This is a genomic window from Bacillus sp. RC242 (genome assembly GCF_044908245.1).
GTDB classification, from domain to species: domain Bacteria; phylum Bacillota; class Bacilli; order Bacillales; family Bacillaceae_G; genus Bacillus_A; species Bacillus_A mycoides.
Map to the genome: position 1 here is coordinate 1 of NZ_JBIYCZ010000012.1, position 115,343 is coordinate 115,343.

General features: G+C 35.7%; 120 protein-coding genes, 1 other RNA gene, 1 pseudogene, 2 riboswitches and 3 other annotated features (1 of these 127 running past the window's edge). Of the genes and pseudogenes, 86 read left to right on the plus strand and 36 right to left on the minus strand.

The annotated features are described in order from the left end of the window. The first annotated feature begins 137 nt into the window (after positions 1-137). The 8 genes from smpB to alo all read left to right on the plus strand — a co-directional run bounded on the left by smpB (position 138) and on the right by alo (position 8,609). Positions 138-605, plus strand: coding sequence for an SsrA-binding protein (gene smpB / locus ABH957_RS20375; protein ID WP_002089531.1), 468 nt, complete (start codon positions 138-140; stop codon positions 603-605). Positions 606-730: 125 nt separating this feature from the next. Beyond that, positions 731-1,085, plus strand: a transfer-messenger RNA (tmRNA) gene (gene ssrA, locus ABH957_RS20380). Positions 1,086-1,465: 380 nt separating this feature from the next. Next, positions 1,466-2,143 carry a response regulator transcription factor gene (locus ABH957_RS20385; protein WP_404454572.1) on the plus strand — a complete coding sequence of 226 codons (678 nt, stop codon included), beginning with the start codon at positions 1,466-1,468 and terminating at the stop codon, positions 2,141-2,143. Positions 2,144-2,623: 480 nt separating this feature from the next. Beyond that, positions 2,624-3,637: a siderophore ABC transporter substrate-binding protein gene (locus ABH957_RS20390; RefSeq protein ID WP_002144931.1), complete on the plus strand. Its 1,014-nt coding sequence runs from the start codon at positions 2,624-2,626 to the stop codon at positions 3,635-3,637. 19 nt (positions 3,638-3,656) lie between these two features. Then, a complete protein-coding gene (locus ABH957_RS20395) occupies positions 3,657-4,673 on the plus strand; it encodes an ABC transporter permease (protein ID WP_404491655.1) in 1,017 nt (338 codons plus the stop codon). Further along, positions 4,670-5,734: an iron chelate uptake ABC transporter family permease subunit gene (locus ABH957_RS20400; protein ID WP_002144933.1), complete on the plus strand. Its 1,065-nt coding sequence runs from the start codon at positions 4,670-4,672 to the stop codon at positions 5,732-5,734. The genes ABH957_RS20395 and ABH957_RS20400 overlap by 4 nt, the downstream gene beginning before the upstream one ends. Beyond that, positions 5,731-6,483 carry an iron ABC transporter ATP-binding protein gene (locus tag ABH957_RS20405; protein ID WP_404512121.1) on the plus strand — a complete coding sequence of 251 codons (753 nt, stop codon included), beginning with the start codon at positions 5,731-5,733 and terminating at the stop codon, positions 6,481-6,483. Before ABH957_RS20400 ends, ABH957_RS20405 begins: the two co-directional genes overlap by 4 nt. A gap of 587 nt (positions 6,484-7,070) precedes the next feature. Beyond that, positions 7,071-8,609 (plus strand): anthrolysin O/cereolysin O family cholesterol-dependent cytolysin Alo, encoded by a 1,539-nt coding sequence (gene alo / locus ABH957_RS20410; RefSeq protein WP_404512123.1) that lies wholly within the window; start codon positions 7,071-7,073, stop codon positions 8,607-8,609. 51 nt (positions 8,610-8,660) lie between these two features. Here the strand turns inward: alo and ABH957_RS20415 are convergent, their stop codons facing one another. The 3 genes from ABH957_RS20415 to ABH957_RS20425 form a co-directional block, all read right to left on the minus strand. Beyond that, positions 8,661-9,941: a purine/pyrimidine permease gene (locus ABH957_RS20415; protein WP_404454563.1), complete on the minus strand. Its 1,281-nt coding sequence runs from the start codon at positions 9,939-9,941 to the stop codon at positions 8,661-8,663. Positions 9,942-10,068: 127 nt separating this feature from the next. Next, the gene (gene cynS / locus ABH957_RS20420; protein ID WP_001081567.1) at positions 10,069-10,518 is read right to left on the minus strand and encodes a cyanase; all 450 of its coding nucleotides are present in this window, start codon (positions 10,516-10,518) and stop codon (positions 10,069-10,071) included. 31 nt (positions 10,519-10,549) lie between these two features. Next, complete coding sequence (locus ABH957_RS20425) at positions 10,550-11,131, minus strand: beta-class carbonic anhydrase (protein ID WP_404512125.1); 582 nt, start codon at positions 11,129-11,131, stop codon at positions 10,550-10,552. Positions 11,132-11,298: 167 nt separating this feature from the next. On the opposite strand from ABH957_RS20425, the gene ABH957_RS20430 reads away from it, so the two are divergent. Then, a complete protein-coding gene (locus tag ABH957_RS20430) occupies positions 11,299-11,730 on the plus strand; it encodes an Lrp/AsnC family transcriptional regulator (protein WP_002096214.1) in 432 nt (143 codons plus the stop codon). A gap of 261 nt (positions 11,731-11,991) precedes the next feature. Here the strand turns inward: ABH957_RS20430 and ABH957_RS20435 are convergent, their stop codons facing one another. The 3 genes from ABH957_RS20435 to ABH957_RS20445 all read right to left on the minus strand — a co-directional run bounded on the left by ABH957_RS20435 (position 11,992) and on the right by ABH957_RS20445 (position 14,155). Continuing rightward, positions 11,992-12,354: a hypothetical protein gene (locus ABH957_RS20435; RefSeq protein ID WP_404442026.1), complete on the minus strand. Its 363-nt coding sequence runs from the start codon at positions 12,352-12,354 to the stop codon at positions 11,992-11,994. Positions 12,355-12,673: 319 nt separating this feature from the next. After that, entirely contained in the window at positions 12,674-13,621 is a 948-nt protein-coding gene (locus ABH957_RS20440) for a DUF4179 domain-containing protein (protein WP_404491659.1), read from the minus strand. A 3-nt stretch (positions 13,622-13,624) separates the two neighbouring features. Further along, positions 13,625-14,155: an RNA polymerase sigma factor SigX gene (locus ABH957_RS20445; protein WP_404512127.1), complete on the minus strand. Its 531-nt coding sequence runs from the start codon at positions 14,153-14,155 to the stop codon at positions 13,625-13,627. 401 nt (positions 14,156-14,556) lie between these two features. Between ABH957_RS20445 and psiE the strand changes: the two genes are divergently transcribed. The 5 genes from psiE (at position 14,557) to ABH957_RS20470 (ending at position 19,216) form a co-directional block, all read left to right on the plus strand. Continuing rightward, entirely contained in the window at positions 14,557-14,961 is a 405-nt protein-coding gene (gene psiE / locus ABH957_RS20450; protein WP_002129862.1) for a phosphate-starvation-inducible protein PsiE, read from the plus strand. A 139-nt stretch (positions 14,962-15,100) separates the two neighbouring features. Next, entirely contained in the window at positions 15,101-15,616 is a 516-nt protein-coding gene (speG, locus tag ABH957_RS20455; RefSeq protein ID WP_404442019.1) for a spermidine N1-acetyltransferase, read from the plus strand. Positions 15,617-16,053: 437 nt separating this feature from the next. Further along, complete coding sequence (locus ABH957_RS20460) at positions 16,054-17,616, plus strand: ABC-F family ATP-binding cassette domain-containing protein (protein WP_404491660.1); 1,563 nt, start codon at positions 16,054-16,056, stop codon at positions 17,614-17,616. Further along, positions 17,609-18,802 carry an MFS transporter gene (locus tag ABH957_RS20465; RefSeq protein WP_404491696.1) on the plus strand — a complete coding sequence of 398 codons (1,194 nt, stop codon included), beginning with the start codon at positions 17,609-17,611 and terminating at the stop codon, positions 18,800-18,802. Before ABH957_RS20460 ends, ABH957_RS20465 begins: the two co-directional genes overlap by 8 nt. 198 nt (positions 18,803-19,000) lie before the next feature. After that, on the plus strand, positions 19,001-19,216 hold the full coding sequence (locus ABH957_RS20470; RefSeq protein WP_078175877.1) for a DUF3955 domain-containing protein: 216 nt from the start codon (positions 19,001-19,003) through the stop codon (positions 19,214-19,216). Between the two features lie 34 nt (positions 19,217-19,250). On the opposite strand, the gene ABH957_RS20475 is transcribed toward ABH957_RS20470, so the two are convergent. Beyond that, entirely contained in the window at positions 19,251-19,529 is a 279-nt protein-coding gene (locus ABH957_RS20475) for a hypothetical protein (protein ID WP_002144954.1), read from the minus strand. A gap of 165 nt (positions 19,530-19,694) precedes the next feature. Here ABH957_RS20475 and ABH957_RS20480 point away from each other — a divergent pair, with 165 nt between their 5' ends. After that, positions 19,695-19,934, plus strand: a complete 240-nt coding sequence (locus tag ABH957_RS20480) for a DUF3947 family protein (protein WP_404454549.1) — start codon at positions 19,695-19,697, stop codon at positions 19,932-19,934. A 30-nt stretch (positions 19,935-19,964) separates the two neighbouring features. Here ABH957_RS20480 and crcB (ABH957_RS20485) read toward each other — a convergent pair whose 3' ends face one another. Beyond that, positions 19,965-20,321, minus strand: coding sequence for a fluoride efflux transporter CrcB (gene crcB / locus ABH957_RS20485; RefSeq protein WP_404442009.1), 357 nt, complete (start codon positions 20,319-20,321; stop codon positions 19,965-19,967). After that, entirely contained in the window at positions 20,318-20,722 is a 405-nt protein-coding gene (gene crcB, locus ABH957_RS20490) for a fluoride efflux transporter CrcB (RefSeq protein ID WP_404454546.1), read from the minus strand. The genes crcB (ABH957_RS20485) and crcB (ABH957_RS20490) overlap by 4 nt, the downstream gene beginning before the upstream one ends. Before the next feature lie 55 nt (positions 20,723-20,777). Continuing rightward, positions 20,778-20,837: riboswitch (Fluoride riboswitch) on the minus strand. A 314-nt stretch (positions 20,838-21,151) separates the two neighbouring features. On the opposite strand from crcB (ABH957_RS20490), the gene ABH957_RS20495 reads away from it, so the two are divergent. The 4 genes from ABH957_RS20495 to tyrS all read left to right on the plus strand — a co-directional run bounded on the left by ABH957_RS20495 (position 21,152) and on the right by tyrS (position 25,789). Further along, complete coding sequence (locus ABH957_RS20495; protein WP_404454543.1) at positions 21,152-22,210, plus strand: endonuclease/exonuclease/phosphatase family protein; 1,059 nt, start codon at positions 21,152-21,154, stop codon at positions 22,208-22,210. 235 nt (positions 22,211-22,445) lie between these two features. Continuing rightward, positions 22,446-22,841, plus strand: a complete 396-nt coding sequence (locus ABH957_RS20500; RefSeq protein WP_404512129.1) for an SET domain-containing protein — start codon at positions 22,446-22,448, stop codon at positions 22,839-22,841. 386 nt (positions 22,842-23,227) lie between these two features. Next, a complete protein-coding gene (gene murB / locus ABH957_RS20505; RefSeq protein ID WP_404442002.1) occupies positions 23,228-24,145 on the plus strand; it encodes a UDP-N-acetylmuramate dehydrogenase in 918 nt (305 codons plus the stop codon). 107 nt (positions 24,146-24,252) lie between these two features. Further along, positions 24,253-24,469: a binding site (T-box leader), on the plus strand. 57 nt (positions 24,470-24,526) lie between these two features. Further along, positions 24,527-25,789, plus strand: coding sequence for a tyrosine--tRNA ligase (gene tyrS, locus ABH957_RS20510; protein ID WP_404512131.1), 1,263 nt, complete (start codon positions 24,527-24,529; stop codon positions 25,787-25,789). Between the two features lie 263 nt (positions 25,790-26,052). On the opposite strand, the gene ABH957_RS20515 is transcribed toward tyrS, so the two are convergent. From ABH957_RS20515 to ABH957_RS20525, 3 genes are all read right to left on the minus strand, one after another. Next, positions 26,053-27,231 (minus strand): NAD(P)/FAD-dependent oxidoreductase, encoded by a 1,179-nt coding sequence (locus ABH957_RS20515; protein ID WP_002016002.1) that lies wholly within the window; start codon positions 27,229-27,231, stop codon positions 26,053-26,055. Between the two features lie 44 nt (positions 27,232-27,275). After that, positions 27,276-27,716, minus strand: coding sequence for a DUF1641 domain-containing protein (locus ABH957_RS20520; protein WP_002016003.1), 441 nt, complete (start codon positions 27,714-27,716; stop codon positions 27,276-27,278). A gap of 430 nt (positions 27,717-28,146) precedes the next feature. After that, a complete protein-coding gene (locus ABH957_RS20525; RefSeq protein WP_000760478.1) occupies positions 28,147-28,494 on the minus strand; it encodes a winged helix-turn-helix transcriptional regulator in 348 nt (115 codons plus the stop codon). Between the two features lie 394 nt (positions 28,495-28,888). On the opposite strand from ABH957_RS20525, the gene ABH957_RS20530 reads away from it, so the two are divergent. The 4 genes from ABH957_RS20530 to ABH957_RS20545 all read left to right on the plus strand — a co-directional run bounded on the left by ABH957_RS20530 (position 28,889) and on the right by ABH957_RS20545 (position 35,736). Beyond that, a complete protein-coding gene (locus tag ABH957_RS20530; protein ID WP_328068539.1) occupies positions 28,889-30,052 on the plus strand; it encodes an MFS transporter in 1,164 nt (387 codons plus the stop codon). 16 nt (positions 30,053-30,068) lie between these two features. Further along, positions 30,069-30,908 carry an aldo/keto reductase gene (locus tag ABH957_RS20535; protein WP_002068247.1) on the plus strand — a complete coding sequence of 280 codons (840 nt, stop codon included), beginning with the start codon at positions 30,069-30,071 and terminating at the stop codon, positions 30,906-30,908. 122 nt (positions 30,909-31,030) lie between these two features. Next, a complete protein-coding gene (locus ABH957_RS20540; RefSeq protein ID WP_404454534.1) occupies positions 31,031-31,969 on the plus strand; it encodes a thioester domain-containing protein in 939 nt (312 codons plus the stop codon). A 590-nt stretch (positions 31,970-32,559) separates the two neighbouring features. Then, positions 32,560-35,736 (plus strand): putative mucin/carbohydrate-binding domain-containing protein, encoded by a 3,177-nt coding sequence (locus tag ABH957_RS20545; protein ID WP_404491664.1) that lies wholly within the window; start codon positions 32,560-32,562, stop codon positions 35,734-35,736. Between the two features lie 44 nt (positions 35,737-35,780). On the opposite strand, the gene ABH957_RS20550 is transcribed toward ABH957_RS20545, so the two are convergent. Then, on the minus strand, positions 35,781-36,419 hold the full coding sequence (locus ABH957_RS20550; RefSeq protein WP_240380753.1) for an NAD(P)-dependent oxidoreductase: 639 nt from the start codon (positions 36,417-36,419) through the stop codon (positions 35,781-35,783). A 300-nt stretch (positions 36,420-36,719) separates the two neighbouring features. Between ABH957_RS20550 and ABH957_RS20555 the strand changes: the two genes are divergently transcribed. The 5 genes and pseudogenes from ABH957_RS20555 (at position 36,720) to ABH957_RS20575 (ending at position 43,300) form a co-directional block, all read left to right on the plus strand. Then, positions 36,720-38,150, plus strand: a complete 1,431-nt coding sequence (locus ABH957_RS20555; RefSeq protein ID WP_002191129.1) for an alanine/glycine:cation symporter family protein — start codon at positions 36,720-36,722, stop codon at positions 38,148-38,150. A gap of 225 nt (positions 38,151-38,375) precedes the next feature. Then, positions 38,376-39,818, plus strand: coding sequence for an alanine/glycine:cation symporter family protein (locus ABH957_RS20560; protein ID WP_404491667.1), 1,443 nt, complete (start codon positions 38,376-38,378; stop codon positions 39,816-39,818). Positions 39,819-40,117: 299 nt separating this feature from the next. After that, entirely contained in the window at positions 40,118-41,299 is a 1,182-nt protein-coding gene (locus ABH957_RS20565) for a NupC/NupG family nucleoside CNT transporter (protein WP_002139216.1), read from the plus strand. Positions 41,300-41,801: 502 nt separating this feature from the next. After that, positions 41,802-42,983 (plus strand): NupC/NupG family nucleoside CNT transporter, encoded by a 1,182-nt coding sequence (locus ABH957_RS20570; RefSeq protein WP_404454525.1) that lies wholly within the window; start codon positions 41,802-41,804, stop codon positions 42,981-42,983. A gap of 91 nt (positions 42,984-43,074) precedes the next feature. After that, positions 43,075-43,300 (plus strand): annotated as a pseudogene (locus tag ABH957_RS20575) (hypothetical protein). A 25-nt stretch (positions 43,301-43,325) separates the two neighbouring features. On the opposite strand, the gene ABH957_RS20580 reads toward ABH957_RS20575, so the two are convergent. Continuing rightward, a complete protein-coding gene (locus ABH957_RS20580; protein WP_002015996.1) occupies positions 43,326-43,832 on the minus strand; it encodes a ferritin in 507 nt (168 codons plus the stop codon). Positions 43,833-43,885: 53 nt separating this feature from the next. After that, entirely contained in the window at positions 43,886-44,209 is a 324-nt protein-coding gene (locus tag ABH957_RS20585) for a MazG nucleotide pyrophosphohydrolase domain-containing protein (RefSeq protein WP_001990794.1), read from the minus strand. Positions 44,210-44,282: 73 nt separating this feature from the next. On the opposite strand from ABH957_RS20585, the gene ABH957_RS20590 reads away from it, so the two are divergent. Continuing rightward, positions 44,283-44,861 (plus strand): LOG family protein, encoded by a 579-nt coding sequence (locus ABH957_RS20590; protein WP_001225748.1) that lies wholly within the window; start codon positions 44,283-44,285, stop codon positions 44,859-44,861. A gap of 117 nt (positions 44,862-44,978) precedes the next feature. Further along, positions 44,979-45,260, plus strand: a complete 282-nt coding sequence (locus ABH957_RS20595) for a hypothetical protein (RefSeq protein WP_002015993.1) — start codon at positions 44,979-44,981, stop codon at positions 45,258-45,260. An 18-nt stretch (positions 45,261-45,278) separates the two neighbouring features. Here ABH957_RS20595 and ABH957_RS20600 read toward each other — a convergent pair whose 3' ends face one another. From ABH957_RS20600 to ABH957_RS20610, 3 genes are all read right to left on the minus strand, one after another. After that, positions 45,279-45,476: a hypothetical protein gene (locus ABH957_RS20600; RefSeq protein WP_002143682.1), complete on the minus strand. Its 198-nt coding sequence runs from the start codon at positions 45,474-45,476 to the stop codon at positions 45,279-45,281. Between the two features lie 382 nt (positions 45,477-45,858). Continuing rightward, complete coding sequence (locus ABH957_RS20605) at positions 45,859-46,299, minus strand: Dps family protein (protein WP_002144991.1); 441 nt, start codon at positions 46,297-46,299, stop codon at positions 45,859-45,861. A gap of 194 nt (positions 46,300-46,493) precedes the next feature. Then, a complete protein-coding gene (locus tag ABH957_RS20610) occupies positions 46,494-47,927 on the minus strand; it encodes an alanine/glycine:cation symporter family protein (protein WP_404491670.1) in 1,434 nt (477 codons plus the stop codon). 409 nt (positions 47,928-48,336) lie between these two features. On the opposite strand from ABH957_RS20610, the gene ABH957_RS20615 reads away from it, so the two are divergent. The 7 genes from ABH957_RS20615 (at position 48,337) to ABH957_RS20645 (ending at position 54,410) form a co-directional block, all read left to right on the plus strand. Continuing rightward, the gene (locus tag ABH957_RS20615) at positions 48,337-48,834 is read left to right on the plus strand and encodes a cation:proton antiporter regulatory subunit (RefSeq protein WP_001026068.1); all 498 of its coding nucleotides are present in this window, start codon (positions 48,337-48,339) and stop codon (positions 48,832-48,834) included. Continuing rightward, positions 48,835-50,034 carry a cation:proton antiporter gene (locus tag ABH957_RS20620; protein WP_002129832.1) on the plus strand — a complete coding sequence of 400 codons (1,200 nt, stop codon included), beginning with the start codon at positions 48,835-48,837 and terminating at the stop codon, positions 50,032-50,034. An 81-nt stretch (positions 50,035-50,115) separates the two neighbouring features. Next, a complete protein-coding gene (gene uptA / locus ABH957_RS20625; RefSeq protein WP_000900199.1) occupies positions 50,116-50,709 on the plus strand; it encodes an undecaprenyl phosphate transporter UptA in 594 nt (197 codons plus the stop codon). A 136-nt stretch (positions 50,710-50,845) separates the two neighbouring features. Continuing rightward, a complete protein-coding gene (locus ABH957_RS20630) occupies positions 50,846-51,280 on the plus strand; it encodes a DUF3920 family protein (protein WP_002129830.1) in 435 nt (144 codons plus the stop codon). Positions 51,281-51,393: 113 nt separating this feature from the next. Continuing rightward, positions 51,394-51,804 (plus strand): MarR family winged helix-turn-helix transcriptional regulator, encoded by a 411-nt coding sequence (locus ABH957_RS20635; RefSeq protein WP_404512133.1) that lies wholly within the window; start codon positions 51,394-51,396, stop codon positions 51,802-51,804. 50 nt (positions 51,805-51,854) lie between these two features. Next, positions 51,855-52,553, plus strand: a complete 699-nt coding sequence (locus ABH957_RS20640) for a pirin family protein (protein WP_404454516.1) — start codon at positions 51,855-51,857, stop codon at positions 52,551-52,553. A gap of 207 nt (positions 52,554-52,760) precedes the next feature. Next, positions 52,761-54,410 (plus strand): M4 family metallopeptidase, encoded by a 1,650-nt coding sequence (locus tag ABH957_RS20645; RefSeq protein ID WP_012261952.1) that lies wholly within the window; start codon positions 52,761-52,763, stop codon positions 54,408-54,410. 44 nt (positions 54,411-54,454) lie between these two features. Here the strand turns inward: ABH957_RS20645 and ABH957_RS20650 are convergent, their stop codons facing one another. The 4 genes from ABH957_RS20650 to ABH957_RS20665 all read right to left on the minus strand — a co-directional run bounded on the left by ABH957_RS20650 (position 54,455) and on the right by ABH957_RS20665 (position 59,895). Continuing rightward, positions 54,455-54,772, minus strand: coding sequence for a metal-sulfur cluster assembly factor (locus tag ABH957_RS20650; protein WP_000082522.1), 318 nt, complete (start codon positions 54,770-54,772; stop codon positions 54,455-54,457). 120 nt (positions 54,773-54,892) lie between these two features. After that, the gene (locus tag ABH957_RS20655; RefSeq protein ID WP_404454513.1) at positions 54,893-56,584 is read right to left on the minus strand and encodes a methyl-accepting chemotaxis protein; all 1,692 of its coding nucleotides are present in this window, start codon (positions 56,582-56,584) and stop codon (positions 54,893-54,895) included. 232 nt (positions 56,585-56,816) lie between these two features. Next, a complete protein-coding gene (locus tag ABH957_RS20660) occupies positions 56,817-58,511 on the minus strand; it encodes a methyl-accepting chemotaxis protein (protein WP_002129822.1) in 1,695 nt (564 codons plus the stop codon). Positions 58,512-58,926: 415 nt separating this feature from the next. Further along, positions 58,927-59,895 carry a class I SAM-dependent methyltransferase gene (locus ABH957_RS20665; RefSeq protein WP_404512135.1) on the minus strand — a complete coding sequence of 323 codons (969 nt, stop codon included), beginning with the start codon at positions 59,893-59,895 and terminating at the stop codon, positions 58,927-58,929. Then, positions 59,859-60,129, plus strand: a binding site (T-box leader). Its footprint overlaps the gene before it by 37 nt. A gap of 50 nt (positions 60,130-60,179) precedes the next feature. On the opposite strand from ABH957_RS20665, the gene metG reads away from it, so the two are divergent. Next, the gene (gene metG / locus ABH957_RS20670) at positions 60,180-61,814 is read left to right on the plus strand and encodes a methionine--tRNA ligase (RefSeq protein WP_404454506.1); all 1,635 of its coding nucleotides are present in this window, start codon (positions 60,180-60,182) and stop codon (positions 61,812-61,814) included. A 194-nt stretch (positions 61,815-62,008) separates the two neighbouring features. Here the strand turns inward: metG and ABH957_RS20675 are convergent, their stop codons facing one another. The 5 genes from ABH957_RS20675 to ABH957_RS20695 all read right to left on the minus strand — a co-directional run bounded on the left by ABH957_RS20675 (position 62,009) and on the right by ABH957_RS20695 (position 66,438). After that, the gene (locus tag ABH957_RS20675; protein WP_002015976.1) at positions 62,009-62,911 is read right to left on the minus strand and encodes an EamA family transporter; all 903 of its coding nucleotides are present in this window, start codon (positions 62,909-62,911) and stop codon (positions 62,009-62,011) included. 138 nt (positions 62,912-63,049) lie between these two features. Continuing rightward, the gene (locus ABH957_RS20680) at positions 63,050-64,495 is read right to left on the minus strand and encodes a sensor histidine kinase (protein ID WP_404512137.1); all 1,446 of its coding nucleotides are present in this window, start codon (positions 64,493-64,495) and stop codon (positions 63,050-63,052) included. After that, complete coding sequence (locus tag ABH957_RS20685) at positions 64,473-65,138, minus strand: response regulator transcription factor (RefSeq protein ID WP_000148832.1); 666 nt, start codon at positions 65,136-65,138, stop codon at positions 64,473-64,475. Before ABH957_RS20685 ends, ABH957_RS20680 begins: the two co-directional genes overlap by 23 nt. A gap of 364 nt (positions 65,139-65,502) precedes the next feature. Further along, positions 65,503-65,964, minus strand: coding sequence for a L,D-transpeptidase (locus ABH957_RS20690; protein WP_002015973.1), 462 nt, complete (start codon positions 65,962-65,964; stop codon positions 65,503-65,505). Positions 65,965-65,994: 30 nt separating this feature from the next. After that, positions 65,995-66,438, minus strand: a complete 444-nt coding sequence (locus ABH957_RS20695) for a DUF3978 family protein (protein ID WP_404512139.1) — start codon at positions 66,436-66,438, stop codon at positions 65,995-65,997. A gap of 414 nt (positions 66,439-66,852) precedes the next feature. On the opposite strand from ABH957_RS20695, the gene ABH957_RS20700 reads away from it, so the two are divergent. The 10 genes from ABH957_RS20700 to ABH957_RS20745 all read left to right on the plus strand — a co-directional run bounded on the left by ABH957_RS20700 (position 66,853) and on the right by ABH957_RS20745 (position 74,666). Continuing rightward, positions 66,853-67,467 carry a DedA family protein gene (locus ABH957_RS20700; RefSeq protein WP_404454498.1) on the plus strand — a complete coding sequence of 205 codons (615 nt, stop codon included), beginning with the start codon at positions 66,853-66,855 and terminating at the stop codon, positions 67,465-67,467. A 294-nt stretch (positions 67,468-67,761) separates the two neighbouring features. Then, positions 67,762-67,983 carry a helix-turn-helix transcriptional regulator gene (locus ABH957_RS20705; RefSeq protein WP_404454495.1) on the plus strand — a complete coding sequence of 74 codons (222 nt, stop codon included), beginning with the start codon at positions 67,762-67,764 and terminating at the stop codon, positions 67,981-67,983. Next, entirely contained in the window at positions 67,967-68,674 is a 708-nt protein-coding gene (locus ABH957_RS20710; RefSeq protein WP_404454492.1) for a DUF3169 family protein, read from the plus strand. Before ABH957_RS20705 ends, ABH957_RS20710 begins: the two co-directional genes overlap by 17 nt. Positions 68,675-68,687: 13 nt before the next feature. Beyond that, positions 68,688-69,770: a M50 family metallopeptidase gene (locus tag ABH957_RS20715; RefSeq protein WP_404441960.1), complete on the plus strand. Its 1,083-nt coding sequence runs from the start codon at positions 68,688-68,690 to the stop codon at positions 69,768-69,770. A gap of 96 nt (positions 69,771-69,866) precedes the next feature. Further along, positions 69,867-70,007: a DUF3985 family protein gene (locus tag ABH957_RS20720; RefSeq protein ID WP_002034639.1), complete on the plus strand. Its 141-nt coding sequence runs from the start codon at positions 69,867-69,869 to the stop codon at positions 70,005-70,007. Positions 70,008-70,194: 187 nt separating this feature from the next. Next, complete coding sequence (locus ABH957_RS20725; RefSeq protein ID WP_404454489.1) at positions 70,195-70,923, plus strand: ABC transporter ATP-binding protein; 729 nt, start codon at positions 70,195-70,197, stop codon at positions 70,921-70,923. After that, the gene (locus ABH957_RS20730) at positions 70,920-71,738 is read left to right on the plus strand and encodes an ABC-2 transporter permease (protein WP_404454486.1); all 819 of its coding nucleotides are present in this window, start codon (positions 70,920-70,922) and stop codon (positions 71,736-71,738) included. The genes ABH957_RS20725 and ABH957_RS20730 overlap by 4 nt, the downstream gene beginning before the upstream one ends. A 10-nt stretch (positions 71,739-71,748) precedes the next feature. Then, a complete protein-coding gene (locus tag ABH957_RS20735) occupies positions 71,749-72,519 on the plus strand; it encodes an ABC transporter permease (RefSeq protein WP_404454483.1) in 771 nt (256 codons plus the stop codon). A 12-nt stretch (positions 72,520-72,531) separates the two neighbouring features. Next, positions 72,532-73,221 carry a response regulator transcription factor gene (locus tag ABH957_RS20740; protein ID WP_404454480.1) on the plus strand — a complete coding sequence of 230 codons (690 nt, stop codon included), beginning with the start codon at positions 72,532-72,534 and terminating at the stop codon, positions 73,219-73,221. Continuing rightward, positions 73,221-74,666, plus strand: coding sequence for a sensor histidine kinase (locus ABH957_RS20745; RefSeq protein WP_404454903.1), 1,446 nt, complete (start codon positions 73,221-73,223; stop codon positions 74,664-74,666). The genes ABH957_RS20740 and ABH957_RS20745 overlap by 1 nt, the downstream gene beginning before the upstream one ends. A gap of 31 nt (positions 74,667-74,697) precedes the next feature. Here the strand turns inward: ABH957_RS20745 and ABH957_RS20750 are convergent, their stop codons facing one another. Together ABH957_RS20750 and ABH957_RS20755 are read right to left on the minus strand one after the other, a co-directional pair. After that, positions 74,698-75,084 carry a DUF3938 domain-containing protein gene (locus tag ABH957_RS20750; RefSeq protein WP_002015968.1) on the minus strand — a complete coding sequence of 129 codons (387 nt, stop codon included), beginning with the start codon at positions 75,082-75,084 and terminating at the stop codon, positions 74,698-74,700. Between the two features lie 342 nt (positions 75,085-75,426). Beyond that, a complete protein-coding gene (locus tag ABH957_RS20755; RefSeq protein ID WP_000530031.1) occupies positions 75,427-76,320 on the minus strand; it encodes a YitT family protein in 894 nt (297 codons plus the stop codon). Positions 76,321-76,595: 275 nt separating this feature from the next. On the opposite strand from ABH957_RS20755, the gene ABH957_RS20760 reads away from it, so the two are divergent. The 3 genes from ABH957_RS20760 to ABH957_RS20770 all read left to right on the plus strand — a co-directional run bounded on the left by ABH957_RS20760 (position 76,596) and on the right by ABH957_RS20770 (position 78,786). Further along, a complete protein-coding gene (locus ABH957_RS20760) occupies positions 76,596-76,880 on the plus strand; it encodes a hypothetical protein (RefSeq protein WP_002015967.1) in 285 nt (94 codons plus the stop codon). Positions 76,881-76,908: 28 nt separating this feature from the next. Beyond that, entirely contained in the window at positions 76,909-77,691 is a 783-nt protein-coding gene (locus tag ABH957_RS20765; protein ID WP_002067972.1) for a membrane protein insertase YidC, read from the plus strand. A gap of 129 nt (positions 77,692-77,820) precedes the next feature. Further along, positions 77,821-78,786 carry a hypothetical protein gene (locus ABH957_RS20770; protein ID WP_404491677.1) on the plus strand — a complete coding sequence of 322 codons (966 nt, stop codon included), beginning with the start codon at positions 77,821-77,823 and terminating at the stop codon, positions 78,784-78,786. Between the two features lie 86 nt (positions 78,787-78,872). Here ABH957_RS20770 and ABH957_RS20775 read toward each other — a convergent pair whose 3' ends face one another. Next, positions 78,873-79,100 carry a hypothetical protein gene (locus ABH957_RS20775; RefSeq protein ID WP_404454474.1) on the minus strand — a complete coding sequence of 76 codons (228 nt, stop codon included), beginning with the start codon at positions 79,098-79,100 and terminating at the stop codon, positions 78,873-78,875. Positions 79,101-79,265: 165 nt separating this feature from the next. Continuing rightward, positions 79,266-79,502, plus strand: a binding site (T-box leader). A 65-nt stretch (positions 79,503-79,567) separates the two neighbouring features. Between ABH957_RS20775 and ABH957_RS20780 the strand changes: the two genes are divergently transcribed. From ABH957_RS20780 to ABH957_RS20790, 3 genes are all read left to right on the plus strand, one after another. Then, on the plus strand, positions 79,568-80,881 hold the full coding sequence (locus ABH957_RS20780) for an APC family permease (RefSeq protein ID WP_002015963.1): 1,314 nt from the start codon (positions 79,568-79,570) through the stop codon (positions 80,879-80,881). A 111-nt stretch (positions 80,882-80,992) separates the two neighbouring features. Continuing rightward, on the plus strand, positions 80,993-82,177 hold the full coding sequence (locus ABH957_RS20785; protein ID WP_002129783.1) for an MFS transporter: 1,185 nt from the start codon (positions 80,993-80,995) through the stop codon (positions 82,175-82,177). Positions 82,178-82,254: 77 nt separating this feature from the next. Then, on the plus strand, positions 82,255-82,422 hold the full coding sequence (locus ABH957_RS20790; protein WP_215554642.1) for a hypothetical protein: 168 nt from the start codon (positions 82,255-82,257) through the stop codon (positions 82,420-82,422). Positions 82,423-82,602: 180 nt separating this feature from the next. Here the strand turns inward: ABH957_RS20790 and ABH957_RS20795 are convergent, their stop codons facing one another. Continuing rightward, positions 82,603-83,361 carry a TrmB family transcriptional regulator gene (locus ABH957_RS20795; RefSeq protein ID WP_016121009.1) on the minus strand — a complete coding sequence of 253 codons (759 nt, stop codon included), beginning with the start codon at positions 83,359-83,361 and terminating at the stop codon, positions 82,603-82,605. A gap of 210 nt (positions 83,362-83,571) precedes the next feature. On the opposite strand from ABH957_RS20795, the gene ABH957_RS29490 reads away from it, so the two are divergent. The 4 genes from ABH957_RS29490 to ABH957_RS20820 all read left to right on the plus strand — a co-directional run bounded on the left by ABH957_RS29490 (position 83,572) and on the right by ABH957_RS20820 (position 87,474). Continuing rightward, the gene (locus ABH957_RS29490; protein WP_483862341.1) at positions 83,572-85,572 is read left to right on the plus strand and encodes a methyl-accepting chemotaxis protein; all 2,001 of its coding nucleotides are present in this window, start codon (positions 83,572-83,574) and stop codon (positions 85,570-85,572) included. Positions 85,573-85,649: 77 nt separating this feature from the next. Further along, positions 85,650-85,952: an MTH1187 family thiamine-binding protein gene (locus ABH957_RS20810; protein ID WP_002089423.1), complete on the plus strand. Its 303-nt coding sequence runs from the start codon at positions 85,650-85,652 to the stop codon at positions 85,950-85,952. Positions 85,953-86,000: 48 nt separating this feature from the next. Next, a complete protein-coding gene (locus ABH957_RS20815; protein WP_404512141.1) occupies positions 86,001-86,246 on the plus strand; it encodes a YusU family protein in 246 nt (81 codons plus the stop codon). A gap of 310 nt (positions 86,247-86,556) precedes the next feature. After that, positions 86,557-87,474 (plus strand): proline dehydrogenase family protein, encoded by a 918-nt coding sequence (locus ABH957_RS20820; protein WP_002112697.1) that lies wholly within the window; start codon positions 86,557-86,559, stop codon positions 87,472-87,474. Between the two features lie 22 nt (positions 87,475-87,496). Here ABH957_RS20820 and ABH957_RS20825 read toward each other — a convergent pair whose 3' ends face one another. Together ABH957_RS20825 and ABH957_RS20830 are read right to left on the minus strand one after the other, a co-directional pair. Beyond that, entirely contained in the window at positions 87,497-88,336 is an 840-nt protein-coding gene (locus ABH957_RS20825; RefSeq protein ID WP_404491679.1) for a D-alanyl-D-alanine carboxypeptidase family protein, read from the minus strand. 97 nt (positions 88,337-88,433) lie between these two features. Continuing rightward, positions 88,434-88,580 (minus strand): YuzL family protein, encoded by a 147-nt coding sequence (locus ABH957_RS20830; protein ID WP_085312722.1) that lies wholly within the window; start codon positions 88,578-88,580, stop codon positions 88,434-88,436. Positions 88,581-88,818: 238 nt separating this feature from the next. On the opposite strand from ABH957_RS20830, the gene ABH957_RS20835 reads away from it, so the two are divergent. From ABH957_RS20835 to ABH957_RS20865, 7 genes are all read left to right on the plus strand, one after another. Next, entirely contained in the window at positions 88,819-91,200 is a 2,382-nt protein-coding gene (locus tag ABH957_RS20835) for a 3-hydroxyacyl-CoA dehydrogenase/enoyl-CoA hydratase family protein (protein ID WP_404512143.1), read from the plus strand. 21 nt (positions 91,201-91,221) lie between these two features. Next, positions 91,222-92,394 (plus strand): acetyl-CoA C-acetyltransferase, encoded by a 1,173-nt coding sequence (locus ABH957_RS20840; protein ID WP_001206343.1) that lies wholly within the window; start codon positions 91,222-91,224, stop codon positions 92,392-92,394. A 385-nt stretch (positions 92,395-92,779) separates the two neighbouring features. Then, on the plus strand, positions 92,780-94,564 hold the full coding sequence (locus tag ABH957_RS20845) for an acyl-CoA dehydrogenase family protein (protein ID WP_016102228.1): 1,785 nt from the start codon (positions 92,780-92,782) through the stop codon (positions 94,562-94,564). Positions 94,565-94,702: 138 nt separating this feature from the next. After that, a complete protein-coding gene (locus ABH957_RS20850; RefSeq protein WP_404512145.1) occupies positions 94,703-95,425 on the plus strand; it encodes an MBL fold metallo-hydrolase in 723 nt (240 codons plus the stop codon). Between the two features lie 3 nt (positions 95,426-95,428). Further along, a complete protein-coding gene (locus ABH957_RS20855; RefSeq protein WP_404441929.1) occupies positions 95,429-95,986 on the plus strand; it encodes a TetR/AcrR family transcriptional regulator in 558 nt (185 codons plus the stop codon). A 183-nt stretch (positions 95,987-96,169) separates the two neighbouring features. After that, on the plus strand, positions 96,170-96,397 hold the full coding sequence (locus tag ABH957_RS20860) for a helix-turn-helix transcriptional regulator (protein ID WP_404442592.1): 228 nt from the start codon (positions 96,170-96,172) through the stop codon (positions 96,395-96,397). Next, positions 96,394-96,681: a DUF2178 domain-containing protein gene (locus tag ABH957_RS20865; protein WP_404454460.1), complete on the plus strand. Its 288-nt coding sequence runs from the start codon at positions 96,394-96,396 to the stop codon at positions 96,679-96,681. The genes ABH957_RS20860 and ABH957_RS20865 overlap by 4 nt, the downstream gene beginning before the upstream one ends. 58 nt (positions 96,682-96,739) lie before the next feature. Here the strand turns inward: ABH957_RS20865 and ABH957_RS20870 are convergent, their stop codons facing one another. Both ABH957_RS20870 and ABH957_RS20875 read right to left on the minus strand, forming a co-directional pair. Then, positions 96,740-96,868, minus strand: coding sequence for a hypothetical protein (locus ABH957_RS20870; RefSeq protein WP_404454457.1), 129 nt, complete (start codon positions 96,866-96,868; stop codon positions 96,740-96,742). Positions 96,869-96,908: 40 nt separating this feature from the next. Further along, positions 96,909-97,151, minus strand: a complete 243-nt coding sequence (locus ABH957_RS20875; protein ID WP_219301032.1) for a hypothetical protein — start codon at positions 97,149-97,151, stop codon at positions 96,909-96,911. Positions 97,152-97,366: 215 nt separating this feature from the next. Here ABH957_RS20875 and ABH957_RS20880 point away from each other — a divergent pair, with 215 nt between their 5' ends. The 4 genes from ABH957_RS20880 to ABH957_RS20895 all read left to right on the plus strand — a co-directional run bounded on the left by ABH957_RS20880 (position 97,367) and on the right by ABH957_RS20895 (position 100,047). Continuing rightward, positions 97,367-97,552, plus strand: coding sequence for a hypothetical protein (locus ABH957_RS20880; RefSeq protein ID WP_201034464.1), 186 nt, complete (start codon positions 97,367-97,369; stop codon positions 97,550-97,552). A gap of 13 nt (positions 97,553-97,565) precedes the next feature. Next, positions 97,566-97,814 carry a spore coat protein gene (locus ABH957_RS20885; RefSeq protein ID WP_002015950.1) on the plus strand — a complete coding sequence of 83 codons (249 nt, stop codon included), beginning with the start codon at positions 97,566-97,568 and terminating at the stop codon, positions 97,812-97,814. A 246-nt stretch (positions 97,815-98,060) separates the two neighbouring features. Continuing rightward, positions 98,061-99,011 (plus strand): L-lactate dehydrogenase, encoded by a 951-nt coding sequence (locus ABH957_RS20890; protein WP_431182324.1) that lies wholly within the window; start codon positions 98,061-98,063, stop codon positions 99,009-99,011. A 22-nt stretch (positions 99,012-99,033) separates the two neighbouring features. Next, positions 99,034-100,047 (plus strand): PTS sugar transporter subunit IIC, encoded by a 1,014-nt coding sequence (locus ABH957_RS20895; RefSeq protein WP_404512147.1) that lies wholly within the window; start codon positions 99,034-99,036, stop codon positions 100,045-100,047. Between the two features lie 53 nt (positions 100,048-100,100). On the opposite strand, the gene ABH957_RS20900 is transcribed toward ABH957_RS20895, so the two are convergent. After that, positions 100,101-100,748 carry a phosphatase PAP2 family protein gene (locus tag ABH957_RS20900; protein WP_002129758.1) on the minus strand — a complete coding sequence of 216 codons (648 nt, stop codon included), beginning with the start codon at positions 100,746-100,748 and terminating at the stop codon, positions 100,101-100,103. A 144-nt stretch (positions 100,749-100,892) separates the two neighbouring features. Here ABH957_RS20900 and ABH957_RS20905 point away from each other — a divergent pair, with 144 nt between their 5' ends. From ABH957_RS20905 to ABH957_RS20985, 17 genes are all read left to right on the plus strand, one after another. After that, a complete protein-coding gene (locus ABH957_RS20905) occupies positions 100,893-101,420 on the plus strand; it encodes a hypothetical protein (RefSeq protein ID WP_404491680.1) in 528 nt (175 codons plus the stop codon). 640 nt (positions 101,421-102,060) lie between these two features. Next, positions 102,061-102,426 carry an arsenate reductase family protein gene (locus ABH957_RS20910; protein WP_002129756.1) on the plus strand — a complete coding sequence of 122 codons (366 nt, stop codon included), beginning with the start codon at positions 102,061-102,063 and terminating at the stop codon, positions 102,424-102,426. A gap of 41 nt (positions 102,427-102,467) precedes the next feature. Next, positions 102,468-102,851, plus strand: a complete 384-nt coding sequence (gene gcvH, locus ABH957_RS20915; RefSeq protein WP_000026895.1) for a glycine cleavage system protein GcvH — start codon at positions 102,468-102,470, stop codon at positions 102,849-102,851. 492 nt (positions 102,852-103,343) lie between these two features. After that, the gene (locus ABH957_RS20920; RefSeq protein WP_000640865.1) at positions 103,344-103,688 is read left to right on the plus strand and encodes a toprim domain-containing protein; all 345 of its coding nucleotides are present in this window, start codon (positions 103,344-103,346) and stop codon (positions 103,686-103,688) included. A gap of 3 nt (positions 103,689-103,691) precedes the next feature. After that, positions 103,692-104,000 carry a thioredoxin family protein gene (locus ABH957_RS20925; RefSeq protein WP_002015940.1) on the plus strand — a complete coding sequence of 103 codons (309 nt, stop codon included), beginning with the start codon at positions 103,692-103,694 and terminating at the stop codon, positions 103,998-104,000. A gap of 152 nt (positions 104,001-104,152) precedes the next feature. Next, entirely contained in the window at positions 104,153-104,497 is a 345-nt protein-coding gene (locus ABH957_RS20930) for a hypothetical protein (RefSeq protein WP_002015939.1), read from the plus strand. A gap of 125 nt (positions 104,498-104,622) precedes the next feature. Further along, positions 104,623-104,730, plus strand: a riboswitch (SAM riboswitch). A 308-nt stretch (positions 104,731-105,038) separates the two neighbouring features. Continuing rightward, complete coding sequence (locus tag ABH957_RS20935; RefSeq protein WP_061673671.1) at positions 105,039-106,064, plus strand: methionine ABC transporter ATP-binding protein; 1,026 nt, start codon at positions 105,039-105,041, stop codon at positions 106,062-106,064. Further along, positions 106,057-106,722, plus strand: a complete 666-nt coding sequence (locus ABH957_RS20940) for a methionine ABC transporter permease (protein ID WP_002129754.1) — start codon at positions 106,057-106,059, stop codon at positions 106,720-106,722. Before ABH957_RS20935 ends, ABH957_RS20940 begins: the two co-directional genes overlap by 8 nt. A gap of 22 nt (positions 106,723-106,744) precedes the next feature. After that, positions 106,745-107,557: a methionine ABC transporter substrate-binding lipoprotein MetQ gene (gene metQ / locus ABH957_RS20945; protein WP_219301037.1), complete on the plus strand. Its 813-nt coding sequence runs from the start codon at positions 106,745-106,747 to the stop codon at positions 107,555-107,557. Between the two features lie 71 nt (positions 107,558-107,628). Further along, complete coding sequence (metQ, locus tag ABH957_RS20950; RefSeq protein WP_003192184.1) at positions 107,629-108,435, plus strand: methionine ABC transporter substrate-binding lipoprotein MetQ; 807 nt, start codon at positions 107,629-107,631, stop codon at positions 108,433-108,435. Positions 108,436-108,672: 237 nt separating this feature from the next. After that, positions 108,673-109,458 (plus strand): Fe-S cluster assembly ATPase SufC, encoded by a 786-nt coding sequence (gene sufC, locus ABH957_RS20955; protein WP_002015933.1) that lies wholly within the window; start codon positions 108,673-108,675, stop codon positions 109,456-109,458. Between the two features lie 15 nt (positions 109,459-109,473). Then, entirely contained in the window at positions 109,474-110,766 is a 1,293-nt protein-coding gene (gene sufD, locus ABH957_RS20960) for a Fe-S cluster assembly protein SufD (protein WP_002015931.1), read from the plus strand. Beyond that, complete coding sequence (sufS, locus tag ABH957_RS20965; RefSeq protein WP_002015930.1) at positions 110,766-111,986, plus strand: cysteine desulfurase SufS; 1,221 nt, start codon at positions 110,766-110,768, stop codon at positions 111,984-111,986. The genes sufD and sufS overlap by 1 nt, the downstream gene beginning before the upstream one ends. After that, positions 111,976-112,407, plus strand: a complete 432-nt coding sequence (gene sufU, locus ABH957_RS20970; RefSeq protein WP_002089369.1) for a Fe-S cluster assembly sulfur transfer protein SufU — start codon at positions 111,976-111,978, stop codon at positions 112,405-112,407. The genes sufS and sufU overlap by 11 nt, the downstream gene beginning before the upstream one ends. A gap of 48 nt (positions 112,408-112,455) precedes the next feature. Further along, the gene (gene sufB, locus ABH957_RS20975; protein WP_002015928.1) at positions 112,456-113,853 is read left to right on the plus strand and encodes a Fe-S cluster assembly protein SufB; all 1,398 of its coding nucleotides are present in this window, start codon (positions 112,456-112,458) and stop codon (positions 113,851-113,853) included. A 74-nt stretch (positions 113,854-113,927) separates the two neighbouring features. Then, positions 113,928-114,053: a hypothetical protein gene (locus ABH957_RS20980; protein WP_404512149.1), complete on the plus strand. Its 126-nt coding sequence runs from the start codon at positions 113,928-113,930 to the stop codon at positions 114,051-114,053. 576 nt (positions 114,054-114,629) lie between these two features. Next, positions 114,630-115,343: the 5' portion of a bifunctional metallophosphatase/5'-nucleotidase gene (locus tag ABH957_RS20985; protein ID WP_137059533.1), read on the plus strand. The gene runs 678 nt beyond the window's last position; only the first 714 of its 1,392 coding nucleotides appear in the window; the start codon lies at positions 114,630-114,632; the stop codon falls past the right edge of the window.

The following is a 115,343-nucleotide window of genomic DNA, read 5'->3' on the forward strand; positions in this document are numbered from 1 at the left end:
GTTGGTCATTTCACTCCCTCGGACGAAGCAAAAAGCGCTTCTCTGTCAGGAGTTCCAATGTCCAAAGATTCTGAGCGAGCCACTTTCGCTTTTTAATAACATTTGTTACAATAGTAAAAATAGAGGAGGGACGTTATATGCCAAAGGGTACAGGTAAGGTTATTGCGCAAAATAAAAAAGCATTTCATGATTATTTCATCGAAGAAACATACGAAGCAGGGCTTGTCCTTCAAGGAACGGAAATTAAGTCGATTCGCGCTGGACGCGTGAACTTGAAAGATGCGTTTGCACGTATACATAATGGTGAAGTATGGGTTCATAATATGCATATTAACACATATGAACAAGGGAATCGTTTCAATCACGATCCGCTTCGTACAAGAAAGTTACTTCTTCATAAGAAAGAAATTGATAAGCTAGCAGGTTATGCAAAAGAAACAGGTTATGCATTAATTCCAGTTAGAATCTATTTGAAAAATGGATTTGCGAAAATGGCACTTGGTTTAGCAAAAGGTAAGAAGCAATATGATAAGCGTCACGATTTAAAAGAGAAAGAAGCTAAACGTGAAATTGCACGCGTGTTCCGTGATCGTCAAAAGATGTAATACAGATATTTACATTTGTAAAACGGCGCGCGTATGATATAATAACTTATGTAAGATTGTTGCACATTGAAAAACAGCTCTTAGTAGCTATCACGATATTTCTTCGTATGCTCCATTTTTATCATGGGGACGTTACGGATTCGACAGGGATAGTTCGAGCTTAGGTTGCGAGTCGAGGGGATCGGCCTCGTTAAAACGTCAAAGCCTATAATTGGCAAACAAAACAATCTTTCTTTAGCTGCTTAATTGCACTAAAGGTTCCTCCCTCCATCGTCCATGTGGTAGGGTAAGGGACTCAAACTAAGTGGACTACGCCGGAGTTCGCCGTCTGAGGGCGAAGGAAGAGAACAATCAGACTAGCAACTTGGAAGCCTGTCGATAGGCTGAAGAGTTCGCGAAATGCTAATATATCGACTACACTCGTAGAAGCTTAAGTGCCGATATTTTTGGACGTGGGTTCGACTCCCACCGTCTCCACCAATACATAACTGTTTGGTGGTTTTTTATTTTGTATGATATGAACCATAACTTTGCCAGAGTGGCGGGGATATGGTTCTTTTTGTTTTGTGGTTTGATAAAATGCTTAAGTTGAGGACGGTACCCTTGAAACAGAAACTGAGGGAATCGTTATTGATAATAAGCAGCTAGATAATATAGTTGCTCTTAATGATTAAATAATATGTATTTAAATCTTCATATGTTTTGTGTTTTCATCCATATCTATTGTAAGATTATATAGAGTTCTCCTAATAAGCTGTTATAGTGGATTTTTTAGGAATTTAAAATTTATAAATCTTAAATTATTTTTTCGGGATAATTTTTATCTAACTAAGTTATATTGAAGTAGAGGTGAACCATCGGTGAAGCAGGTGTTGGTAATTAAGAATGAACGGTCTTTAGCAAAGAAAATCGTAAGCGGTCTAACGCAAGAAGGCTATTTCATTTTAAAACTTCACAATGAAAACCAAGGTTTAAATATAATATATGAACAAGATTGGGATATTATCGTATTGGATTGGGATTCATTAAGTATATCTGGACCAGAAATTTGTAGACAAATACGATTAGTTAAAACGACACCGATAATTATTGTGACCGACAATATTTCTAGCAAGGATTGCGTAGCAGGGTTACAAGCAGGAGCAGATGATTATATAAGAAAACCATTTGCGAAAGAAGAATTAGTAGCAAGGGTTCAAGCTATTTTAAGGAGAAGTGACTGTATCCAGCAAAATGAGACAAACTTTTTTCAGTTTAAAGATCTCTTTGTTGATGCATCTAGCCATATTGTGAAAAAAGGTGGTAAAAATCTCTCGCTTACGAAGCGCGAGTACGATTTACTTGTATTTTTAATTAAGAATAAAAATACAATATTGAGCCGTGAAATGCTTTTGAATCAGGTTTGGGGATATAACGTAGTAGTCAATCCAAATGTAGTAGACTTATATATTGGGTATGTAAGAAAAAAGTTAAAGTGCGAGAAAAAAGAGAGATATATTGAAACGATACATGGCAGAGGCTATTCAATGGTTGAATGATAAAAATAAGATAATAGGTAAAGTACAGTTTGTCATAATAGAAAAAACGAGTAAAACTATTTCATACAGTTTTACTCGTTTTTTCTATTAAACCTGATAATCAAATAGTTTCTGTGAAATATTAGAAGACGGAAACTATAAAAAGAAGATTGCTACCAGGCAATGGATTATGAAAAATTAGCTATTAATGGGCATTTTTTTGCAGTAGAAATCATGGTTTATAAGGTGCCCAATCTATTGATTAGTACGTGTGGGGGATGACTCTGGTGCGCATTAGATGAGACTGTATCTAATTTATGTTTAGTTTTATTAACTCACACCATTCACAAGATTTTCACATAATTAATGACTATACTTATTAACAGGATATTCAAATGAAAATGATTATCAATAGCGATTTAGATGCATAAAGGTTACTATCTAATTTAATCTATGGACGTTATCATTTTCGAACTAAATTACATTATAAGGAGTATACGTATGAAAAAAACTATGCTTTTAAAATTAGTAAGTATTTTAGCAATTTTCACTTTAATGTTAGTAGCTTGCTCAGATTCAAGTAAGGAAACTTCGAAAGCTAATAAAGGTGATAGTAGTGATAAGCCAAAAACAGTTGAAATCACTGATGCACATGGAACTGTTAAAGTCCCTGTAAATCCAAAAAATGTAGTTGCTTTGGATAATAGAACTTTTGAAACTTTAGCTGATTGGGGAATTAAATTAGCGGCTGCTCCAAAGGATGTAATGCCTGCAGATTCAGCATATGTAAAGGATAGTAAAGTTCAAAATATTGGAAATCACCGTGAACCAAATCTTGAAATTATTGCAGCGGCAAACCCTGAACTTGTAATCGTTGGTCAAAGATTTGCTGGCCATTACGAAGAGATCAAAAAATTAGTGCCAAATGCAGCTGTTATTGATCTTAATGTTGATGTTTCTGAGAAAGCTACTAAGCCTGGAGAAAACTTAGTAAAAGGGCTTAAAGATTCTACAATTTCTTTAGGAAAAATCTTTGATAAAGATAAAGAAGCTAAAAAATTAGTAGCTGATTTTGATAAATCTATTGAAAATGTAAAATCTGCTTATAATGGAAAAGATAAAGTTATGAGTGTTATCGTTACTGGTGGGAATATTGGTTTTGCAGCTCCTCACTCTGGTCGCGTTTGGGGACCAATGTATGAAATTTTCGGTTGGACTCCAGCACTAGAAGTATCTAATTCTACTGCAGGTCATAAAGGTGATGACGTTTCTGTTGAAGCTATTGCACAAACAAATCCTGATTGGCTTTTCGTATTAGATCGTGATGCTGCAACATCTGATGCTGCTACTTCAGCTCCTGCTAAAGATGTTATTTCTAAATCACCTGCTCTTCAAAACACAACTGCTGTTTCTAAAAAACAGGTTGTTTATGCACCAGAAGATACTTACACAAATGAATCAATTCAGACTTACATAGAGTTATTTGGTAATATTGCAAAAACTTTAGCTAAGTAGTGTAAAGGAGTACGAAACAGTGTCAAAAAATATGATTTCTAGGGTTGAGAATACTTCTCAACCCCAGTTTTATAATCACAATAAAATATGGACAAAACCTTTTATAATAGCGATTATGATTGTTATAATTTTAGGGATTATATCACTGTTTACTGGAGTTTATGATATACGCGGACAAGAGGACGGAATGGAGATGTTTTTTATAACTCGTGTTCCGAGAACAGTTGCATTAATGCTTACTGGTGCTGCAATGGCGATGGCAGGACTCGTAATGCAACTCATTACACAGAATCGTTTTGTTGAACCTACTACAACGGGGACTATTGAATGGTCAGGCTTAGGCCTGCTTTTTGTATATTTATTATTTCCTGCCCCGACTTTAGTTCAAAGAATGACTGGTGCAATCATTTTTTCTTTTATAGGAACTATGATTTTCTTTTTATTTTTAAGAAGAGTTAAACTTCGTTCGTCTTTAATTGTCCCGATTATCGGATTGATGCTTGGAGCAGTTATTTCTGCAGTGTCTACTTTTTTGGGACTCCTTTTTCAAATGACGCAAAGTATTGAAACCTGGTTTGTAGGTTCATTTGCTAACGTTCAGGTTGGAAGATATGAATATTTATGGCTGATTGTTATCATTACTTTGCTTATTTTTATGTATGCTAATAGATTGACTTTAGCTGGACTAGGAGAAGATGTCGCAACAAGCCTTGGAGTTAATTACAATAGAATTGTTCTTTTTGGGACTGGCCTTATCTCTGTTGCAGTTGGAATTGTTGCAGCTGTTATTGGACACTTACCTTTCTTGGGATTAATTGTTCCAAATATTGTTTCAATGTTTAGAGGTGATGATCTTAGGAGTAATTTACCTTGGGTATGTGTGATCGGAATGGGGACAATAACTGCCTGTGACATCATTTCTCGAACAATTATAAAGCCGTTTGAAGTACCTGTTTCTTTAATACTTGCAACAGTGGGAGCAGTCGTGTTTATTACTATTTTATTGAGACAAAGAAAACCAAGGAGGCTACGATGATCACATTAGAATATAGAAATAAAGAAAATGTCGAAATCGATTCTAGCCTTCATAATGAAAGTAGATCAGCTAGTGCTTTTCGTTCTAAGAAGGAAGCAAGACGTTATTGGATTTTACTGATAACATTGATTGCTTTAGGCCTCCTTTCTTCATATGGACTTTTAGTTTATAACAATCCAGTTCCGATAGATTCACCTTCTTTTATCCCAGTTGTTAAGAGAAGGATAGTAGCTATTGTTGCTATGATTATTGCTGCAGTTTGTCATAGTTTGTCGACAGTTGCTTTCCAATCTATTACGAATAATAAAATTATTACTCCTTCGCTTTTAGGTTTCGAATCACTTTATTCAGCAATTCAAACGAGTACAATATTCTTCTTTGGTGCTAGTGCATTGATAAATTTTAGTGGAATTGGATCATTTTTATTCCAAGTTGTTGTTATGGTCTTCATGAGTTTGATACTTTATGGATGGTTACTTTCCGGTAAATACGGGAATTTACAACTTATGCTTTTAGTTGGAATTATTATTGGTACCGGGCTAAATTCTGTGTCAACTTTCATGAGAAAACTACTTGCGCCTTCAGAGTTTGATATTTTACAAGCAAGGTTATTTGGTTCTGTTAATCATGCAGATCCTGCATATTTTCCTATTGTAATTCCTATGGTCATAATTGTAGCAGTATTAATTTTGGCTCATTCTAAGAATTTGAATGTTTTGTCACTAGGAAAGGATGTTGCTACTTCTTTTGGGGTTAAATATCAACCTAGTGTAATTTATACGCTTGTATTAGTAGCTATTTTAATGTCCATCTCAACAGCTCTAATTGGGCCACTTACTTTCTACGGCTTTTTAGTAGCAACTTTGAGTTATCAGGCGGCGTCAACTTATGATCATAGATATATTTTTCCAATGGCTTTTGCTATAGGATTTTTGATAATGACGAGTGCATACTTTTTAATGTATCATGTATTCCATGCTCAAGGTGTAGTTTCAGTTATTATCGAATTATTTGGTGGAATAATATTCTTAACTATAGTTTTAAGGAAGAGGGCTTTATGATAAAAATTGATAACGTTAAAAAGTTCTATACTGATAAGGTAAAAATAGGACCTTTAGATATTGAAATACCAAAAGCGGGCTTTACTTCTTTAATTGGACCAAATGGAGCTGGAAAGTCAACGACACTTTTGATGATTGGAAGACTCTTAGATATGGATGAAGGTCAAATTCAGGTAGCGAATATGGATGTTTCTGAATCCAAATCAAAAGACTTAGCAAAAGTTTTGACTATATTGCGACAAGAAAATCATTTTGTAACGAGGCTTACTGTTAGACAACTAGTTGGATTTGGGCGCTTTCCTTATTCAAAGGGAAGGTTAACTAAAGAGGATGAATCTATTATTTCTAAATATATCGATTTCTTGGATTTAACTAATTTAGAGAATAGATATTTAGATGAGCTTTCTGGTGGTCAAAGGCAAAGAGCATATGTAGCGATGGTATTGTGCCAAGAGACTGAATATGTACTTTTGGACGAGCCTCTGAACAACCTTGATGTTGCTCGTTCTGTTCAAATGATGGAGCATTTGAGACGTGCAGCTAATGAATTCGGAAGAACAATTTTGACTGTTATGCATGACATAAATTTTGCTGCTAAATACTCTGACAAAATTTGTGCTATGAAAGATGGACAAATTGCTGCTTTTGGAACAGTAGAAGAGGTTATGGACCCAAAAATTTTGAAAGATATTTTTGAAACAAAAATAGAAATTATCAATGGTCCTTATGGTCCGATCGCTGTTTATTAGTTACAAAATGTAAAAAATGAGTATGCAAAAAAACTAATAGAAAATCAAATTATATATTGTAGCTTGCGTAAATCATGCCAGCTACTCTAGTTGAAGTTGCTGTCTGTATTTTATAGGCAGCAGCTTTTTTTAATGCGATTGCCCATGATAACTCTTAATGTTTCTGGCTGCTCGTAACAGTCCCACAGGTATTTCATTACTTCCAGTCCTGCGACGCTTCCAACAATAAACTTGTAAATTACTCATAAAATGCAAAGGAATGCTTCACCTTTTCAAGTATCTACCAAACGAAAAATTTATCTCTGTATAACTTTTTATAAGAATTCAGCTTGTTTTTTTGTATGCAATATTGCATATAAGAGTGTATTGATAAAAGTGTAAGGGGTCACTATAATGAGGGCATAAAGATACATCACATTTTCGTAGCAATAAAAAAGGAGGAAATAATATGGAAATCGCAATGGCAGTTTTGAAATTTGTAGGTGGCGTAATCCCGTTAATTCAAGAACTTTTAAAAGCATTTATGTAGGTTTATTAGTTAGCTATCATTTATCAATCATTATCATATCTTACTAAAAAAGAACGGGGTGATTTTTCTGAATATTAAGAAAAACACTAAAAGAAGAAAGTTCCTTGCGTGTTTATTAGTTAGTCTATGCACTATTAATTATTCATCTATTTCCTTCGCAGAAACACAAGCAGGTAATACAACTGATGTAACCAAAAATGCTAGTGGCATTGATACTGGTATAGCAAATCTTAAATATAATAATCAAGAGGTTTTAGCTGTAAATGGTGATAAGGTAGAGAGTTTTGTTCCGAAAGAAAGTATCAATTCAAATGGTAAATTTGTAGTAGTGGAACGCGAGAAAAAATCACTTACAACTTCACCAGTCGATATTTCGATTATTGATTCTGTGGTGAATCGTACGTATCCAGGAGCGGTACAACTTGCAAATAAAGCTTTTGCAGACAATCAACCGAGTTTATTAGTGGCTAAGAGAAAGCCTTTGAATATTAGTATAGACTTACCTGGCATGAGAAAAGAAAATACAATTACTGTCCAAAATCCGATATATGGTAATGTGGCTGGAGCAGTAGATGGTTTAGTATCTACTTGGAATGAAAAGTATTCTAAAACACATACGTTACCTGCAAGAATGCAGTATACAGAATCTATGGTTTATAGTAAATCACAAATCGCAAGTGCCCTTAACGTTAACGCCAAATATCTTGATAACAGTCTAAACATTGATTTTAATGCGGTTGCAAATGGAGAGAAAAAAGTGATGGTAGCGGCATATAAGCAAATATTTTATACCGTAAGTGCTGAACTACCTAACAATCCATCCGATCTTTTTGATAATAGTGTTACTTTTGGGGAGTTAACTCGTAAAGGTGTAAGTAATTCGGCTCCGCCTGTTATGGTCTCAAATGTAGCTTATGGTAGAACTGTTTATGTAAAATTAGAAACAACATCTAAGAGCAAAGATGTACAAGCTGCTTTTAAAGCCCTACTTAAGAATAATAGCGTCGAAACGAGTGGACAGTACAAAGATATTTTTGAAGAAAGTACTTTTACTGCTGTAGTATTAGGCGGAGATGCGAAAGAGCATAACAAGGTTGTTACTAAAGATTTCAATGAAATCCGAAATATCATTAAAGATAATGCTGAATTAAGTCTTAAAAATCCAGCATACCCAATTTCATATACAAGTACTTTTTTAAAAGATAATGCAACTTCTGCTGTTCATAACAATACAGATTATATCGAGACGACAACTACAGAATATTCAAGTGCTAAAATGACACTGGATCATTACGGTGCTTACGTTGCGCAATTTGATGTATCTTGGGATGAATTCACATTTGATCAAAATGGTAAAGAAGTACTAACACATAAAACATGGGATGGTAGCGGCAAAGACAAAACGGCTCATTACTCTACAGTTATCCCTCTTCCACCAAATTCAAAAAATATAAAAATCGTAGCAAGAGAATGTACTGGTCTTGCATGGGAATGGTGGAGAACAATTATTAATGAACAAAATGTTCCATTAACAAATGAAATAAAAGTTTCAATTGGAGGAACAACATTATACCCAACTGCTAGTATTAGTCATTAGGTATAAAAAGGCGCCCTGTAAGCAGGGCGCTTTTTTACTTAGTCACAAATTTTACTCTTTCCAAAACTGTTCCAATAGAATGACAAGCATGGTACCCACAAGTAATCCATTACTTAAAACATATTGTAAGGAAGAAGGAATTCCGCTAAATGCACTTTCTGGAAGAAACATTATTCCCAAACTGATTAATAATGAAATTCCTAATATAGTTAATCGGCGTTGATTTAATTCTTCACGTAAAATGGATTGAAATGAAATGCCTATTACTTGGACAAATGTTGCTAAAAGAGCAGCATTAGCAATAGGACCTGGTAGCAAGGATATAAAGTTTACAATTGAAGGAATAAAAGAAATTCCTGCTAATATAAGACTTGCTATAAGGAACGACTTCACTTTTCTTTGTCCTGTTAGTTGAATAAATCCTGCTGATGCAGGTAATGGTACAATTCCAATTGTAGAAAACAACGACGAGATAATATGCGATATACCTCCGGCCCACACGCCGCGGTTCAGTATTTGCTTTTCATTTTCTTTAGATGACGGAGCCACTTGTTTTACAGCCGAAATAGCAGCGATTGTATTTGCAACTAAAAGAAATGTAAATAAAGTTGCAGTTAGAGCCATTCCAATATCTAATCTAGGTGTGCCCCAAGAAAATAGCTCTGGTAACTTAACTAACGGTGTGTGTGAAGGCATATGAGATGATTTTCCTAATACAGCATACAAAAGCGAACCACATGAAATTCCAAGTAACACAGCGTAACTTTTCATCCATCCGTTCCCTTTAATTGATAAGAAAGTAATAAGGGCAAAAACAAAGAGAGCAATAGCAGCCGTTGTATAATCAGGATGAGTTACAGCTCCTTGTAATCCCATCATTCCTTTTAGTAACACACCACTAAGCTGAAGGGATAATATTAAAAGAAAAGTTCCTGTAACCAAGGGTGTAAATAAACGTAGAATTCGATGAACAAGCCCTGTTATACCAAGGACGAAGAGTAATATACCTGCAATAATTAATCCGCCTTCTAGAAGTTGTAATACATCCTTTGCACTTTGTCCCTGATGCATAGCGACTTGTCCCAATATGACAAATATACTTACCCATGAACCGGCTGGCCCATCCGCTATGGGATAGCGATGCCCAAACCATGCTTGTATAAATGAACTTACTCCTACAACTAAAAAAGTTCGTTGCATTAATGTTGAGATATCTTCTATTGATAAATGGAATATGCCACCAATAATGATAGGCAATGCAATTGCATTTGCTAATAAAAACACAAACCACTGTAGAATACTAAAGCTCGTATCGACGTATTTTTTATTCATATTATTCTCCCTTGTATAAAAAGAATCTCATAGTAAAAATCCATCCTTTCTACACAGCTAGATTAAAAAGGATGGATTTTATAAATCTATAAAATCACTTTAATTATATAGATAGATTTTTAATTAATTACCATGTACGGAACGGTAAGAATTTCCCGTTAAGTGTAATCACGATACGAGGGTCGCCACCTTTTGGATCTTCTTGTGTGTCCACACCTAGATTGAAGTTAATTGCACTCATTACACCTTCGCCAGCTTTTTCTAGAATTAATTCTCTAAGAGTTGGTGCGTATTGTAACATCATTTCATATAATCGATATAAGATTGGGTCAGTAGGAGGCATTTGCATTACTTGACCTCTAAGTGGAACTACTGTTAATGCTTGAACTACTTCTTCATCTAATTCTAATAGTTTACCGATTTTTTCTGCTTCTGGACGTGTCATTGTAGCTTGTCCTAATAACGCTGTTACAACCCAAGTCTCAGAGTTTTCACTTACTTTTGAAATTTCTTCCCATGTTAAACCTTTTGCAATTTTTGCTTCCATAATTTTTTGCGTAGCTTCTTGTCTATTCATATCTAATAACTTCCCTTCATTTAAGTAATAATTAATTTTTCATACCATTTGATGCTTTATATCCATCAACTATTAAGTCTAATTTACCTGTGTGAGGATCAATAACTAAACCATGTACAGGAACATCTTTTGGAATAAGTGGATGATTTCTTACTAAATCAACATTAGCTTGAGTTGAACCGTTGACATCATCGAATCCAAATAACCATTTTTCAAGGTCAACACCAGCATATTCAATCGCTGATAAAATTTCTGGTGAAGCTACTCCGCGATCTAATATTTTTTGAAGTGTTCCTTTTGGATTAGTTTGGCTCGCACCACATCTTTGGTGTCCGATAAGGAAGATTTCATCTGCATTTAAATCATATACTGACGCTACAACACTTTGCATAACGCTATCGAAAGGAGAAGCAATTTTACCACCTGCATTTCTGATAACTTTTGCATCACCATCGTGTATATCTAAAGCTTTTGGAAGTAGCTCAATTAAACGAGCATCCATGCAAGAAACAACAACCATACGTTTTTTAGGCATTTTTGTCGCTTCACAAGGAGCGTATTCCTTATTTTCTACAAATTGTTCATTGAACGATAGGATTTCTTGTAATAACATATTTGTAACCTCCTTTAAATCTAGATGTATTTTTTTGTTGCGTCCTCTATGTTATAAGTGAATATAACTGATAAATAATGTGATGTAAGAGGATAAACTAAGTATAGTGAATTGTATCGATAAGCAGAATAAGCTGGCGAAACACTTTCTGGCTTTCTACTTTCACGGTGAAAGGATTGGTTTATATCATTGATCAAACAGATTTTGAGATACTAAAATTATTAGGAGAAAACTCAAGAATACAATGGAAAGAACTTGGTCAGAAAATACATATGACGGGGCAGGCTGTAGGAAATCGAATTCGAAGGTTAGAGGATTTAGGGATTATTGAGCAATACACAATCGCAATAAACCGAATCAAATTAGGACAAGTAGTGACTGCATTTGTTACTTTGTTCGTAACAACAGCTAATCATCAAGAGTTTATGAATTTCTTTCAAGGAGAAGAAGGAATTTCTGAAGTACACCGTATAAGTGGTGAGGGGTGTTATTTATTAAAAACACATTTCGCTTCTAATGAAGAATTGGATAACTTTCTGGGGCGACTATTAAAGTATGGGAATTATCGTGTTAACCTATCGATAGGGAAGTTAAAATAAACTTTCTGCAAGTTTATGGTTCTTTTTGCTGGTGGGAAAGAGATGGTTCCAAAAATAAAAGGATTATCTCTTATTAAATAAGAGATAATCCTTTTATTTGTTTTTAATAATTATTGATTATTTTACATCTGATTTTTCTTTTTTCATTATTTGCTTTTGACTAGTGAAGGGAACTTTTTTAACATCAAAACCCCTGCGCTGTATGCAACAGGGATTCTATTATTACTTATCTGACGGTATGATCCTATTTCATTTTATAGCTTATTTAGAAGAATCATGTACAGGTTTTGATTTAGTGTCCTCAGGCATTTCAAAGGTTTGATTATGGTTAGATTTCACATCTTCGTTAGGAATTGCTGGCACTGCGTCTTCAGGTGAATTATGGATTGGCGAAGAAGTTGTTGTTCCATCTACACTTGTTGTAACTGACATTGGTTGATTTTGATCAATTTTTCTACCTTTGTCCATCTTTTTTGCGGATTCTTTTTCACTTTTATTTGTTTGTTTCCATTCTATTTTTTTATTCGATTCTAGTTTGTTCGTTTTCATATCTTCTGTATCTACTGCACCACCCGCTAATAATCCTGTACTTAAAAGTGTTCCTGCTAATAATGTTTTAAACATTTTCCATTACCTCCTTGTTTAAGATTACATTTAGCATAAAACAAGTATCTGGAGTTTATTTGGAGTTCATCTAGATTTTATGTAAGTTTTGCATGTAGGGGCACCATACGAAAAAAGAAAATTGTGCGTTTGGACAAAAAGTAGCCGATTCCCTGTATGTTAAGGAACCGGCTACTTTCTATACTACCTTTTTATGTTTATGAAATTAAAAATGATAGAGTAGAAATCATGTATGAAATAAATGTAAGTAACACAAGGAAGAATATAAGCAGGGTATTGGATACACATCGTTCTATTCTTTTTTTCATTTAAATTTACTTTATTTTTTCAATTTGGTAGGATCAATTTGAAGTTGACTTTTCCAAGAACCAGATAATTTTCCAATCCTGCTTATATTTACATCTAATGTAAGTGGTTGTTTGAAAGAATCTTTCCCTTCAGGACCTTCGATAAATGTAATGACACCTTCTGGTCTATCCTTAAAACGAATACCTATATGCTTTAATTCTTCACCGGATGCTTTTAGTTCTAATGGTCCACCATTTGCTCCTTGAATAAATGCTAATTGTCCGAAGTACCCATTTTTCTTATACTCTGGGTTTTTTTCTTGTTGACCATTTACTTTGCCATCATCTTTAAGTTGTAACCCCGTTGTATCAAATTCAAACGGTACTACATTTCCATTTTCTTTTTCAATTTTGTAATGAACGGATATACGTGCATCCGCTACATATAATTCTTTCAGATGTACTGTAACACCTTGATCTGTAATCTTTTCATCAAGAGGAATAAATTGCCCTTTTGTAACGTCTCTTCCTTCATCAATAATCGTATCATTTGAAATTGCATTGGAAAAATAAGAGGCAACATCTGTAGCTGCCACTCGAACTTGTGGAATCATGGCTGTTGAAAAAAGCCCTGCTACCGCTACTGCTATATACATGAAACGTTTTGATTTTTTATTCATATTTGTAAATAATCCCTTCTTCTGTTCAGGTTTTTGATTGATATAAGAAACATCTTCTAATTTTGCGCGATTTTCAAATGCTTTCCACGCTTGGTCTACATCAATTTTGATTTCCTTTGATGAATGTACTATTTCTTCCTCTAACATGACATTTTCCCATTGATTTAATTTGCTAATTTCTAGTAATAAGTCTTGGCATGCGTTACACGTATCTAAATGTTTTGTGAATTCTTTTCTTGTCTCATAAGGTAATTCCCCATCCATATATGCTTGAATAAATCCCACATCATAACAATTCATTTATTACGCCTCCTCTAACTGTTTATAAATCTTACGAAACTTTTGTTTGGCTCGGACTAATAATGTTCCAATAGAAGATATGTCGATTTGAAGCACTTCGGCAATTTCCTTATACTGAAAACCAGAAAATTTCATCAATAAAATGGTTCGATCCCGTTCATCCATGTTACTGAGTACCATTTGTACCTTTGTAATTTCTTCTTGTCTAATCCAGTCATCATCTAATGATGAAATATGTTGTACTTCATGATATTGTATGGTTTTATCTACTCTCGCCTGATGTCGTTTTTCAGATCGTAGATATTTATACGCTACATAAGTAGAAGATTTTATTAGCCATCCAGGTAAGTGTTCAATTCTCTTCCAATCGTTGCGATATAGCTGTAAAAAGACTTCTTGGGCTAATGCTTCAGCGATAGTCTGATTTTTGACAATCCATACGATCTGTTTCACAACGTAAACATAGTTTTGTTTAAACAAATCTTCAAATGTCACATCCGAAAAAGGGCTGTCTTCTTTTTTTATTTTTAACATGTCAGTTAAAACCTCACTCTCATTTGATGCCTGTATTATAGAGAACCCGGAATAACGGGTTTTGTGACAAAATTTTTTATTTTTTTATTATGTACGAAAAAAATATTCATCTGTTAAGGTGAAAAAAGGATGGCAGTGTTCGAGTTGTAATAGTGTTTCTAACTATGCACATAAGTGTATTTTACAAGATTAAACACGTCTTATTGAAAAGGCGATTAATAATAGTGAGTTGGAAGAGCTTCTGAATGTGCAATTAAGCTCAATCGTGAAAAGGTTACTTCAAGTATTGGAAGTTCTATATACCGGTGAGAGTAAAGGGAGGAAGTATGATTTAACTTCTTTCCAATGATAATTTTGCTATAATAAATACGTACGTATACGAAGGGGAGTTTAAAGAGAAAATGAAATCATTTAATATCGATCATTATATAGCTAGCGTGTTACAGTGGATATTAAATATAGCTCTAATTATATTATCCATTGTTTTATCTATCTTTTTAATTAATGAGACAATCACGTTTATTCAATACATATTTTCGGCGAAGAAGTATACATCTTATAAATTAGTTGAAAGTATCATTGTCTACTTCTTATACTTTGAGTTCATCGCATTAATCATTAAGTATTTTAAATCGAATTATCATTTTCCGTTACGCTATTTTATTTATATCGGAATTACGGCTTTAATTCGATTGATTATTGTATCTCATGAGGAACCGATGGAGACGTTATTATATGCAGGATCCATTCTTGTTTTAGTCATTGCTTTATACATATCAAATATGAGAGATTTGAGAAAAGAGTAGTAGTGCAGACATCAGTTTGCACTACTTTTTCATCTTGACCTTCAAGTTACTTGAAAGTTTACAATGTAAATAGGGCGTTTGAAATCGAAAAAAATTGAGAAATTAAGTGAAGAGGTTATTTTACTTGGAGGTTATAGAAATGAATCAGGAATTAAAGTTACGTCCTTTAGAACGGGAAGATTTAAAGTTTGTACACGAACTTAATAATAACGCACATATTATGTCTTATTGGTTTGAAGAGCCGTATGAGGCATTTGTAGAACTACAGGATTTATATGATAAACATATACATGATCAAAGTGAACGCCGTTTTATCCTGGAGAAAGATAATGAGATGGTTGGATTAGTCGAGTTAGTGGAAATCGATTATATTCATCGAAGAACTGAATTCCAAATTATTATTGATCCGAATTATCAAGGACATGGTTATGCAGCGGAAGCGACGCGTTTAGCGATGGATTACGCTTTTTCTGTATTAAATATGCATAAACTTTATTTAGTTGTTGATAAAGAGAATGAAAAGGCTGTACATGTTTATAAAAAGGTTGGATTTATCGTGGAGGGTGAGTTACAAGACGAGTTTTTCGTTGATGGTAACTATCATAATGCGATAAGAATGTGTATGTTCCAGAAGCAATATTTTGAAAATAAGTAGTTGAATTATTTGGAAGTAATCTTGACGCTTCATAAAACCGTATGCTAAAATCCCTTTTAAGTATTAAGGAAGGTGCAGAACATGCTTTATATAAAATTTGTAAAACTCATTAGAAAACTTTGCTCCGCACAAATGTATACGGTGAAGCGTTGTACGGAGCTTAATCAAGGGGTATAAATCCCCGATATTCATCGGCTGAATAACTTTTCTAAAAAAGTATAGTTTATCTATGCTTATTTGGTTTTGGTTTTTAGCTGATGTATAAAATAGATTAAGGGGCCATAGACAATGCTTTGTCTATGGCCCTTTGTGTATATTATTCCGATGAGTTTTTAAAATAAATTGGAGTAGTATAGGAAAAAACCACGAAGCAGAGGGCTAGTGTCGAATGACGCTATCTCTCTGCTTTTTTTAATTTCAGGAAAAGAGGAATACGAATGAGTTTACTTAAAGTTGAAAGTTTATCACATAGTTTTATAGATAAAGCCTTATATGAAAATGCTTCTTTTGATTTGCATAAAGGAGAACATATGGGGATTGTTGGACAGAATGGTGCGGGGAAAAGTACGTTAATGAAAATATTGATTGAAGAAATAATTCCTGATAAGGGAGACATAAAGTGGCAGCCTAATATTCAAATTGGGCATCTTGATCAATATACAGAAATTGATGGAATTTATACCATTTCACAATATTTAAAGAGAGCTTTTCATGATTTGTTTGAAATGGAAGATAGAATGAACAAATTGTATGAAGAAAGTGCTATGACAGGTGATCCTGACAAATTGTTAAAAGCGGCCGCATATCAAGAACAACTTGAGGCTCGTGATTTTTATTCGGTAGATAGCACAATTAATAAAATTGCAGCTGGCTTAGGTGTTAATGCTATTGGCATGAATCGTATAATCGCTGAACTAAGCGGGGGACAACGTGCAAAAGTAATTTTAGCGAAGCTTTTATTAGAAGAGCCTAATATTTTATTACTAGATGAACCGACGAATTTTCTTGATAAAGAGCATGTGGAGTGGCTTGCTAATTATTTAATGAATTTTGAAGGGGCTTTTATTGTAGTGTCACATGATTTTGATTTTCTGGAAAAAGTGACTTCTTGCATATGTGATGTAGAGTTTGGAACGGTTAAGAAGTATTACGGAAAATACTCAGATTTTGTAAGACAAAAGAAGCATTTGCGAAAAGATTATATTCGCCAATATCATGCACAACAAAAGAAAATTGAAAAAACGGAAGAGTATATTCGTAGAAATATTGCTGGAGTGAATTCAAAAATAGCGCAAGGACGTAGAAAGCAGTTGCAACGTATGGAAAGAATTGCGCCACCAAGTTTTACTTATAAACCGTCTATTCATTTTCGGGAACTTCCTATTTCAGTTCAAACAGTTCTTGAGGTAAATAACCTTGAAGTTGGTTATGACTTTGCTCTCTTACCAAAATTGAATTTCTCAGTAATGGGTGGGCAAAAACTTGTTATTACAGGGTTCAATGGAGTAGGGAAATCTACTTTATTAAAAACAATCGTTGGCACTATTGCTAGTATTTCTGGAGAATTTCACTTCTCAGAGCAAATAAAGATTGGATATTATGAACAAGATTTAAATTGGAGCAATGATTCTTTAACGCCGCTTCAAATTATTTCAGAACAGTTTCCTAAACTGAATATGAAGGAAATACGTCATCATTTAGCTGCGTGTTGTGTGAAGGATACTCATGTTTCGCAAGAAATTCATACGTTAAGTGGTGGTGAACAATCGAAGGTGAAACTGTGCGGATTATTATTATCACCGTGTAATTTTTTAATCTTAGATGAGCCGACGAATCATTTAGATGCAGAAGCGAAGGAATCTTTGCAAAAGGCATTAATTCAGTTTAAGGGTAGCATCATACTCGTATCTCACGAAGCAAGTTTTTATCATGGTTGGGCAGATAGTATTTTCAACATAGAGAGCGGTTTAATTGAGGAGAGTAAAAAAGATGATAAATGATAATGATTGGAAAGTGAAAATAATAATGTTTTTGACCGCTCAAACGATTTCGTTGTTCGGTTCATCTCTCGTACAGTACGCGATCATATGGTATATCACCCTTACAACATCATCAGGAGTGATGTTGACCATTTCAACTGTTTGCGGTTTTCTACCACAAATTGCGATATCTTTATTTGCTGGTGTGTGGATTGATCGTTATGACCGTAAAAAGATGATTATGTTATCGGATGGGATTATAGCGATTGCTACGTTAGTTTTGGCAATTTTATTTTTAACAGGATATAAAAGTATTTGGATGTTTTTTATAGTATTACTCATTCGCTCAGCTGGTACAGGGGTACAAACACCGGCTGTGAATGCGTTAATCCCACAAATTGTTCCGAAAGATTATCTTATGAAAGTAAATGGGATAAATAGCAGTATTACATCTATAATTATGTTTCTTTCTCCAGCAGTAAGTGCTGCAATTCTTTCTATTGCCAGCATTGAAACGACATTTTTTATTGATGTTATTACGGCTATAATCGGAATTAGTATTATGTTTATCATTCAAGTTGAAGGACATGTGAATGTAGAGAGTAAGCAAAAATCTAATCTACAAGGTATAAAAGAAGGGTTTGTTTATTTAAAAGAAAATGTATTTATTAAAAGGCTACTCGTTTTATTAATCATTATCATGATTTTAATAAGTCCAGCTGCCTTTTTAACACCTTTAATGGTAACTCGTTCCTTCGGAGCAGAAATGTGGAGACTTACTGCTAGTGAGATGACCTTTAGTGCTGGTGCAGCAGCTGGTGGCGTACTGATTGCAGCGTGGGGTGGCTTTCATAATCGTATGCATACAACGGCGATAGCCTGTGCGTTATATGGTCTGCTTATGATAGGACTAGGAATTGCACCGATATTTATTATGTATTTAGTCTTTAATTTTTTAATTGGTATAACAATGCCATGTTTTAATACGCCAGTTACTGTGTTATTGCAGGAGAAAGTAGATCCAGTTATGCATGGCAGAATGTTTAGCCTCGTACAAATTGCAAATTCATGTGCTTTGCCTTTGGGGATGATTATATTTGGCCCTTTGGCTGATGCGTTTAGTGTAGAAATTTTGTTAATTTATGCGGGGATATTAGTACTATTGTGCGCAATTTATGTTGTATTAAGTAGGAGATTTGAAGTGTAAATATTTATGATTTAAAAGGTTTGCGAGGCAATTTAAGATGCTTCGTAGACCTTTTTCATTTCACTTGAGTCAACAATTATTTATTGTTAAACGATAAATAATTGTTGACTTGTAATGTAGTTGGATTTATTATGATGGTAGTAAGAATAGTGAAAAGGAATACAGAAAATTAATTATGAAATTGAAGGAGAATATATTATGAAAAACAAATATTTATTAGCGGCTAGTCCGATGTTTTTAGGAGTGTTATGTATAATTATGTTTAATATAATTGGTTCGGAAGTGAAGCCGGATGGAACTTTAGTGGAACCATTTTTCTTAATTCCATTAGCTTATTTATTTGTTTTTACTGGAATTATTGCGATTTTGTTCATGGCTATTTTCTCGATGCTTCAAAAAAAGAAAGCATGCTAAAGTGAAAAGACCGTATATTTACGGTCTTTTCGCTTTAGTATGGAGTAGGAAGCGGGGATCCTGGTGGTCTCCACCAAGATTCAACGGTTTTCCAAGCGGTGTTATAATCGTAACCTCTTCCAAGTAAGTAGCCGATAGCGACAGCTTCGGTTAATGCGTGTTGATAGCCGAGATGAGCAGCTTCACGTAATCCGTGAGAAACAGCAGGACCAATTATAGCGATTGTTTGGTGTTTTAGTGGATTTTGGGGATGCCAATGTTGATCTCGATAATAGTTATCTTGAGTAAAAGGCTGTTGTTCGTAGAAACTCATATTCTCACTCCTTTTCATATATTTGTGGGCATTTATATACTCTATGAAGGTGTTTGATGTATGGGTTGGGCTAAAAACATGTTTTATGTAAATTTAAAACACTTGCATTGTATGTGAACATAACATGTAAAAGGAATTCATTCTGTATAAAAAGTGAGCTGAATAATGATGAACCATCATTTTTACACTGGAAGACAAGTAGGTCCGGCTATTACAATGGCCGGGGCACAGATGACAATTCAGGCAGTGCATCAGGCTATTCAGATGCAACAACAAGCACAAGTAGAGCAAATGATGCAGAGTCAGTATATACCGTATACACAGCCTCCGATGCAAATCGTACATTATAATGTGTATCCAGCTGGTTTATTTTCAATTCCATATGGCGGGACATACTTTTTATGAAAGAAAGCGACTGATAAAAGAGTCGCTTTTTTATATTCCACCTAACTTCATCCCAAGGAATGCGAAGATGATACCAATCATATAAGTAGCACTTAAATATAAAAATAGTACGCCAAAGTTTTTGCGGTTGAAAAGCTGAACAGACTCTAATTTAAACGTTGAAAATGTAGTGAAGGCGCCCATAAATCCTGTGCCTAATAATAGTTGCCAGCTTGTAGTTATTCCTTTGCCAATTATATATCCGAGTAAAAAGGCTCCTGTTATATTAATGAGGAATGTAGCAATTGGAAATGAAGTTTTATTTCTCTCTTTAAACCAATTACTAATTGCAAATCGTGTAATGGCACCGAAGAATCCTCCGACTGCTACTAATAAAGTGTTAATCATGATTTTTCACCTTCCCCAAGGCGTTTTTGTAGTGAAAGATCACCAAGTTTATAGCCGAGTCCAGACATAATTAGACCACCTAGCATGCTGCATAATACATACAAAAAGGCGATACCTAGCTCAGAATGATTGATTAGTTTTACAGTTTCGACGCTAAATGTTGAAAACGTCGTAAATGAACCGATAAAGCCGGTTCCAATCCCTGTGATAACTTCGGAAGGTAAGATGTTTAACCGAGCGATATAGGTGGTCAACAAAGCAAGTAAGAAACAACCAATTAAGTTAATCATTAATGTAGCGAGTGGTAATGAATGATGCCAAAGCGTATCGATAGTAAAACCTAAATAATAACGGGAAAGAGCTCCTAATATACCGGCTATGCCAACAATAATATATTTCAATTTCTTCACCTCTCTAACAGTTTACTCAAAAAAAAATAGACTCCTACCAGTAGTCATACTGGTAGGAGTCATTAGCTAAATAGCAGTTATGGCGAACTCCATCGCCTATAAGTTCTATTTATAGTGTACTAAATATTATTTTGGATTGCCAATAAATATGTTAATGAAAAGTGCGGAAAGTAGGATCTGTATATTCTTTGAATTTGCAATTTCTCTGTTGCGGATTTTAATTACTTTACAATCTTGTCTTCTTAAATGTTAAGATTGAATTTCGAGATAATTGCAGTGAGAGATACAATGATTATTTATTAGCTAAATATAATGATGTAAAGTTTTCTTTATGGTAAAATATTTCTTGTGTCTTTAATCTATCTTAATTTAACTGAAAATACAGAAAAATGGTATTTTACAAAAAAGGGGTCATGTGTTTTGAAGAAATTTTTAAAAATAGTATTAATATTTATTTTAATAGTAGCTGGTATTCTAGGTGGCTTTTTAGCTTATATGACACTTACAAAAGAGCAACCAGCGAATGTTTTAGACGTAAAGGTTGAAAATAACAAAGAGCGTGTACTGCAGCCGGGAAATGAATTTAAAGTTACAACATTTAATATTGGATACGCTGGATTAGATAAGGATCAAGACTTCTTTATGGACGGAGGAAAAGGTTCCGGTTCAAGTAGTAAAGAACAGACTGAAGTGAACTTAAAAAATATGCTTTCATTTTTACAAAATGAGAATAGCGATTTTACATTGTTACAAGAAGTTGATATAAAATCCCACCGATCATTTGATGTAAATGAGCATGAGTTTTTGAAAAAAGGATTATCTGATTATGCTTCGTCATTTGGGAAGAACTACGATACTAAGTGGGTTCCTGTCCCAGTCACAAAACCGCTGGGATATGCTGAGAGCGGATTAAGTACATTTTCTAAATACACAGTTCAAACAGCAACGCGGTTCCAACTACCAGGAATGGAGCCTTGGCCGAAGCGTTTATTCGATTTAGATCGAGCGATTGTTGAACATAAAATTCCTGTTAATAATGGAAAGTATGTTAGGCTCGTAAATGTACATTTATCTGCTTATGATGAGGGCGGAAAAATTAGAAAACAACAAGCAGAGTATTTAAAAGAATATATGAACAAGTGTTATCGAAATGATGATTACGTAATATTAGGTGGAGATTGGAACCAGTTACTTTCTAATGTTCAATTAAGCGATCCTAAGTTTGTGAAAGAGCGTCCTGAATGGCTAGTAGAGTTACCAAAGGACTTTGCGGACGGAGGATTTCAATGGGCTGTAGATCCATCTGTGATGACTGTAAGGGATGATGTGAAGAAATATGTGGAAGGTGAAAACTTTGTCACTATTATTGATGGCTTTATCGTTTCACCGAATGTCGAGATTGTAAATGTACAAGGCAAAGACTTAAAGTTTGAAAATAGTGATCATAACCCAGTTAGTGCGGTATTTAAACTGAAATAATTGGTATGTATAAGTGTAGAAAGTAATATGTTAAAGGCTGTCACATGCGGTTAATTAGCAAGAGGAGTCGTTAAAGAATATTTTAGAAAAACAATTTCACTTTAAAAGAGCGCAAATGATGTGCTCTTTTGCATTTAAACGACTACTTGATAGGAATTTAATTGCTTTTCTCCGCATTTTCTGCCAAGCTTAAGGAGAAAAATACTTCGAAGAAAGAAATATATAGGTGACGCATATGATTGAAGTTAAGACTTCTGACCTTAGTGATGGAGAATTTAATAGAGGTGTATTTGCAACTCGTGATATTAAAAAGGGTGAGTTGATACACTCAGCACCAGTTATCTCTTATCCGAATGAACAGCATGAACACATTGAGAAAACGTTACTTGCTGACTACGCATTTGAGTATGGGGTAAATCATACGGCATTCCTTTTAGGATACGGCATGTTATTTAATCATTCATATAAGCCGAATGCAACGTATGATATTGTCTTTGAGAATCATACGTTTAACTTCTTTGCTTTCAAAGATATAAAAGCGGGAGAAGAGATTCTAATCAATTATAATGGTGAAGTTGATGACGATGAGCTATTATGGTTTGATAAGGAAAAAGAAGAGAACGAAAAATAATTTAATGAGTATAGAAAGGGTGCATTCTGTGGAATGTGCTCTTTTTTATTGATGAAAATAAAGTAAAGATTACAAAAAAATACCACTTTTCTTTCGTATGGTATAGTAAGATATTGAAGGGTATTACTTTGAAAAACCTATATATTTTACAAATTGTTGTCTATATGGTTACATGTCAAGTTTAGTAGCCCATTTGGGTTGCTTTATTATGCGATATATATTTTAATATGAGTGGAACCTCTTATAATTTAAGAGGTTTATAGGTGTGCTTTATGTACACTGTATTCACCACGTTAGCTGTTGTTTTGTAATGCATTTTTACGTGGGGATATTATGGACCCGTATATAGCGGGATAAAAAGATTATAGAAATAGAGGAATCGTAAAATGAATATGCAAGAGGTTTATAAATATTTAAGTACGGTATTGCCTGAAGGTCATGTAAAGAAAGATGAAATGCTAAAAGATCATACGCACATTAAAGTGGGTGGGAAAGCAGATGTATTTGTTGCGCCTACTAATTATGATGAGATTCAAGAAGTGATAAAGTATGCTAACCAATATAATATTCCAGTTACGTTTTTAGGAAACGGATCGAATGTTATTATTAAAGACGGTGGTCTTCGTGGGATCACAGTAAGTTTAATTCATATTACAGGTGTTACTGTAACAGGAACGACGATTGTAGCACAGTGTGGTGCAGCAATTATTGATGTATCACGTATTGCATTAGATCATAATTTAACGGGTCTTGAGTTTGCTTGTGGTATCCCAGGTTCAGTTGGCGGAGCGTTATATATGAATGCTGGTGCTTACGGCGGTGAAGTATCGTTTGTATTAACAGAAGCTGTCGTAATGACAGGTGATGGAGAGCTACGTACTTTAACGAAAGAAGCATTTGAATTTGGATATCGTAAGAGTGTATTTGCGAACAACCATTACATTATTCTTGAAGCGAGATTTGAGCTTCAAGAAGGTGTGCGTGAAGAAATTAAAGAAAAAATGGATGATTTAACGTTTAAACGTGAGTCAAAACAACCTTTAGAATATCCTTCATGTGGTAGCGTATTTAAGCGCCCACCAAATAACTTTGCTGGTAAATTGATTCAAGAATCAGGACTACAAGGTAAGCGAATTGGCGGAGTGGAAGTTTCTGTAAAACACGCTGGATTTATGGTGAATGTTGATAACGGAACAGCACAAGATTATATCGATTTAATTCATTTCGTACAAACAACTGTTGAAGAAAAATTCGGTGTGAAATTAGAGAGAGAAGTAAGGATTATTGGAGAAGATCTACAGTAATCTTTGAATAAAAAACGTATAAAAGTATGAATTATTTCGAAATAACATTTGGTTATTGTTGACAATTTTATTTTGATTCAATATAATGGCTAATAATTTAACAAATAAAATATACGTTGAAAGAGCCCAGTAGCAGTTTGTCACTGTTATCAAAGAGAGCTAGGGATTGCTGGAACCTAGCACAAACAAACTTGTGAATTACACTCTGGAGTATCTTAGGTAACGCTAAGCGGACTAGCAATCGATATTATTGCTAAGAGTGGTATGAATAGCTATGCTATTTATGCAAACTGGGTGGTAACACGGTGAATAATCGTCCCTATGTCTATCGTAGACATAGGGGCTTTTTTGTTTTCAAAAAAATAAAGGGGATGACAAAAGATGAATATTATTGATGAATTAGAATGGCGCGGTGCTGTGAATCAACAGACAGATGAAGAAGGTTTACGTAAGTTAGTAGAAGAGAAAAAGATTTCACTATACTGCGGAGTGGATCCGACTGGTGATAGTATGCATATTGGACATTTAATTCCGTTCATGATGATGAAAAGATTTCAATTAGCTGGCCATCATCCGGTTATTTTAATCGGAGGGGCAACAGGAACAATTGGTGATCCGAGTGGTCGTCAATCCGAGCGTCAACTACAAACGTTAGAAGTGGTGCAGCATAATGTAGATGCGTTAACAGCACAAATGAAAAATCTATTTGACTTTGGCGGGAATAGCGAAGTGAAGATGGTAAACAACTATGACTGGACACATAAAATAAACATTATCGAGTTTTTACGTGATTACGGAAAAAACTTTAGCATAAATAGCATGTTAGCGAAAGATATTGTCGCAAGTCGTTTAGATACAGGGATTTCTTTCACAGAATTCACGTACCAAATCTTGCAAGCGATGGATTTTCATCATTTATACACGAAAGAAGATGTTCAATTGCAAATTGGTGGTAGTGATCAATGGGGAAATATTACGAGTGGTTTAGATTTAATTCGTAAGTTAGAAGGTCATGAAGCGAAAGTATTCGGATTAACGATTCCATTATTATTAAAATCAGATGGTACGAAGTTTGGTAAATCAGCAGGTGGTGCGGTTTGGCTTGATCCTGAAAAGACAACGCCGTTTGAATTTTACCAGTTTTGGGTGAATACAAATGATCATGATGTAATTAAATACTTGAAATACTTTACGTTCTTAACGAAAGAGCGAATTGATGAATTAACTGTGAAAGTAGAAACAGAGCCTCATAAACGTGAAGCGCAAAAAGTATTAGCAGAAGAAATGACGAAATTCGTTCATGGAGAAGAAGCATTTTTACAGGCAGTGAAAATTACAGCAGCGTTATTTAGCGGAGATATTAAGTCGTTAACAGCTGATGAAATTGAACAAGGCTTTAAAGAGATGCCGACATTCCAATCTTCAAAAGAGACGAAAAATATCGTAGAGTGGCTAGTTGATTTAGGAATTGAACCTTCTAGACGTCAAGCGCGTGAAGATATTAATAATGGGGCTATATCTATGAATGGTGAAAAAGTAACGGATGTCAGTAGGGATGTTACTGTAGAAAATTCATTTGATGGACGATTCATCATTATTCGTAAAGGGAAGAAGAACTACAGCTTAGTGGAATTAGGAGAATAGTTCTTGTGAAAGAGTGGAAGTAGGGAAGATATCTACTTCCGCTCTTTTCATATACACAATTTCGACACAAAAAAGTCAGTATATTTCGATAATTAAAGAGGTTATATTATTCTTTTGCCGAATAAATAAGTTAGAGAAAATTACGGATAAAGTGAAACTTTAATCAGTGGGGGGTTTGTTCATCCCCACTGATTATCAGCCCGCAAATAGCGGGATAAAAATAGCCCGAACCATGCAGGGCATGATTCGGGCTTATATTCAGATTAGTATGCTAAGCTGAATAGACCTTTAATGTGTGATAAGTAACGAACGTTACTTGCTTCTTTCATTAATGATGCTGGTAGGCCTTTAAGTGGAGTATTGCTTGCTCCGATTGTAGCAACAGCATCTTTACGTCCTAGACTAGCAAGTGTTCCAGAGTTGATAGGTGCGAACTCTTCGAATGCTTTGCCTTCTAGTGCTGCGTATAAGTTGTATCCAATTAACTCACCCATTTGCCAAGCGATTTGTGCAGTTGGTGGGTATGGACGACCGTCTGGAGAGAAGACAACAGCGCTGTCTCCAGCAACGAATACGTCTTTGTGAGAAGTAGATTGTAGATGTGCATCAACAGTTGCACGACCGCGGTTTACTTCAAGACCTGATTCACCAATTAATGGGTTACCTTGTACGCCGCCTGTCCAAACGAATGTGTTAGCAACGATTTTTTGACCGTCTTTTAAGTCGATTTCATTACCAGCAACGTTTGTTACAGGAAGACCTGTTAAGAATGTAACACCGCGTGCTTCTAAGCTAGCAGTTGCACGTTCGATTAAGTGGTCTGGTAATACTGGAAGGATTTTTGGACCTGCTTCAACAAGAAGAAGTTTAACTTCTTTTGGATTTACGCCGTGGCTTTTTGCAAGTTTAGGCATAATGTCAGCAAGCTCACCAACTAGCTCAACGCCAGTTAATCCGCCACCACCGATTACGATTGTAGCATCAGCTTCGTTTTTCGTTTTAGCGTATTCACGAATACGGTCTTCAACGTGTTTGTAGATTTTGTTTGCATCAGCAGCAGATTTTAATACCATGCTGTTTTCTTCTAGTCCTGGAATACCGAAGTAAGCAGTTTTACTTCCTAAAGCAACTACAAGTGCATCGTAAGATAGCGTAGTGCCACCAGCTAGTTTGATTTCTTTGCTATCAACTGAGAATGACTCAACTGTTGCAATTTTAAGATCGATGTCTTTACCTTTGAAAAGCTTTGTAAGTGGCATTGCAATTGCTTGCTCAGCAACGTTACCAGCTGCAAGGCGGTGTAGTTCAGTGATGATTTGGTGCGTTGGGTATTGGTTAATCACTGTAACTTGTGCTTCTGATTTGCTGTAGTATTTACGTACGTTTAAAGCGGCAAGAAGACCGCCATAACCAGCGCCTAAGATGACAATTTGTTTTGACATAGTATGTTATCCCCCGTCTTTACTAATTGTTGTTATAAGTTAAATTATTTATTATTACGTTCTGCACTAATTTGAAGGTATGCGTTCACAAAACGGAACATTTTTTGTGCTTGTGGGTCTTTTAGTAATTTTAATAGACCGAACAGGCCGATAACTTCGTTGCTTTCATCAGCACGATCTTTCGCTTCGATAGCAGTTGCAGCCATGCTTTTCACTGTATCTTTTACAGGTTCTACAAGCTCTGTGATTGCACTAACAGTGTCGCTTTTTAATACTTCATCAGTAGCAACAGTTTGAGCGAAGTCATAAGACTTAGTTAAAATGTTAACAAGCTCAGTTAATTTTGGAAGCTGTTCCACTAGTGTTGTTAATGATTCTTGTACCTCAGGTTTTAACAACTGATCAAGTACATCAAGTTGTCCTTGGCTAGCAGAAATTTGTACAGTTTCTTGTTCTGGCTTTGTTTGAGTCATAGTTTCTGGCATCTCCAATTCTCCTTTACGATAGCAATACTCTTAGTTTTGATAGATAAGATAGTAAACACTTGCGAAACTTTATACAAAGTTTCACAAAGCACAATAAAATGCCTTTAAATTTATGACAGCAAGTAAGCTGAAATCATAAATCCAAAACCATAATGTCCTACCTATTATTTATGAACTGTCCGATACATGGCTTGTCCGCATAATGGAAAGTTCCCTTATCGGAAAGTGTATATAATATATATCCTATATTATATACTATATACACGTATGTTAACATAAAAATGATTCCTAATTATTTGATATTGATTCTGTAACCTAGTACTGACAAGGCATGAAAGCGCATAAATTATTTTATCTATCTTAAAAATGTACATATATATAAAGAAAAAAAGGAGGAAATGGACAAATTTATGTTCATTTTTTCCTTTTTTTATTGTTCACCTTCTGTAATTAGCATTGATGTGTTACCGCTTTTTTCAAGGTGGCATTCGCCCCAAGTACAAAGAGAATCAAGAATGGATTCTAAAGACCAACCGTAGTCTGTAAGAGAATATTCTACTTTCGGTGGTACTTGATTGTATACCTTTCTTTGAATAACTCCGTCTTCTTCTAATTCGCGTAATTGCTGTGTTAACATCTTTTGTGTAATACCAGGCATGAGACGTTTTAATTCACTTGTTCTCTTTGTACCTTTCGTTAAGTGGCAAAGAATAACGACTTTCCATTTTCCGCCGATAACCTCTAAAGTCGCTTCAACGGGAATATTATATTTCTTCATATAAAAATCTCCTTTGATGAATGTAGATTTCAGTTCTCCAACAAAAGAAGCTAAATAATTTAAATGTTACTAAAAAGTACCTATAGCACTTTAAAGTACGTACTTTTTATCATGTTGAATATGTTCCATAATAGCATACGTAAGAGGGAAATGAGTAGTACGGTACTAAAAAGTGCCTATGTTACTTTTTGGTACCTATCGTACTTTAAAGTGCGTTCTTCAAAAAAAGAGTGAAGCCATTCATAATAGCATATATCAGCAGTAACATTATTTTTGTAGAAGATAAAAAGGCCTTTTTATCACACTATTATGATTGGATTTCTCGCATTAAGGAGGAGTTCAATTGAATTCATATACAGTATCTTCTTCAGCGGTACAGACGAATCGAAGAAGTATGTTTGCTTTATTAGCGCTAGCAATTAGTGCATTTGGAATTGGTACAACCGAGTTTATTAGTGTCGGTTTATTACCATCTATTTCGGAAGATTTACATGTTTCTGTTACAACAGCGGGCTTAACCGTTTCTTTATACGCATTAGGAGTAGCATTCGGTGCTCCTGTTTTAACCTCGCTAACTGCTAGTATGTCGCGAAAAACATTATTAATGTGGATTATGATTGTCTTTATTATCGGTAATGGGATTGCAGCGGTAGCAACGAGTTTTACTGTGTTACTTATCGCGAGGGTTGTCTCTGCATTTGCACATGGCGTTTTTATGTCGATCGGATCCACAATTGCGGCTGCACTTGTACCAGAGAATAAACGTGCTAGTGCAATAGCATTTATGTTTACTGGTTTAACCGTTGCGACGATTACAGGTGTACCAATTGGAACGTTTATTGGTCAACAATTTGGCTGGAGAGCATCTTTTATGGTGATTGTGGTCATTGGAATTGTTGCCTTAGTCGCAAACAGCATGTTAATTCCGTCTAACTTAAAAAAGGGTACACGAGTATCATTTCGTGATCAATTCAAACTTATCACGAACGGAAGACTCTTACTTGTTTTCGTCATTACTGCATTAGGATACGGAGGAACATTCGTAACATTTACGTATTTATCTCCGCTATTACAAGAAGTAACAGGATTTAAATCGAGTACCGTTACAATCATTTTGTTAGTGTACGGGATTGCAATTGCGATTGGGAATATGGTCGGCGGAAAATTATCGAATCATAATCCAATTCGAGCACTATTTTACATGTTCTTTATTCAAGCAATTGTATTATTCGTACTAACATTTACAGCGCCGTTTCAAGTAGCAGGGCTTATCACAATTATTTTTATGGGGCTATTCGCGTTTATGAATGTTCCAGGGCTACAAGTGTATGTCGTTATATTGGCTGAGCGTTTCGTGCCGAGTGCCGTTGATATCGCATCAGCAATGAATATTGCAGCATTTAACGCAGGAATTGCTCTTGGGGCTTATTTGGGCGGTATTGTAACGAACTCGTTAGGATTAATTCATACAGCTTGGGTAGGCGGCATTATGGTAGTAGGCGCTGTTATTTTAACAGCTTGGAGTATGAACTTAGAAAAAAGAGATCAAGCAAAATAAAGGAGAGAAAAATATAATGAAAAATTTACAAAGTAAAACAACATTGCATAACGGTGTGGAAATGCCTTGGTTCGGTTTAGGTGTATTTAAAGTAGAAGATGGACCGGAACTTGTAGAGGCTGTGAAAGTAGCCATTAAAGAAGGATACCGTAGCATTGATACAGCTGCGATTTATGGAAATGAAAAAGCAGTTGGAGAAGGCATTCGCGCTGGTATAAAAGAAGCAGGAATTTCTCGAGAAGATTTATTCATTACTTCAAAAGTGTGGAACGCAGATCAAGGATATGAAACGACACTTGCTGCATACGAAGAGAGCTTAAAAAAATTAGAACTAGATTATTTAGATTTATATCTTGTCCATTGGCCTGTTGAAGGGAAATATAAAGATTCGTGGAGAGCGTTAGAAACACTTTATAAAGAAGAACGCGTGCGTGCAATTGGCGTAAGTAACTTCCAAATCCATCATCTGAAAGACGTACTGGAAGGTGCGGAAATTAAGCCGATGATTAACCAAGTAGAGTATCACCCGCGTTTAACACAGAAAGAACTACAAGCTTTCTGTAAAGAACAAGGAATCCAAATGGAAGCATGGTCACCACTTATGCAAGGGCAATTATTAGATAATGAAACTTTACAAGAAGTTGCTGATAAGTACGGTAAAACAACAGCGCAAATCATTTTACGTTGGGATCTTCAAAATGAAGTTGTAACGATTCCGAAATCAACGAAAGAACAGCGTATTATTGCGAATGCTAATATATTCGACTTTGAATTAACAAAAGAAGATATGGAAAAGATTGATGCTTTAAATCAGAACCACCGCGTTGGTCCAGATCCTGATAACTTTGATTTCTAAACTTATAGTGGAAGAAAGAGTGCAAATAGTTTGCACTCTTTTTTGTTTTACTTATGCATAAAAAACGTTTCTAACTAAATAATAAAAGTAGTAAATTTGTTATTTTATAAGGGGTTGTAGACATGAATATAAAACGATCGTTCAAGATAATGGCCGCTTTTTTGAGTGTTTTATTTGTATTTGCGAACTTATTATTCCCGCTTCAAAAAGCATTCGCAGAAGTTATGGATCATACGAAGTATGAAATGGATTGGAGTTATAGTAGGTCAAAGAAGAAACCAATTCGAACAGAGCTTATTAAAACGGCAGATGGAAAAATTGCATTTTGCTTAAATGTAGATTTGAAATCTCCGAGCGGTCAAGACTTACCTGAAATGGGTAAAGTAGATATTAACGTATACCGTGTACTATTAAACGGGTATCCGCAGAAGAGTCCACAAGAATTAGGCGTTTCCGATTGGAGAGAGGCACATTACGCAACGCAGCTCGCGGTGTGGAATGCGTTAAAACAAATTGATATTAACGATTTAGATTTCCGTAATAAAAATGTAGAAAAAGTAACGAAAGATATCGTTGCGAAAGCAAACGCTAGTGAAGAACTACAAGAAATTACGATGAGTGTAGTACCATCAGAAGAACAAGAGGCAGTATTAAAAAATGAGTTTTTTGAAACAGGTTTATACACAGTGCAAACAAATGCAAAAAGTGGAACGTATAAAGTGCAAGCAACTGGCGCACCAGAAGGCGCGAAGTTCGTAAATGAAAAAGGTGAAGCGAAAACCGAATTTAATGTGGGAGAGAAATTCCGCATTTTAATTCCGAAACAAACGCCATCGGGTGGATTTAGCTTTAAAGTATCAGGGAATTTAACGAAACTACAAGGAATTGCACATAAAGGAACACCGACAATTCAAAATGCAGTTGTATTATTAGAGCGTAGTGAAGAGAAAACAAGTCCAGAGTTGGCGGTAAGTTGGAAAAAAGCAAATGGTCATGATAATAAACCAAATAAACCCTATACACCAAATGAACCACATAAACCGAATCAAATTAAAAGATAGTGGAAAAAGCATTGGCGTTTGCCAGTGCTTTTTTCTTATCTGAGTAGAAGTTAAATTATATGTTAAAAATAATAAACGGGTATAGATAACATGAAAACAATATTGGGACAGTTTAAACTATATTTTAGAATAATATAAAATATGTTGAAATCCGAACGTTACGATTAATGGATTGTATTCGCAAAATTGTAACATTATTCTGATTGAAAAGGCTATCAAACAAAATAGAAAGCGTGTAAAATTCAGTTGGAAAAACTACCTATAGATGGTCATATATAAAGAAAATGTAAGTTTCTATTGTTTTTCACATTTTTAGATGTATAGATGACAAGACTGAAGTACATCTTTTACTATTCTCTTTTTATGTAGGAAGAGAACTCATCACAAGTAGAAAGAAGTGAGGAGGATACAATACATAAAAATTTTATAATGTAGGAAATTGAATACATTGAGAGGAATGCGGTAGTAATGGATACAGGTGCGCGAGGTGTTAGTCTATTCATTAAATGGTTTTATAAAAATAATAGGATTTTAAATTAAATGAATGTATAGGGTAGTTTGTCTAAAAAAAGGAATAGGGGACACAGATTATGTCAAAGAAGAAAAAGAGTAGGGTATTAGTAGCTGGAGTTTTTTTAGCTACGTTATTAACTCCGTATGGTCTTGAAGTGCCTAAGGTATATGCAGAGATGACGATTGAAGATAAGGAGAAACAGCAAGAAGAACGAGTGTATCAATTGCTGCCAAAAGGTGATGTAGAAGAGATACGTGAGTTGCATCAGCGTCGAATGAGTTTTTCTCCCTATGAACCAACTGGTATTTATGTAAAGCCAGGTGAAGAAGTAGTTATTCAAGTAGATGGGAATCAAAAGATTAAAGCTTATATTGGCACATATTCTTATGAAAAAGAAGAACCTAAACAATTCAATTTAAATCCTGGTGAAAATAAAATTTCTTCTCCGAATGGAGGGCTATTATACTTTTATAATTATCACAACACAGGAGAAGTAGTTGCTAAAGTAAAAAAAGGTGGTATACCAAATCCTTTATTTATTTTAGGTAAACATACGACAGAAGATTGGAAACGTATGTTGAAGGAATCACCGAATTCATATGCAATCGAGATGAAAGGGGAAAATAGTTTACTAACTATGCATCCTGAGACTGTGGCGGAACATTTGAAGCAAGAAGATCCAGCTGCGTTATTAAAGAAACATGATGAAATAATTAATATAGAACATAAGATATCTGGTTTATCAAAAGATGGTGTGGGTGTTGCGAATCAAGGCAAACATTCCATTCATTATGTTGAAGACTGGTATACGGACAATTATATGTATGCGACTTATTATCGAACAGCTTATAGTAAAGGGAATTTAGAGTCAGTACTAAATCTAGAAGAGTTAACTGCGGATGGATGGGGACCTTGGCATGAAGTGGGGCATCAACATCAACAGGACACTTGGTTATGGGAGGGGCTTGGAGAAGTAACCGTTAACATTTATTCTTTAGCAGTTCAAACTGCATTTGGACATAAAACAAGGTTAGAGCAAGAAAATCGTTATGAAGCCGCATTTGCTTATCTAGGTAAACCGAATGCGCAAAAGAAGATGAATGAATTCGAAAAATTAGTTATGTTTTGGCAGTTGCATTTAGCTTATGGAGACCAGTTCTATCCGAAATTACATCAAATGTATCGTGTGTTACATGATACAGAAATGCCTAAATCTGATGAAGAGAAAAAGCAGATGTTTATTTACATGACGTCAAAAGTAGCTGGGCAAAATTTAATTCCTTTCTTTGATAAATGGGGAATAATTCCAAATGATGATACTAGAGAGAAGATTGAAAAATTAAATTTACCAAAATTAGAAAAGGAAGTTTGGTTATCTACAGATAGCAATCCAATTCGTGAAAAACAAACTGAGTTATATGAAATTCCATATGGCGAGCCAAATAATGAAAAAATACAAAATGTAGTAATTGGTACTACATATGATGAGAAAAAAGCAAAAGAACTTGTACAGAATTTAGGAGAAGGTGTAAAAACAACAGGTGTGATTATGCAAGATAAGCCTGAAGTTGGAGAAAAAACTGTAAAAGTAGAAATTATAGATGAAAAAGGGAATAAAAATTTAATTCCTGTTGTAGTAAATGTTGGTTATGGTGATAGCTTAGTATTCAAAGGGCTCAATTATAGTACTGATATTAAATCGATTGTAACACTGCAACACGATCAGAAAAAGTTTAGTGCGACAGCTGATTCTAATCAAGTGCATTATTATTTTAAAGAAGATGCGTATTTTGAATTCACATTACTAGATCCAAATGGAAATGAGAAAAAGAAAGCAACTGTAAAAGGTGTTGAAAATGCGGAAGAATTCGCAAAATCGATTAATGGGTTAGAGTTCGAGTATGGTGACGTTGTAAAAGTGTATCACGCAGAATCAGATCGCTTTAATTGGTATCAAAATAATAACTTTATCGGCCAAGGTAGGGCGAAGGTAGAGGAAGAATTATTATTTAAAGTAACAGAAAAGGGCTTTGAGAGAATGGAAGCTCAACAAGAAGTAACAGTAGTACCGCAAAAAGTAGTAATCGGAACAGATGCTGAAAGATTAGAAGCAAAAGATTTTGTTCAAGTGAAAGAAGGAGAAGTAATCGGATTTGTAGAAAAACCGAATACAACAAAAATCGGTGAACAAAAAGTAAAAGTAGAAACGAAAGATCGTTTTGGAAATAAGAAAGTGACAGAAGTGCCATTGGAAGTAATGTATGGCGATAGTTTAGTCTTCCAAGGTGATGGTAATAAAACGCGTTCTGTCGTAACTGCGGATCATAATACGAAAAAGCTACAGGCAACATTTACGGATTCTAAAGTTCATTATCGTTTTGAGAATGAAAAATATATGGGAATCACGCTATATGATCAAAATGGAAATGAAAAGAAAGTTATTTCGGTAGAAGGGCAAGAGACTTCTGAAAGTTTTGCAGAACAGTTGAATGGTGTAGACTTCGCATATGGTGATGTTATTAAGGTATATCATGCAGAATCAAATCGATTAAAGTGGTATCAAAAGAATGAGTTTGTAGGTAAAGGGAACGTGGAACAAGAATTATTCTTTAAAGTAACAGAAAAAGGTTTTGAAAGAATAGAAGCTCTACAAGAAGTAAAGGCAGTACAGCAAAAAGTAGTAATCGGAACAGATGCTGAAAAGTTAGAAGTGAAAAACTTTGTTGAAGTAAAAGACGGAGAAGTAATTGGATTTGTAGAGAAACCAGACACAATGAAACTCGGTGAGCAAAAAGTAAAAGTAGAGACGAAAGATCGTTTTGGGAATAAGACAATAACAGAAGTACCGATTGAAGTGACGTATGGAGATAGCCTGGTGTATCAAGGTGTGTCCAATGTTACACGTTCTATTGTTACGTTAAATCATGACGAAAAGAAATTACATGCAACATTTACGAATGATGTGATTCATTATCGTTTTGTGAACGAACAGTATTTAGGTTTTGCGATTTATGATCAAAATGGAAATGAGAAAAAGCATATATCAGCAGACGGTCAAGAAACCTCAAAGAATTTTGCAGAACAAGTAAATGGTACTCCATTTGAGTATGGGGATGTTGTAAAAGTGTATCATGCAGAACCAAGTCGTCTGAAATGGTATAAAAAGAATGAGTTAGCAGAACAAGTAGCTTCAGCAGAAGTTGTATTTAAAATCACTCAAAGTGGATTAGAACTAGTAAAGGGAACATTGTAATAAAAAATGCGCGTAGATATTGGATCTACGCGCATTTTTTTCTATTACTCAGCTTCAGAAACAACTGTGAAGCGTTCGTTTACATGTTTTGGATTTTCGATTTCATCAAGTGCTGCAACTGCGAAGTCTTCGTAACTTACGTAGCTATCACCTTTTGAGTTAACAAGAAGGTTGTCTTTTCCGGCTGTATAAGAGCCTGTGCGTTTTCCTAATGCAAATAGTGCAGAAGGGCTAATGAATGTCCAAGTAATATCATTTGTTTGATTTAGGATTTCTAAGTTTTTACCTTGGTTTTGAGCTGTTGCAAGATATTCATTTGGGAAACCTGGCGTATCAAATACACGCGTTGTTTTCTCTTCGTCTACAAATAAGCTTCCAGCGCCGCCAACTACAAGTAATTTTGTGTTAGGTGCACCTTTCATAGCTTCAATTAGTACGTTTCCTGCATCTACGTGAAGATGTTCTTCTCCTGCTGGAGCGCCGAATGCATTTACAACTACATCAAATGCTTGTAGGTCATTAGATGTAAGAGCGAATACATCTTTCTCTAAAACTTTTATATTTTCTTCTGTAATTTTTGCAGCGTTTCTTACGATTGCAGTTACTTCATGTCCGCGATCTAATGCTTCTTTTAAAATACGACTTCCTGCTTTACCAGTTGCTCCGATGATTCCGATTTTCATAATAAATCCCTCCAAAGTGTTTTGTTAAAGTGTATATCTGAAAGTAAATGAATTTGTTGTAATAAGGTTTGTTACAACCTGATGTAATCATTATAGTTACAGGTTGGTGTTTTTGTCAATGGGGTAGTTTGTAGATTTACTTTTTGTTTTAGTATGCACAGTTAGAGGGAGGAGAGTCATAAAGATATTGTTACTTCGTGTCTGGCTAATATTTGGAAATTGCAAATTGTCGAAAAATGTTGATTTTTAAATGTTTTTTAAATATAATTCGTTTTATGGAGAAAAGGAGGGGTTAATTGTATGAATATTTTAGAGCAATTTGTTTCATCAACGAATACAATTCTTTGGTCATATATTCTTATTGCAATGTTAATTGGTTTAGGTCTTTATTTTTCTATTAAATTGAAATTCGTACAAATTACTCATTTAGGGGAAATGGTTCGATTAATGAGTGATGGATTAACTGGAAAGACACGTAAAAAGGGAAGTGTATCGTCATTCCAAGCATTTTGTATGAGTTCAGCAGCTCGTATTGGTATCGGGAACTTAGCGGGTGTAGCGCTAGCTATTTCTATGGGAGGACCTGGAGCTGTATTTTGGATGTGGGTTATTGCGATTATTGGGGCGTCTTCAAGTTTCGTAGAAAGTACGCTTGCGCAAATTTATAAAATAAAAGATGGCAGTGGCTTCCGTGGTGGTCCTGCTTATTATATGGAAAAAGGTTTGAATAAACGTTGGATGGGAATTTGGTTCTCTATCCTTATTACAATTAGTTACGGTTTAATTTTCAACTCAGTACAAGCAAATACAGTGACATTAGCATTTAAAAATGCATTTGGTATTGAGCGTTATGTTGTAGGGATTGTACTTGCGGTATTGGTTGCGGTTATTATTTTTGGTGGTGTGAAAAGTATTGCGCGTATGTCAGAAATGATTGTTCCGCCGATGGCAATTATTTATATTGCAGTAGCTGTGTTCGTTGTTATTAAAAATTATTATTTAATACCGGATATGTTTACAGAAATCTTTAAAGGTGCATTCGGTTTAGATTCAGCTGTAGGTGGCGGTATTGGTGCTGCAATGAAGTTTGGTATTCAGCGCGGATTATTTGCGAATGAAGCCGGTATGGGTAGTGCGCCAAACGCGGCTGCAACAGCTGATGTAACGCATCCAGCTAAACAAGGATTTATTCAAACAATTGGAGTATTAGTGGATACATTCTTAGTATGTACATCAACAGCGTTTATCGTACTATGTTCTGGTGCATATAAGGCAACAAATTTAGAAGGTATTGAATTAACGCAAGTCGCGCTAAGTTCACAAATCGGTTCGTGGGCAAGTAGCTTCTTAGCGATTATCATTTTCTTATTTGCTTTCAGCTCATTACTAGGAAACTATTATTATGGTGAAACGAATATTGAATTCATTAAACGAAGTAAAACTTGGTTAACGATTTATCGTATTGCGGTTGTAGGAATGGTACTATTCGGCTCTGTTGCGACGCTTCAAGTTGTATGGAATATGGCAGACTTATTTATGGGTCTAATGGTAATTACAAACTTAATTGCGATTACACTTCTTGGGCGATTTGCATATGCAGCATTAGCGGACTATGTGAAACAAAAGAAACAAGGAAAAGATCCAGTCTTCAGTGCAGATTCTATCCCTGGTTTAACGAACACAGAGTGTTGGGATAAGCCGGCGGTAACTGATAAAGAAAAAGCAGTATAATAAAAAGGCGAGCATCGAGATGAATTCGATGCTCGCCTTTTTGTTGTAATGAATGATATTAAGGCTAAAAGATGATTGATATAATGTCTATAAAAAAAATACAAATGTTATAATTGTTAACGTGGCTATGTCATGAAACCTTACATCGTTTGTCGAAAATTCTTGATTACTAAAAGTTTTTAGAATATAATTTTCTTATTGTTAGGAAGAGGGGGCAATACAAATATGGATTTTTTAACTAATGTAATTGGGGATATAAATAATGTCCTTTGGTCATATATCATTATTGCGATGTTAATTGGATTGGGACTTTACTTTTCGTTTCGTGTGAAATTTGTCCAAATTCGTTACTTCGGAGAAATGATTCGCCTACTTGGGGACGGGGCGAGTTCAAAGACAAGAAAAGCACAAAAAGAAAAAAGTGGTGTATCATCGTTCCAAGCATTTTGTATGAGTACAGCTTCTCGTGTAGGTACTGGTAACTTAGCTGGTGTAGCGATTGCAATTTCAGCAGGTGGTCCAGGAGCTGTGTTTTGGATGTGGTTAATCGCGGTAATTGGGGGTGCTTCTGCATTTGTAGAGAGCACATTAGCGCAAATTTATAAAGTAAAAGATGGGAATGCATTCCGTGGTGGCCCAGCGTATTATATGGAAAAAGGCTTGAAGAAACGCTGGCTAGGGGTTGTCTTCTCTGTTCTAATAACAGTTAGTTTCGGATTAATTTTCAACGCCGTGCAGTCAAACACAGTAGCAGCAGCTTTTGATGGAGCATTTAAAATGGATAGTAGACTTGTAGGTCTGTTTATGGCTGGTTTACTTGCAATCATTATTTTTGGCGGGGTTAAGCGAATTGCACGTGCGGTTGAAATGATTGTTCCGGTTATGGCGATTATATATGTAGCTGTTGCGTTGTTTGTTGTCGTGACAAACATTACAGAAATCCCGCATGTATTTAAAGAGATTTTCCTACATGCTTTCGGAATTAAAGAAGTAGTGGGCGGGGGATTAGGAGCTGCGATTTTACTAGGGGTAAAACGTGGATTATTTTCAAATGAAGCAGGTATGGGTAGTGCGCCGAACGCAGCTGCGACTGCAAACGTAACACATCCAGTTAAACAAGGTTTCATTCAAACTTTAGGGGTATTTACAGATACATTATTAATTTGTAGTTGTACAGCATTTATCATTCTTTTATCAGATGTACCGGGTGCAGCTGATCTAAATGGAATTCAATTAACGCAGCAGGCGTTAAGTCAGCATATCGGGCCATGGGCATCTATATTTGTAGCAGTTGCAATTTTCTTGTTTGCATTTAGTTCATTAGTAGGTAACTATTACTATGGTGAAACAAATATTGAGTTTTTAAATGGAAGTAAAGTTTTATTAAATGTTTATCGAATTGCGGTACTTGGTATGGTTATGTTAGGTTCTGTAGCAACAATTCAAATTGTTTGGGACTTAGCAGATTTATTCATGGGTATCATGGCTATTATTAACTTAGTGGCGATTGTATTCCTTTCTAAGTATGCTTTCGCGGCATTATCAGATTACGTAAAGCAAAAGAAACAAGGAAAAGATCCAGTCTTTTATGCGGAGTCTATTCCGGGTTTAAACAATACAGAGTGCTGGGACAAGCCAGCAGTAGCAGATAAAGAAAAAGCTGTATAATAAAAAAGGAACGAGCATCAGAGAAATTTGATGCTCGTTTTTTTATGGTGATAAACTAAAGGAAGAGGGAAAATACGAACATTAATGAGTGTTTTATAATAAAATGTATTTTTTTAAGAAAAGTGCGGATGTGAGTTATAATTTGTGTTAGAATGGAAAATGGCTTTGAGACAAGAGATTTTATGGCTTTTCATATCCGATTGAAGGTTTTGGAGGAGAAATGGAAAGTTCGGATTATTCCTTGTTTTGAGTAGTCAGACGTTCAACGTTAATGAAGAGTTAAATGGAGGATTTTATTAATGAAGTTTGTTATGTTTCTTGTAGGACTACTAGTTGTATTCGTACTCGGCTTTCTTATAAGTTCTGATCGTAAGAAGATTAAGTATAAACCAATCGCAATTATGCTTGTTATTCAGCTAGCGTTAACGTATTTCTTATTAAATACGCCAATTGGTTATATTTTAGTAAAAGGAATTTCTGATGGATTTGGAGCGCTTCTTGGATATGCGGAAGCTGGAATCGTTTTCGTATTTGGAGGCCTTGTTAATAAAGGAGAAGTTTCATTCTTCTTAACGGCATTATTGCCAATCGTATTCTTTGCAGTGTTAATCGGAATTCTGCAACACTTTAAAATTTTACCGATATTTATTCGTGCTATTGGTACTATGCTAAGTAAAGTAAATGGTTTAGGAAAATTAGAATCATATAATGCAGTAGCAGCCGCAATTGTTGGGCAGGCAGAAGTATTCATTACAGTAAAAGATCAATTAAGTAAAATCCCAAAACATCGTTTATATACACTATGTGCATCTTCAATGTCGACAGTATCGATGTCAATCGTTGGTTCTTATATGAAAATGATTGAGCCAAAATATGTAGTAACAGCACTTGTATTAAATTTATTTAGTGGTTTCATTATTATTCATCTTATTAACCCGTATGATATTACGGAAGAAGAAGATACATTGCAGTTAGAAAATAAGAAAAAGCAGTCATTCTTTGAAATGTTAAGCGAATATATTATGCTTGGTTTCACGATTGCGATTACAGTAGCAGCGATGTTACTTGGTTTCGTAGCATTAATTACAGCAATCAATAGCTTGTTTGATTCAGTGTTCGGTATTACATTCCAAGCTATTTTAGGATATATCTTCTCACCATTAGCATTCGTAATGGGTATCCCGCAATCAGAGATGGTAACAGCGGGACAAATTATGGCAACGAAATTAGTATCGAACGAATTTGTTGCGATGCTTGATCTTGGGAAAGTAGCTGGTGAGTTATCAGCTCGTACAGTCGGTATTCTTTCTGTATTCCTTGTATCATTTGCGAACTTCTCATCTATCGGAATTATCGCAGGTGCAACGAAAGGAATCGATGAAAACCAATCAAACGTTGTTTCATCATTCGGATTACGACTTGTATACGGTGCGACATTAGTAAGTCTTTTATCGGCGATTATCGTTGGTGTTATGTTATAAAGTGAAACTTTAATCAGTGGGGGGCTTTATCCCCCGCTGATTATTAGCCTTCACCAATCGGGCTTTTACGGGCAGTTAATCACCCACCTAACTTCTTTGTTTTCGCTGAATTTTGAGGTGGGGGTCTTACTGCCCGTTAAAGCGGGGTAAAAAAGATGGTCCTAGCTCATAGCTAGGGCTATTTTTTTATGGTAAATTTACATGAAAAAACCAATTAATTAGGAATATATTAACATATAAAAATATTTTAAAATTTATATTGCATTTCAATTAGTTAACGCTTACAATTTGATTTGTAGGTGGTATCAATTTCAGACTTTCAAGTATGGTAGGAGAGAAGAGGCTACCTTTTATAAATTGCAATTTATGTAAACGCTTACTGATTTTAGATAACAGTTGAATAATATTTAGGGGTTTTAAATTTTTTTAACATCAATGGTCAGACGTCATTCGTTATACGTTATACGACCAATAACTCGTGAGAGAAGTGGAGGATTCACATATGAAAATAGTAATGTTTCTAGTCGGTTTACTTGTAGTGTTTGTACTAGGTTTCCTTATAAGTTCAGATCGTAAGAAAATTAAATATAAACCAATTGCACTTATGCTTGTCATTCAATTGGTACTTGCGTATTTCTTACTAAATACAAAGATCGGATTTGTGTTAGTAAAAGGGATTGCAGATGGATTTGGCGCTATTTTAAAATTTGCGGAAGCAGGGGTTAATTTCGTATTTGGTGGTCTAGCAAATGATGGACAAGCACCATTCTTCTTAACAGTATTATTACCAATTATTTTCTTAGCAGTATTAATCGGGATCTTACAACATATTAAAGTTTTACCGATTATCATTCGTGCAGTCGGTTTCGTATTAAGTAAAATTAACGGTTTAGGAAAACTAGAATCATATAATGCGGTAGCAGCTGCAATTGTTGGTCAAGGTGAAGTATTTATTACAGTAAAAGATCAACTAAGCAAATTACCGAAAAATCGTTTATACACACTTTGTGCATCATCAATGTCAACAGTATCAATGTCAATCGTTGGTTCTTATATGAAAATGATTGATCCGAAATATGTAGTAACAGCACTTGTACTAAACTTATTTAGTGGATTCATTATCGTTCATATCATTAATCCATATGACGTAAACGAAGAAGACGATATTTTAGAATTACAAGAAGATAAGAAACAAACATTCTTTGAAATGTTAGGCGAATATATTATGCTTGGTTTCTCTATCGCTGTAACAGTAGCGGCAATGTTAATCGGTTTCGTAGCATTAATTACAGCAATTAACGGTGTATTCGATTCAATTTTTGGAATCACATTCCAAAGCATTTTAGGATACGTTTTCTCACCGTTAGCATTTGTAATGGGTATTCCAACATCAGAGATGCTAACAGCAGGACAAATTATGGCAACGAAATTAGTAACGAACGAATTCGTTGCAATGCTTGACCTTGGAAAAGTAGCTGGTGATTTATCAGCTCGTACAGTAGGTATTTTATCTATCTTCCTTGTATCATTTGCGAACTTCTCATCAATCGGAATTATCGCAGGTGCAACGAAGAGTATCGATGGCAAACAAGCAAACGTTGTATCTTCATTCGGATTAAAACTTGTATACGGTGCAACGTTAGTAAGTATATTATCAGCAATTATCGTTGGGGTTATGCTTTAATAAATAACAAAGAAGTCGTTTATCTCTCGCCTAGAGGATGAACGGCTTTTTTGTTTTGGTATGATAAATAATATAGAGAGGGGGAATTAGGGTGAAAGAAGCGGGTAGTTTAAGGGAGTTTGATGAGATTATAGAGAACATTGATCAATTAACTGGAGAAGATGCTAGAGTGTTTTTGAAATTTATACATGGGTATTTAAGCATAGTAGAAGAAGGCGATGGGACTTTTACTCATAGTGATTTTATTGAAAAGGTTTTATAAGAAAGATGTGGGTAAGGTTATTAAGCTGAGAGAAGAAATAAAAAAATCACCTTAATCCATTCATTAAGGTGATTGAAATATTATTCAGCTGGAGGCGTAAATGTACGTTTCTCTAATTCAGCATCTAGCATAAATAGTGCGTTTGAATCGCTTGTAATACGTTTTAATTTTTGGATGATGCTATCAAATGAAGCTTCTTCTTCTACTTGCTCATCAACGAACCATTTTAAGAAGGTAATTGTTGCGTGTTCACGCTCATCCCAAGCGATATCAGATAAGTGATAAATGCGCTTCGTTACTTCACGCTCATGCTCAAGTGCTACTTCAAAAGCGTTCAATACAGACTCATATTCGTTATTAGGATGATCAAATCCAGTAATAATAGCGCGCTCGCCGCGGTCATTAATATAGTTGTAAAGCTTCATTGCGTGGAAACGTTCTTCTTCAGCTTGTACAAGGAAAAAGTTAGCGAATCCATCATAGCTCTCAGCTGTACAGTAAGCAGCCATTGCCATATAAGCGTGGGCAGAGTAAAATTCAAAGTTCATTTGTTCATTTAATGCGTCGTGCAATTTTTTAGATAACATAAAATCCCCCTTATTATTGTGACAATAATATTATATCATAATTGATAACATTCTCATTTAGATGTTTCAAACCTTTTCGAAAGCTTTGTGACGTGTGCTTCCATAATGTCCTGCAAATCTAAATCATATTTTTGCGAAAGAATAATAAGATTAGATAGTACATCACCAAGTTCTTCTTTTAGTTCTTGTTTTAGCTCTTCTTCTGTTTTCGCATCTTCATCAGGACGATCGCGGCCGATTTCAATAGCGCGAACAACTCGTGAAACTTCCCCAACTTCTTCAGTTAAGAAATTTAAGCGAATAAAGGCATTATACTGTGACCAGCTTCGTTTTTCGTAAAATTCCTCAACCCATCTTTGAAATGCAACGATATCCATTTCTTCCTCATCCCTTCAATATGTTGTACAATGTCAATTGTATCATAACAATATATAGTTTCGGGGTGTAGGAATGAGAAAGATTTGTGTGTTTGCAGGTTCCAATTTAGGGGAGAGACCAGAATTTAAAGAGCAGGCAATCCAGTTAGGCAAAATGTTTGTTGAGAACGACTATGAGCTCGTATACGGTGGTTCATGCGTTGGATTAATGGGAGAAGTAGCAAACGAAGTTCTTCGTTTAGGTGGACGTGTAACAGGTGTTATGCCGCGCGGTCTATTTCGAGGAGAAATCGTACATACAGGATTAACAGAATTAATTGAAGTAGAAACAATGCATGAGCGCAAGGCGAAAATGGCAGAGCTTGCGGATGCTTTCATTGCATTACCAGGCGGATATGGAACGTTTGAAGAGCTATTTGAAGTTGTATGTTGGTCACAAATTGGTATACATAATAAGCCGGTTGGTTTATTGAACATAAAAGACTTTTACGGACCAATTTTGCAAATGGTTGAACGGGCAGCAGAAGAAGGCTTTATGAATCCATCGAATAAAGAGTTAATCGTTTCCGCTGAGACGGCAGATAAACTAATTCATGAAATCCAAAATTACGAGCGTCCTGTCTTGGGGACGAAGTGGAAGCAATTATCATAGTACATTTTTATAGCGATTTATAGAAACACATGTCTTTTTATCGTAAAAAGGCATGTGTTTTTAGCGTAGTTAAATATATTAATGTTAAAATATTAAGTTTTCAAAAAGGAGAAATAGATGGAGGAGTTTGTGTATTTACGTCCTGTTTTTAAAAGTATTTTAGCAGCGTCTATTCTTGTTATGCTAATTGTTTTAAGACAGAAGAAAGAGCTGATTAATGAGTTTTCGCTTTGGTTTATTTCGGTTATATGTATTGGTGTTTCTGCGATAACACTTGTTATGCTAGGATTTATTGCTGATGAATATAGTTTAGGTGGCGATGTGCAGTCTTCTAATATGTTTATTGGGATTGTTTTGATCAGTGGTCTGAATTTCGTTATTTACTATAGACGGAAATAAAAAGGAAGGCATTCCATATTACTTTGGAATGCCTTTATCATTTTGATTACTTTGTTTTTTATACAGGTGCCAGCCACCCCAGCCGCCACCAATTGCTACAACAACGAGGAAAGCATAGTCTTTAACCTCGACACGTATATTGAAAATATTAGCTATAAGTAAGAGAATCCCAACTGTTATTAACGCAAAAAATGCTCTAATTAAGTAGTCTTTCAACTGAACCACTCCCGTCATTTAAGTCGTAAATGATGAACTTGGAAAAGCTTTTTTGGATCTAATTACTAAAGGGTGTTTCCTATATTTTAACATAAAAGAGATTGTAATATATTGATAAAAGTAGAGGCGGGGAGTGTTATTATTGTCGTGATTTGTCGGTAAGTCGATATTCTTTGTTGAAACGTCGATATATTGCGAGTTACGATCGATATAATGAAAAAAGCGACTCTGAACGAGCCGCTTCCGCTTTAAGTGGTATCCAGCTCCGGTGGCTAGCTCTTCGTGTCTAAGAACCTTCCACATAAGAAGGCAAAAAGCGCCTTCTATGTGAAAGAACCTTAGCCAGTCAGAGCTGAACGAGCCACCTCCGCTTTAAAATCTATTATTGATTCAAGAACGCGCGTAGCATCCAAGCGTGTTTTTCTAGTTCTGTGTAGATGCCTAGTAGTAGGTCAGATGTCATTTCGTCGTCAGAGTCTTGAGCGATTTCCATGCCTTTTTTCAGTTCGACTAGCATCATTTCGTAGTCTTTCATGATTGCTTCGACCATTCCTTCTGCAGTTTCTCCGTAAGCTGCTTCTTGAATAGAAGATAGTTCTAAGTATTCTTTCATTGTTGCTACTGGTTTGCCGCCAATTGCTAAAATACGTTCTGCAATTTCATCGATGTGAGTAGCTGATTCTGTGTAAAGCTCTTCAAATTTTTCATGTAGTGTGAAGAATTGAGGTCCTTTTACGTACCAATGGAAGTTGTGTAGTTTTGTAAATAAAACGCTCCAGTTTGCTACTTGTTTGTTTAATGCTTCGATTACTTGTTTGTTCATTATGATCAATCTCCTTTTGAGTTATTATGTTATACAAATTACTAATTTATAATTATTATAATCTAGTAATTTGTATAAATCAACCCTTTCGCTGGAATTAATTTGAACAAATTATGAACTGTTGTAAATAAAACTCCCTATTACTGTGAAGTAATAGGGAGTTTTATTTGATATATAGCTTCTGCTTTTAATTATTATACTGCTTGCTTATTTTCTTCTACATCCTGTCCATCCCAACACTCTGTATTCTTTAAGCCAGGGATAGAACTTGCAATGAAAACAGGATCTTTTCCTTGTTTCTTTTGCTTTATATAGTCTACTAATGCCGCATAGGCGAACTTGCTAAGGAATGAGATGGCAATTAAGTTTGTAAATACCATTAGTCCCATAAAGAAATCAGCTAAACTCCAAACCGTTTGAAGGGCAGCGATAGATCCGAAGAACACCATTCCGACAACTGCAACACGATAAATCAGTAACCATGTTTTGCTTTCTTTAATGAATGCGATATTTGTTTCACCATAATAGTAGTTTCCTAGTAAAGAACTGAAAGCGAATAGGAAAATAATAATCGCTAAGAAAGTGCTTGCCCACGGTCCAATTTGTGAACTTAATGCTTGTTGTGTTAATTCAATACCTTCTAAATTCGATCCTTTGTAAAGTCCAGAGCATAATACGATAAACGCTGTTGATGTACATACTAAGAATGTATCTACGAAAACACCTAATGCTTGAACAAGTCCTTGTTTTACAGGGTGAGATACATCTGATGTTGCTGCTGCATTAGGAGAGCTACCCATACCTGCTTCTGTCGCGAATAAACCGCGCTGAATTCCGAATTTGATTGCTGCTCCAATACCACCAGCGATAGCTTGGTCTAAACCAAATGCGCTGTTAAATATTTCTGTAAAAATGCTTGGTAACATAGTGAAGTTGTTAATTACGACAAAAACAGCTACGCCGATATAAATGATTGCCATTGGAGGAACAATCATTTCTGTAATACGTGAAATGCTCTTGATACCACCAAAAATAATAACTGCAACTAATAAAGCTAATAGAGCTCCTACGATCGTTCGCTCTAGTCCAAAAGCATTTTCAAATGCTATTGTTACCGTGTTTGCTTGTACAGAATTGAAAATTAATCCGTACGCAACTGTAATAAGAAGTGAAAACCAAACACCCATCCAGCGTTTGTTTAACCCTTTTTCCATGTAATACGCTGGTCCACCACGGAATCTGCTTCCATCTTTTACTTTATAAATTTGCGCGAGCGTACATTCTACAAAACTAGTAGCTGCTCCAAGGATAGCGATAAACCACATCCAAAATATTGCCCCAGGTCCACCCATTGAAATGGCTAATGCTACACCAGCTAAGTTCCCGATACCAATACGTGCTGCTGCACTTAAGCAAAATGCTTGGAATGGAGAGATGCTATCTTTCTTTTTTTCTTTTCGATTAAATCCTTTACTAATTAAACTGACCATCTCACGGAAATGAGTAATTTGGACAAATTTTAATTTGAAAGAGAAATAAAGACCGAAGCCGATTAACATTGCAATAAGAATATATGACCATAAAATATTATTCGTTACCTCAAGGAATCTGCTAAAGATATCAACCATATAATACACTTCCTTTTTTTCGTAATAAGAAAATTATATGCAAAAAATATACCAGAATCAATTTTTCTAAAAAATCATGTTACTTAAATGTGTTTTGTGTTATGATTATGTTACATCGTAATATTTTTAGAATTATTTACATTTTAAAAAACTAAATTTAAAGCGAAAAAGAGGGGATAATTTGAAAGAAGAATCTTTATTGAAAGTAAGTCTTAAGAGTTTGAAAATAAGAAGTAATTTATTTTTTATCATTACATCTTTAAGTATCTTTTTAGGAGCCACTTATTATTACAATAAAAGATTTCCAAGTCATAGGTATCCTGAATGGTTAGAATTTCTAAAATTGATTGGATGAACAAAAGACAGAAAAACAGAAAATTAAAATAAAGAAGTTATGGAGGAGCTAAATATGAATATTAGAGAAAGTGAACTTCCGGGTATTGGTTATAAATTTCAAATCGTTACGAAAGGTAACGAAAAGATGGTGATCGTCATTCATGATGATGGGCGTAGAGAAATGTATCATTTTGATTCAGATCATGAAGAAAGCATCTCAAGTATTTCATTACGTGACTCAGAGGCGAGACAAATTGCAGCAATATTAGGTGGAATGGTATACAAACCTAGAGCATTAGAAAATGTTGAGATGGTCTTTGAAGGTTTAGCAATTGAGTGGTTTAAAGTGGAGAATGCAGCTCCGGCAATCGGAAAAACAATTGGCGACCTTGAAATAAGAAAAACATATAGCGTAACGATAATTGCAGTTATGAAAAAGAATATGAAAAAGCTATTTAATCCAGGTCCAGACACGGTGATTGAAGAAGGAGATATGCTTGTAGTTTCTGGTGAGAGAGAAGAAATTAAAAAGATTATTAATGAATTACTTTCGAATAGGGGGACTGACTAGATGGATACTTTAATTTTTGAAGTTGGTACAGCTTTAGTTTTAGTAGCAATTGCGGCGGTAATCGCTGGAAAGTTTAAATTCTCAGTAATTCCTTTTCTAATTGTTCTTGGCATGTTAGTAGGTCCGCACGCGCCGACAATAGGTGTTATCGATCTCAAATTTATTGAAAGTGCAAGTGTGATATCCTTCCTTGGAAGGATTGGTGTTCTGTTCCTTCTTTTCTATCTGGGATTAGAGTTTTCGATGAAAAAACTAATTAAATCTGGACGTTCTATCGCGATTGGCGGAACAATCTATATTTTGATTAACTTTTCACTAGGATTATTATACGGATTTATAATGGGATTCCCGTTACTCGAAATCTTAATTATTGCGGGTATTATTACGATTTCTTCTAGTGCTATTGTCGCAAAGGTATTAGTTGATTTAAGAAGAACTGGTAATAATGAAACCGAATTAATTTTAGGAATTATTATGTTTGAGGATATATTCCTTGCTGTATATTTATCAGTAGTTTCTGGCTTAGTTCTTGGGGATCACGCTTCCTTCTTAGGTGCCCTTACTTCAATTGGAATTGCTTTAGGATATATGCTTCTATTCTTTATTGTGGCTAGAAAAGCAACGCCGTTATTAAATAGATTGCTCAATATTAGTTCAGATGAAATTTTTATTATTGTAGTATTTGCTTCGTTGTTCTTTATTGCAGGTTTTTCAGAAACAATTCACGTTGCAGAAGCAATCGGGGCACTTCTTTTAGGGTTAGTTTTCTCTGAGACAGAGCATAGTGATCGAATTGAACATCTTGTTGTTCCATTTAGAGACTTCTTCGGAGCTATTTTCTTCTTCAGTTTCGGATTAAGTATCGATCCGTTTTCATTGGGCGGAGCAATATGGTTAACGTTAGGTGCTGTACTTCTGACGATAATCGGAAACTTTGTAGCAGGGATGATTGCAGGAAGACAAGCTGGATTATCTCATAAAGCATCAACAAATATTGGATTAACAATCGTTTCAAGGGGAGAATTCTCAATCATTATGGCTAATATCGGTATCGCGGGTGGGTTAATGTCGGTATTGAAACCATTCTCAGCACTATACGTGCTTATACTATCGATCTTAGGTCCACTTCTGACGAAAGAGTCAAAGAATGTATATAAATTTTTAAATAAAATCTTTAAGTGGGATACGAAGACTAGATAAATTTTGAAAAAATAAAAGTACAAGATATTTACTGCTTGTACTTTTATTTTTGGTAATGAAAACAGTAAAGAGAGGTAAATGATGTTAGGAGAGTTGATTCATTCAGTTTTAGTTTTTCTAGAAGGACTTGGTTATTGGGGAATTATGCTGGGATTAATGATAGAGGTTATCCCAAGTGAAATCGTATTATCTTATGCAGGTTATTTAGTATCAACAGGAAGCATTACATTTTGGGGGGCTGTCGCGTTCGGTACAATTGGTGGTGTAATCGCACAACTATTCATTTATTGGATCGGTCGATACGGAGGAAGACCTGTTCTTGAGCGATATGGAAAATATATTTTGATTCAGAAGAAACATATTGATTATGCTGAAGCGTGGTTTAATCGTTACGGAACTGGTGTTATTTTTACAGCGCGTTTTATTCCTGTTGTGCGTCATGCTATTTCGATACCAGCGGGTATTGCGAAAATGTCACATGCTAAGTTTATTACGCTAACTACACTAGCTGTTATTCCATGGTCAATTGTATTTGTATATTTAGGTTTTAAATTAGGAACAGAGTGGGAAAGTATTAATAAAGTAGCTGGGCCATATGTGAAATACTTTGCACTTGCTGCTATTGTTTGTGCAATTGGTTATTTTATATTAAAAAAAATGATGAAAAAAAAGTGATTACGGAAAAAGAATCTATGCTGACATAGATTCTTTTTTATTGTCATTTTTTAAAGGATGAAAGTGTATGTTTAATATTTGCCATATTGTGGCATATATATAGGGAAAGGGAGTTTAGGAAGGGGATTATTGAGAAATGGAACTCCAGTTTCAAAATGTATATCAACAAGTCGAGAATTGGTATGTGTTGGATTCGGAGCTTCCTTGGGATGTCAAAAAGTTAAGAAATGATTTGTTTTCTCTTATTGAAGTAAGTGCAACGCCAGTTATTTTTTGTGATACGTGTGATGCGAATCATGTACTTTTATCATTAGGAGAAGAAGAAGAGGAGTTTTTATTCCCAGTAGGTGGTTTTTATCATAAAGAAAAACAATTAATTTTCGTTTGTATGTGGGAAGAATATGAGCAAGTGCTCAAAACGCTATTGCATGAATTCAGGCATGCGATGCAGCATAAGGACGATGTACTATATGTTGGAAATGAACTATACGAAGAAAGATGGATTGAGAAAGATGCGAGGCGTTTCGCGGAGAGGAAGCTAGATGAATATAAAAATAGAAATTTAATCTGAAGCATAGTGGAGAAAAATCACTGTGCTTTTATTTATTGCTAATTAAAAATAAGTAGTTGACCTTTAATAAGTTTAGTTCTAAACTAATAGTATCAAATAAGCGAGGTGATGGAATGAAAGCAGGGGAAAGACTTGGAGTACTATTATGGTTTCGTTTATCACGCTTTTATAATAGAAGTATTCGTGAGACGAATCAGCATTTGAAAAAGTGGAATGTATCTGCCGCTCAGTTTGATGTATTAGTTCAAATTGGAGGAAACGATCGTTTAACGCAGCAAGAACTTGGAAATAAGTTGTTTGTTACGAAAGGAAATGTTACTCAACTTTTAAATAAGATGGAGCAACTAGATTGGATTCAGCGTGAACAAGAAGGTACTACGAAATATATTTCATTAACAGAAAAGGGAAAGGTTCTATATGAAAAAATAGTCCCGCCGCAAGAAACATTTCAAACAGAGCAATTTGATAAGTTAAATAGAGAAGAACAAAAACAATTATTAGAATTACTGAAGAAGTTGCAGTGATAAAATTAAAAATAATTATCTTGATTTCGAGATAATATGAGGTGAAGGATATGTTTAGAAAAGTTGATCATAAAAATATGGGAAGAGCAAATCACGGTTGGTTAAATACACATTTTCATTTTTCCTTTGCAAATTATTATAATCCAAACAACATGAATTTTGGAGCAGTACGTGTTATGAATGATGATTTAATAGCGCCACAAACTGGTTTTGATATGCATCCGCACCGTGATATGGAGATTATCTCTTACGTTATAGATGGTGAATTAACACATGAAGATAGTATGGGGAACCGCGGGACAATTGAGCGTGGGCATGTTCAATATATGAGTGCAGGTACTGGTGTATTTCACAGTGAGCATAACTTAGGAAGTGAAACATTACGTTTATTGCAAATTTGGATTTTACCAGACCGCGACGGTCATAAACCAAACTATGGTGAGTTTAAATTTGATTGGAGTAAACGTGAAAATGAGTGGTTCCATATGGTATCTCCTTCTGATAGAGATGCACCAATTCATATTCACCAAGATGCAAATTTATATTCTTTATCATTAGAAGCTGGTAAAGAAATTCATTTTCCTGTTAAAGAAGGACGTCAATTGTACCTTGTACAAATTGAAGGTAGCGGCGTTGTAAACGGTGAAACACTCGTAATGCGTGATGCAGCGGAGGCTGTAGAAGAAGATATTCACATTCAAGCGAAAGAAAACTCTCACTACTTAGCGATTGAAATGAAAATGGAATAAAGTGAAACTTTAACCCATGGCGGTTTTAAGTATGTGAATAGCGAGATGAAAAGTTATAGGGAAGAGGATATCGAAAACGATATCCTTTTTTGTGTGAGTTAAATTAACAGAAAAAACTTTCTCAATTTTTGAGAGCAGGTATTGGAAAGATTATTCAGAATATTTATAAAGGTGTTAAAAACTTTTAGGGAAATGGGGAGTGTTAGATTGAAAAAGCAAGTAATTTCATCAGCATTAGCATTAACTGTTATCGCAAGTGGGTTTGGGGCATTTGGAGCAACTACGACGAAAGCAGAAGAGCAAAAAATCCAGTATCATCAAGAGTTTAAAACACCAGCTTACATAGGTGAAGAATGGAAAGCGCCGGAAGGACTAGATAAAAAAGAGACGGTCTTTCAATATTTAGAGAGTAAAAAAGATATGTTTAAACTAGCAGGAAATATTGACAAACATTTCAATATCGTTGGTGAAGAAAAAGATGCTGAGTCTGGTACAACACATGTGAAGTTAGTTGAGAAGCATAATAACATTCCTGTGTATGGTTCAGATCAAACAGTTACGCTTGATAAAGAGAACAATGTAAAAGCATTTTTCGGACAAGTTATTCCGAGTTTAGATGATAAAAATATTCCTACATCTGCAAGTATTAGTGCGGAACAAGCAGAAACGATTGCAAAAGCTAATATTGAGAAGGAAATTGGTAAAGTAAAGAATTATGATGGTGTGAAAAAAGATTTATATGTGTATGAAAAAGATGGTCAATACTATCTTGCATATCTTGTAAAAGCGTCGGTTTCGAAACCAGCTCCAGGATATTGGCATTACTTTGTTGATGCAACAAATGGAAATGTTATTGAGAAATATAATGCTGTAGATAACATTACTGGATTTGGTTACGGAGTATTAGGTGCTAGACAATCATTTGAAATTGCTCAAGATACGAAAACAGGAGCGTTCAACTTATTTGATGGTACACGAGGACAAGGTGTCCATACATTTGATGCAGAGAATATGAACGAAGACTGGTTTAATTTATTCTCACAAATTCTTGGATATACAGGAGAAGAAATTGGAAGTAAATCTAAGTTCTTCGAAGATAAAGCGGCAGTTGATGCGCATGTGAATGCAGGAAAAGTATATGATTATTATAAAAAGACATTTAACCGTAACTCTTTCGATGATAAAGGTGCAAAACTTATTTCTGCTGTTCACGTAGGTGAATCTTGGAATAACGCAGCGTGGAACGGTGTGCAAATGATGTATGGTGATGGAGATGGTAAGACATTTATTCCATTATCAGCTGGCCTAGACGTTATTGGCCACGAATTAACGCATGCTGTAACTGAACATACAGCAAACCTTGTTTATAAAGATGAGTCAGGAGCGTTAAATGAATCGTTATCTGATATTATGGGCGTCATGGTTGAGAAGAAAAGCTGGGATTTAGGAGCTGATATTTATACACCTGGTAAACCTGGTGATGCACTTCGTTCTCTGAAGGATCCAGCATCTATTCCAAACCCATTAAAACCAGGTGAAGGTTACCCAGATCACTATAATAAACGTTATACTGGAACAGCTGATAATGGCGGCGTTCATATTAACAGTAGTATTAACAATAAGGCGGCGTATTTAGTGTCTGAGGGCGGCACGCATTACAATGTGAAAGTAACTGGAGTGGGCCGTGAAGCAACAGAAAAAATTTACTATCGTGCTCTTACAAAATATTTAACTGCAAACTCTGATTTCAAAATGATGCGCCAAGCTGCACTTCAATCAGCAGAAGATTTATTCGGTAAAAACTCTAAAGAGGTACAAGCTGTAACGAAAGCTTATGACGCTGTAGGAGTAAAATAATAAGAGAAAAAAGACCTGACTGGATTGTCAGGTCTTTTCCTTATTTAATCACGAATACCTAATGCAATTTTTGCCATACGTGACATACGTTCTTTTGTCCATGGCGGATTCCATACAACGTTTACTTCTATTTCATTTACTTCAGGTACGTTCGTTGATAATACTTTTTTAACGTCTGATACGATTTGGCCAGCCATTGGACAACCGATAGAAGTCATCGTCATTGTAATGACAGCATTATTATTTTCATCCGCTGTAACGTCATAAACTAATCCAAGATTGATAATATCAACACCTAGCTCAGGGTCAATAACAGCTTCTAAGTTTGCATATAACTTTTCTTCAAATGCTTGTTGTGACATGTGTAGCACCCCCTAAATATTAATGATATCGGTTCTCATTATAACGGATATGCGGGATAAGTGCAGGAAATGAGCTCAAAAAAATATTCCTCTCTGAGAGAGGAATATTTTTTTGAAAAGCTATTCAGTTTTAAAATGAGATACAAGCTGATCTAATTCTTCAACTGTTTGTTTCATTTGTTTTGCAGTGAGAGTCATTTCATTCATCACGATGACTTTCTGTTCAGCAGATTGTGCCGTTGCGGCTGTTTCACTAGATACTTCATTTGAAATAGAAGCGATGTTATTAAGTGAAGCGTTCATTTCTTCAGCGCTTGCAGCCATTTCCTCAGCAGTTGCTGATATGTCTTGCATTTGAGTTGATACTTTATTTACTTGTTCAACAATTGTTGTGAAAGAAGTACCAGCCTCACGAACGACAGTAATGCCTTCAAATGCTTCAGAACGACCTTTAGACATCATAGAGCTAGCAGTTTCCGTATCATTTTGAATTTGATGAAGCAATTGGTTAATATCTTTTGCCGCTGTTTTTGATTGTTCCGCAAGTTTACGAACTTCATCAGCTACGACAGCAAATCCTTTTCCTTGTTCACCAGCACGAGCCGCTTCAATAGAAGCATTTAAAGCAAGTAGATTTGTTTGTTCAGCGATATTAGAAATAGATTGTACAGCTGTATCAATATATTTTGTATGAGTGATTAGACGTTCGACTACTTCTGATGTAGCATTTACAGCTTCATGTATCGTTGTCATTTGTGAAACAGATTTTTGGATAACAGTACTTCCGTCGTTAGCGTGTTCAGATGTAGCTACAGCAAGTTCGGCTACAGATGAAGCAGATTCAGCGATACGCTGAACACTTATTGCCATATCATCCATCGCAGTCGAGCTTTCTTCCATACTAGAAGTTTGCGATTGAATACTTGAATTTAAGTTGGACATCGAGCTTTGAACTCTTATTGTTGCCTCGCGTGATGTATTAGTCTTTTCTAGCATATTTTCAGAAGCTGTTTGTACTTCTACAGATGTTTTTTGAACACGATTAATGATATGTTGCAGGTTTTCTAACATTTTATTAAACGATGATGCAATTGCACCGATTTCATCATTGCTATTTACTTGTAGACGGGCTGTTAAGTCGCCTTCTTGAGAGGCTAATTCTTTTAGTTTAGTATCAATTTGTTGAATTGGTTTTACAAGCTTACCAGAGAACCACCATGCAAGAATAATTGCAGTTACAATACAAATAACAAGTGATAAGAAGACAACATATTCAATTCGTAGTGAAGATTGATCGATTTTTTCAATAGATTGTTCACGTAATTTAGCTTGTTCATTACTGTAATTTGTGAAATCACCGATTACTTTATAAACAGTGCCATTCTCTGTAGAAGCTACTTGTAAAGCTTCTTCCCATTTTTGTTCTTTTGCAAGACTGAATACTTTCTCTTCAATGAACTTTCTCCAAGTGGATCCTAATTCCATTGTGCTTTTCACGGACTGAGAAGTGTTAGGGTTAGAAAGAAGTTGCCCTTTTGTATCTTCAAGACGTTTACTCATCTCATTAAACTTGTCTAATTCGACTTGATCATGTTGTAGTAAATAACCTCTTAAAGCAGAAAGTTGTACTTGATAAGCGTCTCCGCGCTCTTTCAATTCTGTTGCAAGAGGAGAAATTTCTTTTTGTAATGTTTCAGCTTTATGAGACTGATCCATGGTAAAGAATAAAATAAAAGCTAAGGCGATGCCGAATAAAGCGCAAATCATTCCCATCATGAACATTAGTTTTTTTCGAATGCTAATAAAATTCATATGATAAAAATCCTCCTTGTAAAATCTTAGTATTAGAATTAATTAATTAATTAATGTAAAAAATTGAAAGAAAGCTTTACTCCATATGGAATAAAGCTTTCTTCTTTCCTTTAGGAATTATAGCAGACAGAATGGGAGATAGAAAGAGATATTTTAGCGTGAAAAAAGAGAGACTCTAAATCGCTCTTTCTAACAATTTAGAGTTCGTAGAAGTATAAATGAAATTTTCATTTTAACTATTTGTTTTGAAATGAGAAACGAGCACTTCAAGTTCTTGCACAATTGTTTTCATTTCTGATGATTTTTTAGCAACGACACTCATTTTGTTTACTTGGTCACCAGCTGAAGTTGCTGTTTTCGATGTTTCGGCAGCAACTTCATTTGAAATAGAAGCGATATTATTTAAAGCTGCATTCATTTCTTCAGAACTTGCGGCCATTTCTTCAGCAGTTGCAGACATTTCTTGTATTTGTGTAGAGAAATTGTTAATGTGATTAACAATTTCTGAGAATGAAGATCCAGCGGTACGAATGACTGTAATTCCTTCAGAAGCTTCTGACTGACCTTGTGTCATCATGTCATTTGCTATTTTTGTGTCCGCTTGAATTTGATGAAGTAAATGGTTAATGTCATTTGCTGCTAGCTGAGATTGTTCAGCAAGTTTTCGTACTTCATCGGCAACAACAGCGAATCCTTTTCCGTGTTCACCAGCACGGGCCGCTTCAATAGAAGCATTTAAAGCGAGCAAATTCGTCTGCTCGGCAATATTAGAAATAGATTGAAGTGCAGTATCAATATGATTCGTATGTGTAATGAGTCGCTCTACCACTTGTGATGTAGCGTTAACAGCTTCGTTAATTGTATGCATTTGTGTAATAGATTTTTCAATGACTTTATTTCCATCATCTGCTTTTTCAGAAGTTGTAACAGCTAGGCTAGCGGCAGAAGAGGCAGCTTGTGCAATGCGCTGAACACTCGTTGCCATATCATCCATTGCGGTTGAACTTTCTTCAATGCTAGAAACTTGTGAACGAATATTGTGCTCAAGAGCATTCATAGTCTCTTTAGTTTTTGCGGTATTTTCCATAGAAGCAGTTGTTTCGATAAACACATTTTCAGAAGCTTCTTTTACACTTGTTGATGTTTGTTGAACTTGCTTTATTATACGCTGTAAGTTAGCAAGCATTTGATTAAAGGAATTTGCGATGTCACCAATTTCATCTTTACTCGTTACGTGTAATCTAGCGGTTAAATCGCCATCTTGAGAAGCTAATTCTTTTAACTTCGCATCAATTTGTCGAATCGGTTTAACGAGTTTACCAGAGAACCACCATGCCAATAGAATAGACGTTAATGTACATGTAATGAGTGAGAAGAAAATAATATATTGAATAAGGGATGAAGAAGACTCTACGTCAGCAATTAATACGTCCCGTTTGTCATTTTCTTCATTTGCATATTTAGTAAAACGACTTAAAAGATCATTTACATAATCTGTTTGAGCAAGAGCAATTTTGGATGCTTCATCCCATTTTCCTTCCCGTGCAAGAGGGAGGACTTCATTATCTACGACGCTGCGCCATTTTGCTCCCATTAAAATGGCCTCTTTCATTCCTTCTGGGAGTTTTTTATCACTTGTTACTTTCTCCCTAGTATCAGCTAGTTTTTTTCCTTCCCGGTTGAATTTATCCAATCCTTTTTGGTCATGTGATAATAAATATTCTTGTAAACCAGCGACTTGCGCTTGGAACCAATCGCCACGTTCTTTTAAAATCGTTGCTCTTTTCGATACATCATTCTTTAATGTTTCGATTTCACTTGCTTGATTCATCGCGAATGAAAGAATAACAATAAGAGCAATGCTAAATAAGGAAGAAATGCTTAAGAGTGTGAACAGTAGTTTTTTTCGAATGCTAACATATTTCATTGTTACCCCTACCTTTTTTTAAAAACTATTTATTGTAATTTATAAATATTGAGAACGAAACTAATAAAAACATAATTAAGAAGTTATTAATCTGTTCAATGAAAATTATAGCAGATAATGGAATATGGCAGATTAATGTGATTAAATGTTCTTAAAATGTATACATTTGTATATCAAAAAATTCATAAATAAAAATCAGAAATGGTATTGTAATTTGAAATAACATCCTGTATACTTCTAATTAGTTGATAACGATTATCACTATCAACTGAACATTACTCTTCGTTATGTTGGTCATACCCCTTTTTGACGACGTAAGTCAGAGACGAATGTTGAAATATCTTGTGTCCTATTCTACAGAATTATGGTAATCTCCAACCTCAACTTATATGCGTAAGCATGCAAAAAAAGGATCCTATCCGTGAAGGGATCCTTTTTTGCATGTTGTCGCAATTAATGTGTATAGACCTGGTATACGTTCTTCAATTCCTTCGGGTGAAGTAGAAGGGAAAACCCACCTTTGATGAGACCCGTGTTCTTCAACTAGCTTTTCAATTTTAAAACGTTCTTCCGCAAGTGTTGTAACAATTTCGCCTAACGTCCAGCGGCGTATGTTTGTCTTCGGTAATGATTCTTTCTGCGATTCTGTAAGAAGAATGCTATAAGCAACATCATCTTCAATCAATTCTTCATCGAAATAATTTCCATTGGCCCGAAATGATGGATGATCTACACCTAATAATTTAGTGTAAATAGGATGATAGTCACGAAGGATAAGTATTCCATCTTGTTTAAGTAAGTTAGCAATCTTTTGAAAGAGTGGTTTTAAATCTAAAAAGTAATGAAGTACACCAAGTTCCAGCAATACGATATCAAATGATTCGGAAAGATTTACATCCAGTACATCAGAGACGATGTATTGGATAGAGACACCAGCAGCTTCGGCTAGTTCGGTTGCGTATTTTTCATTACTTGCTGAAATGTCTACAACTGTTACATCGGCTCCTAAAAGAGCAAGAGCAACTGCTTTATTTCCTTTTGATCCGAGTAAATTAATAATACGCTTTCCTTTTGGAGATTGTATGTAAGGTAAATAATGATTTACCTCGCGCACGGGATCTTCCATGAGCTTTTTCGCATAATCCTCTGGCGCCCCGTGGCGATTTGTCCAAGCTTCATAAGCAGCTGCGTTCCAGCTTTTTTCATTAATAGTACTTAGTTGTTTTTGATTCAATTTTATCACTCCTTTTGTGAACGTATAGTTATTCGGTGAATGAGTAGGATTTCCTGTTTTTTTGAATAAAAGTTTGATTTTTCTGTTGTTAAGTCGTAAAATACGTTTTATACATAAAAGCGTTGAAAAGGAAAAGTAGAATGGAACCATTCTTTCCAGAGAGCTTCGGTAGCTGAGAAGAAGCAAGAATATTCATTTGAACAATGGCCTTTGAGCTTCGTCCTGAACTTATCAAATGATAATAGTAGGCGGCGACGAGAGTTGGTACTCGTTATCAAAACCACAGTATAAGAGCATATAGCTCCGTACTTGTTAAGGTTAGTTATGCGAATGACTGACGAAATAAGGTGGTACCGCGACTGTTTATACAGCCCCGCCCTTATCTTTTTTAAGATAAGGGCGGGGCTTTTTATATTTTAAAGGAGGAATATAAGATGAGTATTTTTATTGGAGGCGCTTGGCCGTATGCAAATGGTTCGTTACACCTTGGACACATTGCTAGTTTGTTACCAGGAGATATTTTAGCACGTTATTACAGGGCAAAAGGTGAGCATGTGTTGTATGTTTCAGGAAGTGATTGTAATGGAACACCGATTACAATTAGAGCAAAGCAAGACGGTGTGATGGTGAAAGAAATTGCTGATAAGTATCACGAAGAGTTTGAGCGATGTTTTCGTAGCCTTGGTTTTACTTATGATTGCTATACACGTACAGATAGCGAGCATCATCATGAAACTGTTCAAAAAGTCTTTTTGCGACTATTAGAAGAAGGTTATATTTATAAAAAAGTAGTTGAACAAGCTTATTGCGAAACGTGTACGCAATTTTTACCGGATCGATATGTAGAAGGTATTTGTCCGCATTGTCATGAAGCAGCAAGGGGCGATCAATGCGATGCTTGTTCCGCTATTTTAGATCCACTCGATTTGTTAGAAAAGAAATGTAAGTTATGTGGTAGTACGCCATCAGTACAGGAAACAGAGCATTTCTATTTTGCATTGCATAAATTTCAGCAACAAATTAAAGAGGCCGTAGAAATTGCAAAGCAGAAAGGAACATGGCGCGACAATGCAATTCAATTAACAGAGAGATATTTAAAGGAAGGATTACAAGATAGGGCAGTGTCACGTGATTTACCAATTGGGGTACCAATTCCAGTGGCAGGATATGAAGATAAGAAAATTTACGTATGGATTGAAGCAGTGACAGGATATTATTCGGCGAGTAAAAATTGGGCTGAAGAAACAGGGAAAGATGATCAAGAGTTTTGGGATAAAGAAGCGAAAACATATTATGTACATGGTAAGGATAATATTCCGTTTCATTCAATCATTTGGCCAGCGGTATTACTTGGAATAGGAGAAGAAGCGATCCCGCGTCATATCGTTTCGAATGAGTATTTAACAGTAGAAAAAAGAAAATTATCGACAAGTAAAAACTGGGCAGTATGGGTGCCTGACATATTAGAACGCTACAATCCCGATTCTATTCGTTACTTTTTAACAGTTAACGCACCAGAAAATCGTGATACTGATTTTTCATGGCGTGAATTCATTTACAGTCATAATAGTGAATTGTTAGGTGCATACGGGAACTTTGTGAACCGGACATTAAAGTTTATTGAAAAATATTATGGTGGTACTGTACCGAAGGGAAGTATTGATGTAGAGCTGAAAGATAAAGTAGAAGGATTATATAAAAGTGTAGGAGAGGCGATTGAACAAACTAAATTTAAGGTGGCACTAGAAACAATATTTGATGCAGTACGCTTTGCAAATAAATACTTTGATGAAAAGCAGCCTTGGAAACAAAGAGAAGACGACCCAGTTTCATGTGAGGAAACAATTTATAATTGTGTTTACCTAATAGCAAACTTTGCACAACTGCTTGAACCATTTTTACCGTTTTCAAGTGAAAGAGTTAGAAATACATTATCGAGTGTTAAAGTAAATTGGGAACCTCAAAATACGTTGCCAAACCGAATTGATAATGTGCAGCCATTATTTGAGCGAATCGATGTAAAACAAATTGAACATGAGGTAGAGAAGTTATATGGAGCGGTAAAGTGAAATATAAGGAAAAGACCTTTCAAATAAATGAAAGGTCTTTTCCTATGCTGTATAACCCTCTTTCTTATCTTTCAAAAGAAAAGCACAGCAAGGATTACGAGAATAATAGCCGCAATATCATATGTTATTTTAAAGGTAGTAATAAAGTTTAACATATCGTAACTTTATTCACATTTATATACAAGTTGATGTTGTCACGCACTATGAACACGATTATGTTTTTTTTCTTTCCTAGCAGTAAGTAGTTGTGGTGTGAAAATACCGAGTAATATAACCACAATCCCAATCCACTGCATTGGCGATACAACTTCATGAACAAGTGTAATAGAAGCGATAATTGCTGTTGGTAATTCAGCTGCACCTAATATTGTACCAAGTCCCGTTCCGACTTTTGGTACCCCAATTGAAAAACAAATGACAGGTATAATAACCCCGAACAGTCCAAGGAAGAAAGCATATTTCCATAGGCCTGCTTGTAAAGCGCCGTCCGTTAAAAAGGTAGGCGGGAAAAATAAGCATACAATAAGAGTAGCACTCGTTGTCATAAGAAAGCTTTTCGTATAAGGCGGAACATCTGTAGCAACGCGCCCGCTTACAAATACATAGAATGAGAAAGAGACGGCAGCTAATAGTCCGAAAATAATACCTTTCGTAGAAAAGTTTTGTCCAAGACCTTCAAATACTCCACCAGCAAACAATGTACCAGTAAATAAAATAATAATAGATATAACTTTCTCACGGCTTGGGAATGTCCGGTTGGCAATCGCTTCGATGACTACACCAATCCAAGTGAACTGAAAGAGTAAAACGACAGCGATAGAGGCTGGCAATTCTTCTACGGAAATAGCATAGAAAATACCTGTCATACTCATTGTTGTGCCGACTGTTAGTAACGAAAAGAATTGTTTTTTTGATACTTTATGACGTGAAAAGAACAGAACGAGTAAAAGTAGTCCAATCCATCCGAAGACATATTGCCCTCCTAGTAGTTGGTGTGCGGAAAATCCGTCGATGAATCCGAGTTTAAAAATAGTTGAAAGTACGCCGTAGCTACAAGCGCCGAATAAAACTAGTAATGAATACTTAAACTTCTCCATAAAAATCCTCCTTTTAAATAATAAAAAACGCCCGCTATCCAAATAAGGATAACGGGCGAACGAAACAGAGTTAGATACTCTACAAAATTCCGCCATTCATACGAAGTATGAATTTGGGGTATGAAATTAGAGTAGGTTTTACATTGCTTTTGGGAATACAATGGAGCATTTTACACCTTGAGGTGTGTTTTGTATTCCATAAGGAAACTGATGTTTATCTAATATTTGTTTTACAATATATAACCCAAGACCACTACCTTGTACTAAGCCATGTTTGTCAGGATTTGCGCGATAGAATGGTTCAAATAAATGGGCAAGTTTATCTTCATCAATTTGAGAACCTGTATTTAATACTTCTAATGCGTAACCGTTTGGCTTTTCATAAAGTTTTATATATACATGCTGATGGTCAATTGTATAATGAATTGCATTTGAAATAATGTTAAAAATAGCAGTTTGCATAAATTTAGGATCAGCTAAAATTTGTACATCTTGTTTAATGTTAGATTGAACATTTAATTGTTTTACAGATACAAAATAATCTACTTTCTTTATAACGTCCTCAATAATATTAGTTAATGAGATAACTTTTAAATTTGGTTTAAATTGAGGGTTTTGTATTTTGGATAATTCTGACACTTTTTCCGTTAATATGTTAATATCTTGCATCATCTCATATGAACGTTTTAAATATTTATCTCTATCTTTATAAGCGCCGATTCCGTGAATCATGCCATCGAGTTGTCCCATAACGGCTGCGATTGGTGTTTTTAATTCATGGGATATCATAGACATAAATTCTTTACGAGATTGTTCTAACTGTTGTTCCTTCTTGAGTTCATTTCTTAAATCTTGATTGCTTTCATGTAAATTTTTCACAATAGTAGGTACTTGTGAGGCAGCTACTTGCAAATTAAAATCTGTTTGATCTGTATTTTTGTTAAGTAGCTTTTTATCTGAGAAATCAAGATTCATAATATCTTTTAAAGCATCGCTCATATATCGGAAAGGTTTGGCGATTATTTTTGCATAGATTAAAGATCCAAGCAGAGATAATGCAAGCATTGTCGCCCCAATATGTGGAGCTAACTGCTGCAACACATCTGTTAACTTTGGATTATCATGTGTATCATTTGCTTTACTTGCTGCATTTTGTGTATGTAAGGCATCATTGTTAGTAACTTGCTTTCCCGCTTCTGTAAGTGAAGACGTTGTGTTACTTTTCCCCGGAATATTTTGTGCATGTTCTTTTGCTTTTGCTTTTGCAGTTTGGCTAGGCTGCAAAAGATGATTGATGGCTGTAGAGAGTGTTTTCATGTCTAATTGAGAAGATTGAAAATTAGAGATGCTACTCTCTGACACAGCTTTATTTTGCTTTGTTTTAATTTGGTCGTTTTGTTTGTCTGATTCCGCTTGTTCCGCAGTTTGCGTTCCAGAAGCTTTCAAACGATCTTTATCGTAATTTGAGGCTAGAAAATAAATGATTTGATAAAGACAAATTGATAAAAGAACACAAAACAATAGGGTTTTGATGAATATATTTTTGGTGATGTTGTCTTTGCTACGATTCGATTTTGTAGCCAATGCCTTTCACCGTTTTAATATAAGGAATTTCTAATTTTTTTCGTAAGTTTTTAATATGTGTATCTATAACCCTCACATCACCATAATGTTCATAGCCCCATACCTTATTCAACAAATCACTTCTTGATAGTACTTTTCCCCGATTTTGCAGTAAAGTATATATAATTTCAAATTCTTTTGTAGTCAATTCAATTTGATTACCATGAACATAAGCGGCATATGCTGTAGAATTTAACATCAATTCATGGAATTGTAGTATAGTTGCAGCTTCTGCTTCCTTTGTTGCTGCCCTTCTTAATACAGCTTCTACACGTTTTATAAATACGGTGTAATGGAACGGTTTTGTAATATAGTCATCAATACCTAACTCAAATCCTTTAATTTCACTTTCTTCATTATGTAAGCCTGTTAACATAATGATTGGTACATCAGATTGTCCTCGCATAATTTTACAAATACTATAGCCATCTATATCTGGTAACATTACATCGAGGAGGACAAGATCGTATGAATTTTTTTGGAAAAGAAGAATGCCTTCTGTTCCAGCACCAACTACATCAACAGTAAAGTTTTGTGCCATTAGAAATTCACGAATAAGTTCTTGTATATCTGGGTTGTCTTCAATCACCAGTATATGCGTCATAGTAACACCTCCTAAATAACGCTTTTTACTGCAATATTCGAATTCATCATTTTTGGGATGACTCAGATTGTTTATACATATAATAAGCCCCCGCTATAAAATAGTAATGAAAGTAGCAAGGGGGATTGTTTAGTGTCACTGAATAGTTCAGAATTACAGTAGTTCTATTATAGTATGTATTGTAAAATTTATAAAATATTATAACTGTATAATTTTAATATCCATGTTTATCAATGTTACGATGATGTTGAATGCAATCTATTTTTATTATATATGTAAATACAGTTATTTTGCTACTGTAAATGAATAAATAAAATAAGCCAAGACATAAAATTCTTGGCTACACATAAATCTTGTTCTTAGGCTAATTTACAGTGACAGTAGCTTGCTGCTGAACGCGCTCAAATAACCAGTGAATATCATTGTTAAACATACGAATACAACCAAGTGTTGTTGCTTTCCCGATTGCTTGATTATTGTTAGTTCCATGAATCGCATACGTTGTTCCGTAAGTTCCTGCCATATTTAATCCGAGCCAGCGGTCCCCAAGTGGATTACGTGGATCGCCGCCTTTAATTTTTCCTGTATAGTAAGGACGGTTTTTAATTTTATTTACGATTTGAAAAGTACCCTTAGGTGTTGGTGTTGCTGCTTTTCCAGTAGCGACAGTGAAACTTTTTATGAATTTTCCATCTTGATAATAATCCATTTTATTTATTTTTGTGTTTACGATAAGCTGATCCTTCGTCGTAGCTGCTTCTGCAGTAGTGAATGGAAGAGTTAAAAATCCTAATGATAATAGCGCACTTAATAATAGTTTTTTCATTATATTCTCCTTTTACTTATTGTAGTAGTCTTACATACAATGAATTTGTAATCCTCGTAATGCTTGATTGACATTTTCATCTAATGTTTCAAAGAAGGTAGTAATCTTTGTATTACATTTGTTGTTTTTATCAATAAGTAATCTTTCATTTAATAACAGCTCACCATGTAGTCCAAAACCTTGAACTCGAATATTTAGTTCATCTTCAGTTTCAGAAATAATCGGTAAGAAATAGTGAAAAGCTTTCGTTGGAATGATGTAGCTTTTGCCAATCATGCTTTCTTGATTTGAATTAACCCATTTTCTCATGACGATCTTAATGTTCTTTTTTGAAACGATAAAAGACAGCGTTGTAGATTTTGTTAAACTTACGTCAAATTCATTTGTTTCACATATTTGTAAATTAAAAACGGTTTCATTTTGATGAGATTCAACATTCGTATTAATAAAATCTTGCATTTTATAAGCTTCCATTTCTTATTCACCCTTTTTTCAATTTCGAAAAGCGACTTATATTTATTCAGTTTAATGTTTAGTCATATATTAGCTAAATTTTTCAACAAATTCCGATATAATCTTACAATACGTATATGAAGCTAATATGAAGTTCATATGAGTTTGTGGTGGTTTTTTATAGAGAACAAAATAAGGTGGTTTTCGAGAGTTAAAAACTGGATGAAAAATGTATATTAATGGATTTCCTTCGCGTGATATATAGTTGTTAGCTTGTTTTTAAATGCTAATAGATATAAGTAAATAGAGAACAAAAAACTTTAGAATGAGCCTTACAAAAATGTAATAAAAATGTAAGCTATTGTGATAGTTATTTCGACAATTTTTTTATACAATAATAGTAACAAGTTGTACGTGAATGAAAGGGGAGATGACATGGAATGGGTTCATGAATTATTTCAGCAATATGGGTATTATGTAGTACTTGTAGGCTTGCTGTTAGAATATATTGCACTTCCGTTTCCGGGAGAGCCAACATTAGCATATGCGGGGTTTTTAGCACAGAAGGGTGATCTAAGTTTACCTATTTTAATTATCCTATCCTTTATTGGGACAAGTGTAGGAATGACAATCCAATACTTTTTAGGAAATAAGCTTGGTATGCCTTTTGTTCAAAAATACGGGAAGTACGTATTTTTAACACAAAGAAAAATTGATTTAACGAGAATGTGGTTCGATAAATACGGATATTTCCTTATCTTTATTGGCTTCTTCATTCCTGGTGTACGTCATTTTACAGGATACTTTGCAGGTATCATTAACTTACCGTTTCGCCGCTTTGCGATTACAATTTATTCAGGTGCTTTATTCTGGGTATCGTTCTTCTTAATCGGTGGCTACTGGTTAGGTGGTAACTTACATGATATTTTCGGATTACTGGGAGATCATATCGGCAAAATCATTTTCGGAGCGATGGTCATTGTAGCAATTACGTTAAGCATTCGTTTCCGCAAACAACTAAAACGAGTATTTTTACAAAACGCAAGTTAATATGGAATCCATTCTATGTCAGATTTTAGGGAGGCAGTGCAAAAGCACTGCCTTTTTTATTGTATTTTCCAGTTTGCTTTTATTTTTCCATCGATACCGTCACCGGTGGCTGGTATATAATACGTTCCTATTTTTTTTCCGTATGTGATTATTAAAATCTATTATCTAAGTTATATATTTAGGAGAATATAGATTTATTTTTGACATGTATATAAGTCAAAATGACAATTATAATTGACAAAGATAAGGATATTATTTACAATTTTAATTAAATAAATGAAAAAGAGGTAAAACATGAAGCTTCAAAATCGAGTGAGGGAACTTAGAGCAAAGCATCGTGTATCACAAGGGGATTTAGGTAAAGCAATCGGCTCATCACGGCAAACCATTAGTTTAATTGAGCGCGGGGATTATGCACCATCTATTGTGTTATCGCTAAAAATCGCACAAATTTTTGGAGTGCCGGTGGAGGAGATATTTATGTTAGTGGAGGGGGAAGATGGAGATGAAGGGTAAGGGGAAAATGACGGCTATATTGAAGTTGTTAGTAGGAGCAATTTTTGGTGGGTTTATAGGGTATGTAGTAGGGGATATTGCAACAGAGGGTACTAGCAAAATACCTCCTGTTATTAGCATTGCTATGATGAGTGTATTTGGCGTAGCGATTATATATTATATTTGGAAGCGTACAAGAGCGCTCGCACAAACGAAAGATGAAGAAGAAAATGTTAAGGGACGAAGATTAGGGATAGCGCTTATTTATTTTCGAGTAATGGAAATTATTATTCCATCATGGTTTGTTTGTTCAGTTATCACTTTTTATAGAACGTATACAAGTGAGGGGAACTTGCTCTTTGTTAGTGTAAGTATTGTCGTATCTACAGTGTGCTTTATTGCTATAACTTGGTTAGGATCTGTAATGAGGAAAAGATATAACGCTCTATATCCAGAACAGAGTGTTACGTATTCTCAGTCAATGGAAATGTGGGCAAAGAATGCAGATGAAGGGCAAAAGCAAATTGTTCATGAAGCGGGATATAAGGCATATCAATATACAAACATGACACTTACTTGTGCGTGGTTGGCGGCGATTGCGTATGCAATTTTAGATGGAAAAGACTTCTTTATGGTCATTATGATTTCGTTCGTTTGGGTATTACATGTTGGAACATATATGTACGAAATGCATAAAAAAATGATTTATTAAGGGGAGAAAAACGGTGGACATTTTAAGAAGACCTGCTTTTTCAATGTTCGTTGCTTTCGTTTGCTCCGCCTTATACGGATTCATTCGAATAGAAAAAGTACAGCAAATTATAGAAATATGGGCCTTTTTCGGGATTGCATTGCTTGTGTTAGCTATTCATGAATTAGGGCATGTAATATTCGGTTTGATGTGCGGTTTGAAATTTAAGTTTATGACAGTAGGACCTATTACTGTTCAAAAAGAAAAAGGGAAAATACGAATTCGAGAAAATAAAATATGGATGTATGTAGGTGGCGTTGCAATGTTAGTGCCGCCTTCCACACACACACCGAACCTCTCAAAAAAATGGGCGTGGATGACTTTAGGTGGACCGATTACAAGTGTACTATTCGGTATTACTTCAGGTTACATATACATGGTTAGTTATTATCAATATCTTTTATATTTTTCCGTTTTACACTTTACGATTTTTGCCGTTACAATAGTGCCGATAAAAGGAACATTCCTGAGCGATGGCATGCAATTTCTCATTTTAATTAAAGATGATGAAAGGGCTAGAGGGCATTTATATAATATTCAAGTATCGGGTGAATTATTAAGCTACAAACGGCCGAAAGATTGGGATGAGAGATTAGTAGAAATTAGTGAAGAAAAAATAAAAGAGGATAAAAGTATAAGAGAAATAATGAGCGGACTTATGCTCGTATTTTATGCCCGAGCTGATCAAGAGGGAATGGAAAAAGCGATAGTGCATTTAGAGAAAATTGTGCAGTTACCTGTGACAAAAGAAAATAAATATTTTGTTGGTAGTTTTCATAGTTGGTATCTTTTATATAGAGTACTTTATCAGCAGGAAAATCTTTACTTGCAAGAAGCGAAGAATCATGCGAAGGCAATTACAATGCTGGACTTACATGGGTATTACCGTGCACAAGGAGTTATCAAATATTTAGAGCAAGATATGGAAGCATGCCATATTTATATGAAGAAAGCGGATAAAGAATTGAAGAGCGCTGAGAAGAGTGAAATAGGATATTTACAATTGGATAGAGAGTGGTTCGAGCAGTTGAAGGAGAGGGTATCTTACGATGGGTGAGGTATCCTCTTTTCTATATGTAATCTTATGCCGTTCCATAAAAAGTTCGGGGCGAGTAAAATGAGTTAAGAAGAGCAAAGTTTGGAGGAGTTATATATGGAAATTTTAGCGATTATTTTGCTAGTCTTACTCATTTATGTAATTTTTAAAGTGGCATATGTAGCAGTAAAAATACTCGCAGTCCTATTAATTATCTTTTTAATTGTAGAGTTCGGCAGTAAGCTGCTTGGGGGATAGGGTATGTTGTGCGTTTTGGTTATCGAAGGATGTCGTTGAATCGATATAATGAAAAAATCGTTGATATATTCCGGTAAGTACCGGATGGGGTATATGGAAAAGAAGTTGCCGTGGGGGTAACTTCTTTTTATTTGTTTATAAAATGTTTATTTTTACCGTCTATTCTAGTAGCAAGGAGGCGATAAGAATGAAAAAAGAGGTTTTAGAAGTAAGAGATGTGACGAAAAGAGTGAAGGGAAGAACGTTGTTAAGTCACATGTCTTTTTCTGTTTATAAAAATGAAATTTGTGGTTTTGTTGGGCCGAATGGTTCAGGGAAGACGACTCTGATTCGAACGATTATGGGGTTAATTCGACCGAATGAAGGGGAAATCTTAATTAATGGCATTAGCGTACAAAAAAATCGGAAAGAAGCTCTTCAGCATGTAGGTGCAATTGTAGAAGCACCAATTTTCTTTCCTTATATGTCAGGGCGAAAAAATCTACGCAACCTAGGTAGGATTACGTTACATACTGGTGGAGAAGTTCTTGAAAAAAAAGTGCAGCAAGTATTAGAAATCGTCGGTTTAGAAAATCGCGCTGACGATAAAGTTGGTACGTATTCGTTAGGAATGAAGCAGCGTTTAGGAATTGCGCAGGCACTTCTTGGGGACCCAGAGTTTATCATCTTGGATGAACCGTCTAATGGATTAGATCCAGTTGGAATTAAGCAACTTCGTAAAATTGTACTCGACTTACAGCGTGAGAAGGGAATTACTTTTTTCATTTCTAGTCATTTAATTCGTGAGTTGGAGCTTATGTGTAATTCCTGGGTCATGATTCGAGAAGGGTCACTAATATGGCGTGGAACGACGGAAGAGTTACAAGGAAGTGATAAAGAATTAGAAGATATTTTCGTGGAGATGATGAGCTCATGACGATGTTAGTACGTTCTGAATGGGGACGGCTTTGGGCAAAGAAAGTAACATGGCTTTGTTTTTTGATGATACCGGTGATGTTACTTGGGGCTGCGAAGTACTATTTGAAACATAATCAAGAGGTAGAAAGGACAGCAGTTGATTATACATATGCGAATTCATTCCCCGTACTTGCATTATCTGAAATGCTTATGAGTATATGTAATCTTGTTTTACTCGTTTTGATTGTCCTTGTGTTTGCTCAAGAGTATCATAGCGGTCAAATTCGGATGGTAATACAAAGGTCATACACGTATTCTGAGGTTCTTATTGCGAAAATAATTACGATATTAGCAGTAAGTTTGCTATTTATAGGTGTCTATTTTATTTGTAGTTATTGTATTGGCTATATTTTCTTTGAGCATGAACCAAGTATTCTTTTGTTTTATTTCACGGAAAAAATGAATGTACTTGGCGTTTTCTTATACTGTATTTCTTATTATGGAATTGCTTATCTTACTTTAATAGCGATGGCTAGCATATTAATTATGCTAGCGGTTGTAAGTAAATCGACAACAAGTGCAACACTACTTGGTATGGGATTTATTATATTTTCTTTTGGATACCCAGCCATGGCGTTAGTGATAGGGAAATCACCGGCTTTTCTTTATATTAATTATTCTTCTTTAATTAAATTACAACATGAAGGAATTGCTATATCTTTATCTGGTAGTTCAAGAATGATTCTTTTTGGATCTGTAATTTTACTTATATACATTGTTATTTGTAATGCTGTAACAGTTTATTGGATAGGAAAAAAAGATAATTTTGTGTGAGGTGTGAAGAATGAGACAAATACTTATAAGTGAATTTGAACGGATTTTTGATAGAAAGAAGACGAAAGTATTAATTGTTATTTTTGTACTGCTACTTATTTTACACAGTGTATGGGTTCATACTTTTGGAGTTGCTATTTACGATACAAAAGGGACGGAAGCAATCTTAAGTAATTTAAATTTTCCTGTTGCAGTTACAAGAGAATGGTATTTTACTCTATTCTTATTAATTTTTCCAATCTTATTTATTGATAGCTTTAATAGTGAAATTTCATCTGGCGCATATCGTCTTGTCATGATCCGTCCGGTAAGTAGGTGGGAATTATTATTGGCAAAATGGATGACTCAAATGAGTATCGTAAGTTTATTTTTGTTACTGGCATTGATTGAGAGTTATATATATGGAACATTTTTTATAAGGCATGCAGAGGAGACGATCTTTTTGGATAAACAAGTCATTTATGGGACGGGTGCCTCTATTTTATATACCGTGAAATATTATTTAATATTATGGTTTATCGCAAGTGCTTTAATCATGTTGAGTAGCTTTGTAAGCCTTTGGTTTCAAAATGCTATCATTATATATTTTGTGATAGTTGGTTTACTAGTAGCTGGTTTGTATGTGAATGAAGAAATAAGTTATTTTGTAATGGGAAGTGAATCAATTTTAAGAATATTAAGTGAGGAGAAAGTCATATTTTACCTAATAAATGGTACAATTTTAGGAGGATGTGCAATAGCGGCTATGTTTAGTTGGTGTAAAAAAGATGTATTTAATTAGGAGGGACTTACTGTGGCGGACAAAATACTACTTGTAGACGATGAGCCAGATATTCTTACATTTATTGAAGACAGTCTTGCCATGGAAGGCTATGAAGTAAGAAGTGCATTAAGTGGTGAAGAGGCTTTGAAAAAATTAGATAGTAGCGTGGATCTCATTATTTTAGATGTTATGTTGCCTGATATGAATGGATTTAAAGTGTGCGAGAAGATGAGAGAGTCTTATGCATGCCCTATATTATTTTTAAGTGCGGATAGTAGTGAACGGTCTCGTATAGAAGGTTTATTGATTGGTGGAGACGATTATATTAATAAGCCGTTTAGTTTAAAAGAGTTGAAAGCTAGAATTGTTGCTAATTTGCGCCGTACGACAGAATTGCAAATGATGGGGCAAAAGAATTTACTGCGTTATGGCGATTTAGTAATAGATTTGCAGAGTTATGAAATACTATTAGGTAAAGAAAAAATTCACTTTACAAAAAAGGAGTATGAAGTTGTGAAAATGTTAGCACTTCATGCTGGCCAAGTTTTGACGAAAGGGCAGATGTTTGAAAAGATTTGGGGATATGATAGTGAAAGTGATGTCTCTACTGTAGTTGAGCATATAAAGAAAATTAGAACAAAGCTTAGTGTATATGATAGACAATATACATATATTCAAACTGTGTGGGGAATTGGATATAAGTGGAGTGTACAGAATTGATGCAAAGGTTAAGGATTAAACAACAGCTAGTAATTGGCTTTTTAATAGTTTTAATTGGTAGTTTAATACTGACAGTTTTAACGGCAGCTAGTGGTTGGTATTGGCTAACGAAGAGTGGAAAAGTATTTCCTGCAAATTATTATGAACAAAAAATTCCTATGATAAAAGAATATGTAAAAGATAAAGGAGCCCTATTGTTAAATGAAAAAGAGCGAAATGAATTAGAGAAAATTATCCCTAAAGAGGGAATTAAATATCAAATTGTTAATAGGCAAGGAGATATTTCTTATGGTACATATAAAAAGAAGTTAATAACAAATGAGAGACCAATTTTGAGTGTTATTAATACGAATATTCATGAGGAAGAAGATGATACTGAAGTTACGACATATCTGCCTTTAGTTGATAAGACTGGGGAGCTACGGGGAGCGATAGGACTTAATTATCATTTGACAATGTCTACTGCTTCGGCAGTTGACTCCTTGTTTGTAATCTTATTTTTAGCTTCGCCCTTTATATACATTACAATTTTATCTTATATTGTTTCAAACCGAATGGGAAAAAGAATAAAGAAACCACTCGCTGAATTATCAGAGGCTTCAAAAAGAATTCAAGAGCAGGATTTAGATTTTCATTTAGAATACAACGCGAAAAATGAAATTGGTGAGTTAGTCGGTTCGTTTGAAAATATGCGCGCAGCATTAGCAACAAGTTTATCACGGCAATGGGAGTTAGAAGAAGAAAGAAGAGAATATATTAGAGCTATTTCTCATGATTTGAAAACGCCGCTAACGATTGTACAAGGTCATACAGAAGGTTTGCAAAGTGGCTTATGGAAAAATGAAGACTTGTTACATCGGTATTTACAAACGATTGAACGAAATACAAACAGAATGACAAAACTTCTTGAGGAGTTCCAAACAGTAAATGAGTTAGAAAGTTTCTCGTTTCAATTACGTTTAAATAAAGTGCATATAACCCCATTCTTTCTTAAAAAACTAGAAGAATATGAATGTATAGCTAGGAAAAAAGAGATTGAGTGGGACGTTACCTTTGAAAATAATGAGGGTGTACAAAACTTAGTATTTGATCAAGAGCGGATCAGTCAAGTAATGGATAATATCGTGATGAATGCAGTTCGGTTTACGCCGGTGTCAGGGAAGATGCTTGTTAAAGTATGTGCTTGGCATGGCGCAATAGAGTTTCATGTATATGATTCAGGACTTGGTTTTCAAGAAGGGGATTTGAAGAAAGTATTGCAGCGTTTTTATCAGGGAGATCAGTCGCGTTCAGGAAGCAAGGAGCATTTTGGGCTCGGGTTATATATTGCCAAGACAATTGTTGAGAAGCATGGCGGCATAATACAGGTAGAAAATAGCAAGGTGCGAGGTGGGGCACATGTTTCATTTCGAATTCCGGGTGGGGTATCCAAAAGTAGTCAGTAAAAATAAAAAAGCTGGAAGAGTATCTTCCAGCTTAAGAGTTACTTTCAATTTGTTGACCATTTTCTTCTTCGTGGTCTTGTAATAGGTTGAATACGTCTGCTAGGCAGAATGCGATAAACCAAGTCCATAGACCATGGAAGAAAGCTGAGCTTAATTGAAGTGGTAATGTATAGTTTGTCATTGAGTAGGAAATACATCCACCAACGATTCCGATCATTGTTAATAACATTGTTTTTTGAGCATTTTCTTCTGGATTGAAGAGGAAGAAAATGTATCCGCCTAAAATTGAAGCGCTTACAAGGGTTTCGATTCCATTAAAAATGATATTCTCTCCAAGCTCTGTGTTTGTCCAGAAACAGATCACGCCGCCGACGATGGCAAATAGGACAGCTAGTGTGTATCGTATATATTGATTCATATGTTCATCTCCTTATGTAATAAGATGATTTGGAAGTCAAAAAGGTAGGTATAGTATATTGAAGTGAATTTTAGTTGTACGTATCTTTTATAAAAAGATCAGTGAAGAATAACTAAGATGATCGGTTTTTTTTTAAACCGTTACGTGTATGGTGTCTGAAATATACCCGACTGCTCGTTTCTTTTTGCTTATAAAAATAAGAGAAACTTCCAAGTCTATATACTCTTTTTTGTTAGTCTAGTTTTATTATAACACATTTAGTGATACAATAATAGAATTATCTGATTTTGTAATAAGTGTAAAAAATAAAAAGCGCAAGGAATTGTAGTTCCTTGCGCTTTTTTATATACGTTTGAAACGGCCGACAATTTCAACTGTTTCAGTAATGTTCATAAATGCTTTATTATCCACTTGGCGGATAATACGTTTCATTTCGCCCAACTCGTAGCGAGTTACGACAGTGTAAATCATTTTTTTCTTATGGTTTGTATAGCCGCCGACAGCATCTACCATTGTTACGCCACGTATGCCGTGATGTAATAGTGAGCTTTTTATTTCCTCACCTTTTTCTGTAATTGTCATTATCGTTAATTTAATATGTTTTGTATGCACGGCATCAATTACTTTGCTGACTACAAACCGACTAATTAACGTATAAAGCGTAATATCCCATCCGAAAATAAATCCTGCTGCAACAAGTAAGATTAAGTTGAATCCAAAGATGATTGCTCCAATTGAAACATCGCGATGTTTCGCTACAATCAATCCAACAACATCAAAACCACCTGTTGAAGAAGCAAATCGGAATATGATTCCTGAGGCAGCACCGCAGATGACACCACCGAATACAGAAGACAGTAAAATATCGTCTGAAACTTGGTGTACTGGGATAATGTTCATCGCTAAAGATGATACAGCCACAAAGTATGCCGTTAAAAAGGTTGTCTTCTTTCCTAAGTAAAAGTGACTTAAAATAAGAAGCGGAATGTTTAGTAAAAAGATAAGTGCTCCGATATTGTAGTGCATTAAATAACCGATAATCATCCCTACACCAGCGAATCCACCGCTAATCATATTATGCGGGATAAAAAACATATTCATAGAAATTGCATACAAAATAGAAGCTATAAAAATAACAACTAACTGTATGATAAATTCTAAATGAAATGTTTTAGCTGCTGGGAAGGATAAAAAGGCGGTGTCGGGAACGTAATCGGCGTCTCCTAGTTGACCCATAGTATGTTTCATCTCCATATTCATTTTTGATTACAAGAAGAGAATAAAGCTTTTTTCAAAAACTGGCAATAGTTTTATTATAATGCAAAAATTTTATAAATTTCTAACAAATTAAACCTATTCAAAGATATGTGTGAATATACTAAAGAAAGCGAATACATTGGTTTTCTAGTATAATTTTTTGAGAAAATATGCAAAAAAAAATTTTGAGAACAAAAGGAAATAGAGAATGTTTGCTGAATATGCTAAAATGACTTTATTAAGGATGTGAAGCGATGGAATTTTTATTGCAGGATGCAATTCTATATATATCGTTTGTAACGACAGCGCTTTGTGTATTAGAAGTCTTTTTTCTTGCTAACGTTTCTCGCTTTGTGCGTCAGCAAGCATCGAGCGGTAGACAGAGAGCTTTTAAACTAGTAGATACGTGTGAAGAGGGTACAAGAAATGTACCGCTATTTTCTATTTTTTATAAATATGGAATGATTCGTTCTGTCCGCAGACAAGAATCGAGCGGAGAGAGTGACGAGGTAGGTCCGTATACACCAATGTTTCGCTAATTAATTACGAAACATTGGAGGAATGAACATGTTAAAATCATACCGAGCTAGGCTCATTAGTTTATCATTATTACTTGTTTTTGTTTTATCTGGCTGCAGTAATGCAGGTACAATTGATTCACATAGTACGGGAATTTGGAACCATTATTTCGTATATCCAATCTCATTTATGATTCAATTTGTTGCTCATCATATACCTGGAGCTAGCTTCGGGATTGCCATCATTATCATGACGCTCGTTATTCGTTCAGCAATGATTCCATTAGCTGTTTCACAATATCGTAGCCAAGCGAAAATGAAAAAAATGCAACCTGAATTACAGAAGCTGAAACAGAAATACGGTGATGTGGGTAAAGATCTTGAAAAACAAAAGCAGTATCAAAAAGAAATGTCAGAACTAATGAAATCAGGCGGTTGGAATCCGTTAGCTGGGTGCTGGCCAATCTTTATACAAATGCCGATTTTCTCTGCTTTGTATTATGCGATTAGCCGAACTGAAGAGATTCGTACATCTTCATTTTTATGGGTGAACCTAGGACATGCAGATCCATATCACATATTACCGATTATCGCAGCGTTAACAACATTTATTCAAATGAAGGTGTTCCAATCAAATGTAACGCCTGGAGAACAAGTTCAAATGCTGAAAATACAGCAAATTATGATGCCTGCAATGATTCTATTTATGGGATTTGCGGCGCCATCAGGACTTGTGCTGTATTGGATTACAGGTAACTTATTTACAATGACACAAACAATTGTATTAAGAAGAGTAATGGAACGTGAAGAATTACAATTACAAAAAGCTTAGATAAACGCCGCTCGTGATGAGCGGTGTTTTTTATTTAAATCGTTAAGGAAATTTTAAGAAACCAACATTACTATTGGCATTGTATACGAAAGTGTACATGCTTTAGAAATATGAAGGAGGAAATTTCCTATGAAGAAGAAAACAGTTGGATATTTAGCAATTGCAGGTGCTTTATCATTTGGAATTATAGGAGGAGCTGGTATACCAGCGTTTGCGGCAACTAATACTCCAGCAGCTGAGCAAGTTACAAAAGGAACTGCGAAGAAGAATTTAGATGAAGCAACAAAACAAAAAGTAAAAACGATTATGGATGATACAAAGAAACAGTTAGAGGGATTAGGTGTGAAATTCCCAGAGAAGGGTAAGCACAAGGAAATGTTTGCAGGACTAGATGATCAGGCGAAAGAAAAAGCAAAGTCGATTCTAGAGCAAGAAAAATCCGGGAAATTAACTCGCGAACAAGCAAATGAGGAATTAACAAAGCTAGGCGTGAAATTCCCAGAGAAAGGTAAGCACAAAGATATATTCGCGAATTTAGATGAGGCGACAAAAGAAAAAGCGAAGTCCATTTTTGAGCAAGGGAAGTCCGGAGCATTAACGCATGAGCAAGTGAAAGAGAAATTGAAAGAATTAGGCGTAACGCTTCCAGAGAAAGGGAAGCATGGTGACATATTCGCGGATTTAGATGAGGCGACAAAAGAAAAGGCGGAAGCAATTTTGAAGCAAGAAAAGTCTGGAACACTAACTCGTGAGCAAGCGAAAGCGAAGTTGAAAGAACTAGGTGTGAAATTCCCAGAGAAAGGGAAGCACGGTGATATGTTCGCGAATCTAGATGAGGCGACAAAAGAAAAAGCGAAGTCCATTTTTGAGCAAGAAAAGTCCGGGAAATTAACTCGCGAGCAAGCGAAAGAAGAATTGACAAAACTAGGTGTGAATCTTCCAGAGAAAGGGAAGCATGAAGACATCTTTGCAAACTTAGATGAGGCGACAAAAGAAAAAGCGAAAGCGATTCTAGAAAAGGAAAAGAAACAATTAGCAGATTTAAATGTGGATCTTCCAAATCATAAATTTTTTATGAAAAATGAAGATAAATAATTGAACTATGTCGTATCTTTCGTGTGGGCAACCGAGGGATATGATGCATGCGAGGACCGATTTCTGTAAGCAGAAATCGGTCCCTTTTAATGATTCAATAAAATTCTTTTCATTGTTAGTATGTATCCAAAGGTGCAGTAGAAGATTGCAAAACCGATAAACACTTCAGTATATTGGTATTTACCTAATACGTAGAAGGAAGCAGCTGGTATAATAGCTACCGCTAAAATGCTATAACCAGGATACTTATATCGATACATGATAGCGAATATAAAAGAAAGAACAGTAGCGATGATACAAAAAATAGCAATCATTATTAGTACACCTCCTACATGGATTATACCATTTTTAGGGAATTAGAGAAAAATGGTAACTTCTGTTATAATATAAGAAGAGAAATATTTCTTATGTTATATAAAAAATATATTGATTTTTTCTAACAATTCAATATAATGGAAAACAACTACAAAATTCGACATCAAGAAGTGATGATGAGGATATGATCAGTTTTTTACGATTATCAGAGAGGGAGGCCTTTGGCTGTGAGCTTCCTAATACGGGAAAATCGATTACCACCTCTGAACTGCAGCAGTGAACGGATATCTAGTAATTGCATGCCGGCAAAAACCGTTATTTAGACTTGAGAAATTGGTGAAGTGTGTCACTTTACTAATTGAAACAAGGGTGGAACCACGAATACAACACTCGTCCCTTTTTTAGGGAGGAGTGTTTTTTTATTTCATTTTTGCATCACACTAGAATTGGAAGGAGGATACGCAGCATGCATCATGATGAGAAAAACAAAATTGGTTTAACAGTAGCACTCTCTATCGTAGTAGGAACTATTATTGGGTCTGGTGTGTTTATGAAACCAGGGAGCGTATTAGATTACTCAGGGAGTTCTAATATGGCTATTCTTGCTTGGGTAATTGGTGGTCTGTTGACGTTAGCAAGTGGTTTAACAGTAGCCGAAATTGGAGCGCAAATTCCGAAAAATGGTGGGTTGTATACGTATTTAGAGGAGATTTACGGAAGTTTTTGGGGGTATTTATCTGGCTGGATGCAAACAATTGTTTATGGACCAGCTATTATTGGAACGTTAGGTTTGTATTTTAGTTCTTTAATGATCAATTTTTTCTATTTAGATAAAGTCTGGAATTTACCAATCGCAATTGGAACAGTTGTGTTCCTAGGCGTTATAAATAGTTTGGGAACAAAATATGGGGGCATCGTCCAAACGGTTACGACAGTTGGGAAGATGATTCCAATTATATTAATTGTTGTGCTAGGGTTTTGGAAAGGGAATAGTGATATCTTCAACGTAGTTGTACCGATATCAGAAAATCAAAGTATCGGGATGGCAATTTTAGCAACTTTATTTGCCTATGATGGCTGGATTTTGCTTGCTTCTATTGGCGGAGAAATGAAGAATCCAACAAAGTTATTACCGAAGGCAATGACAGTTGGGATTTTAATTGTAACAGCTGCTTACGTATTAATTAACTTAGCGTTACTAAATGTATTACCAGCAGCGAAAATTGTAGCCCTTGGAGAAAACGCAACGGCGACAGCTGCGGGAATGTTACTTGGAGAATATGGCGGGAAAATTATTAGTATCGGTATTATCATTTCTATTTTCGGTTGTTTAAATGGAAAGATTTTAACATTCCCACGTATTCCGATGTCGATGGCAGAGCGTGGACACCTTCCGTTTTCTAAGTTTATTGCAAAAGAAAATTCGAGATTTAAAACACCAGCGAATGCGATTACTGTTGAAATCATATTAGGAATTATTTTAATGATTATTAGTGATCCGAATAAGCTATCCGAGATTTCCGTATTCATTATTTATATTTTCTATGTAATGACATTTATAGGTGTCTTCATCTTAAGAAAACGTAACAAGAATAAAGAGCGTGCATACAGTGTACCGTTATTCCCGATTGTACCAATCGTTGCGATTTTAGGATCGTTGTTTGTACTTGGAAGTGCAATTATTAACGATCCGGTAAGCTGCTTCTTATCAATTGGAATTGTATTTACTGGACTTCCGGTGTATTGGTACTTAAATAAGAAGAAAGAAACTGGAGTTTAATGATTGAAGGGCAGGCGTATTATACGCCTGCTTTTTTTGTTGTAAAAAAATTTGTACTTGCGTCCACTTTCTCTTTTGGTTACTATAATGGTAGTAACCAAAAGAGAAAGTGTGGGGAAAGGCTTGAATTTTCGTGTATATATTTTAGCTATTGCGGCTTTCGTAGTCGGAACGGTTGAGCTAATTATAGGAGGAACGCTTGATTTAGTTGCTAATGATTTAGGTGTGTCGATTAGTGCAGCTGGTCAGCTTATTACAATATTTTCAGTAGTATTCGCTCTATCAGGGCCAGTTTTATTAGCATTAACAGGCAAGTTTGAAAGAAAGAAATTGTATGTTGTGGCATTATCAATTTTCTTAATTGGAAATATCATTTCGGCATTTAGTGTGAATTACGAGATGTTAATGTTCTCGAGGGTAATTTGTGCAGCGAGTGGATCGCTTATTATTGCACTATCGGTAACACTTGCTTCTAGTGTAGTAGAGCCGCATTTTCGTGCGCGTGCAATTGGAATCATTTTCATGGGTATTAGTGGATCACTCGTACTTGGAGTACCGCTAGGTCTTGTGCTCGGAAATGCATATGGATGGCGTGCACCATTTGTATTAATTTCAATATTAACGGTTATGGCGATTGCTTGTATTTCATTATTCTTAACGAAAGTACCAGCGACATCGGTATTATCAATAAGAGAACAAATTGCTACGTTAAAGGATAAAAAAATTGTAAGTGCACAGTTAACATCATTTTTATTTTTAACAGGACATTTAACGCTATACGCATATTTAACACCGTTTTTAAAAGATGTGATGCATGTTGAAGCAAATTGGATTAGTGTGTTTTACTTCATTTTCGGAATTGCAGCGGTACTTGGAGGTGGCCTTGGCGGCTGGCTTGCTGATAAATGGGGATCGAAGAAAAGTATTATTTCCATCATTATCGTATTTGCATGTGCAATCTTTATGTTGCCGATGATGACATTCTCATTCCCGCTCTTCATTATTATGATGGGTCTTTGGAGTATGCTGAGCTGGGCAATTTCGCCAGCACAGCAAAACTATTTAATTGAAATTGCGCCAGAATCAGCTGGTATTCAGCAAGGTTTAAATAACTCTGCACTTCATTTAGGAATTGCGCTCGGTTCAACAGTAGGCGGAGTTGTTATTGAGAAATCATCTGTTATATATAACGCTTGGGTAGGCGGCGTTTTCATTATATTGGCACTGCTTTGTGCGATTTTCTCTATTACGAGAGGACGCTCGAATCAGCTTACGAAAGAAGAATCTATCATTTGATAGGTTCTTTTTTGTGTAAAAAATTGCAGGGGTTAGTAGAGAAATGGAGAAGGGAGTATATAGCGAGGTGATAGTATATGGATTATTCAATTATTGGTTTTATATTCACGGTACTTCCTTTATTTGTGATTGTTTTTGTATTTAGATGGATTCGTTTCATCTATCAAAATTCTGAGAAACAAGTAGAGCAAAATGAGAAGATTATTGAGCTTTTGATGGAGATAAAGGAGCAAAAAAAATCGTAAAATGAACGTTCTGTATTTACAAATCAAAACCATCCGAAAAACCAACTACATAAAATTGAATTAGCGAAAGCGTAGAAAAGAGCTGTACCAAATGAGTATGTAAAACTCCGTTTGGTACAGCTCTTTTTGTATGGGAAATTATATTATCTATTCAAATGGTAGAATCGATTTTGGGATTTGTTAATACCTCAACTTCATCAACAATTCCTTAATTTCCTCATCCTGCATAAAGAGATCATGGTGCTTCTCTGTAATCTTCGCAAGTGCAACATCATGATAGAAGAACTCCGTAAAGAACTTCACGAAAGGTTGTGACATTGTTTTCATCGCTTGCCATGATTCTTGCTCTACACCAGCAAATAAAATTTCACGATCGTCAACGATGAGTAGTAAATAACGCTCTAATGCGTTGGGTTCTTGAGCTGGGATTAAAAAATGCATGTTTTCTAAGTCAGTTTCCACTTTTCCAACTATGAGGGACTCGACTTGGACGCCTTGTTTTTCTTTTTGTTCTAGTAAAGGAAGATATTCTAAAAGGGTATCGTTCCATGCGGAGATGCGTATGGATTCTTTCGCATCCTCTATAAGTTGCCTACTTTGTACTTTAATAGAAGACTGCATTTTTAAACTCCAAACGCGGTCATCTGTAAATGATTTTTTAGAAATATTATTTTCAAGTTCTTTAATATTAGATTGGAATTCTGTCGTTAACTTTTCAATTGCTAGCTTGAGTGGCAATGCTGTATACAATTTTTTCTTTTCAGAAACAGAATCCATTACCATCCCTTTATCAATTAGTCGTGCTAACACTTCGTATATTTTTGCTTTTGGAACACCTGAATGTTTAACGATAGTTGTTGCATCTAATGGGTCATTGCTTGATACGACAACTTCATAAGCTTGGCTTTCATATTGTGAGAAACCGAATTTTTGTAGCATAGTTCCCTCCGAACGAATGAGATTATATAGTTTAAGGATAATGAACTATTTGTTTTTACACAAGTGTTGAGATAACAAGTAAGTTGATTGAAATGAGAATAAATTTCAATTTTTTAAACTATATGGATTGAGCTTTCTGATTTATCTATTATACTTAATATAGTGATTAATGCGATTAAATTTTACCGAGAAGGGGATGCTTGAGGGAATATGTTGAGAAGTTTACGTTTAAAAATTGCAGTAGTATTTTCGGTACTTATTTCTATGATGTTTGTAATATTAGGTACAGCTGTGTATCAATTGCAAAAAGAGAAAGAAACGCACTCCTTAGACCAGTATTCTGAAAATACGATGGATCTTGTGACAGAGCAGTTAACTGCATTTATGCAGCGAATTGAAGAAGATATGGGTCATTATGGATCTCATGATGATATTCAAAACATGCTACAAGATGGGGTTACTCCAGAAGAGGAGAATTTTATTTTAAAGGAATTTTCAAGGTTTAAAAAGAATCATCCTGATATTTTAGATGTCTACATTGGGACGAAAGATAAAAAAACGTTGAGTGCAAATCTTGCAGATGGTGGGACAGTTCCAGAAGGATATGATCCGACGAGTCGCCCTTGGTATAAAGCGTCAGAAGCAGCTACAGAATCGACTATTTGGGGAGAACCACAATATGAAATCGCGACGGGTAAGTTAAGTATTGGAGTTTCAAAAGCCATTGTCGGACAAGATGGTTCTGTGTTAGGTGTTGTAGCAATGGATGTATCACTAGGAACGATTCAAAAGCTACTCCATAATATTCAATATAATAATGGCGGAGAAATGTTTGTTATAAATGATAAAAATATTGCCATTGTGTACCCGGAGAAAGTAGGAAAAGATGTTTCGAAAGAACCACTTGTTAAAAGTTTAAATAAAGATGAAACGAAATTTGCAGCGGCGACATTAGGTGGAAAAGATGTAGTAGCCTATAGTCAATTGTTTGATAAGATGAAATGGAAAATCGGGATTGTATATCCGAAAGAGTCCATTGATAACTTACTAATAGAAACAAGAAATACAGTTATTATAATGGCATGTATAAGTTTATTGATTGGAATATTAGCTTCGTATGTATTCTCAAGAAGATTAGCAAGACCATTACAACTATTAACAAATCACGTTCAAAAAGTAGCGGAAGGTGATTTAACACTACAAATGAAGGTGACAAGTAAAGATGAGGTTGGTATGCTTACGACTCACTTTAATGATATGGTTGAGCAAATGAATGAAATGGTAAGTAAAATTAAAAATAGTGTATCGACAGTACAGAAATCGACTCACAATCTGCATTATTTAACGAATGAAACTGTAGCAGCTAGTAGAGAAGTTTCAGGTGCAATGGATGATGTGAGCGGAGGCGCGTCTACTCTTGCTAATAGTGTAGAGGAGGTTTCAGCGCAACTTGAAAATATGGCGCAGTCGATGGAAGAAATGAATAGTTCCGTTGGTGAAATAAAGGGAGTGACTGGTAAGGCGGAAGAAGCATCTAAGCAGGGACTCAATACGATGCGAAATTTAGTTCGTACAAGAGAACAATCATCTTCTATCGTTGTTCATACGGAAGAAGCGTCCGGTAAGTTAGAGCAAAGGGTTGGATCGATTCAAAATGTGGTAGAACTTATAAAAGGTCTTTCGGATCAAACGAATTTACTGGCTTTAAACGCTTCAATTGAAGCAGCACGTGCAGGTGAGCAAGGTAAGGGCTTTGCTGTTGTTGCGGAAGAGGTTCGGAAATTAGCTGAACAATCAAAAGAGGCAACGGGTGAGATTACAATAATGATTAGCGATGTGCAGTTAGAAGTAAAACGAGTTGTAGAAGTTGTAAGTAAATTGAAAGACATTGCGGATATACAAAATAAAGTTACGACAGAGGCGGAGACAGAATTCCGCACAATTATGTCAGTTGTAAATACTATTAGTACCTCAGTTGAAAAAATTGTAGAAGAGGTAAATAACATAGGTCACGAGCAAGAAGAAATTACAGAAGTTATGCAAACAATTGCTAGCACGAGTCAAGAGAGTGCGGCTGTTTCTGAAGAGGTAAATGCAGCAACTGAGTCACAAGTGAATCATTTAGAAAAAGTAGCTCATACGATGGAAAGTTTGACAGAGAATATGCAGGACTTAGAAAGATTGGTTGAGCAGTTTAAAGTAGAAGAGTAACGTATTAGTAAAATGATGAGAATTTCGGTAAAATAGACAATGGATATATAAGAAGCAGTAATAGGAGGAAGATTATTATGGCAATTGTTGATGTATCGATTATTCCAGTAGGAACAGGTAATCCAAGTGTTAGTGAATATGTAGCAGAAGTACAAAAGGTACTAGAGAAAAATGCTGATCGCGTGAAGTATCAATTAACACCGATGAATACAGTAATTGAAGGAGATCTTCCTGTCATTTTAGAAGTCATTCAACAAATGCATGAAGTTCCATACACGAAAGGTGCACAGCGCGTTGCGACAACAATTCGTATCGATGATCGCCGTGATAAAGTAAGTACGATGGAGAAGAAATTAAACTCTGTTCAATCAAAATTATAAGAAAAAGCAGCGATCTTCGCTGCTTTTTTCATATAGGAGGAAAACAAGATGAGTGAAAAGTTTAATGAGCAGTTTGATGGTTTGCTAGAGAAATACACGGAACTATTACTTGGAGAGAGCAACGAAGAGCGAAAAGAGCAGGTACAGAGATGGGCACTATATTCTTATATGGCTAAGACGATGCCAGCTTTAGTGAAACATTGGAATGAGACGTATCCAGATGCAAAAGAAGAGATGGTACAGTTAATTACGAATATTAAAAAGCTGAATGATGAGAAGCGAAATGAGAAGTAAGAAGGCTTGAGATAATGTTACCTCAAGTTTTTGTTATTAATATCCTTATATAATTTACATGAAATATAAATGGTTTTGTGAGCATGTCGAATATTTTCGGCATGCTCATTTTTTCCTTAGTAAACCCGTTTTTTCTGAATGTCGAAAAATATTTTCTTCATATTTATAAACGAGGATATAGGGTTTTAAATGTTTTGATAGTATTTTATAAATTATCTAAATAATTATTTGTATCAAATAATTTTAAACAATGATATAATTTCGAAGAGGGGTAAAAAACAGATAAATTATAGTCATAGGGGTGAATTACATGGAACAATTAATGCGAAATTCGTTTCTTTTCTTATCTAAAAATAAAGCGCTAACAAAACTGGCTAAAAAGTACGGTTTACGCTTTGGTGCAGGTCGCTTCGTCGCAGGGGAAACGATTGAATTAGCGACAGCTGCAATTAAAGCATTAAATAAGCAAGGTCTTTGTGTAACAATCGATTATTTAGGTGAATTCGTTGATAACGAAGCGGAAGCAAATGAAATGGCTAGCGAATCGATTGAAGCAATTCGTGCAATTGGAAGAGAAGGTCTTAATTCGCAGCTTTCTTTAAAGATGACTTCTATGGGATTAGATATCTCTGACGAAATCGTAATGAACAATATGCGCCGTATTTTAGAAGCTGGAAAAGAAAATGGTGTGTTTATTACAATTGATATGGAAGACTATACGCGCTGCGGAAAAACAATTGATATCTTTAAACAATTAAAATCTGAATACGATAATATTGGTACAGTTATTCAAGCTTACTTATATCGTACAGAAAAAGATATGGAAGATTTAAACGCTTATAATCCTAATTTACGTCTTGTAAAAGGGGCCTATAAAGAACCTGAAGAAGTAGCGTTCCCGGAAAAGAAAGATGTAGATGACAATTATAAAAAAATTATTAAAATGCACTTATTAAATGGAAATTACACTGCAATTGCTTCGCATGACGAAGCGATTATTGAATATACGAAAAAACTTGCGGAAGAACACAACATTCCAAGGGATCAATTTGAATTCCAAATGTTATTTGGTATTCGTACAGAGCGTCAACTTGAGCTAGTAAAAGAAGGTTACAAAATGCGCGTTTACGTGCCTTATGGAAACGACTGGTATGGCTATTTCATGCGCCGTCTAGCAGAACGTCCAGCAAACGTTGCATTCGTATTAAAAGGTATGATCAAAAAATAACCAAGGAGAAAATACTCCTTGGTTATTTTAATTGCTGAAATGCGTAGTGCGCCATTTTCTTCGTATCAGGATATAGCTGCGTACGAGTAGAAGATAACACGACGTTAATGACGCGTTTACCGTCTTTTTCATCAACTGTTACGACTGTGTATTTTCCGAGAGCTGATAAACCGCTTTTACTTCCAATCGCATATGGATCGTCATATAGTTCTTCTCGTCCATAGTTTGCGATTTTTGGAGATCGCTCTGAAGTATGTAGTGTTGTATGTATTGAATTCATATATTCTAAAACGATCGGATACTTTAATGCTTCTTTCGTAATAATAGCAATATCATAAGGTGATACTTTATTTCCAAGTGCATCAGCACCACTTGCGTTTTTGAAAGTCGCATGCTTTGTACCAAGTTCCTTCGCTCTAGCATTCATCATTTTCACAAACTTTTCTTTTGATCCCGCAATATGTTCAGCGATTGACTCAGCGATTGGGTCTGCACTAATAATAAGCATAAGTTTTAATGCCTCATCACGTTTTAACTTTTCACCCGCGCGAAGCTTAATCTTTGCACTTTGACTTTCTGTTTTAATAGCATTCTCTGTAACCGTAATTTCTTCATCTTCTTTTACATTCTCTAGTAAGAGTAAGGTAGTCATCATTTTCCCTATACTAGCGGGATAAGAGCGTTCATCTTCCCGTTTTCCATACAAGATTTCACCTGTGTCTGCATCGATTGTAATCCCGTATTGCCCAGTAATGTTAGGCTGATCTACTTTTACAGCTTGTTGTCTGTGAGCGTAAGAAAAGAAAATCATCCCTGTAAATAATGTGGCAATCATTACAATCATAATTATTGTTCGTTTCATCGTCGTTCCCTCTTTTGTTTTCCATATGTACAAATAAATTGGGCAGAAAAAGCAGCCATTAATCATTATGCCACGTTCTCTGCCCAAAAATATAGCGTTATTTTTCGCCCATATTATGCTTCTTAAATTGTTGGTTATTACTTTGACGCCCTTTTTCAACACCGTGATTATGCGGACCTGCATTTCCAGTTACACTTGCTGCGCTAATTCCAGCTTTTGAAGGGTTCTTCTTAAGTTTTGCCATATATATTCCTCCAGTTTCGTCAGATTATAAAAAAGGAAAAGTGCATTTTAATGAAGAAAATACACATGTATAGCATAGCCAAATGAAAGAAATATATTTATTTCAGAAAATTTTATCAATAAATATATTGCGAAAATTCAAACTGTATCATATATTTATTAGTAGAGGCTCACTCATTGATTGCGACTTATGTCGAAAAATTGAATGAGCATTCATTCAAGAATAGGGGGAGAAATGGATGTTCCAAATTAAAAAGGCTGCTGTTCTAGGTTCAGGCGTAATGGGTTCAGGGATTGCGGCACACTTAGCTAATATTGGTATTCCGACATTATTGCTTGATATTGTACCACCGGCGCTTACGAAGGAAGAAGAAGCGAAGGGACTTACATTAGAACATAAAAGTGTGAGAAATCGTTTTAGTAATACGGCTGTGCAAAAACTATTAAAGCAAAAACCAGCTCCTCTGACAGTGAAAGGAAATTTAGCACTGATTGAAGCAGGTAACTTAGAAGATGATCTTGAGCGTCTAGCTGATGTAGATTGGATTATTGAAGTAGTAGTTGAAAACTTAGATATAAAGAAGAAACTATTTGAAAAAGTAGATGCTGTTCGTAAACCAGGCTCAATTGTGAGCTCAAATACATCAGGCATTTCCGTTGAAAAAATGGCAGAGGGTCGTTCAGACGACTTCCAGAAACACTTCTTAGGAACACACTTTTTTAACCCACCACGATATTTAAAACTTCTAGAGGTAATACCGACGAAAGAAACTGATCCACAAGTATTAAGCTTCATGAAACTATTTGGCGAAGACGTTCTTGGAAAAGGCGTTGTTATCGCAAAAGACACACCAAACTTTATTGGAAACCGCATCGGTACGTATGGATTGCTTGTAACGCTTCAAGAAATGATTAAGCGTGGCTATAGCATTGGAGAAGTTGACTCTGTAACAGGTCCATTAATTGGTCGTCCGAAGAGCGCAACGTTCCGTACATTAGATGTTGTTGGTTTAGATACATTCGTACACGTTGCAAATAACGTATATGAAAATGTACAAGAAGAAGAGCGTGATGTATTTAAAGTACCTGCTTTTATGCATGACATGCTTGATAAAAAATGGCTTGGAAGCAAAACAGGTCAAGGCTTCTTCTTAAAACAAGGAAATGAAATTTTAGAATTAAACCCTGAAACGATGGAATATGGAGCGCGTAAAAAATTAAAAGCTGCGTCCGTAGAGTTAAGTAAGCAAGAAAAAGGATTAGCGAATAAATTGAAAGCGCTTGTATACGCGAAAGATCGCGCAGGAGAGTTGTTATGGAATATTATCACACCAACTCTTTTATACTCTGCAAAGCTTCATAAAGAAATTGCTGACGATATTGTTGCAATTGACCAAGCGATGAAATGGGGCTTCGGATGGGAGCAAGGACCATTCGAGATTTGGGATGCAATCGGCGTTGAAAAGTCTGTTCAAAAGATGGAAGAAAACGGCGCAGTTGTTCCTACTTGGGTGAAAGAAATGGTAGAGAAAGGTTTCACTACTTTCTATAAACATGATAACGGCGATAGCTACTATTACGACAATGGTGAATATAAGCTAATCGAACGTAACAAAAAAGCAATTTCTCTTAAGCAGTTAAAAGAGAAAAACGGTGTGTTAAAGAAAAATAGCGGAGCGAGCTTAATTGATTTAGGCGATGGTATCCTTTGCTTAGAATTCCATTCGAAGAGCAATGCAATCGGTATGGATATTACGCAAATGATTAACTACGCTGTTGATGAAGTAGAGAAAAATTATAAAGGTCTTGTTATCGGAAACCAATCGAAGAACTTCTGCGTTGGTGCGAACCTTGCAATGATCTTAATGGAAGCACAAGACGACAACTACTTCGAAATTGAGTGGGTTGTGAAAAACTTCCAAGATGCAATGACGAAAATTAAGTACTCTTCTAAGCCAGTTGTAGCGGCGCCATATGGTATGACGCTTGGCGGCGGTACAGAAGTTTGCTTACCAGCTGCGAGCATTCAAGCTTCTAGCGAAACGTATATGGGCTTAGTAGAAGTAGGTGTTGGCTTAATCCCTGGCGGAGGCGGTAATAAAGAGCTATACATTAAACACTTAAACAAAATGGCAAACGGTGTAGAATTCGACTTACAAAAAGTTGCGAATAAAGTATTCGAATCTGTAGCGATGGCGAAAGTTTCTACATCAGCACAAGAAGCTGTATCGAACAACTTCTTAGGCGATAAAGACGGTATTAGTGTGAATGGTGATCACTTACTATATGATGCGAAACAAAAAGCACTTTCTTTATATGAAGCAGGTTATAAAGCACCTATCCGCAAAAAGATACCAGTTGTTGGTGAGACAGGATATGCAGCGCTTGTACTTGGTGCAGAGGCAATGCATTTATCAGGTTACATTTCTGAACATGATCTGCACATTGCGAAGAAACTGGCATATGTCATTGCGGGCGGAAAAGTGCCGTACGGAACAGAAGTTGATGAGCAGTATTTATTAGATGTAGAGCGTGAAGCATTTATTAGCTTAGTAAGTGAGATGAAATCACAAGCAAGAATGCAGCACATGCTTGTAAAAGGAAAACCATTACGTAACTAATAACGAGGGGAGATATCGTTCATGAGAGAAGCTGTCATTGTTGCGGGAGCAAGAACACCAATTGGAAAAGCAAAGAGGGGTTCATTAAAAACAGTTCGTCCTGACGATCTAGGGGCGTTAGTAGTAAAAGAAACGTTAAAGCGTGCGAATTATGAAGGACCAATCGATGATTTAATTTTCGGTTGTGCGATGCCAGAAGCAGAGCAAGGTTTAAATATGGCTCGTAATATCGGTGGGCTAGCAGGACTTTCTTACGATGTTCCAGCTATTACAATTAACCGTTACTGTTCTTCAGGCTTACAAAGTATCGCTTACGGAGCAGAGCGCATTATGCTTGGTCACTCTGAAGCTGTATTATCAGGCGGAGCGGAATCAATGAGTCTAGTTCCAATGATGGGACACGTTGTTCGTCCGAATAGTCGCCTTGTAGAAGCAGCACCAGAATATTATATGGGTATGGGGCATACAGCAGAGCAAGTTGCTGTGAAATATGGAATTTCTCGTGAAGAGCAAGATGCATTCGCGGTAAGAAGTCATCAACGTGCTGCGAAAGCATTAGCTGCAGGGAACTTTGCTGATGAAACAGTATCTGTAGATGTAACATTACGTACTGTTGGATCAAATAACAAACTGCAAGAAGAAACAATCATTTTCGCACAAGACGAAGGTGTAAGAGCAGAGACGACGCTAGACATTTTAGGTAAATTACGTCCAGCATTTAACGTTCGCGGTTCTGTAACGGCTGGTAACTCTTCACAAATGAGTGACGGTGCAGCATCTGTACTATTAATGGATCGTGAAAAAGCAGTGAGCGATGGCATGAAACCACTTGCAAAATTCCGTTCATTCGCAGTAGCTGGAGTACCACCAGAAGTAATGGGAATCGGCCCAATTGCTGCAATTCCGAAAGCGTTAAAATTAGCTGGTTTAGAGCTATCTGATATCGGTCTATTTGAACTAAATGAAGCATTCGCTTCTCAATCTATCCAAGTTATTCGTGAACTTGGTCTAGATGAAGAAAAAGTAAACGTAAACGGCGGTGCAATCGCACTTGGACATCCACTTGGCTGTACAGGAGCAAAACTAACACTATCTCTTATTCACGAAATGAAACGTCGCAACCAACAATTCGGTATCGTAACAATGTGTATCGGTGGCGGAATGGGAGCAGCGGGAGTATTTGAATTACTATAAAAAAAGTGGAAGCGGCTCGCTCAGAATGTGAGGGGGATGGAGCTTCAGACGAAGAGGCGCTGTTTGCCTCGTAGGAAGAAGCGAAGCCACCGAACATTCTAGCCGCTGGAACTGGATTATAAAAAAAGTGCAGGTGGCTCGTTCAGAACAGGAGGGCGTTGGAAGCCCTGACGAAGAGGCGTTTTTTGCCTCACAGGAAGGGGTGAAACGACCGACTGTTTTAGCCACCGGAACTAGATTAAAAAAGTGGAAGCGGCTCGCTCAGAACAAGAGGGCGCTAAAGCAAAGAATGGAAGCAACAAAGGTTTATAAAAAATAAAAATGAGAGCCAGCTTCTTTCAAAATGAGAGAAGCGGCTTATGAAAATATGAAGGAGGAAATTTTCATGGAAAAAACAGTAGGAAATGCGGTTAAAGGCGGTAGCTTTTTAGTAGAGGAAATTACAATTGATCAAGTGTTTACGCCAGAAGATTTTTCATCTGAGCATAAAATGATTGCAAAAACGACAGAGGACTTTATCGTAAATGAAGTTCTTCCGGAGCTTGAATATTTAGAGCAACACGAATTTGATCGTTCTGTGCGTCTTTTAAAAGAAGCTGGTGAACTTGGTTTACTAGGCGCTGACGTACCAGAAGAGTACGGCGGAATTGGTCTTGATAAAGTAAGCTCAGCGTTAATCGCAGAGAAATTCTCGCGCGCTGGTGGTTTTGCAATCACTCACGGTGCTCACGTTGGTATCGGATCTTTACCAATCGTATTATTCGGTAACGAAGAGCAAAAGAAAAAGTATTTACCATTACTTGCAACTGGTGAAAAATTAGCGGCATACGCATTAACAGAGCCAGGTTCAGGGTCTGACGCATTAGGTGCAAAAACAACGGCACGTTTAAATGCAGAAGGTACGCATTACGTATTAAATGGTGAAAAACAATGGATTACAAACTCTGCATTTGCTGACGTATTTATCGTATACGCAAAAATAGACGGTGAGCACTTCTCAGCATTTATCGTAGAGAAAGAATATGCTGGTGTATCTACAAGCCCAGAAGAAAAGAAAATGGGTATTAAATGTTCTTCAACTCGTACGTTAATTTTAGAAGATGCATTAGTACCGAAAGAAAACTTACTTGGTGAAATCGGTAAAGGCCATATTATCGCGTTCAACATTTTAAATATCGGCCGTTATAAATTAGGTGTTGGTACAGTTGGATCTGCGAAACGTGCAGTAGAAATTTCAGCACAATATGCAAATCAACGTCAACAATTCAAACAACCAATCGCTCGCTTCCCATTAATTCAAGAGAAACTTGCGAATATGGCAGCGAAAACATATGCAGCTGAAAGCTCTGTATATCGTACAGTAGGTTTATTCGAAAGCCGCATGAGCACATTATCTGAAGAAGAAGTAAAAGACGGTAAAGCAGTAGCAGCTTCTATCGCTGAATATGCAATCGAGTGCTCTTTAAATAAAGTATTCGGTTCTGAAGTGCTAGATTATACAGTAGATGAAGGTGTTCAAATCCACGGTGGTTACGGATTTATGGCAGAGTACGAGATTGAAAGAATGTACCGCGATTCTCGTATTAACCGTATTTTCGAAGGAACGAACGAAATTAACCGCCTAATCGTACCAGGTACGTTCTTACGTAAAGCGATGAAAGGTGAATTACCACTTCTTCAAAAAGCACAAAAATTACAAGAAGAGTTAATGATGATGATGCCAGAAGAAGTAGGCGATGAGCCATTAGCGCTTCAAAAATATTTAGTAACTAACGCGAAGAAAATTGGCTTAATGGTAGCTGGATTAGCTGCTCAAAAATACGGTAAAGCATTAGATAAAGAGCAAGAAATTCTTGTGAATATCGCTGATATCGTAAGTAACCTTTACGCAATGGAGTCAGCTGTTCTTCGTACAGAAAAAGCAATTAAAACAACTGGTCTTGAAAAGAATAAACAAAAAGTGTTATACACTGAAGTATTCTGCCAAGAAGCATTCAACGAAATCGAAGCAGATGCGAAAGAAACACTTATCGCAGTTGAAAACGGCGACATGCTGCGCATGATGTTATCATCATTACGTAAATTAACTCGCCACACACCACTTAACGTAATTCCGAAGAAGCGTGAAATTGCTGCAAAAATTTTAGAAGATGAGCGTTATACAGTTTAATACCTTTAAATAACAGTAGTCGTTTATACGACTACTGTTATTTTTTTTGAAAAAATGAAATTTTTAGTGACATAAAACTAATGCCATTAGTATAATGAAACTAATAGCATTAGTTTTTTCGGAAAGGGAGCTGAAAATATGAGAATGATACATGAGAAAACGGTATATCAATTGTCATTTTTACCAAGAGTGTTTCCTGTGAATTGTTACTTTGTGGAGGAAGAAGATAGTTTAACTTTAATTGATGCCGCTTTGCCATATAGCGCAAAAGGTATTTTACAGGCGGCTGAGAACATAGGGAAACCCATTACTAAGATTGTATTAACACATGCGCATGATGATCATATCGGTGCACTAGACGCATTAAAGGAAGTACTTCCTAATGTTCCAGTCTATATTTCTAAGCGGGACGCAAAGCTGTTAGAGGGAGATACGACGTTACAAGAGGATGAACCGAATATACCGATAAAAGGCGGTGTACCTAAAAAGGTAAAAACGGTACCTGATGTTTTATTGGAAGATGGCGACCGAGTTGGATCGCTTCTTGCGATTATGACACCGGGACATACGCCAGGATCCATGTCGTTTCTTGATGTACGAAATAAAGCTCTTATTGTCGGGGATGCATTCCAAACAAGAGGAGGTATGGCTGTTTCGGGTCAAATGAAATTTTGGTTTCCGTTCCCTGCGATGGCAACGTGGAGCAAAGAAATATCATTACAAAGTGCAGAGAAGTTAAGCGAATATGAGCCTTCCTTGCTTGCGGCAGGACATGGGAAAATGATAAAGGATCCAGGCACTGTCATAAAACTTGCTATTAAGGAAGCTAAGCGGAATATAGAAAGTATGAAAGAAGGTTAATTTATGTCACCGAGAATCGGACTTACATTACAGAAAATTGTAGAAACAGCGGCCGAAATTGCAGATACAAATGGAATACAAGAAGTAACGTTAGCTTCATTAGCACAAAGGTTAGGGATACGTTCTCCCTCGCTATACAATCATGTGAAAGGTTTACAAGATGTACGGAAAAATCTTGGTATTTACGGAATAAAACAGCTGCATAACAGACTGGAAGAAGCGGCTGAGGGTAAACGTATGGATGAAGCAGTTCATGCTTTAGGAGAAGCGTATGTAGCATTCGTACGCAAACATCCTGGATTGTATGAAGCAACTTTTTTACGAGATGAAGAAGTAAGAAAAGCAGGTGACGGAATTGTAAAGCTTTGTCTTCATGTTTTACAACAATACGGCTTAGAAGGAGAGAATGCACTTCATGCGACACGTGGATTCAGAAGTATTTGTCATGGGTTTGCGTCGATTGAACAGCAGGGTGGATTTGGTTTGCCGCTAGATTTAGATACAAGTTTACATGTGTTATTGGAAACGTTTATTAAAGGATTACATGTAATGAGAGATTGAATAGGAAGCGAGACACCCGGAAACCTTAGAATCGATTCTAAGGTTTTTTAATGCATATGATTTTAAAAGAACGGTAGGTGGGAGGATTAAAGTTTTACTTTACTAATGTTAAAAATAGTTTACATGATGTTAAAAATAAATTACAATAAAAATATAGAAAATAATGTAAAACGAGGAGAGGTTATGAAACAGAGTGGGAATTTACAAAATAATCTCATTGTACTTAGAGCAGAAAAACGCTGGTCACAAACGGATTTAGCGAACAAAGCTGGGGTAAGTAGACAAACGATCGCCTCAATTGAAGCGAATCGTTACAATCCATCTTTAATTTTAGCTTTTGAAATTGCGCATATTTTAGGTAAGGAGTTTCATGAAGTTTTTCAATATAAGATAGAGGGGGAAACGGAATGAGTATTGTAATAGGGATAATAATCTCAGTAGCAGGACTAATAGGTGTTTTATATTCAACACGTTTTCAGAAGAATGAAGGGGAAGATGAAAGAGGCGAGCATATTACAGGGAATGCAGCTAAAATTTCATTGTTTGTATTTTTATTTCTATATTTAGTTATCTTTTTAATTGGGAATCTATATTCATTGACAGGCGAACAGTATAAGTTAGCAAATGTATTTTTATTAGCTGGAGTACTTTGTTCGTATGCTTTAACTATCGTAGTTTTGAAAAGAAAATATTAGCTGGAAAAGAGCTGTTTTACATATGTATTTGTAAACGGCTCTTTTTAGTTAAATGATATTATTTTGCAGGCTTTAGAAATGTATATATTGCTAATAAGAAGTTGAAAAACATAAATACGAAAGGGTCTTGGTTTGGATTCGGATCATAATTTTTTTGAGTGTTTGTAAGGAAGTTATGGATTTTCATAGTCATTGCTCCTTTGTATGTAGATAAATTGGTAAGAGGTTTATAAAATCGTGATTTTAATTAAACTAACACTTACTAATAGAGTCGCACTAATAAATATTAGGAAAAATGTATTGTTACGATTTTTATAATTGTTAAGTGCTATAAATAAGAAACAAATGAGAAATAACATATGTAACGGTATAGAAGTGAGTAATGGCTTTGAAGTTAATATATCAATTAATAATTTCATATATAGGATTGCATAAACAATAAAGAAGATAACTTTAAACTTTTTTTGCATAAGCACACCTTCTTAATATGGTTTATTTGTTAGCAGATGTTACAATTCCTATTTTAAACATTCGTATTATTCTGTTATTATAACAAAAATTCATTTAAATAAATAGATGTAGTTGGTTGGAGTATGAAAGGGATTTAAAAAAGTTTTTAATGAATATGATTTAAAAAGAATCAAATAATAAATGATGAATGAACAAAGAAAGGCGGGTATGTTCTATGCAAAACTTAACAGAGCTTGAAGTAGAAAACTTACGTCATTTAATTGGTGGACATGCGACGATTATTAACAAATTGGACCAGTATGCACAGGCTTGTACAGATCCACAGCTAAAGCAAATGCTACAAAAGGATGCACAAGATGCACGAAATACGAAACAGCAATTAATGAATTTTCTAGGATAGGAGGAAGAGGGAAATGAATGAAAAAGATATGGTAAATGATTATTTAGCAGGGTTAAATTCAAGTTTAACAAGTTATGCAAATTATATTTCTCAGTCTGATAATGAACAGTTACATCAAACGTTAATTCAAATTCGTAATCAAGATGAGATGCGTCAACGTAATATGTATGAATACGCAAAGCAAAAGAGTTATTACAAACCGGCAGCACCTGCTAATCCAATGATTGTACAGCAATTAAAAAGTCAATTAAGTGCGGAATAGTGTGATGAATGAAACGAGCGAATGGATTCGCTCGTTTTTTTGTTTGGTATATGTCAATAAATACATAAAAAATATTTTTTCAGTTGTAACAAATATGACGAAAATCGAATATAACAATTCACAAAAAGGACAAAAGGTTGTTCAATGTTTCACAAAGTATCCATGGTTTCTATCGTGGGAATCTTTATAATTAGGAGTGTAAAGAACAAAAGAAATAGATTACATGATCGATTAGGAGAGATTGCTATGAATAGAAACACAAGAAAAATTGCAATTATTGGTACTGGATTAGTTGGATCGAGCTGTGCGTATTCAATTGTGAATCAAGGCATATGTGAAGAATTATTATTAATTGATATAAATCATGAACGAGCAGTTGGAGAAGCGATGGATTTATCACATTGCATTAACTTTACAAATACAAGAACAAAAGTATATGCAGGAAGTTATGAAGACTGCAAAGATATGGACATTGTAATTATTACAGCAGGACCAGCGCCAAAACCTGGACAAAGCCGTTTAGACACTTTAGGAGCAAGTGCAAAGATTATGGAAAGCATTGTTGGCGGCGTAATGGAAAGTGGATTTGATGGCATTTTCTTACTCGCATCGAACCCAGTTGACATTATTACATATCAAGTGTGGAAGTTATCTGGATTACCTAGAAATCGTGTGATTGGTACAGGTACATCACTAGATTCTTCTCGCTTAAGAACAATTTTATCTGAAATGTTACATGTAGATCCTCGTAGTATTCATGGGTATTCATTAGGAGAACATGGTGATTCTCAAATGGTTGCTTGGTCTCACGTAACTGTTGGTGGAAAGTCGATTTTACAAATTTTAGAAGAGAAAAAAGACCAATTTGGTGAAATAGATTTAGATGAAATTGTTGAGAAGACTGCAAAAGCTGGATGGGAAATTTATAAGCGCAAAGGAACTACTTATTACGGAATCGGAAATTCTTTAGCTTATATTGCTCGCTCAATTTTCAATGATGATCACCGTGTTATCGCTGTTTCAGCCATTTTAGATGGTGAATATGGCGAATACGATATTTGTACAGGAGTACCAGCAATTATTACTAGAGATGGTATAAGAGAAGTGGTAGAACTAAACTTATCAGAAGATGAAGAAAGTCGCTTTGCAAAATCAAACGATGTTTTACGCGATTATATGAAAACAATTGGTTACTAAATTATAGGAGAAGGTGAAACAAATGAAGGAATATATAATGTCTCGTGTGTTTAAAGCTTCAGCCGGAATCGCACAGGGTATTTTCGTATCCCTTGGAATTGGTTTACTGATCGAAAATATAGGAAGAATTGTTGATTTCCCATTACTTATTACAATCGGAGTTGTTGCAAAATCACTTATGGCACCAGCAATTGGAGCCGGGATTGCCTTTATGCTCGGTGCAAACGGACTCGTAATTTTCTCAGCGATGGTAGCTGGAGCAATTGGAGCTGGTTCAATTTCAATTACTGAAGCTGGTCTCATCATTAAAACAGGTGAACCAATCGGTGCATTATTAACAGCGACTTTAGCAGTTTATATTGGTAAACGATTAAGTGGAAAAACTGCTTTAGATATGATGCTCGTTCCATTTGCAGCAATATTAGGTTCTGGTTTAGTCGGTATTTGGTTAGCTCAAAATATTAGCCCAGTTTTAAATACAGTTGGAGCATTCATTAAAGATAGTTCAGCTGGTAGCCCGTTTATCGCTTCTATCGTGATTGCTGTAGTTTGGGGATTGTTACTTATCTCTCCAGCTTCATCAGCTGCGTTAGCAATAGCACTTAGTTTAGACGGCGTTGCAGGCGGTGCAGCACTTGCAGGATGTGTTGCTCAATTTATCGGATTCTCTGTTATTTCAGCGAAAGAAAATAACTTAGGTGGCATATTAGCCCAGGCACTTTGTACTCCAAAAGTGCAGTTACCGAACATTACTAAAAATCCAATGATTCTCGTCCCAACTGTCGTCGCCAGTGCAATAGTTGGCCCAGTATCGGCACTAATTTTCCAACTGGAAGCAGGAAAAGAAATTGCAGGTCTTGGATTAAGCTCTCTTATAGCACCAATTAATTTAATTTCCAGCCAAGGGTGGGAAGTTGTCCCAGCGATGGTAATCACTTATATCATCATTCCAGTAGCTGTTTCTTATATACTTTACATTGCTCTTAAAAAAGCAGGTCGTATTCATTCTGGTGACATGACTGTACCACAATCTTAATTTGAAAATCTCCTTAATATAGAGAAAAGCAGACTGAAGCCACAGTCTGCTTTTTACATTTTTTGATTTTGTTTTACTGGAACACGTACTGTTTCTTTTGCTAATAATAGCTGAACACCAAAGTATAGTACGCTTGCAAGCGTCATTCCAGAAATAGCGTCTACAAATGCATGCTGCTTCGTAAATAATGTTGATAAAATAATAAGCGTACCGAAGAAAGTAAGGATGTAATATTCCAAAGTATGCTGTTCTCTACGCTTAAAGGCAGCTAACATAATTACAAATGTCGTAAGGACATGAATGCTTGGGAAGCAGTTTACTGGATGATCAATACTATAAATATAGCGGACTAGTTCGGAAAATACATCTGTTCCAACGACGGTTGGGCGTGGTACAGTTGTCTGCCAAAAAAAATAAATCGAAAAACAAGCAAGTTTTCCAAGAATTACACTACTTAAAGTGACATAATATTGCTTTCGATCAGCAAAACAGTAATAAATAAGTGCACCGTATAAGTATGGAAACCAAAGTAAGTAAGGAATAATAAATGCTTTGACAAATGGAATCCAATCATCTACTACAGTTGTGACATCTACTGCGTGAACAGTAGATTTATTTAATACATCGTAAAGGGGACTTACGAGTACGAGTAGAAGTATATAACTTAACGGAAGAAGAGATGAAAGTTTAAATTTCTTCATGATAATCTCCTATGTTTTAGTAATGTAAATAAATTCAATTGATTATAATATAGAAAATCCAATTGGGCTATCGATTTTACTTACATTTTCTTGAATTCACCTTACATTTTTGTCACTTGACTTAAAAGAGGGGGAGGGTGCTATATGAAGCGTTCACTGTATTTCTTAGTTTTTATATTGTTATGCCTGGTGAGTACTGGGTGTGCAAAAGATAAAGAAGGAGAGAATTTAGAATATAACGGGAGAGCACTCGTCATTGGAGTTGTTGGTGAAAAGCCGAAAGATACATTTAGAAATATAAAGTTTGAAAAAGTGACGTTAGAAGAACTGAAAAAGGAATCTGGAGCAGTAGATGGTTTTCTAATAATGAAAGAGCACTTTCAAGAAGCTTCGAAAGAGCAGTATAAAGATGTATTTTCATCGCTAAAGAAACCAGTGTTTTTTATTGGTTTACAAGATAAATCATATTCAACTTTTATTACAAAAGGGATAGAGTATAACAGTGCACGAAAAGATGTAAATGCTATGTACGTGCAAGGTTTTGCAAATATTGGAAGTGGTGAAGGGCAACAATGGGGAGTAGGTTTATCGAATGGTGGAAATACAGAAGAAAGTATTCATAATATGTATATAGTAGTATTTCAAACCATTTCGGACTATTTAAGTCGATGATGAAGGAGCCTGTAAAAGGGCTTCTTATTTTTTAAATAAAGTGAAACTTTAATCAGTGGGGGTTTTGTCCAGCCCCCCACTGATTATTAGCCCGCACCAATCGGGCTCTTACGGGCAGTTATCTCCCACCTAACTTCCTCCCATTTGCCGAAATTCGAGGTGGGAGTCTTACTGCCCGCAAATAGCGGGATAAACGTTTGTTTAAGATATATGTTCGGTATAGAAAATCATGTATTCCAAAGGTGATATAGAAAAACATGAAATTAATCAAACGTTTGTTTAAGAGGTATGTTCGGTATGGAAGAATTCATGTATTCCAAAGGTTGTGGTAGAAAAACATGAAATTAATCAAACGTTTGTTTAAGGTATATGTTCGGTATAAAAGAATCTACGTATTCCGAAGGGTGAGGTAGAAAAATATGAAATTAATCAAACGTTTGTTTAAGATATATGTTCGGCGTGGGATGAGAAAAAATTATATATTTAATTTTTCTTAATAAATGGCGGAAAAATAAGAAAAATTAGCAGGATTATTAAAAATTATCACGAAATAAGTAAAAGTTTAGCGAATAATCGTTTGAAATAATAAAATGTTTTCTATATGATAAAGGTAAAGGTTAGTAAAAAAGTAGGTGAATTTATGACAGTAACATTTTATTCATATCCAAAATGTGGCACATGTCAAAAAGCAAAGAAATGGTTTGAGGCAAACGATGTAGCATATGAGATGATTCATATTGTTGAAAATCCACCGTCAAAAGAAGATTTACGTAATTTACATGAGAAAAGTGAATTACCATTAAAAAAATTCTTTAATACAAGTGGAATGCGTTACCGCGAACTTGGTTTAAAAGATAAGTTAAAGGATGCAAGCGAAGACGAAATGTACGAGCTTTTAGCATCTGATGGCATGTTAATTAAACGTCCAATTGTAACAGATGGAACGAGTGTAACACTTGGTTTTAACGAAGAGCAGTTTGAAAGTGTGTGGAAAAAGTACCAATAAGGTATTTTTACATAATTAATACATTCACTGGAGGTACAGTCATGAGCATTCCAAATAATTTACGTTACTCTGAAGAACACGAATGGGTAAAAACAGAAGGTAATGCGGTTGTTATCGGTATTACTCATTTTGCGCAAGGTGAGTTAGGCGATATCGTATTCGTTGAACTTCCTGAAGTAGGTGCAACAATCCAAGCTGACGAGCCATTCGGAAGCGTAGAATCTGTTAAAACAGTTTCTGAATTATACGCACCTGTAAGTGGTAAAGTTGTAGCAGTAAACGAAGAATTAAGTGACCAACCAGAACTAGTTAACGAATCTCCATACGAGGGTGCATGGATGGTTAAAGTTGAACTTTCTGATGCAAGCCAAGTTGAGAAGTTATTAACTGCAGAAAAATATGCAGAAATGACAAACCAAGACTAATTATAGTCGAAGAAAAAGGACAGCCTTTGTGCTGTCCTTTTTTATGTTGTGTACATAATGAATTTAAAAACATATATATTAATTATTATGTAGGAGAACGTTTTTGAAAAACTTTTTTCATGGAGGCTTCATGCTGAGCGAGCGGCTTGCGCTTTTCGTTGTCTAGCTCCAGCGGCTAGAACAGTCGGTCATTGCACTCCTTCACTTGAGGCAAAAAGCGCCTCTAGTTCAGGGGTGCGGGTGCCCTCCTGTTCTGAACGAGCCGCTTGCGCTTTTCTTTGTCCAGCTCCACCTCCTAGCCCTTCATGTCTAAGAACCTTCCGCACGAGAAGACAAAAAGCGTCTTCTGTACGAAAGAACCTTAGCCAACAGGGCTAAACAGTCGGTTCCGCTTTTCTTTTGCAAAAATAAACAGGAAACAACATGAAAATAACGAATATACTATATACTAAGTTAAAGGTTGTATAGTATATGGTGATCGGGTGATGACATATGATTTATGTGGAAAAAGTCATTATTGTAGAAGGTAAATCGGATAGAAGAAAGATTGAATCTATTATTCGTGAACCAGTGGAAATTGTTTGTACAAATGGTACAATTGGTTTGTCGAAAATGGATGAGCTCATTGATCAATTTTTTGATAAGGACGTATATGTGCTAGTGGATGCTGATGATGCAGGAGAAAAGTTAAGGAAACAATTCCGAAAAGAATTTCCGCAAGCAGAGCATATTTATATTGATCGCTCGTATCGCGAGGTGGCGACTGCACCTTCTTCACATTTAGCAAATGTATTATGGGGAGCAGACATTGACGTTTATACAGAATATTTACGGTAAGGAATGATAGAAGTGATTGATTGGACAGGTGCCGAAGCTACAGCCCTAATAGGAAATGAAGAAAAAACAGTGTTATATGTGTATACACCAATGTGTGGAACATGCCAATTGGCAAAGAAGATGTTAACGGTCGTTGAGATGACGATTGAAGATTTAAAAATTGGAATGTTAGATTTAAATTATGCCCCACATTTAGCGAAAGAGTATGGGATAGAAAGTGTACCGTGTTTACTTATTTTTGAAAATGGGACACTGATGAAGAAAATATATGCATTTCATTCGGTTGAATATTTATATACGGAATTAAAGTAGGCGGCAAAGTTTTTGCCGCCTCGACATATTTCTTGGGAAATATGTCGACATGCATGATAGATACAGTATTTGTCGAGCGAAAATAACAGGATTGCCCTTTAATAAGAGGGAATGGTATGTAATAGAAAGTGATATGAGGGATGTGGTTTAGGATGAAATTATATTCTTTGCTTCAATCATTTGTAAATTACGCTAATGGTCAATATCATTTAGAACCGCTTTTAAGGCAAGGAGAAAGAACTGTTAATTTTCGTTTTGGAGATGAATGCTGTTCGTTACAAATTTCAAGAGATTATATAGAACTTTTGAAAGAGGCGAGAGGAACGGAACAAATCGTTTGTTTAGAGGAAGAGGATGTACAAAAATTAGTGACTGGAAATATGAGGTTGCAAAAGTTAATGAGTGATGGACGGGTACAATATTCTGGAACGTATCGAACGATGTTATTAGTTGAATCGATGTTTCATATATGTAAACCGATGTCAGTCGGAGCTTAAAATTCTGAAGTTTCTTTTTTTACGAAAATTTCTGTTGACAGAGCGTGTGGATATTGATACAATTCAATTCATAAAATATAGACAATTTCATAAATTTTAAATCAGACGAAAATTTAATCTGATTTCTCTTATTAAGAGAGGTGGAGGGACTGTGCCCTGTGAAGCCCGGCAACCGTCAACTTATGTTGAAATGGTGCCAATTCCTGCAAAGCAAATGCTTTGAGAGATGAGAGAGAGGGATAATGTTGTTATATACGCATATAAACCTTTCTGCTTCTCTAGAAGCGGAAAGGTTTTTTGTTGTTTGAATGCGGAGGACATTCAAATAATAAGAGGAGCTATAACGATGGACTACACGCATGAAAAATAAAAAAATGCGGAGTCTATCCAAAGTTTTATGAAATCCAGCTCCAGCGGCTAGAACAGTCGGTCGTTTCATCCCTTCCTATGAGGCAAAAAGCGCCTCTACGTCTGGGATTCCAACGCCCTCTTGTTCTAAACGAGCCGCTTACGCTTTTTAAACAAAAAAGGGGTGAACATCATGATTTTATTAGAAAATGTAAAGAAAATATATAAGGCAAAAAGCGGTGATGTCACTGCTGTAGATAACGCCAACTTACAAATAGAGAAAGGCGAAATATTTGGTGTTATCGGATATAGTGGCGCTGGGAAAAGTTCGTTAATCAGATTGTTTAATCAGTTAGAGAAACCAACTTCTGGCCAAATTACAATTGCGAATCGTGTGATTTCAGCGATTACTGGAAATGAACTTCGTAAGGCAAGACAAGAAATCGGAATGATTTTTCAGCATTTCAACTTACTTTGGTCACGAACTGTGCGTGAAAATATCGCATTCCCACTTGAAATTGCAGGTGTCGATAAGGCGGAGAGAAGAAAACGTGTCGATGAGTTAATTCATCTTGTTGGATTAGAAGGAAGAGGAGACGCGTACCCATCTCAGCTAAGTGGTGGACAAAAGCAGCGCGTCGGGATTGCAAGAGCGTTAGCAAATAATCCACAAGTACTTTTATGTGATGAAGCAACGTCAGCTCTTGATCCGGAAACGACAGATCAAATTTTAGATTTATTGTTAGATATTAATAAGCGTCTCGGCTTAACAATTGTATTGATTACGCATGAGATGCACGTTATTCGCAAAATTTGTAATCGAGTTGCTGTAATGGAGAAAGGGAAGATCGTAGAAACGGGTCCAGTACTTGACGTATTCCGTAATCCACAGCAAGACATTACAAAACGATTTGTACAGCAGTTAACAGATTCTGAAGATACAAATGAAACGATTGAAAGTTTAATAGAAAAGTATCCAGATGGAAAAGTAATTCGTTTGCAGTTTGTCGGTGAAGCGGTAGAAAGACCGGTACTTCAAAGGTTAATGCAGCGCGGTGATATAGAAGTTAGCATTTTGCAAGGAAATATCGCGCAAACGAATAACGGATCTTACGGGAGTTTAGTCGTTCATTTAAATGGTGAAGAAACAGCGATCCAGCAAGCAATAGAAGGGATTCATCAAGATCAAGTAGAGCTGGAGGTGATTGCACATGGATAAGTTAATCGCAAATATTGATTGGAATCAAATGTTAGAAGCAACTGGTGAAACGTTATATATGACGGCAATCGCAGCACTTGCCACATTTGTTTTAGGACTTATTTTAGGACTATTACTCTTTATGACAGCGAAAGATAATTTATGGGAAAATAAAGCGATTAATACGGTGATTGGAGCGTTCGTAAACATTTTCCGTTCTATACCGTTCATCATTTTAATTATTTTATTAATCCCGTTCACAAAGATTCTTCTTGGAACAATACTCGGAGCGAGTGCAGCGCTGCCAGCTTTAATTATTGGAGCGGCACCATTTTACGCGAGAATGGTTGAAATCGCGCTTCGTGAGATTGATAAAGGTGTAATTGAAGCTTCAAAAGCGATGGGAGCAAAAACAAGCACAATTATTTTGAAGGTGTTAATTCCAGAATCGTTACCAGCGTTAGTATCTGGTATTACGGTTACGACTATTGCTTTAGTAGGCTATACAGCAATGGCAGGTGTTGTTGGTGCTGGTGGTCTTGGAACACTTGCTTACTTAGAGGGATTCCAGCGTGGAAATAACGATGTAACAATCGTTGCGACAATTTGTGTATTACTCGTTGTATTTTTAATTCAGTGGATTGGTGATAGTTTAACGACTCGAATAGATAAAAGATAATGAAAACAGGGGGATATTTCAAATGAAAAAATTATTACTTACAGCACTTATTTCAACTTCAATTTTTGGGTTAGCTGCTTGTGGCGGGAAAGATAAAGATGAAAAGAAACTTGTTGTTGGTGCTTCTAACGTACCGCACGCTGAAATTTTAGAAAAGGCAAAACCGTTACTTGAGAAAAAAGGAATTGAGTTAGAAATTAAAAAATTCCAAGACTACGTGTTACCGAATAAATCGTTAGCAGATAAAGAATTAGATGCAAACTACTTCCAGCACATTCCGTATTTAGAAAAAGAGATTAAAGATAAGAAATATGATTTTGAAATAGCAGGAAAAGTTCATTTAGAACCGATTGGTGTGTATTCTCAAAAATATAAGAGCTTAAAAGAACTTCCAAACGGGGCGACAATTATTATGAGTAATTCTGTTACTGATCATGGTCGTGGTTTAGCAATTTTACAAAAAGAAGGCATTTTAAAAATTAAAGACGGAGTAGAGCCAGTTAAAGCAACTCCAAAAGATATTGCGGATAATCCGAAAAACTTAAAGTTCAAAACGGATATCGAGCCTGGTTTATTGCCACAAGTGTATAACAATAAAGAAGGCGATGCGGTTCTAATTAATTCTAACTATGCAATTGATGCGAAATTAAACCCAGAAAAAGACGCGATTGCAATTGAAGGAAATGATTCTCCATACGCAAACGTAGTAGCTGTTCGTAAAGGCGATAAAGATAAAAAAGAGATTAAAGCTCTTATAGAAGTACTGCATTCTAAAGAAATTGAAGACTTTATTACTAAAGAATATAAAGGGGCAGTTGTTCCTGTAAAAGAATAATTGCGGAAAAAGGGCTGGTGTATGCCGGTCCTTTTTTTACTACATAACTATAGGGGAGAAGGGGACATCATATGAAAAAGATTCTATTGTCAGTTGTTACAGCACTGTCTGTATTTACATTAGCTGCTTGCGGGGGGAAAGATGAGAATAAGCTTGTCGTTGGCGCTTCTAATATACCCCACGCTGTTATTTTAGAAAAGGCACAGCCAATATTAGAGAAAAAGGGCATTAAGTTAGAGATAAAAAAATTCCAGGATTATGTTTTACCAAATAAGGCATTAGCTGATAAAGAAATCGATGCAAATTATTTTCAACATATCCCTTATTTAGATAAAGAGATTCAAGAAAAAGGATACAAAATTGTAAATGCAGGAAAAATTCATTTAGAGCCAATGGGCATTTATTCTAAGAAATATAAAAGCTTAAAAGAACTTCCAGATGGCGGAACAGTTATTATGAGTAATAACGTAGCGGAGCGTGGCCGTATGCTCGCATTGTTACAAAAAGGCGGCGCTATTAAATTAAAAGACGGTGTAGATGTTGTTAAAGCAACAGTAAAAGATGTTGTAGAAAATCCGAAAAATTTAAAGTTTAAAACAGATGTAGAACCTGGACTTTCACCGAAGCTGTACGAAAACAATGAAGGTGATGCTTTATTTATTAATTCAAACTACGCAATTGATGCGAAATTAAATCCAACAAAGGATGCAATTGCAATTGAAGGATCAGACTCTCCTTATGCAAATATTATCGCAGTTCGTAAAGGTGACGAGAAGAAAAAAGAAATTAAAGAGTTAGTAGATGTATTGCATTCAAAAGAAATTCAAGACTTTATCAATAAAGAATATAAAGGTGCTGTACTTCCAGTAAATGAATAAGTGCAGGAAAGGATTGGGAAATTCCCAGTCCTTTTTTCTTTATATATATAAGAAGAAAAGTGTATCATATAAGGATGCAAGGGAAATACTTATATACATTTGTGAAAAAATTGTTACTTTTTTTCGTCGTTTGCGATATCATTTTATTTGCTATAAGATTAGAATGAGAATAAAATGAGAATATGAACGTTTTAGGAATTTTTAAAATGTATATAGAGGATTAATGGAGGTATTGAGATGGCTGGTTCTACATTAACGGTTAAAGACTTACACGTATCAATCGACGGTAAAGAAATTTTAAAAGGTGTAAACCTTGAAGTAAAAGGTGGAGAAATCCACGCAATTATGGGACCTAACGGAACAGGTAAATCAACTTTATCTTCTGCGATTATGGGTCACCCAAAGTATGAAGTAACAGAAGGTAGCATCATCATCGACGGTGAAGATGTATTAGAAATGGAAGTAGACGAGCGCGCACTAGCAGGTCTATTCTTAGCAATGCAATATCCAAGTGAAATTAGCGGAGTAACAAACGCTGACTTCTTACGTTCTGCAATTAATGCACGTCGTGAAGAAGGCGAAGAAATTTCTCTTATGAAATTTATCCGTACATTAGATAAAAACATGGAATTCCTAGAAATGGATCCAGAAATGGCACAACGTTACTTAAACGAAGGTTTCTCTGGCGGTGAGAAAAAACGTAATGAGATTCTTCAATTAATGATGATCGAGCCAAAAATTGCAATCTTAGATGAAATCGACTCAGGTCTTGATATCGATGCATTAAAAGTTGTATCTAAAGGTATTAACCAAATGCGCGGCGAAGAGTTCGGCTGCCTAATGATTACGCATTACCAACGTTTATTAAACTACATCACTCCAGACTTCGTTCACGTTATGATGAACGGTCGTATCGTTAAATCTGGTGGCCCTGAGCTTGCTCAACGTCTAGAAGCTGAAGGCTACGACTGGATTAAAAAAGAATTAGGTATTGAAGACGAAACAGCAGAGCAAGAAGCGTAAGAGAGGAGCATAAACATGACAATCGGTACATTACCTTTCGATCAAGAAACAATCCGTCAGCGCGCAAGCGAAGTAAACGAAGCTGCTTGGTTGACTGAGTTCCGCTTACAAGCTCTTGCACAAGCAACTGAACTTCCAATGCCAACGCCTGATAAAACGAAAATTGAAAAATGGGACTTTATCGGAAAAGGCGACGCTGCTAAGCAAGAGCCTGTAAGTTCTTTAACAGAGCTTCCAGAAGCAGTGAAAAACTTAATCGATGAAAATAACAGCGTATTAGTACAACGTACTGGTACAACTGCTTTCGTTTCTTTAGCAGACGAAGCGAAAGAAAAAGGTGTTATTTTTACAGACATCGTAACAGCTGCAACAGAGCATGCTGAACTAGTACAAAAGTACTTAATGAAAGACGGCGTGAAAGTAGACGAGCATCGTCTAACTGCACTTCATGCTGCATTAATCAACGGCGGTGCATTCGTATATGTTCCGAAAAACGTTGTTCTTGAAACTCCACTTCAAGCTGTATTCTTAGTAGACGGCGAAGAAGCTAACGTATATAACCATGTATTATTCGTAGCTGATGCGAACAGTACTGCAACATATGTAGAAAACTACGTTGCAAATGAAAATGCTAAAGGTATTGCAAATATCGTAGCAGAAGTAATCGTGGAACAAGGCGCACAAGTGAAATTCGGTGCGGTTGATCTATTAGCAAAAGACGTAACAACTTACGTTAACCGCCGCGGCATTGTTGGACGCGACGGCCGTATTGATTGGGCTCTAGGCCTTATGAATGACGGAAATACAATCTCAGAGAACGTTACGAACTTAATGGGCGACGGATCATTTGCTGATACAAAAACAGTAACAATTGGCCGTGGTAACCAAACACAAAACTTTACAACTAAAGTTGTTCACTTCGGTAAACACTCTGAAGGTTGGATTTTAAAACACGGAGTACAAAAAGATAGTGCAACATCTATCTTTAATGGAATTGGTAAGATTGAACATGGTGCATCTAAATCAAATGCACAACAATCTTCTCGCGTTCTTATGTTAGATGAGAAAGCTCGCGGTGATGCAAACCCAATTCTTTTAATCGATGAAGATGATGTAATGGCAGGTCACGCAGCTTCAGTAGGCCGCGTAGATCCATACCAATTATACTACTTGATGAGCCGTGGGATTCCAAAACGCGAAGCAGAACGTTTAGTCATCCATGGATTCTTAGCACCTGTAGTAAATGAGCTTCCAATTGAAGGAGTAAAGGCACAGCTTGTTGAGGTAATTGAAAGGAAAGTTCGCTAATGAATATTCATGAAATACGCAAACAGTTTCCAATTCTTGATCAAAAAGTGAACGGCAAACAACTTGTTTATTTCGATAGTGCAGCAACTTCTCAAAAACCAATTCAAGTCATTGAAACGTTAGAACGTTATTATAAAGAATATAATTCTAACGTGCATCGCGGTGTTCATACGCTCGGTACGAAAGCTACCGACGCGTATGAAGGTGCACGTGAGAAAGTTCGCAAGTTTATTAATGCGAAATCAATGGAAGAGATTATTTTCACGCGCGGAACGACAACTGCATTAAATACAGTAGCAGCTAGCTATGGTCTTGATAATGTAAAAGAAGGCGATGAAATCGTCATCTCTTACATGGAGCACCATAGTAACATCATTCCGTGGCAACAAGTTGCGAAGAAAACTGGTGCAACTTTAAAATACCTTCCGCTTCAACTAGACGGTACAATTTCTTTAGAAGATGTTCGTCAAACAGTTACACCGAATACAAAAATCGTTTCTATCATGCACGTTTCTAACGTACTTGGAACGATTAACCCTGTAAAAGAAATCGGAGCAATCGCACATGAAAACGGTGCAATCATGATCGTTGATGGAGCACAAAGTGCACCTCATATGAAAGTGGATGTACAAGATTTAAACTGTGATTTCTACGCATTATCTGCTCATAAGATGTGCGGACCAACAGGTGTCGGCGTATTATATGGTAAGAAAGAATTGCTAAACAATATGGAACCAATTGAATTTGGTGGTGAAATGATTGATTTCGTAGACTTACAAGAGTCTACTTGGAAAGAGCTTCCGTGGAAGTTCGAAGCAGGTACACCGATTATCGGTAATGCAATCGGACTTGGTGCGGCAATTGATTTCCTAGAAGAAATCGGTCTTCATAATATTGAAAAGCATGAACATGAATTAGCGCAATACGCTTTAGAGAGACTATCAGAAGTAGATGGCGTTACAATTTATGGTCCAAAGCATCGCGCTGGTCTAGTTACATTTAATATTGAAGACGTACATCCTCACGATGTAGCAACTGTATTAGATGTAGAAGGCATTGCGGTTCGCGCAGGACATCACTGTGCACAACCACTTATGAAGTGGCTAAAAGCTTCTTCTACAGCACGTGCGAGCTTCTATTTATATAATACAAAAGAAGAAATTGATACATTTGTTGAATCGCTAATCAAGACAAAGGAGTATTTCACAAATGTCATTTAATAATTTAGATACGTTATATCGTCAAGTTATTATGGATCATTATAAAAATCCTCGTAACCATGGCGTGTTAGAAGATAGTGTTACCGTTAACTTGAACAATCCAACTTGTGGCGATCGTATTCAACTTACGATGAAAGTAGAAGAGGGTATTGTACAAGAAGCGAAGTTTGAAGGCGAAGGATGTTCAATTTCAATGTCTTCAGCTTCAATGATGACACAAGCAGTAAAAGGAAAGAAAATCGAAGAGGCTCTTAAGCTTTCTAAAATTTTCTCTGACATGATGCTAGGAAAAGAGTATGATGACAGCATTGATTTAGGAGATATTGAAGCATTACAAGGCGTATGCAAGTTCCCGGCACGTATTAAATGTGCAACATTAGCGTGGAAAGCGTTAGAAAAGGGCTTAAACGAAGATAAGTAATGTTAAAGGTTCCTAAAAACGAGGTTATATAAGGAGGGACACACCAACATGGCGAAGCAACTGCCAGATATCGGCGATTATAAATATGGTTTCAAGGATAAAGACGTTTCGATTTTCCGTGCTGGACGCGGTTTAACAAAAGAAATCGTTGAAGAGATTTCACGTATGAAAGAAGAACCACAGTGGATGTTAGACTTCCGTTTAAAATCACTGGATAAGTTCTATGAAATGCCAATGCCACAATGGGGCGGCGACTTAAACGACTTAGATTTCGATGAAATTACGTACTACGTAAAACCATCTGAGAAATCTGAGAAGTCTTGGGATGAAGTACCTGAGGAAATTAAAGCGACATTTGATAAATTAGGTATTCCTGAAGCTGAGCAAAAATATTTAGCTGGTGTATCTGCACAGTACGAATCTGAAGTTGTATACCACAACATGAAAGAAGACCTAGAAGATCTAGGAGTCGTCTTCAAAGATACAGATAGCGCATTAAAAGAGAACGAAGATATTTTCCGTGAGCATTTCGGAAAAGTAATCCCACCAACAGACAACAAATTCTCTGCATTAAACTCTGCAGTTTGGTCTGGTGGATCATTCATCTACGTTCCAAAAGGTATTAAAGTTGATACACCACTTCAAGCGTATTTCCGTATTAACTCTGAAAATATGGGACAATTCGAGCGTACGCTTATCATCGTAGACGAAGGCGCACACGTACACTACGTAGAAGGTTGTACAGCACCTGTTTACACTACTAACTCACTTCATAGTGCGGTAGTAGAAATCATCATTAAAAAAGATGCATATTGCCGTTATACAACAATCCAAAACTGGGCGAACAACGTATACAACCTAGTTACAAAACGTGCGGTTTGTGAAGAAAACGCAACGATGGAATGGATTGACGGTAACATCGGATCTAAATTAACGATGAAATACCCAGCAGTTATCTTAAAAGGCGAAGGCGCTCGTGGTTTAACATTATCTATCGCGATTGCTGGTAAAGGCCAACACCAAGATGCTGGTGCGAAAATGATTCACTTAGCACCAAACACGTCTTCAACAATCGTTTCTAAATCGATTGCGAAGCATGGTGGTAAAGTAACTTACCGTGGTATCGTACAATTCGGACCAAAAGCGAAAAACTCTCGCTCTAACATCGAGTGTGACACGTTAATCATGGATAACCAATCTACATCTGATACAATTCCTTACAACGAAATCAAAAACGATTACGTTTCACTTGAGCACGAAGCGAAAGTATCTAAAGTATCAGAAGAACAATTATTCTACCTAATGAGCCGCGGTATTTCTGAGCAAGAAGCTACAGAAATGATCGTAATGGGCTTCATCGAGCCATTCACTCGCGAACTTCCAATGGAATACGCAGTTGAAATGAACCGCCTAATCAAGTTTGAGATGGAAGGTTCTATTGGTTAAATAGAAATGCGGAGCCGACTGTCCAGACCCGTTGGCTAAGGTTCTTTCGTACAGAAGATGCTTTTTATCTTCTGGTGCGGAAGGTTCTTAGACATGAGGGTCTAGGAGGCGAAGCTGGACAATATATGAAAGTGGAAGCGGCTCGTTCAGAATGTGAGGGGGATGGAGCTTCTGACGTAGAGGCGCTTTTTGCCTCATAGGAAGAAGTGAAGCCACCGAACATTCTAGCCGCTGGAACTGGATAATATATGTATGAAGAAAGCGCCCTGCATAGCAGGGCGCTTTTTTATGTTGTATATTCGGGTTCGGCTGTAAGATACCCGTGTGGGTGTTCGGTAAAATATATCAGCGATTATTCAAATATATCGACCACAACTCGGAATATATCGGCGATTATTTCAATATATCAGCGGTTCGACAAGGAATATCGATTTGTCGACAAAATAAGACAAAAGAAATCCCAAACATACCCCCGCAACATTTTATACGAAAAGAGAACGACCAGAGGTAAGACAAAGATACTGACAAATCCGCCGCATTGCTCGCTAAACCTCTCGAAAAATTCCCGCCCAAAACTAATCAACACACTAGAAAAAGTAATATAAAGTTTTCCATATTAAAAGGGCAATCTTTGGCTTTTTCTTATAATGCGAGTACAATGTAGAATAGCAAGAAAAGACGAAAAGTATTTACAGGATTATTGCGTACGTATAGCGTAAATGGCAGTAAGGAACTGAGAGGAGGTTTTTTCTCTGAATATAAATAAAGAAATAATCATCCACCTTTATCATACAAACGATATACATAGTCATTTTGAAAATTGGCCGCAAATTTCTCGGTTTGTACGAGGGGAGAAAAAGCGAAGACAGGAAGCGGGAGAGACTGTTTTAACTGTGGATATTGGCGATCATGTGGATCGTTTTCATAGTATTTCGGAAGCGACAAATGGACTTGGGAATACAAAATTATTAAATGAGGCGTTATATGATTATGTAACGATCGGAAATAATGAAGGAATTACGTTAGCGAAAGAGCATTTGAATCGTCTATATGATGATGCTGGGTTTGAGGTGCTTGTAGCGAATTTATTTGAAAAAGAAGGTGTACGTCCGGCGTGGGCGCAGCCTTATAAATTACATACAACGACAGATGGGATTACGATTGCCTTTATTGGATTAACGGTAGCTTATCCAGAGTTTTATCATATGTTAGACTGGCATATTGAAGATCCAATCATCCATTTAGAGTCTATTTTAGAAGAAGTTAAGGATACAGCTCATATTACTGTTGTGCTTTCTCATCTTGGAAAAAGTATGGATGAGTATATGGCGGAGCATTATGATATAGATGTTATTTTAGGGGCACATACGCATCATTTATTTGAGCGCGGTGTTCTTGTGGATAATACTTTGCTTTGCTGTTGTGAAAAGTGGGGACATTACGTTGGTCATGTTCAGCTTACTGTGGATAAAGAGACGAAGAGACTGTTG

Coding starts and splice junctions, on each gene's coding strand:
- ABH957_RS20705 (WP_404454495.1), top strand. CDS start 67,762: ATGAAGCTTCAAAATCGAGTGAGGGAACTTAGAGCAAAGCATCGTGTA.
- ABH957_RS20865 (WP_404454460.1), top strand. CDS start 96,394: ATGAGTATTGTAATAGGGATAATAATCTCAGTAGCAGGACTAATAGGT.
- ABH957_RS20760 (WP_002015967.1), top strand. CDS start 76,596: ATGGAATTTTTATTGCAGGATGCAATTCTATATATATCGTTTGTAACG.
- ABH957_RS20735 (WP_404454483.1), top strand. CDS start 71,749: ATGAGACAAATACTTATAAGTGAATTTGAACGGATTTTTGATAGAAAG.
- ABH957_RS20425 (WP_404512125.1), bottom strand. CDS start 11,131: ATGTTATTACAAGAAATCCTATCGTTCAATGAACAATTTGTAGAAAAT.
- ABH957_RS20655 (WP_404454513.1), bottom strand. CDS start 56,584: ATGAATTTTATTAGCATTCGAAAAAAACTAATGTTCATGATGGGAATG.
- ABH957_RS20480 (WP_404454549.1), top strand. CDS start 19,695: ATGATGAACCATCATTTTTACACTGGAAGACAAGTAGGTCCGGCTATT.
- ABH957_RS20615 (WP_001026068.1), top strand. CDS start 48,337: ATGAATATTAGAGAAAGTGAACTTCCGGGTATTGGTTATAAATTTCAA.
- crcB (WP_404442009.1), bottom strand. CDS start 20,321: ATGATTAACACTTTATTAGTAGCAGTCGGAGGATTCTTCGGTGCCATT.
- ABH957_RS20675 (WP_002015976.1), bottom strand. CDS start 62,911: ATGGAGAAGTTTAAGTATTCATTACTAGTTTTATTCGGCGCTTGTAGC.
- metQ (WP_003192184.1), top strand. CDS start 107,629: ATGAAAAAGATTCTATTGTCAGTTGTTACAGCACTGTCTGTATTTACA.
- ABH957_RS20620 (WP_002129832.1), top strand. CDS start 48,835: ATGGATACTTTAATTTTTGAAGTTGGTACAGCTTTAGTTTTAGTAGCA.
- ABH957_RS20725 (WP_404454489.1), top strand. CDS start 70,195: ATGAAAAAAGAGGTTTTAGAAGTAAGAGATGTGACGAAAAGAGTGAAG.
- ABH957_RS20815 (WP_404512141.1), top strand. CDS start 86,001: ATGAGTGAAAAGTTTAATGAGCAGTTTGATGGTTTGCTAGAGAAATAC.
- ABH957_RS20530 (WP_328068539.1), top strand. CDS start 28,889: ATGTTTGCTTTATTAGCGCTAGCAATTAGTGCATTTGGAATTGGTACA.
- ABH957_RS20685 (WP_000148832.1), bottom strand. CDS start 65,138: ATGACGCATATACTGGTGATTGAAGACAACCCAGATATACAAGAACTT.
- ABH957_RS20470 (WP_078175877.1), top strand. CDS start 19,001: ATGAAAAACAAATATTTATTAGCGGCTAGTCCGATGTTTTTAGGAGTG.
- ABH957_RS20540 (WP_404454534.1), top strand. CDS start 31,031: ATGAATATAAAACGATCGTTCAAGATAATGGCCGCTTTTTTGAGTGTT.
- ABH957_RS20545 (WP_404491664.1), top strand. CDS start 32,560: ATGTCAAAGAAGAAAAAGAGTAGGGTATTAGTAGCTGGAGTTTTTTTA.
- ABH957_RS20890 (WP_431182324.1), top strand. CDS start 98,061: ATGAATAGAAACACAAGAAAAATTGCAATTATTGGTACTGGATTAGTT.
- ABH957_RS20700 (WP_404454498.1), top strand. CDS start 66,853: ATGGAATGGGTTCATGAATTATTTCAGCAATATGGGTATTATGTAGTA.
- ABH957_RS20910 (WP_002129756.1), top strand. CDS start 102,061: ATGACAGTAACATTTTATTCATATCCAAAATGTGGCACATGTCAAAAA.
- ABH957_RS20435 (WP_404442026.1), bottom strand. CDS start 12,354: ATGTTTAAAACATTATTAGCAGGAACACTTTTAAGTACAGGATTATTA.
- ABH957_RS20665 (WP_404512135.1), bottom strand. CDS start 59,895: ATGGTTCCATTCTACTTTTCCTTTTCAACGCTTTTATGTATAAAACGT.
- psiE (WP_002129862.1), top strand. CDS start 14,557: ATGAAATCATTTAATATCGATCATTATATAGCTAGCGTGTTACAGTGG.
- ABH957_RS20900 (WP_002129758.1), bottom strand. CDS start 100,748: ATGAAGAAATTTAAACTTTCATCTCTTCTTCCGTTAAGTTATATACTT.
- ABH957_RS20565 (WP_002139216.1), top strand. CDS start 40,118: ATGAAGTTTGTTATGTTTCTTGTAGGACTACTAGTTGTATTCGTACTC.
- ABH957_RS20885 (WP_002015950.1), top strand. CDS start 97,566: ATGAATGAAAAAGATATGGTAAATGATTATTTAGCAGGGTTAAATTCA.
- ABH957_RS20475 (WP_002144954.1), bottom strand. CDS start 19,529: ATGAGTTTCTACGAACAACAGCCTTTTACTCAAGATAACTATTATCGA.
- gcvH (WP_000026895.1), top strand. CDS start 102,468: ATGAGCATTCCAAATAATTTACGTTACTCTGAAGAACACGAATGGGTA.
- ABH957_RS20860 (WP_404442592.1), top strand. CDS start 96,170: ATGAAACAGAGTGGGAATTTACAAAATAATCTCATTGTACTTAGAGCA.
- ABH957_RS20935 (WP_061673671.1), top strand. CDS start 105,039: ATGATTTTATTAGAAAATGTAAAGAAAATATATAAGGCAAAAAGCGGT.
- ABH957_RS29490 (WP_483862341.1), top strand. CDS start 83,572: ATGTTGAGAAGTTTACGTTTAAAAATTGCAGTAGTATTTTCGGTACTT.
- ABH957_RS20855 (WP_404441929.1), top strand. CDS start 95,429: ATGTCACCGAGAATCGGACTTACATTACAGAAAATTGTAGAAACAGCG.
- ABH957_RS20925 (WP_002015940.1), top strand. CDS start 103,692: ATGATAGAAGTGATTGATTGGACAGGTGCCGAAGCTACAGCCCTAATA.
- ABH957_RS20415 (WP_404454563.1), bottom strand. CDS start 9,941: ATGAATAAAAAATACGTCGATACGAGCTTTAGTATTCTACAGTGGTTT.
- ABH957_RS20660 (WP_002129822.1), bottom strand. CDS start 58,511: ATGAAATATGTTAGCATTCGAAAAAAACTACTGTTCACACTCTTAAGC.
- ABH957_RS20720 (WP_002034639.1), top strand. CDS start 69,867: ATGGAAATTTTAGCGATTATTTTGCTAGTCTTACTCATTTATGTAATT.
- ABH957_RS20830 (WP_085312722.1), bottom strand. CDS start 88,580: ATGGCAAAACTTAAGAAGAACCCTTCAAAAGCTGGAATTAGCGCAGCA.
- metQ (WP_219301037.1), top strand. CDS start 106,745: ATGAAAAAATTATTACTTACAGCACTTATTTCAACTTCAATTTTTGGG.
- ABH957_RS20750 (WP_002015968.1), bottom strand. CDS start 75,084: ATGAATCAATATATACGATACACACTAGCTGTCCTATTTGCCATCGTC.
- ABH957_RS20920 (WP_000640865.1), top strand. CDS start 103,344: ATGATTTATGTGGAAAAAGTCATTATTGTAGAAGGTAAATCGGATAGA.
- ABH957_RS20870 (WP_404454457.1), bottom strand. CDS start 96,868: ATGAAAATCCATAACTTCCTTACAAACACTCAAAAAAATTATGATCCG.
- ABH957_RS20605 (WP_002144991.1), bottom strand. CDS start 46,299: ATGAACAAACAAGTAATCGAAGCATTAAACAAACAAGTAGCAAACTGG.
- ABH957_RS20405 (WP_404512121.1), top strand. CDS start 5,731: ATGATAAAAATTGATAACGTTAAAAAGTTCTATACTGATAAGGTAAAA.
- ABH957_RS20840 (WP_001206343.1), top strand. CDS start 91,222: ATGAGAGAAGCTGTCATTGTTGCGGGAGCAAGAACACCAATTGGAAAA.
- sufS (WP_002015930.1), top strand. CDS start 110,766: ATGAATATTCATGAAATACGCAAACAGTTTCCAATTCTTGATCAAAAA.
- ABH957_RS20400 (WP_002144933.1), top strand. CDS start 4,670: ATGATCACATTAGAATATAGAAATAAAGAAAATGTCGAAATCGATTCT.
- ABH957_RS20630 (WP_002129830.1), top strand. CDS start 50,846: ATGGAACTCCAGTTTCAAAATGTATATCAACAAGTCGAGAATTGGTAT.
- sufC (WP_002015933.1), top strand. CDS start 108,673: ATGGCTGGTTCTACATTAACGGTTAAAGACTTACACGTATCAATCGAC.
- ABH957_RS20390 (WP_002144931.1), top strand. CDS start 2,624: ATGAAAAAAACTATGCTTTTAAAATTAGTAAGTATTTTAGCAATTTTC.
- smpB (WP_002089531.1), top strand. CDS start 138: ATGCCAAAGGGTACAGGTAAGGTTATTGCGCAAAATAAAAAAGCATTT.
- ABH957_RS20795 (WP_016121009.1), bottom strand. CDS start 83,361: ATGCTACAAAAATTCGGTTTCTCACAATATGAAAGCCAAGCTTATGAA.
- ABH957_RS20635 (WP_404512133.1), top strand. CDS start 51,394: ATGAAAGCAGGGGAAAGACTTGGAGTACTATTATGGTTTCGTTTATCA.
- speG (WP_404442019.1), top strand. CDS start 15,101: ATGAATCAGGAATTAAAGTTACGTCCTTTAGAACGGGAAGATTTAAAG.
- sufD (WP_002015931.1), top strand. CDS start 109,474: ATGACAATCGGTACATTACCTTTCGATCAAGAAACAATCCGTCAGCGC.
- ABH957_RS20755 (WP_000530031.1), bottom strand. CDS start 76,320: ATGGGTCAACTAGGAGACGCCGATTACGTTCCCGACACCGCCTTTTTA.
- ABH957_RS20895 (WP_404512147.1), top strand. CDS start 99,034: ATGAAGGAATATATAATGTCTCGTGTGTTTAAAGCTTCAGCCGGAATC.
- ABH957_RS20825 (WP_404491679.1), bottom strand. CDS start 88,336: ATGAAACGAACAATAATTATGATTGTAATGATTGCCACATTATTTACA.
- ABH957_RS20940 (WP_002129754.1), top strand. CDS start 106,057: ATGGATAAGTTAATCGCAAATATTGATTGGAATCAAATGTTAGAAGCA.
- ABH957_RS20905 (WP_404491680.1), top strand. CDS start 100,893: ATGAAGCGTTCACTGTATTTCTTAGTTTTTATATTGTTATGCCTGGTG.
- ABH957_RS20780 (WP_002015963.1), top strand. CDS start 79,568: ATGCATCATGATGAGAAAAACAAAATTGGTTTAACAGTAGCACTCTCT.
- sufB (WP_002015928.1), top strand. CDS start 112,456: ATGGCGAAGCAACTGCCAGATATCGGCGATTATAAATATGGTTTCAAG.
- ABH957_RS20610 (WP_404491670.1), bottom strand. CDS start 47,927: ATGGTTGATATCTTTAGCAGATTCCTTGAGGTAACGAATAATATTTTA.
- ABH957_RS20845 (WP_016102228.1), top strand. CDS start 92,780: ATGGAAAAAACAGTAGGAAATGCGGTTAAAGGCGGTAGCTTTTTAGTA.
- cynS (WP_001081567.1), bottom strand. CDS start 10,518: ATGAATAGACAAGAAGCTACGCAAAAAATTATGGAAGCAAAAATTGCA.
- ABH957_RS20590 (WP_001225748.1), top strand. CDS start 44,283: ATGAGAAAGATTTGTGTGTTTGCAGGTTCCAATTTAGGGGAGAGACCA.
- ABH957_RS20515 (WP_002016002.1), bottom strand. CDS start 27,231: ATGTCAAAACAAATTGTCATCTTAGGCGCTGGTTATGGCGGTCTTCTT.
- ABH957_RS20650 (WP_000082522.1), bottom strand. CDS start 54,772: ATGTCACAACAAGCATTTGAAGAAAAGTTATATGCAAACTTAGAAGCT.
- sufU (WP_002089369.1), top strand. CDS start 111,976: ATGTCATTTAATAATTTAGATACGTTATATCGTCAAGTTATTATGGAT.
- ABH957_RS20585 (WP_001990794.1), bottom strand. CDS start 44,209: ATGGATATCGTTGCATTTCAAAGATGGGTTGAGGAATTTTACGAAAAA.
- ABH957_RS20850 (WP_404512145.1), top strand. CDS start 94,703: ATGAGAATGATACATGAGAAAACGGTATATCAATTGTCATTTTTACCA.
- ABH957_RS20640 (WP_404454516.1), top strand. CDS start 51,855: ATGTTTAGAAAAGTTGATCATAAAAATATGGGAAGAGCAAATCACGGT.
- ABH957_RS20835 (WP_404512143.1), top strand. CDS start 88,819: ATGTTCCAAATTAAAAAGGCTGCTGTTCTAGGTTCAGGCGTAATGGGT.
- ABH957_RS20875 (WP_219301032.1), bottom strand. CDS start 97,151: ATGCAAAAAAAGTTTAAAGTTATCTTCTTTATTGTTTATGCAATCCTA.
- ABH957_RS20525 (WP_000760478.1), bottom strand. CDS start 28,494: ATGAAGAAATATAATATTCCCGTTGAAGCGACTTTAGAGGTTATCGGC.
- uptA (WP_000900199.1), top strand. CDS start 50,116: ATGTTAGGAGAGTTGATTCATTCAGTTTTAGTTTTTCTAGAAGGACTT.
- ABH957_RS20730 (WP_404454486.1), top strand. CDS start 70,920: ATGACGATGTTAGTACGTTCTGAATGGGGACGGCTTTGGGCAAAGAAA.
- ABH957_RS20570 (WP_404454525.1), top strand. CDS start 41,802: ATGAAAATAGTAATGTTTCTAGTCGGTTTACTTGTAGTGTTTGTACTA.
- ABH957_RS20445 (WP_404512127.1), bottom strand. CDS start 14,155: ATGTTAAAAATAAAAAAAGAAGACAGCCCTTTTTCGGATGTGACATTT.
- ABH957_RS20710 (WP_404454492.1), top strand. CDS start 67,967: ATGGAGATGAAGGGTAAGGGGAAAATGACGGCTATATTGAAGTTGTTA.
- ABH957_RS20555 (WP_002191129.1), top strand. CDS start 36,720: ATGAATATTTTAGAGCAATTTGTTTCATCAACGAATACAATTCTTTGG.
- ABH957_RS20500 (WP_404512129.1), top strand. CDS start 22,446: ATGATTGAAGTTAAGACTTCTGACCTTAGTGATGGAGAATTTAATAGA.
- ABH957_RS20930 (WP_002015939.1), top strand. CDS start 104,153: ATGAAATTATATTCTTTGCTTCAATCATTTGTAAATTACGCTAATGGT.
- metG (WP_404454506.1), top strand. CDS start 60,180: ATGAGTATTTTTATTGGAGGCGCTTGGCCGTATGCAAATGGTTCGTTA.
- ABH957_RS20880 (WP_201034464.1), top strand. CDS start 97,367: ATGCAAAACTTAACAGAGCTTGAAGTAGAAAACTTACGTCATTTAATT.
- ABH957_RS20770 (WP_404491677.1), top strand. CDS start 77,821: ATGAAGAAGAAAACAGTTGGATATTTAGCAATTGCAGGTGCTTTATCA.
- ABH957_RS20695 (WP_404512139.1), bottom strand. CDS start 66,438: ATGGAAGCTTATAAAATGCAAGATTTTATTAATACGAATGTTGAATCT.
- ABH957_RS20790 (WP_215554642.1), top strand. CDS start 82,255: ATGGATTATTCAATTATTGGTTTTATATTCACGGTACTTCCTTTATTT.
- ABH957_RS20550 (WP_240380753.1), bottom strand. CDS start 36,419: ATGAAAATCGGAATCATCGGAGCAACTGGTAAAGCAGGAAGTCGTATT.
- tyrS (WP_404512131.1), top strand. CDS start 24,527: ATGAATATTATTGATGAATTAGAATGGCGCGGTGCTGTGAATCAACAG.
- ABH957_RS20595 (WP_002015993.1), top strand. CDS start 44,979: ATGGAGGAGTTTGTGTATTTACGTCCTGTTTTTAAAAGTATTTTAGCA.
- ABH957_RS20775 (WP_404454474.1), bottom strand. CDS start 79,100: ATGATTGCTATTTTTTGTATCATCGCTACTGTTCTTTCTTTTATATTC.
- ABH957_RS20460 (WP_404491660.1), top strand. CDS start 16,054: ATGAGTTTACTTAAAGTTGAAAGTTTATCACATAGTTTTATAGATAAA.
- ABH957_RS20520 (WP_002016003.1), bottom strand. CDS start 27,716: ATGCCAGAAACTATGACTCAAACAAAGCCAGAACAAGAAACTGTACAA.
- ABH957_RS20820 (WP_002112697.1), top strand. CDS start 86,557: ATGGAACAATTAATGCGAAATTCGTTTCTTTTCTTATCTAAAAATAAA.
- ABH957_RS20560 (WP_404491667.1), top strand. CDS start 38,376: ATGGATTTTTTAACTAATGTAATTGGGGATATAAATAATGTCCTTTGG.
- murB (WP_404442002.1), top strand. CDS start 23,228: ATGAATATGCAAGAGGTTTATAAATATTTAAGTACGGTATTGCCTGAA.
- ABH957_RS20765 (WP_002067972.1), top strand. CDS start 76,909: ATGTTAAAATCATACCGAGCTAGGCTCATTAGTTTATCATTATTACTT.
- ABH957_RS20745 (WP_404454903.1), top strand. CDS start 73,221: ATGCAAAGGTTAAGGATTAAACAACAGCTAGTAATTGGCTTTTTAATA.
- ABH957_RS20810 (WP_002089423.1), top strand. CDS start 85,650: ATGGCAATTGTTGATGTATCGATTATTCCAGTAGGAACAGGTAATCCA.
- ABH957_RS20535 (WP_002068247.1), top strand. CDS start 30,069: ATGAAAAATTTACAAAGTAAAACAACATTGCATAACGGTGTGGAAATG.
- ABH957_RS20440 (WP_404491659.1), bottom strand. CDS start 13,621: ATGAATTGTTATGATGTGGGATTTATTCAAGCATATATGGATGGGGAA.
- ABH957_RS20580 (WP_002015996.1), bottom strand. CDS start 43,832: ATGTTATCTAAAAAATTGCACGACGCATTAAATGAACAAATGAACTTT.
- ABH957_RS20690 (WP_002015973.1), bottom strand. CDS start 65,964: ATGAAAAAACTATTATTAAGTGCGCTATTATCATTAGGATTTTTAACT.